We start from the raw sequence: 115,343 nt of genomic DNA, 5'->3' as shown, positions 1-115,343 counted from the left end.
GTCCGGCGCATACCCGTTGATCATCACGAAGGGGACGCCGCGGGCGCGGAGCTGCGCGTAGCGCTGCATGTTGGCGGTGGTGTCGGCGTGCAGCCCGGAGACGAAGACCATGCCGTCCGCGCCGCGCTCCTCCAGCAGCTCGGTCAGCTCGTCCTCGGTGGCGCCGCCCGGGGCCTGGGTGGCCAGCAGCGGGGTCCAGCCGTTCTGGATCAGGACCTGGCAGATGACCTGCGCGAAGGCCGGGAAGATCGGGTTGTCGAGCTCGGGCATGATCAGGCCGACGAGGCCCGCGCCGCGCTTGCGGAGCTTCACGGGGCGCTCATAGCCGAGCACGTCGAGCGCGGCCAGCACGGCTTCGCGGGTGCCGGCGGCTACCCCCGGCTTGTCATTGAGGACCCGGCTCACCGTCGCCTCGCTGACCCCGGCCTGGGCGGCTATATCGGAAAGGCGGGCGGTCACGGGACCCGACTTTAGCTCCTTCCCGTCGGGCGTCCTACCACATCAAGGGCAGTGATCCCGCCGCGCTGCCCCGCGACGAGCCGCTCGTCGGCGTCCGCGAGCCAGCCGTCGCTCCTGCGCAACCAGTCCGCCGCCGCCGCGAGTCGGCTCACCGCCGCGTGCAGCGCGTCCAGGCCCGGGTGCCTGAGGCCCCGCCGCCACACCATCCATACGGGCGACAGCGGCACCGGCTCGGTGAGCGGCCGCAGCACCATGCCCGGCATCTCCTTGAACTGGCAGGTCGCCAGCACCGACCAGCCGCGCTTGGCGACGAGCCGCTCGAACTCCTCCTCCCCCGCTATCTCGGGGAAGGGCGCGGCCATGCGGATCCCGTACGGGGCGAAGAGCTCCCGCGCCAGCGCCGTCCACTCCGCGGTCGCCGGGTTGCCCGCCGCCGCGTAGAGCGTCTCGCCGGCCAGGGCGGGCAACGGGACCGCGGGCAGGTCGGCGAGGCGGTGCGCGCGGGGCAGCACCACGGCCATCGGCTCGTAGCGCACGAGCCGCCCGGCCAGCCCCTCGCGGAGCCGCTCCGGCAGTCCGGCGGCCCGGCCGAAGGAGATGTCGAGGCGGCCCGCCTGGATCGCCGCCGCCGCGCCGGTGAGCCCGGTGTGGAAGCGCGCCGCGAACTCCGTGCCGGGGGCGGCGCGGCGGGCGGCGGCCAGCACCTCGTAGCCCGTCGAGGCCCGGGCGGCGACGTCGACGAGCAGCGGCCGGTCGGGCGCGGCCCAGCCCGCGGCCAGCTCGGCGTACGCCTCCAGCACCCGCCGGGCGTACGGCAGCAGCCGCTGCCCCTCCGGCGTCAGCAGCACCTGCCGCGTCGTCCGTACGAACAGCTCCGCGCCCGTCTCCCGCTCCAGCCTGCGGATGTCGCGGCTCAGCGCCTGCTGCGCCACGTGCAGCCGGGCGGCGGCGCGGGTGAAGTGCAGTTCCTCCGCTACGGCGGTGAAGGCGCGCAGGAGGCGGGGGTCGGGGTCGCGGGGCATGCCCCATTGTCGGCGGCGGGCGGTTATTTACAACAGTCTGGATGTCAATGCCCGCTGAACTGGTGTTGGACCGCGGCCTGATGCCCCGGCGAGGCTCTTGGCCATGGTCATTGCCGCCGCTTCGCCGTACGCCCGGATCTTCGCCGTGCCCGGCGCCCGGGCCTTCACCGCGTGGAATCTGGTCGCCCGGCTGCCGATGGGGATGTTCGGCATCAGCGCCGTGATGCTGATCGCCGGGCGGTACGACTCGTACGCGCTGGCGGGGGCGGTCTCGGGCACGGGTCTGGTCGCCAATGCGATCGCCGGGCCGCTCATCGCGCGGCTGGTCGATCGGTGGGGGCAGGCGCGGGCCGCGGTGCCCGCGGTGGTGGTCGCTACGTGTGGCGCGCTCGGCATGGCGATGTGTGCGCGGCTGCAGGCGCCGGCGGGGTGGCTGTTCGCGGCGCAGGTGTTGATGGCGACGACGCCGAATACGGGTGGGATGTCGCGGGCGCGGTGGGCGCATCTTTTCCGTACGGAGCCGCGGACGCTGCATACCGCTAACTCCTTTGAGCAGGCGGCGGATGAGGTCTGCTACATGCTGGGGCCGGTGCTGGCGGCACTGCTGTGCACGGGGTTGTTCCCGGAGGCGGGGACGGTGTGCGGGGCGGTGCTGATGTGCACGGGGGTGGTGCTCTTCGCGGCGCAGCGCTCGACGGAGCCGCCGGTGGCGGCCCGTACGGCTGCCGGCGGGTCGCCGGTGCGGACGCGGGGGATGCCGGCGCTGCTGTGCGTGTTCGCCGCGACCGGGGTCGTCTTCGGGTCGCTGGAGGTGGTGACGGTGGCCTTCGCGGACGACCGCGGACAGCAGGCCGCGGCCGGCGGGATCCTCGCGCTGCAGGCGGCGGGGTCGTGCGCGGCGGGGTTGTTGTACGGGCTGCTGCCCGGGGCCGGCGGGGGGCGCGGTGCCGCGGTCCGGTTCCGTTGGTGCCTGGCCGCGATGGCCGTGCTGATGACGGCGCCGCTGCTGGCGGCTTCGTACGCGGGCCTCGCGGTCCTAGCGCCCGCGCTGCTGGTGGCGGGGATGGCGACGGCGCCGACGATGGTGACGGGCATGAACCTGGTCCAGCGCCTGACCCCGGAGGGCCGCCTCAACGAGGGCATGACGCTGGCCGTGACCGGCATCCTGGGCGGCATAGCCGCGGGCTCGGCGGCGGGCGGCTGGACGGTGGAGCATGCGCTGAACCCGGCGACGGGCTATTGGCTCCCGGCAACGGCTGCCACGCTCGCCGCGCTGGCCGGCTCGGCCGCGATCCGCCGATGAGGAGTCCTGGGGGTTCCGCCCTGCCCCCAGGACCTCGTGCCTCACTCCCCCGCGACCGACCACCACACCGTCGCATCCCCCGGCACCTCCGCCATCTCCCCACGCACCGTCGGCGCCGCTCCGCTGGAGAGCAGCGGCCGCGCCCCCGCCGGCACCGAGAGCGTGGCAACAGCCCCCGTGGTGTTGGCCGTACAGACGAAGTCACCCCGCCGGAAGGCGAGCACGCCCTCCGGCGCCCCCAGCCATTCGACCCCGTCCCCCGCGCCCAGCGACGGATGCTCCCGCCGCAGGCTCAGCGCTCGCCGGTACAGCTCCAGCGTCGACTCCGGGTCCCCGGTCTGCGCCTCCACGCTCAGCCCGCCCCACGTCGCCGGCTGCGGCAGCCAGCTGCCGCCGCCCCCGAAGCCGTACGACGTGCCGCCCACCGTCCACGGAATCGGCACCCGGCAGCCGTCGCGGAAGCCGTCCTGGCCCGCGCCGCGGAAGTAGGCAGGGTCCTGCCGGACGTCGTCGGGGAGGTCGGTGACGTCCGGCAGGCCCAGCTCCTCCCCCTGGTAGAGGTACGCCGAGCCCGGTAGGGCGAGCAGCAGCAGGGTCGCGGCGACAGCCCGGCGCAGGCCGAGCTCCCTATCCCCCGCCTCCCGGATCTGCGTCCGCTGCGCGCCATCGTGCGCGAAGCGCGTCGCGTGCCGCGTGACGTCGTGGTTCGACAGCACCCACGTCGCGGGCGCGCCCACCGGGCGCATCGCGTCCAGGGACAGGTCGATGACGCTGCGCAGCTCGGCCGCGTCCCAGTGGGTGCCGAGGTACTGGAAGTTGAAGGCCTGGTGCAGCTCGTCCGCGCGTACGTACAGAGCGGTCCGCTCGACCGTCGGCGTCCACGCCTCCGCGACAGCGATGCGCTCACCGTCGTACTCCTCGAGGATCGTGCGCCACGAGCGATAGATCTCGTGCACCCCGTCCTGATCGAAGAACGGCATCGCATCCTTGCCCAGCAGCTTCACCTGATCCCGGCCGCCCACATCTGGCAGGCCCGCCGCCTTGACCAGGCCATGCGCGACATCGACCCGGAAGCCGTCCACCCCCATGTCGAGCCAGAAGCGCAGGATGGACCGGAACTCGTCCGCGACCGCCGGATGCTCCCAGTTGAAGTCCGGCTGCTCGGGCGCGAAGAGGTGCAGGTACCACTCACCGTCCGGGGTGCGAGTCCAGGCGGGGCCACCGAAGACCGACTCCCAGTCGTTCGGCGGCAGTTCGCCGTTCTCCCCCTTCCCCTGCCGGAAGTGAAAGCGGCCGCGCAGCGGCGAGCCCGGGCCTTCGTCCAGCGCCCGCTGAAACCATTCGTGCTGGTCGGAGCAGTGATTCGGCACCACGTCCACGATGATCCGCAGCCCCAGCTCATGGGCATCGCGAATCACCGCATCCGCGTCCAGCAGCGTCCCGAACATCGGGTCGACCGCCCGGTAGTCCGCCACGTCATAGCCGCCGTCGGCCTGCGGCGAAGCGTAGAACGGGCTGAGCCACACCGCGTCCACGCCCAGCTCGGCCAGGTACGGCAGCCGGCTGCGGATGCCGGCGAGGTCGCCCATCCCGTCGCCGTCGGCGTCCGCGAAGCTGCGCGGATACACCTGGTAGATCACCGCGTCGCGCCACCAGGCGGCGGCGGCTTCCCGGTCGGCGCCGGGGCGCGCGGACGTGGTGGAGTGCTGTGTCATGCGTCGAATCCTTGGGGCAGGAGGCAGGGGGAGGGAGGGGTCAGGACTTCGCGGCGCCGGCGGTGAGGCCGGTGACCAGGTGCCGCTGGACCAGGTAGAAGAAGGCGGCCGCCGGCACGCCGATCAGGACGCCGGTGGTGGCCATCAGGTGCCACTGCTGGTCGTGTTCGCTGACGAAGGTCGCGAGGCCGATGGGCAGGGTGTACTTGTCCTCGCTGAGCATCAGCACCGAGGCGAAGGCGAACTCGCTCCAGGCCGTAATGAAAGTGTAGAAGGCGGCGACCGCGAGGCCCGGCCGGGAGAGCGGCAGGATCAGCCGGTAGAAGGTGCCGAAGGGGCTGAGGCCGTCCACCCGCCCGGCCTCGTCGATCTCGACGGGGATGGTGTCGAAGTACCCCTTCATCAGCCAGGCGCAGTACGGGAAGGCCGTCGTGCAGTTGGCCAGGATCAGCACCCAGTACGTGTCCAGCAGATCGAGGTTCGCGGCCAGGTTGTACAGCGGCACGATCAGGATCGCCATCGGGAACATCTGCGTGATCAGGAACGACCACATCAGCTGCCGGTGCCCGGGAAAGCGCATCCGCGATACGGCATAGCCCGCGCTCGCGGAGATCAGCAGCCCGAGCGCGCAGGTGCCGAGGCCCACCACCAGCGAGTTGACCATCCACTCAAGGAATTTGGTGTCCGCCAGCACGTGCTTGTAGTTGTCGAGCGTCATCTTCCCCGCGATGTCCTGCGCGTGCAGGAAGTCGTTCTTGTCGGGGCCGAGCGACACCCAGGCGATCCACGCCACCGGGAAGATCGCGATGAAGGAGGCGACGAGCAGCGCGGCATGCGTGCCGATCGACGCGGCGGTGCTGCGCTCGCCGCGGCGCCGGGCGGTGGCGGTGGCCTTGGCGGTAGTGGTGGTCATGGACTTTGCTGTCCTCTCTTTCCGCATCAGCATCAGGCGAAGGCCTTCTCGTTACGGGCCAGCCAGCGCCGGTACGCGGAGACGAGCACGATCAGCATCGACAGGATGATCACCCCGTACGCGGCGGACCCGGCGAAGTCCCGCGGCTGCCTGCCGAAGCCCAGCTGGTAGGCGTATGTGACGAGGATCTGGGCGTCGGGCGCGGAGTTGCCGAAGAGCAGGAAGATGATGAGGAACTGGTTGAACGTCCAGATGAACCCCAGCATGATCACCGTGCTGCTGACCGACCGCAGCCCCGGCAGGGTGACATGCCGGAAGCGCTGCCAGGGCGTGGCGCCGTCCGTCTCGGCGGCCTCGTACAGCTCGGCCGGTATCGACTGCAGGCCGCCCAGCAGGGACAGCATCATGAACGGCACCCCGCACCACGTGTTGACCATGATGGCGGCGGTGCGCTGCCACACCGGCTCGCTGAGCCACGACGGCTCGGGCAGGCCCACCCAGCCGAGCGAGGCGTTGAGGATGCCGCCGTCGTCGGCGAGGATCAGCCGCCAGGCGAAGACCGTCACGAAGGTGGGCACAGCCCAGGGCAGGATCAGCGCCAGCCGGTAGAAGGTGCGGCCGCGCAGGTCGCGGTTGAGCAGGGTGGCGAGGGCCAGGCCGATGCCGTAATGCAGGGCGACGCAGGCCACCGTCCAGAAGACGGTCCAGGCGAACTGCTTCCAGAACGTCTCGGCGCCGCTGCCCGTGAGGATCTCGGTGTAGTGGTCGAGCCCGATGAAGGAGAACGAGTCGGGGATCTCGTTGACGCCGATGGTGCGGCCGACGTTGTCGCTGGTGGCGTCGGTGAGGGAGAGGTAGATGCCGCGGCCGAGCGGATAGGCGACCAGCAGGCCGAGCACGGCCACCACCGGCGCCACCATGGCGTAGGCATACCAATAGCGGTTGTAGGACTGCTTGATGCGGCTGATCACTCGGTCACCTTCGTGGGTGTGCGGGGTGTGCGGCCGGACCGCGGGCGGCGGCGGTCCGGCCGGGAGGCTTACGACGCGAAGCCGGGGAGGACCTTCTTGTAGGCCTCGGCCGTCTTGTCGAGCCCTTCCTCGGTGCTCTGCTTGCCCTGCCGGATCTTCGTCAGGTTCTGGGCGAAGTCGTCGCCGAGCAGCGTGCTGTACTCGGCCAGCTCGGGGCGCGGGCGCGCGGTCGTGTTCAGCACGTGCTGGAAGTCGGCGATGCCCGGGGCCTTCTTGACCTCGGCGGTGTACGCGGAGAGGCGGGTCGGCAGGGTGCCGTTCTTCAGCGCGGCCTCGCTCTGCGCCTTCGCGGAGGTCATGAAGCCGATGAACTTCATCGCGGCGTCCTGCTTCTCCTTGGGCGCGCCCGCGTAGACGGAGAGGTTGTGGCCGCCGGTCGGGGCGCCGGCCTTGCCGGTGGAGCCGGCCGGGACGGGGGCGATGCCCAGGTTGGACTTCTCCTTGAAGGCGGAGCCCTTGTAGATGTTGGTGAGCTCCCACGGGCCCTGGACGATCATCGCGGCCTTGCCCTTGGCGAAGGCGTCGTTCATGTGCGCGTACGCGTCGGCGGTCGCGTCGAGCTTGGCGACACCAGGGGAGGCCAGGAGGTCCTTGGAGATATCGACGGCCTTCACCGCCTCCGGGGAGTTGACGGTGATCTTCTTGCCGCCGGCGTCGGCCAGGTCGGCGCCCTCCCCGAAGAGGAAGGTGAGCGTGGGGTAGGTGGCGTTGTCCAGGAAGAAGCCGTTGACGCCGGCCTTCGCCTCGACGTCCTTCGCTACATCCTTGAGCTCGTCCCAGGTGGCCGGCGGCTTGGCGTGGCCGGCCTTCTTCAGCAGCTGCTTGTTCCACATCAGGCCGAGGGTGTCGGTGACGATCGGGGCGCCGTAGGTCTTGCCCTTGTACTGCGCCTGCTTCAGCAGAGAGGGGGTGAAGTCCTTGGTGTCCGGCAGCGCGTCGGTGCCGTCGAGGGGCGTGAGGAACTGCGACTTGGCCCAGCCTGCGGTCCAGCCGACCTCGGCGCGGACCACATCCGGGGCGCCCTTGGCGCCGGCCGCGGTCTGGAACTTGTCCTGTGCCTGGTCGAACGGGACGTTGACGTACTTGACCTTGATGTCCTTGTTGGCCTTCTCGAAGTCCTTGATCAAGGCCTTGTAGGCGGGGGCCTCGTTGGTGGCGTTGGAGGTGTCCCACCAGGTGATCGTCACCGGGCCGGACGCACTGCCGCTGCCGCCGTCGTCACTGCAGGCTGTCGCCGTGAGCGCTAGGGCTGCGACAAGGGCGGTGGCGCCCAGTCCCCGCGGGGATATGCCACGTCGCATGTGAACTCCTTCTAAGGGGAACCGCACCGATCGCGGCGCCGGGTCGCAGAGGAAATTAACAGCTCTGCAAGACGTGCGAAAGACTTTGCGAGTATTTTCTGCAAGAGATTTCGCAACCCCGCATGATCCTGTTACGGTGCGCCGCATGACAGGACTCGCCGATGTGGCGTCGCAGGCGGGGGTCAGCGCGGCCACGGTCAGCCGGGTGCTCAACGGCAAGCCCGGGGTCTCGGCGGCCACCCGCCAGTCCGTGCTGGCGGCGCTCGACGTGCTCGGTTACGACCGCCCGGTCCGGCTGCGCCGGCGCAGCGCGGGGCTGATCGGCCTGCTCGTCCCCGAGCTGGAGAACCCGATCTTCCCGGCCTTCGCCCAGGTGATCGGCGAGACGCTGACCCGGCACGGCTTCACGCCCGTGCTGGCCACCCAGTCGCCCGGCGGGGCGACCGAGGACGAGCTCACGGAGATGCTGGTCGATCACCGCGTCGACGGGATCATCTTCATCTCGGGACTGCACGCCGACACCACGGCGGACATGAGCCGTTACGAGCGGCTGCGCGGCCGCGGCGTGCCCTTCGTCATGATCAACGGCTTCTCCGCCGAGGTCAGCGCCCCCTTCATCTCCCCCGACGAACAGCAGGCGATGAAGGTCGCGCTGACCCATCTCGTCTCGCTCGGCCACCACCGGATCGGCCTCGCGCTCGGCCCGGAGCGCTTCGTCCCCGTACAGCGCAAGACGGAGGGCTTTCTCGCCGCGGCCGCCGAGCTGCTCGACCTCACGGCGGGGCAGGCCCGGGAGCTGATCCAGCACTCCCTCTACAGCCTGGAGGGCGGCCAGGCCGCGGCGACCGCGCTGCTCGACCGCGACTGCACGGCAATCGTGTGCGCCAGCGACATGATGGCGCTCGGCGCCATCCGCGCGGCCCGCGGGCGCGGCCTACGCATCCCCGGCGACGTCTCGGTGGTCGGCTACGACGACTCGCCCCTGGTCGCCTTCACCGACCCGCCGCTGACGACGGTCAGGCAGCCGGTCACGGCCATGGGCCAGGCGGCCGTCCGCGCCTTGATGGAGGAGATCGGCGGCACTCCGGCCGCGCAGAGCGAGTTCGTCTTCCATCCGGAGCTGGTGGTGCGCAACTCGACGGCGATGCGGCGCGGTTAGCCCTCTTGACGCGGTACGGCAGCGGCCATACGGTCCACAGCGCACTCGCTCATGAATCCTTGCGTAAGATCTTGCAAAGGAGCGCTACCGTTGACCGGCTCCCGTCGTACGGCCGTGACCCTCGCACTGTCCCTGCTGCTCGCGGCGGTGCCGCTGCTGTCGCCCGCTGCCGCCGCGCCCGCCGACGTCGACCTGTCGAAGTCCCGGGCCCAGTGGATCGACGCCGACACCGTCGCCTGGAAGACGGCCGACACCACGGCCACCCACGCCCTGGAAACCGGCAACGGGCAGCGGCTGCGCCTGACTTCGGTCGCGGGCGGGCTCACCGCCGCGCAGCGCGCGAAGTTCCCGCACCTCAATGACTACGCCGCCTTCCGCCTCGACCCGCGCGACCGCGACCGCGTCCGCCCGGCGCTCACCGGGCAGCTCACCGCCACCGCGACCGACGCCGGCGGCGAGCTGCGCGCCGCCACGGGCGTGCAGACCCAGGGCGTCCTGGACGATCTCTACAGCGCCGCCGCCACCCGCGCCGACCTCGGCCCGGCCTTCCGCGCGGACGGCCGCCCCTCGCTCGCCGTCTGGGCGCCCACCGCCCAGGAGGTCTCCCTGGAGATCGACGGGCGTACGGTCCCGATGCACCGCTCGGCGGCCTCCGGCGTCTGGTCGGTCTCAGGCCCTAAGAGCTGGTCCGGCAAGGCGTACCGCTACGCCGTGAAGGTCTGGGCCCCGAGCGTCCGCAAGGTCGTCACCAACCGGGTCACCGACCCGTACTCCACCGCCCTCACGGCCGACTCCCGCCGCAGCCTCCTCGTCGACCTCGACGACCCGCGCTACGAGCCCCCCGGCTGGCAGTCGCTGCGCAAGCCCGCCGCCGTGCCCGCCCGCACCGCGCAGATCCAGGAGCTGCACATCCGCGACTTCTCCGCGGCCGACCGCACGTCCAGGCACCCGGGCACCTATCTGGCCTTCACCGATACGGACTCCGACGGCATGCGACAGCTGCGCCGGCTGGCGCGCGCCGGCACGTCGTACGTCCACCTCCTCCCTGCCTTCGACATCGGCACCATCCCCGAGCGGCCCGGCGACCAGGCCACACCCGACTGCGACCTGCCGTCGTACGCCCCCGACTCGGACGCACAGCAGGCCTGCGTCACCAAGACGGCCGCCAAGGACGCGTACAACTGGGGCTACGACCCGCTGCACTACACGGTCCCCGAGGGCTCGTACGCCACCGATCCGGAGGGCCCGGGCCGCACCCTGGAGTTCCGGCGCATGGTGCAGAGCCTGAACGGGGCCGGGCTGCGCACCGTCATGGACGTCGTCTACAACCACACGGTGGCGAGCGGCCAGGACGCCAAGTCCGTACTCGACAAGATCGTGCCCGGCTACTACCAGCGCCTCGACGCCGACGGCGCCGTAACCACCTCCACCTGCTGCGCCAACACGGCGCCCGAGAACGCCATGATGGGCAAGCTCGTCGTCGACTCCGTCGTGACCTGGGCGCGGAAGTACAAGGTGGACGGCTTCCGCTTCGACCTGATGGGCCACCACCCGAAGGCCAATATCCTCGCCGTACGCAAGGCGCTCGACGCGCTCACGCCGGCCAAGGACGGCGTCGACGGCAAGCGCATCCTCCTGTACGGCGAGGGCTGGAACTTCGGCGAGGTCGCCGACGACGCCCGCTTCGAGCAGGCCACGCAGAAGAACATGGCCGGCACGAGCATCGCCACCTTCTCCGACCGGGCCAGGGACGCGGTCCGCGGCGGCGGCCCCTTTGACGAGGACCCGGGCGTGCAGGGCTTCGCCAGCGGCCTGTACACCGACCCCAACGGCTCGGCGGCGAACGGCACCCCGGCCGAGCAGAAGGCCCGCCTCCTGCACTACCAGGACCTGATCAAGGTCGGCCTCTCGGGCAACCTGGCCGGCTACTCCTTCACCGACAGCGGCGGCCGCAAGGTCAAGGGCGCCGAGGTCGACTACAACGGCTCCCCCGCCGGCTATGCGGCCGCCCCCGGCGACGTGCTGGCGTACGCAGACGCCCACGACAACGAGACGCTCTTCGACGCGCTCGCCTTCAAGCTGCCGCCCGGCACGCCGCCCGCCGCCCGCGCGCGCATGCAGGTCCTCGCGATGGCGACGGCGGCCCTGTCCCAGGGCCCAGCGCTCTCCCAGGCGGGCTCCGACCTGCTGCGCTCCAAGTCCCTGGACCGCAACTCCTACGACAGCGGCGACTGGTTCAACGCCCTCCACTACGACTGCCGCGACGGCAACGGCTTCGGCCGCGGCCTGCCCCCGGCCGCCGACAACGAGCCCAAGTGGCCGTACGCCAAGCCGCTGCTGAAGGACGCCGCCACCCTCACCCCCGGCTGCGCGGAGATCAACGGCGCCTCGGCCGCCTACCGCGACCTGCTGAAGCTCCGTACGACCGAGCCCGCCTTCGCCCTCGCCACGGCGGGCGAGGTGCAGCGGAAGCTGTCCTTCCCGCTGTCCGGGACCGCCGCCGAGACGCCGGGCGTCATCACCATGCGCCTGGGCGACCTGGTGATCGTCTTCAACGCCACCCCGCAGCGCCAGTCCCAGCGCATCGCCGCCCTGGCCGGGACCGGCCACACCCTGCACCACACCCAGGCCACCGGCGCCGACGCGACCGTCAAGTCCTCCTCGTACGAGAGGAGCTCAGGCACCTTCACCGTCCCGGCCCGCACCGTCGCCGTCTTCGACCGCGGCTGACGGCGTTGCCGGTTGCCGGTCGACCGGCAACTCACCGGCAAGGAGGCAACTGATCCGGCGGCCGTGGCAGTCTCTCTAGGTGCGTGCTGACCACTCTCACTTCAGGATTGCGAGGACCCCCGTGCTTTCTGCTGCAAGCACCCGAGTCGCCGCCACCGCCGCCGCCGTCGTGCTGGGCGCCACCGCGTTGATCGGCTGCGACGCCTTGGACAAGGCGCTCGACTGTGGCCAGGTGGCCACGGACATCTCCATGGAAGTCGATGACCTCAAGGAGGCCGTTGACGGGGCCGGGGAGAGCCCGAAGGCGACGCAGGATGCGCTCGGCAAGATCGAGGACAACATGGACGATCTGACCGACGAGAAGGACGACGAAGAGCTCAAGAAGGCGGTCGAGGATCTGAAGACCGCCGTCAACAATGCCCAGAAGGCGGCCGAGAACGGCGACGCGACGCCCGACCTCAGCGGAATCGAGGACGCGGCCGGTCATCTGTCGAAGGTCTGTACCTCCTGAACCGCAGCGGTACCGGTGGCGGTACGCCGGGCTACGCCGGGGCCGCGGCCTCCAGCGACCGGCGTACCGCCGCCGCCACCTCCGCCACCCCCAGCCCGGAGCAGTCGACGCGGCGCACGACCATGCCGGGGCTGGTTGCACGCAGCCAGGTCAGCGCCGCCGCATAGCGCTGGCGGGTGGCCGCCAGGAAGGTCGCGGTCTCGTGGAGTTCGGCTCCGCGGGCGCGGGCTCGCATCCGCTGGATCGCCTCCCGTACGGGCAGGTCCAGCAGCAGCACGCGGTGCGGCAGCTCGACGCCGAATCTGCGGCTGAGCTCGGGCAGCAGCTCCGCCGGCGGCCTGGTGCCGAGCCGCAGCAGTTCCGCGCCCAGGGTCCACGGGTCGCCGCCGGGGACGCACTGCCTCAGCCAGTCCCGCACGTCCTCGGCCGCGGCCGGGTCCTGCAGGCGCCACCAGGTGTCCACGTCGCCGCCGGGTTCCTCGTCCGCCCCCAGCTGCCCGAACAGGGGCAGATAGACGAGCGGGTCGATGAGCGGGTGCCGGTCGGCGAGGAGGAAGCGGCCGCGGCCTGCCGCGTGCCGTTCCGCCGGGCCGTACAGGCACAACTGCAGGTAGAGCGCGGCCACCTTGAGCTGCGCCCGGCCGACCGTGTCCGCCGCGGCCGAGGCCCCTGCCAGGGCGCGGGACAGGGCGGCCCAGGGGCTGTGCGGGTCCTCGTGGGCCCGGATGGCGTGGACGACCTGGACGGCGGGCTGCTCGTGCAGCAGGCGCAGCACCGTGGTCTTGCCCGCGCCGTCGATGCCGACCACGGCCGCGCGCAGCTCACTCACTCCGTAACCCCTCCAGCTCCCACAGGCGGAACGCGGTCCGCACCAGCCGGGGCAGGAAGCCGAACTCGCGCTGGGTGTGGCCCGCGGCGTACAGCGCGAGCCGGGTCATCAGGAACTCCCGCAGCGCCAACCGGTAGCCGCGCCGCCAGTCGCCGCCCGCCACCAGCGCGGCGGCCTCGGCCGACACCTCGGCCACCGCCCGCGCGTGCGCGGCGATGAGGGCGTCGACGTCCGCCGCCCGCGCGTCCGGGGGCAGGGTGAAGGCCAGCAGCTCCACGACGTCCCGCTGCGGCAGGCCGACGGTGGCCAGCTCCCAGTCGTACGCGGTCACCCGGCCGTCCTGGACGGCGATGTTGCGGGGGTTGAGGTCGTGGTGGATCAGCGTGCGGGGCAGCGCGTCGAGCTCGCGGGTCCAGTGGTCGGCCTCGTCGATGATGCCGAGGAGGGTGTCCGCCTGGGCCGCGTCCAGCGGCGGGCCGGGGTCCTCCGAGGCGGCGTGGCGTACGAGCGCCTCCCACAGCTCCCGCGATTTGGCGAGGTGGCCTGGCTCCGCGACCCGGTGCAGCCAGCCCGCGGCGAGCAGGTCGTCCTCGCGGCCGAGCCAGTGTCCGTGGACGCGGGCGATGGCGCGGAGGACGGTGGTGATGCGGGGGCGGGTCCATGGCTTGTCGTCGTGGTGCAGCCGTTCCATGAGGATGACGTACGCCTCGCGCTCGTCGTCCTCCAGCAGGCCGTAGCAGCGCGGGAGGAGGTCCGTCAGCGGCTGCTCCTGCCGCCGGTAGACGGCCAGTTCGCGGCGGTGGGCGGCGGTGAACTCGGTGTCCGTGCCCCAGCGGTCCCAGGCCTGTGCCACCTCTGGCCCGCACAGGGAGACCACCTTGGCGACGCCCGCGATGATGTCTTCGCCGCGCGGCTTGACCTTGGCCACCAGGTCGATGGTGGCCGGGGTGCCGCCGCCGGGGGTCATGGTCACCGTCAGCGGGTGCAGGCCGGTGAGCTTGCGGCGTTCGGCGTACGCGCCGAGCTCGCTGGAGATGCCGTCGCCGTGCAGCTGCGGGCCCTGCCGGACCCGGGTGACGTGCAGGCGCGGGTCGCGCAGGCCCTGCGCGAGCACCGGCTGCAGCAGGCCCGGGTTCAGGTCTCCGGCCTGCAGGAAGTCGACGCGCCTGGCGCGGCCGAGCCGCTGGTGCGCCTCGGCGAACTGGCCGCTGACCACCGCCGCCATCGTCGATACGTCCAGCGCCAGCGCGAACCCGGCGACGATCTCGGCGAACCGGCCCGCGCCGCCCGCCCCCGCGCAGCCGAGCGCGGTGAGCAGCTCGCGCTGCTGCGGCAGCGCCGTGCCGCCGCCGACCGTGCCCACGACGAGGCTGGGCAGCACGATGCTGGCGATCAGGTCGTCGCCGTCCTGCTCCAGCGCGAAGACGGACACCCCAGACTCGTGCACGCAGGCCACGTCCTGCCCGGTCGCCACGAAGAGCGCGGCGACGACGTTGGCCGCGTTGACGCCGTACCCGGTCATCCCGGCCTGCTGCGCGCCCATGACGGTCGTCAGATGGCTGCTGACCATGGCTTCCGGGGTGGTCTTGAGGACGGCGGCGACGACGTCGCGGGGCAGTCGGCACTCGGCGGTCACGCGCGTGCCGCGGCCCTCCATGATCGCTCCGTGGGCGACCTTCTTGTCGCCGCTGAGGTTGCCCTCCAGGAGCATGCGCCGGGGGCGGAGGCGGTCCTCGCCGGCGAGGGTGTCGGTCAGCCAGCGGCAGATCTGCCAGGTCGCCGCGGTGGTCATGTTCTGGCCTGCCGCGTCGGCGGTCTCGAAGCCGAAGCGGACGTGCAGATGGCGCCCGATCTGGTACGGGTCGATGCGGACGAGGCGGGTGTGCCGGGACACCAGCCGCACCTGCTCCTCAAGCCGTTCGCGCTGCTCGTACAGCCAGCCGGTGAAGCGCCGCGCCGCGGCGATGTCGGCGAACTCGAAGGCGGGCGCCCTCGTCATCCGCTGCGCCAGCACCTGCGTCGTAACGCCGCCGGACGCGCTCAGCGCGCGGGCGCCGCGGGTCGCCGACGCCACCAGCGCGCCCTCGCTGGTGGCGAGCGGCGCGACGATGCTGCCGCGGGCGGCGTCCCCGGTGAAGAGCAGGGGGCCCGCGAGACCGACCGGCACCTCTACGGAGCCGACGAAGTTCTCGATGTTGCCGACCAGGGTCGGCGCCTTGAGGCGGGTGCGGGCCAGCTGGTCCAGGTCGAGGCCGGTGCGGCCGCGCAGCCAGTCGAGTCTTCGGGCCCGGGCGGCTTCGGTGTACTGACCCCGGCCCGGGACGGTGCCGGTGTCCTCGATCGCGTCGGTCATGCGGGCCGCCCTGCTGTGGGTCCCACGATCCGCGCCCATGCGGCGGGATCGGACGGGAAGACCCGGTCCTTGACCCGCGGCGGGCGCTGACCGGCCCGGATGGCGCGCTCCCACTCCCGCAGGAAAGCGTCCGGGTGTACGGGCAGCACCTCGACCGGTGCGATCCGCCCGTTCCGGCGGGCGGTCCCGTAGCCGGGGCACTCCTGGGCCAGCCGGGCGTCGAGGGCGGCGGCCAGGGCCGGGGCGACCGGGCCTGCGAAGGCGATGGCGGCCTGGTAGTGGGCGCGTTCGGGGGGTGCCTTGGGGTCGATGCGGAAGGCGGCGTTACGTATCTCCGCCCCCGTGTCATGGCAGGCGGCGTCGAGCGCGCGGAGGGCGGCGGCCTCGGTGAGGTGCTCGCCCGCGGCGGAGCGGAGGGTGTTGCGTCCGGCGTACTCCAGGCGCGGCGCGCGGCCGATGCGGCCGACGACCCGGACCACGTCGGTGACGGCGCAGCGGTAGAGCCCGCCGGGGTGGCTGAACACCAGGTGATAGTCCGCCCCTTCGTCGAGCTCGGTCACCGGCAGCGTGGCGCTGTCGGCGGTGACCGGCGCGTCGGCGGGCGCGAACTCGTAAACGCACCCTGGCAGATACGGCGGCGCGCCGGGGTGCCGGTCGACGGGGACGGCGGCCGGGCCCTCGCAGGAGGCGATCGGGGCGGGGAACAGCTGCACGCCCGGGCCGTACGTCTCCCGCACCCGCGGGAGGTAGAGGGAGGCGAGGGCGCTGTTCCAGACCAGGATGGCGCGCAGGCGGGGCCAGAGGTGGTGCGGGTGGAGGGTGCCGAAGGCCTTGGCGTACTGCTCGATCTCGGCGGCGCGCTCCGGGTTCGGTGCGGTGTGGGGGCGGCCGTCGAGGGTTCCGGCCCGGATCTCCTCGGCGATGCGGGGCCACATCTGGCGGAGCTGGTACGGCAGTCCGGCGACCATGGCGGGGTTGATGCCGATGAGCAGGCGGATGTTCTGCTCGGCGGCCAGGCGCAGCTTGAAGTAGGCGCGGTCCCAGGGGTTGGCGGCGGCCAGGTCCTCGGGGATGCGGCTCCAGGGCGCCTCGTTGCCCTGGCCGATGGCGCTGTCCTCGCCGAGCTTGCGGTAGTCGAGCTGGCTGACGCCTATGTGCGGGCGGCCGTCGCGGGATCTGGCGGCCGGGGCGGTGGGGTCCTGCCAGAGGTTGAGTACGGAGCCGGGGCCGGTCAGTACCTGATCGCCGATGGTGAGCAGCAGCGGGGCGAAAGCGGCGTGGTAGAAGGGCAGATAGGTCTGCTTCAGGTAGCTGGGGGTGGCCGGGATGTGCTTCTCGCGGCCGGTGCTGCCGCTGGAGGAGAAGTAGGCGAGCGGGGCGTCGGGAGTGAGGACGTTCGGCTCGCCGTCCATGATCCGGTCGATCCACGGCATGAGCTCCTCGTGGGTGCGGATGGGCACCGCCTTGCGCAGGTCGTCGAGGGTACGGACCGCGCCGAGGCCGTGCGCTGTGGCGAAGGCCGTGTCCGCGTGCTGGTCCACCATCCGCGTCAGGAGCCGCTGCTGCGCCTCCGCGGGGCGGTCCAAGGTCTCCAGCAGGCGGTGGTGCTCTTCCAGTACCCGTTCGCGCTGCATTCAGGTGGCTCCTTCTGAGCGGTCGGAGAGCAGCACGCCGTACAGGCGCAGGCGGCCGGCCTCGGTGCCGCTGGGCATGACGCGCGCCTGCGCGGTGCGGGCGCGGGTGGGGTGCAGGGCGTCGCGGAAGGCGGCGGCTTCGAGGGTGGGGCGGTGCTCGACGAGGAGGCGGTCGCCGGGGCGGACCAGGCCGAGGAGAGTGGACTCCGCGATGAGGTGGTGGACGTGGACGAGGTACTCGGCGGTGCTGATGCCGCTGGTGGCGAGGGTGAGGCTGACGGTGTGGCCTGAGGGGGGTCCGGGGGCGGCGGCGATCACCGGGTCCGGGGGCGCGGCGATGAGGGCCGGGCCCTCGAAGGTGCGCAGGAGGCGGGAAAGGGGGCGTAGTTGGCCGCGGGTTGAGGGGCCGTGCCAGGCGAGGTTTCCGTTGGCGGTTCCGTACGAGTGGGGGTGGCGGGCGGCGATGCTTGCGGGGCGGCCGGCGAGGAAGACGGTCCTGGTGAACGACCGGTACCAGCCGTCGGCGAGGTCGCGTGGGGTGGTGAGGGCGAAGCCGGCCGCGCCCGCGATGAAGGCGCGCAGGTCGATGCCGGCCACGATGACGGCGGTGGTCAGGCAGTGGCTGGAGGGCGCTTCCGCCGACCCCTGGCTGAGGGGCGCCCCCGCCGACCCCTGGCTGGGGGGCGCCCCCGCCGACCCGCGACCGGGGGACGCCTCCGCCGGCCCGTGATGGGTGGGCACTTCCCCGAGCCCGCTCCTCGCGGACGCCTCCGCCAGGCCGTGACTGGCGGGCGCCTCCGCCAGGCCGCTCCTCGCGGGGGCCACACCCCGCCCGCTCCTCGCGGACGCCTCCCCCAGCCCGCTCCTCGCGGGCGCCTCACCCAACCCCCGCCCGACCGCCCGCGCCCGTACCGCCGCAGCCAGCAACTCCGCCTCCCCGACCGCCGGCGCGGGGCCGGGCCGGCTCACGTGTAGATCTCCCGGACCGCCGGCGACAGCGGCAGCAGTCGCTCCCCGAGCAGTGAGGACGTCAGCCGGTACGGGTCGACGTACCCTCGCTGCGCCCGCATCCGCGCGAGCACGCCCGCCAGTCGCCTTGTCGCTTCATCGCCGCCATCCGGCGCCCCGTCGAGGAGCCGCGCCGCCCGGCCCACGCACCGGCGCAGCAGCGGCATGCGGAAGGACTGCGCCGAGCGGCGGTGCAGCACCCCGGCGAAGTACAGCCGCATGCCCAGCCGGTACCCGGCCCGCGACGCGCTGCCGGAGACGGCGGACAGGTCGGTGAGGGTGGCGCCCGCCCAGCCCCCGTACCGGCTGGAGCGCGCCGCCCCCTCCACGGGCACCCGGCTCAGCGCCAGCCGGGACACCCGCGCCCCGAAGACGGCCAGCACCCGCTCCAGCAGCAGATAGTCCGCCGTGATGTCGGTGTCGTGGACGAGCAGGAAGGCGCGGTCCGCGCGGATCGACGGGAGCAGCTCGCGCAGGATCGGCAGCAGATAGTTGGGGCGGCCGTCGGCGCCGATCAGCTGCCGCAGCGGCAGGCCCCAGCGGGCGCCGTCGAGGTGGACCGGGCCGCCGTAGCGGCTGTGGTCGATGAGCAGCCGCCGCTCGGCCAGCGCGTCGAGCACCAGGTCCGCCGTCCCCGCGAGCGGCCGGTCGTCGGTGAGGCCCTGGGCGTCGACGCCCAGCAGCGCGAGCTCCGCGCGCCAGTGGTCCAGCATCCGCAGGCCCGCGGGGTGCACCCAGCCGTCCCGGTCCGCGCGGGCGAGATAGCCCGGGTCCGCCGAATAACCCGGGTCCGCCGATAAGGACTTGGGGCGCGCGGCGTGGAAGCGGACGTACCGCTCGCCGAGCCGCCCCGCCGGCTCCGTACTCCAGTCGGTGTCCGGCTCGGTCCGGTCGAGGTGCTGCCAGAAGTCCGCGGACTGGCTGGTGAGGGCGGCCATGCGGCGGCTCCACGCCAGCCGCACCGAGGCCACCCGGGCGCTCGCCTTGACCAGCACATCGGTCCAGAGCAGGCCCTTGATGTGCGTCGGCGTCAGCGGCTTCGTCGGGGTGATCGTCACCGGTGCCACGACGAGTTCGGCCGGCGCCCCGGACAGCTGGCTCATGCGGCTCAGGGTAGATTCCGGCCCGGCCAAAGCCCCCCAATCACGGCTTTCTGCCGGTAACTTGCCGCTCCTGCCGTCACCACCCGGGCTATTTGCCGGTCAGCTTCCGCAGCTCCTCCGCGACCATCACCAGGTGCAGCCGCTCCTGATCGGCCCCGACCCCGGCCGACGGGTTGCCCGACAGCATCCGCGGCGGCCGGCCGCCGCACTCCTTCCGGGCGAGGGCGTCCATCACCATCACCGCCGTGCGCCTGGCGACGACGCCCGGGTCCGAGGCGGCCTGTTCGCTTTCCCGCGGGGCCATCCAGGGCTGCAGCGCGTGCAGGGAATCGGATATCTCCATCACCCGGCGCGGCAAATGCCACTTCCGTACGTTGAGGGCGAACCGTTCGGTGAGCGGCCCCGGCGGATTCAGCGCCGAGCTCAGCTCGGCCTGCCGCACGACCAATTCCCACAGCGGCCGCAGCCGCCGGAAGTCGCGGCGCTCCCGCTGCCAGGCCCGCCAGGCCGGGCTGAGATATCCGTAGTGCACGAGGGACACCCCGGCCGCCGCGCCCAGTTGCAGGACCAGGCCCGCCCCCACCCAGGTCGGGGAGACCATCTTGCGGAAGCACAGCAGCCCGGCGCTGAGCAGGTCGGCGTAGCCGAGCAGCAGGCAGCCCCAGCGGATGGCGTTCACCCCGCGCCGTACGTCCGCGGACATCGACGCGCCGGGGGCGACGACCCGCCGGCACTGTGCGGCCGCGGCCAGCAGCGGCACCGCGATCGCCGCCCAGGCGGCGACCGGGAAGGCGACCACGGCCAGATTGTCCGCCGTCACCGAGGGAGTCATCGACGCATGGTTGAGCAGCGCGGGCTGCACCAGGAAGAACAGCCCGATCAGCGCCACGCCCGTGACCGTATAAGCGGCGATGATCCTGGCATTCTCGGCCGTGGACGCATCCCAGGAATGCATCAACAGATGCAGCAGCACGGCAAACAGATAGCTGCACAGATACATCAGCAGCATGCCCGCGTCGGGAAAACCGAAGATCTCGCCTATCCACCAATACGTGGCCGGGTGCATGGCAATGATGGAGCTGGCGCTGAAAACGGCGCTGGCCGCGACGAAGCGCAGCGAAGACGCCGGATCATGACGCGCGGCCGCCACCTTGAGCGCCGCCACGACGACGGAAATGCAGGCCAGGCACCCGTAAAGAACCAGATAGAACGCATCCAGCAGCCGGACGGTCCTACACCCCCCACCGGCGATGCGTCAGTGCGCTCCGCAGGGCACGGTCGTCCGTGCGCTCGCTGCGGAGGTCCATGCAGGAGACCAGCTGGGTCGCCAGCACCTCGGCCTCCCGCTCCTGCTTGGGCTGGTAGTGCGAGCGCCGCATGAGGACGGTGCGGGCCACGGCCGGGTCGATGCCGGGGAGCAGCCGCTGCAGCATGGCGGTGTCCATCAGGCCGCCGTCGGTGGGCGTATGCCCGCGCCAAATATGAACTAACTCATGGCAGCAGATGAGGATTCGGTTAAGCGGAGACGCGTCGGTGGATACGACGATGACGCTGCGGCCGGACAACTGGGCGCAGAATCCGGTGAGCTCAGGGGGAAGAGACTGATAACGCACGGATATCTCGCGGCCGGTGGACTTCGCCACCGCCGCGACGATGTCCGGTGGCTGCGGATCGCGCGGAAGGTCCAGCTGCCGAACGAGTCTGACGGCTCTTCGCCGCTCCCTGCCGAATCGCACTTATACCCCCGAAAGAAGGCCGCGCACAGCTTGCCATTGGTCGGGACTGAGCCTAACCGGCGCTGTCAACCGGGCGGCTCCCCCAGCAAGTGCTCCACGGTGGCCGCCACCCGCTCCGCCTCCCCCTCGGACAGCTCGGCCACCCGGAAGGCGAGCTGCATGCCGCCGGGGCTCTGCGCCAGCCGCCGGTACGCCGCCAGCGCGTTGAGCGTGTCGTACAGCTCCACCACCACCGGCGAGTCCGCCTCGTAGGTCAGCGCCTCCCTGCGGACGCCGAAGTGCCGGGCGATCGCCCCGAGGTCGTCCGCGGTGAAGTAGTCGATGTCGACGCCGAGATAGGCGGCCAGCGGCGCCAGCTTCGCCAGCGTCGGCTGGCTCCTGCCGTCCATGAGCTTGTCCAGGTACGTGGACGACATGCCGGCCTCGCGCGCGATGGCCCGCATCGACGCCGGCCGGTCCTCCTCGCCGCCGCGCCGCGCCATGGCGTGGTTCAGCCGGTCGGTGAAGCGGGCCGTGATGTATGCGTACGAGGCGTCCCGCTCGACCGGCTCCACCGGCTTGCCCCGGCGCAGCGCGGCGATCCGGCTGACGCCGACGCCCGTGGCCGCGGACACCTCCCGGTTGCTCCACGGCCGCCCGAGCGCCGCCGGGACCACGGCTTCGAACACGAAGTTCAGCCGCTCGGCCACCCGCTGCGCCAGGCCTTCAGTGCTGCCATCCATGCAGGCCACCTCATATCAGCGACGCGTTGCTGTGCCGAGAGTGTACGCAGACCGAAGAAAAGTGGCACCTATGGTGACCGAACAACGTTCAACATGGCCCTGACCTGCATTGATCACCCTCTGCCCCCCTGGCTGCCACCAATAGTTGACACCGGGAGCGCGACCAGAGAGCATTCAGACGAATTCGACAACTCCCTAGGTCGGGGCTTGAGTTGGGAGATCTTGACCTGATGCGGATCAAAGAGAACGCACTGGAAAGACTGGGATTCGACGATGTGACCGCCGCTGTCTACCGGCAGATGGTCAGCTCCAGGGTTCAGTCGATCACTGAACTGGCAGCCCAACTCGATCTTCCGGAAGCCGATCTGAAGGGTTCCCTGGACCAACTGGAACTGCTCGACCTGCTCCGCCCCGACGGTGAAGGGCTCGGCCGCCTGGTCGACCCGCAGCTCGCCCTGAACAGCCTGCTGCTGCGGCAGATTTCCGGTATCGACGAGCGGCTGCGGGAATTCGAGGAAGATCGCGCCGCGGTCAATGGCCTCCTCGACCAGTTCGCCAAGGATCATCCCGACGGTCTCTCCGTCAGCGGCAAGTTCGTGGTCGGGCACGCCTCGGTGATCGACCGGCTGCAGGAGCTGGCCGACACCGCGGAGCACGAGTGGCTGGCCTTCGTACCGGCCGGCAACGCCAACGCGACCTGGCTGCGTACGACCTGGTCACTGGGGCTGCGCGTAGGCCGAAGGGGCATCGTCGGCCGCGCGGTCTACACGGATAGCGTGCGTGGCGACAGCCGCACCCCGCGAGGCCTGGCCCGGTTCGGTGAACTCGGCATCCGGGTCCGTACCGTGCCCTCGCTGCCCGCCCACATGCTCCTGGTCGACCGCAGCCTCGCGCTGCTCCCCGGCGACCCCGACGACCCGTGCAACACCGTCATGGAGATCACCGCCCCCGGCGTCGTCGGCGCGCTGACCGCGCTTTTCGAGGGCATCTGGGAGGACGCGTCGCCGCTGGGCGCCGAGACGTACAAGGACACCAACGGCCTCACCCCGCAGGAGAGCGAGCTGCTGAAGCTGCTGTCCCGCGGCCTGACCGACGAGGCCGCGCGCCGCCGCCTCGGCGTCTCGCTGCGCACCGTCCGCCGCATGGTCGCCGACCTCTCCACCCGCCTGGGCGCCGAGAGCCGCTTCGCGGTCGGCTACTGGGCGGCCAAGCGCGGCTGGGTCTGAGCGCCGGCGGCAAGCCGCCCGCCCCCGAGTTGCCGGTGTGATGCCTGGTCGGGCCCGTACCGCGTCGACCAGGCTCACGGACGGATACGCAACGCCGGCCGACGACCAGCAGGGACGGGTATGGGGCACACGGGACGCACGGAGGACGCCGGGCCGCCGCCCTCGCTGTGGCGCAATCTCGACTATATGTACTGGTGGACGGGCAACGGCGTATCCACGCTCGGCACCAGCGTCTCCGCCCTCGCGTTCCCCCTGCTCATCCTCCACACCACCGGCTCCGCCGCCCAGGCCGGCATCCTCTCGGCCTGCCACATGGTCGGCATGCTGATCACCCTGCCGATCGGCGGGGCGCTCGCCGACCGGGTCTCGCGCCGCGCGCTCATGGTGACCGGGCCGCTCATCCAGTCCGCGGCCATGACCGCGATCGCCGTGCTGGTGCTGCGCGGCGATCCGTGGATCCTGGCGCTCGACGCGCTGGCCCTGACCGGCGGGCTCGCCGCGGGGATACGTACCGGGGTGACGCTCCCGGCGCTGCGCCGCATCGTGCCCAAGGAGCAGGTCGCCACCGCCACGGCTCAGGGCATGGGGCGCGACATGGTCGCGCAGCTGATGGGCGCGCCGCTGGGCGGGCTGCTGTACTCGGTGACCAGGTGGATGCCCTTCGCCTTCGACGCGGTGTCGTATCTCTTCGTCTCCATCGCCTCGCTGCTGATCCGGCGGCCGCTGGGCCCCGACCGCGACCCGGACGCCGGACCGCGTGCCCCGCTGTTCGCCGAACTCGCCGACGGCGTGCGGCTGATCCGGCGCAGCGACTACCTCGTCTTCACCATCGTGTGGGGCGCCGTCCTCAATGTCGTCACCGAGGGCTTCACGCTGCTCTTCGTCGTCCTGGTGCAGGAGCGCGGCGGCGGGCCCACCGACGTCGGCACCGCCACGTCGCTCGCGCTGGCCGGCGGCCTCCTCGGCTCCGTCGTCGCGCCCACGCTGATGCGGCGGATCGGCGCGCGTCCGGTGATGCTGCTCGCCGCCTGGCTCTTCGTGGCCTGCTTCGCCGCGGCCGTGTGGGCGCCGCGGCCCTGGCAGATCGGCCTCGTGATGCTGGTCGCGATGACCAGCATGGTGCCGCTGAACGTGGTCATCGAGGCCTACCAAGTGCGGCTCGTACCCGACGCCTTCCTCGGCCGGGTCGCCGCCACCAGCCGGTTCTGCATGCAGTCCGTGCAGTGGATCGGCCCCGTAGGCGCGGGCTGGCTCGCCGACGCGGCGGGCGTGCATACGGCGACGCTGATCCTCGCCGGCGTGATGGGCGTGCTGGCGCTGTCCCTGCACGGCGCCCGGCGGCAGCTCAGCCTGCTGCGGCAGCCGCTGAACGACGTGCAGGAGCTCAGCCCCGCCGCCCCCGAACGCAGAGCGGAACCACGCGTAAGAAAAGAGGTCTCATGAGCGGACAGTGGCCGCCCCCCGAGCCCAGCAAGCCGCGGCCGCCCGATCGCGCGCCGGAGTTACGCGCCTCCGACGACGACCGCAACCGCGTCGCCGAGCGCATCAGAGCCGCGGCCGCCGACGGCCGGCTGGAGCTGAGCGAGCTGGACTCCCGTATCTCCGCCGTCTACGCGGCCAGGACGCACGGGGAACTCGCCACCGCCGCCCGCGGCCTGCCGGAACCCGGGCTCAGGGACGAGCTCGTGGTGGACCGCGCGCCCACCTCCCGGTTCGCGCTCGGCATGTTCGGCGGCTTCGAGCGCAAGGGCGAGTGGGTCGTGCCGCCCAAGTTCACCGCCTGGTCCATGTGGGGCGGCGGCACCCTCGATCTGAGCGAGGCCCGCTTCAGCACCGGGGATACGGAGATCCTGGCGGTCGCGCTGTGGGGCGGCACGGAGATCGTCGTGCCCGATGACATCGAGGTCGAGGTGAAGGGCTTTGGGCTGTTCGGCGCGTTCGGCCGCCGCGGCGCCCGCAAGACCGGCAGGGCGGGCACGCCGCGGGTCGTCATCAAGGGCATCGCGATGTTCGGCGCGGTGGTCACCAAGGTCAGACCCATGGGTCAGCACGCGCGGCGATAGGAGGAGGAAGCCATGGAAGAGCTGGTACGCCCCGTATCGCTGGCCGGCCTGGCCGGGGAGCTGGTCGGCACGGTCGAGGTGCACGATTACGTGGAGCAGGCCCTGGACCGCATCGCGACGGTGGACGACACGATCGAGGCCTTCGTCATCGAGCCCCGTCGTGCGGATCGGGTACGGGCCGCGGTCCGGGAGCGGGTGGGCAGCGCCCCCCAGGGACCGCTGCCGCTGCCCGGGATCCTCGTCGGGATCAAGGACATCATTCACGTGAACGGCCTGCTCACCAAGGCCGGTTCGACGCTGCCCACCGCCGAGCTGGCCGGTCCGCAGGCGGCCGTCGTGAACCGGCTGCTCGACGCGGGCGCGATCATCGGCGGCAAGACGGTCACGGCCGAGTTCGCCGTCGCCGCGCCGGGACCGACCCGCAATCCGCATCACCTGGAGCACACGCCGGGCGGGTCGAGCAGCGGCTCGGCCGCGGCGGTGGCGGCCGGGCTCGTGCCCCTCGCCATCGGCACGCAGACGATCGCCTCGCTGATCCGGCCCGCCGCGTACTGCGGCGTCGTCGGCTTCAAGCCGACCCACGGGCGCATCCCGATGGACGGGGTGCTGCCGGTGTCCCCCTCGTACGACACCCTCGGCGTCTTCACCGCCACCGTCGCGGACGCGGCGCTGGCCGCCGGGGTCCTGTGCGACGACTGGGCGGAAGCCGCAGCGCCGGAAAGCCGCCCGGTGCTCGGCATACCCGAGGGCCCGTATCTGGCGTTTACGGAGGCCGAGGCGCTCGCCGCCTTCGAGGAGCAGGTCGGGCGGCTGCACGCGGCCGGCTACGCCATCAAGCGGGTGCCCGTCTTCGAGGACTTCGAGCGGGAGTCCTTCGACCTGTTCGTCGTCAACCTCTACGAGCTCGCCCGGTCCCACGACACCTGGTTCGCGCGCTTCGCTGACCGCTACGACGACCGGACCGCGGAGGCGATCCGGCAGGGGCAGCGCGCTCAGGCGTCCGACTACGCGGGCGCCCTGCGGTCGCGGGGCGACTTCTGCACCCGCCTCGCCGATACGACCGACGACCACGGCATCGACCTGTGGATCGCGCCGGCCGCGACCGGGCCCGCGCCGCACGGCCTCGCGAGCGCCGGCGACTCGGTCATGTCGCTGCCCTGGTCCGCCGCAGGGCTGCCGTCCCTGACCATCCCGGCCGGACGCTCGAAGGGCGGGCTGCCGCTGGGGATGCAGTTCGCGGGCCGCCACGGGGCCGACGAGAGCCTGCTGGGCTGGGCGGCCGGGCTGGAGCGGGCGCTGTCCGCCGGCGTAACGGAAGGTGCCTGACATGGAGATGGGCATCGCCGCCGTGGGTACGGCCTTCGGCGAGCGGCTCGACGTGGCTCAGACCGCGCACGAGTACGGCCTCGAACCGGCCGCCGCGCTGCGCATGGGCTACGAGTCGTACCACCGGCTCAAGCGCGGCGACACCGCGACCGCCCTCGCGGGCCGCGCCGCCGGGCAGGCGCTCCAGGAGGCCGGGATCGGCATCGACGGCGTCGACCTGATCGTGGTGGGGAACTCCGACATGCCGGAGTACCTCGGCTGGGACCCGTCGGCCGCGGTCGCCCGGGAGCTGGGCGCGCGGGACATCCCGACCGTCCTCTTCACGCAGTCGTGTGCCGCCTGGGCGCCCGCGCTCGATCATGCCGCGGGCGCGATGGCGCTCGACCCCGGCATGGAGACCGTCCTGCTGGTCCTGGTCAACGCGGTCAGCGACGCGCATTCGAACCGGATGGACTTCAACGCCACGGTCGCCAGCGACGGCGCGGCCGCCGCGGTCCTGCGCCGCGGCCACCCGCGGCTGCGGCGGCTGGCGTCCGCGCAGGTCACCAACCCCGAGTACGCCGACTTCTTCCGCATCGAGTACGGCGGCTCCGCCGCACCGGTGGCACCCACGGGCGCCGGCAACCGGGAGCTGGACCCCAAGATCGCGATCTACCACTACTTCAACCGCGATCCGCAGCGCTTCGAGGAGTTCGAGGAGGAGATCCGCGGACGCCTCGCGCACGTGGTGGATCTGGCGCTGACCCGGGCCGGGCGGAAGCGCGCGGACCTCGCCCGGCTGATCTACATCAACGACAACCAGAAGGCGATCCACGAGGCGGCCGAGGCCCTCGGCCTGCCCCCGGACCGCAGCAACGCCGCGCTCGCCCGCGGCCTCGGCCACCTCGGCGCCGCGGACCAGCTGGTCTCCCTGTGGCGGCACGTCGAGGCCGGCGAGCTCACGGACGGGCAGCTGGTGGCCCTGGCCGGGGTGGCGGCGCCCGGCATGCACTGGATGTGCACCCTGATCGAAGTGTGAGGAAGAGCGATGACCAGGAATTCTGCTGCCGGGACCGCACCTCGTGCGGTGGCGTCCGTCAGCGCGCAGGAGGTCGCGGGTTTCATCTGCGAGCGCTTCCTGCCGGGAGTGTCCGCCGACGAGCTCGGCGCCGAGTACGACCTGATCGGCACCGCCGTGATCGACAGCCTGGGCGTGCTGCAGGTGGCCGCCTGGCTGGAGAAGGAGCACGGCATCCGGGTCGCGGACGCCGAGCTGACCACCGCCAGCTTCGGCACGGTGCAGGCCATTTGCGCGACCGCGCTGCGAGCTGGTGGCGCCGCATGACCGCGTCCCTGGCGGAGTCCTTCGCCGCGCACGCCGCGGCCCGGCCCGCGGCCACGGCGCTGATCTGGGCGGACCGGCACATCAGCTACGGCGAGCTGCACACCATGGCCGTATGCGCCCGCGCCCAGGTCGAGGCGGCGGTGCCGGACCCGGCCCGCCCCGCGGGGCTGTTCGTGAAGAAGTCGCCCGAAGCCGTGGCGCTGGTCCTGGGCTGCCTGCTCGCCGGACGGTCCTTCCTGCTGCCCTCCCATGAACTCCCCCGCGAGCCGCTGCAGACCCTCTACCGGCGGGCGGGCTGCGAGGTGGTGCTCGGCGTGGCGGACGGCCCGCTGGTCGACCGCGTCGTGGATGTCGACCGTACGGAAGCGGGGCACAGGCCGCCTGCGGCCGTGGCCGACGAGGCTATCGGCTTCATGCTGACGACATCGGGATCCACCGGCCTCCCGAAGATCGTCCCGCTCGGGACCGCCGCGGTCGCACGGTTCACCGCCTGGGGGACGGAGGCCTTCGCCCTCGGCGCCGGCACCCGCGTGCTCAGCTACGCGCCGCTCAACTTCGACCTGAGCATGCTGGAAGTGTGGACGACGCTCGCCGCCGGCGGCACCGTCGTCCTGGCCGACCCCGACCGCGCGGCCGGCCCGGCGTACCTGCACAGCCTGGTCTCGGACCACCAGGTCAGCCTCATCCAGGGCGTCCCCCTGCTCTTCCAGCTGCTCACCGAGGCCGCCGCGGACGCCGGCCCGCTCCCGGCGCCCGAGCACCTCGTCTTCGGCGGCGAAAGCTTCCCCGACCGGGTCCTCGGACCGCTGCCCGCGGTCTTCCCCGGGGCCCGCTGGTACAACAACTACGGCTGTACGGAGACCAACAACAGCTTCCTGTACGAGGTGGACCGCACCCGCCCGGTCCGCGCCCCGCTGCCGATCGGGACGCCGCTGCCGGGGGTGTCCTGGCTGATCGAGGGCGCCGACGGGCGGGCGGTCTCCGCCGGGCAGGGTGAGCTGCTGGTCAACACCCCTTTCCAGACCCGCGGTTACCTGGGGACGGCCGACAGCCTGCGCTTCGGCCCGCACCGCGACGGCGTGCCCGGCCTCCCGTACTACCGGACCGGCGACCTGGTGGAGCGGGCCGCGGACGGCACGGTCACCGTGCTCGGCCGGACCGACTTCATGGTGAAGGTGCTCGGGCAGCGGATCAGCACGCAGAGCGTGGAGCAGATCCTGCTGCGGCACCCCGCCGTCACCGAGGCCGCGGTCGTCGCCCTGCCGGACCCGGTCGCGGGCAACCGGCTGCACGCGTCCCTCCGGCTCACCGCGCCGGACGCGGCGAACAGCCTGGCGCTGCGCAGCCATTGCGCCCGGCACACGGTCCGCGCTGCCATCCCCACCACGTACGACCTGGTCACCGAGCCACTCCCCAAGACGTCGTCGGGCAAGATCGACCGGAGCCGGGTCAAGGAGCGCCTGCTGGCCTCCGGCGCCCGCTGAGAGGAAGAAACCAGCCATGCACCAGGCCCCTGCCCCGACCGCGACCTCGCTGTCAGAACGGCTGCTGCGCCTGCTCGACGCCTCCGGCGCCCGCTACCGGCTACTTGAGCACGCGGTGGAGGGCCAGACCGCCCGCGCCAGCGAGCTCCGCGGGCACCGGCTCTCCGCCGCCGCCAAGTCCCTGGTGATCACGGTACGGGGCGGCGACGCACCACAGCGGCACGTCCTCGCCGTCATCCCCGGCGACCGGCGGGTGGACCTGGCCGGGGTGGCCCGGCTGTGCGGCGGGCGCAAGGCCCGCTTCACCGAACGCGCGCTGGCCGAGCGGCTGGCGGGCAGCGTGAGCGGCAGCATCATCCCGGTGTCGCTGCAGAGCGGGATCGAGGTGCTGGCGGACCCTGCCCTTTTTCAGGAACCGGTGTTGTACTTCAATGCCGCCCGACTCGACCTCTCCGTGGCCCTGCACAGCGAGGACTACCGGTCGCTGACGCAGCCGACCGTCGCCGTTATTACCGAGCCGTAAAATACTGGTTTGTGAAGGCTGTCACTAAGCTGCCAGCCGAAACTTCCTGCCATTGCCTTCGAGTTGGTTCCGGATATCCTGGTGGAGCAGCGTTCGATCGAACACGCAGTCGTCACGCACTGCCTTCATGGGGGATTAACGAATGCGGCTCCAGAGCGAATCGTTTCATTTCAATGGGATGGACATTCACAGTCTCCGCGAATATCTAATTCACCAGCGAAGATCGGCCGGGTGGACACAAGAAGAACTCTCCGAGAAATCCGGCGTCAGCGTCCGGACGATCCGTAACCTGGAGACGGGGGTCAACACCAACCCGCGCCGCACGTCGGTGAATTTGCTGCTCAACGCATTCGGCACCTCCGTCCCCACGCGCCCAGGGCCGCGGGTCCCGCTCGGCGGCTGGCCCGCCGAGAGCCCGAAGCCGGGCGGCGCGGGCGGGCCGCAGTGGCAGGGCCCGCGGCCCGCGGCGGACCAGCTCGTGGGCCGGCAGCATGATGTGCGGCATCTGCTCACCGCCGTGCAGCGCAGCCGGTTCGTGCTGCTCACCGGCCCCGCCGGGGTCGGCAAGACGCGGCTCGCGCTGGCCGTGGCCGAGCGGCTGCTGCCGCTGTTCCCCGGCGGCGTCGAGGTCACACCGCTGCACGACTGCCCGCCGGAGCATCTGAACCAGCAGCGCGCCGCGGCCCATCTGACCCGTATCACCGCGAAGTCGGCCGGCGCCATGGCGCCGGAGACCACCGACTCCGGCACGGCCAAGCAGCTGCTCATCCTCGACGGCGCCGAGCATGTCCCCCAGGAGGTGGCCTGGGCCGCCCGCGGCCTGCTGGACGCGAACCCGCGGCTGCACATCATCGCCACGTCCCGCCGGACCCTCGCCATGGGCACCGCCGAGACCTGGGAGGTCGAGCCGCTGCGCACCGAACTGGCAGGCGACGACGGCCAGGAGCTGCCCGGCGCGGTCGAACTGCTGCTGCGCCGCCTCCAGTCCACCCTGCCCACGCTCGACCTCAGTAGCCATCTGCCGCAGGTCAGCCGGCTCTGCGGGCTGCTCGACGGCATCCCGCTCGCCATCGAGATCGCCGCCCAGCGGCTCAGGTCGCTGCCGCTCACCTCGCTGCTCCACGAGCGGACGCTGCTGCACCTCCTCGACCGCGTGGACGCCGGCGACCTGTCCCGGCACCGCACGCTGTCCGACAGCGTCCGCTGGAGTTACGATCTGCTGCCGCCGCCGCACCGCGCGCTGCTGCACCGGCTGGTCAACCTCCCCAAGTCCTTCTCCCTCGAGGACGTCCTGGCCGTGCAGCACTCCGGCGACCCGTCCAGGACGCCGCGCATCGCGCACCTGCTGGCGGAGCTCGCCGACGCGTCGCTGGTCCAGATCCACCGCGACGACCATTACGACTACAGCATTCACGCGCTCGTCAGGCACTTCGTCCTCGCCCGTACCGACGAGACCCCGACCACGATCAGCCTGCGCCGCTCCCGGCCCGAGACGCATCGGATCGACGCACCGCTGACCGGCGTCCACCTGCCCGGCGTGCACCGCCCCGCGGTGATGACCCGCGCCTGACAGCCGCCACCGGGCGGCAGCTGCCGGGCACGGGCCACGGGCTCACCGGACTATTCGCCGGCCGCGCCTGCCACGGTCCGGAGCGAGAAGTGCTCCGGGCCGTCGAGGCTGGCGAGGATCTGCTTCTCCAGCCACGGCAGCAGCGACTCGTCGAGCTCCGCCGCGGGGTCGAGCCGCTGCAGCAGCCGCTGCAGGACCAGCACCAGCCAGCCCGTGCCTGCCGAGGTGGCCTGCTGTGCGGGCCCGAAGGAGTGCAGCCAGGTGTACAGGCAGGAGGCTGCCGCGTGGTGGACGCAGTGCTCCGCGGCCAGGTCCTGTCCTTCGGTGGACACGGCGTCGAAGGCCTCGTCGGCGACGCGGGCGTAGAGCGCCGTCCGCCGCTCGCCCAGCGCGCCGAGCACCTGCTTCAGCGCGGCGCCCTCCGCCGCGGGCAGCCGCTCCGCCGCCAGCCGCTCGGCCTCGGCGACCGCCGGCTCCCAGCCGCGGGTGATCTCGTCCTCCACGGCGTTGGTGAGCCGCAGCGCGCGGCCCGTGGGGCGCCAGCCCGGCACCTCCTCGCGGAAGTTGAAGAGCTCGCGCAGCAGGGTCTCCCCCTTCGGCGCCGGCTGCCCGGCCAGCCGGGCCACGGCCGGCAGCTGAGAGGCGATGCCGTGCAGATTGACGTGGGTGGTGCCCTCGAAAATGCTGGCGATGGCGTGGTCCCGCTGCAGCTTCTGGAAGGCGCCGTGCGCCACTCCCTCGCGCAGGAAGCTGCGCGCCCCGAGCACCCGGGCCGTCTCCTGGACGACCTCCTCGCCCATCGTGGGCACCAGGTATTTGACGACGGACGACCACAGGCTGAGCCGCGACGGCGCGAGCGTCAGCGAGCGCGCCACCGGCAGGGCGGTGCACTCGGCGATCAGCAGGTCGAGGTAGCCGCGCAGCAGGTGGCGGCGGATCACCGGGATCGCGTAGATCTCCTGCCCGTACAGCACCCGCTCCCTCGCATGCCGCAGGGCGATGCGCAGCACCGAGTCCATGGTGCCGATGGACAGCGCGCCGATGGCCGTACGGGTGATCTGCAGCGCCTGCAGCACCTCGGCGAGCCCGCCGCCGGGGCGGCCGAGCAGCGCGTCCGCGGGCACCTTCGTGTCGCGGAAGGTGATGCCGCTCAGGTCGTGGCCGCGCAGGCCCAGGGTGCGGACGAAGGGGTGGTTGTCGAAGCTGTCCGCGTCCAGGTCTTCCTTGTCGAGGAGCAGCAGCGAGGAGCCGGCCCCTTCGACATTCGCGTATACGGTCACGAAGCGGCCCCGGGTGGCGTTTCCGACCGGCCACTTCTCGCCGTTGAGCACATAGCCGCCGTCGGCGCACGCCGCCGTCATCTCGTTCGTACCCAGGTCGCTGCCGTGGTCGGGCTCGGAGACGGCGAAGCATGCCAGGTCGCCGGAGAGGATGCCGCGGGCGACCTTGGCGCGCTGCTCCTCGCTCCCCCACAGCCACACCGGGTTGACGGCGAGCAAAGCGGACCCGAACATCACCGCCACGGTGAGATTGCGACGCGAAAGCGAGCGCGTCAGCAGAAAGAGATGCTCAAGATTGCGCAGCCGGCCGCCGAACTCCTCCGGCACCAGCTGCTCGGCGAAGCCCCACTTCCTGATCAGCGCCACCGCGTCCGGCGGCAGTTCGTCCTTCTCTTCGTACGCGACGATGTCGGCGAAGCTGTACGGGCCGCCGGCCGCGGCCGGGTCGCCGAGCGCCCGGTCCAGGTCCGCGGCCAGCGCGAAGGCCGAGCGCTCGAAGGCCGGCCGGGTCACCGCACCGGGCTCTCTGCGCCGTAACGGGCGAAGACGTCCGCGACGGTCTCGCTGTCGGCCAGCTCGGCCCGGCCCGCGGACGCCTCGGTGCGGACCAGCTCGATCACGTCGCCGACGGTCTGCAGCTTCATGGCCTCTTCGGGGTTGAGCGCCCGCAGCCCGTACACCTCTTCAAGGTTGTAACCGAGCTCCGCCAGGACCAGGGAGTGAAATCCGAGGTCGCCGATGAGGCGGTGCTGGGGTTCCACTGCATCCACCTTGCGCGGTGCGATCAGCTTGACCATTCCGCTGACTACGGCGTCGGATTCAATGGCGGCAGAAGTGTTTGTCATGCGCAGCAGGCTAAAAGGGCCGCAATTCGCACCCCAGGCAATGGACCCGGCAGTCACGCGGCAACTCCCGGCGGCCCGCATCCGGCGCCCAAATTGCCGCGGAGCTGCCTGGTCGTGACCGCCCGGATGGCCCCAGCCTGGGCGTCATGACTGCTTCCAACGACACCGCGACCGCCGCCTGGATCGGCAGCCGGCACACCGTCGGCCGGCCCCGGCTGCGGCTCATCTGCCTGCCGCACGCCGGCGGCGGCGCCGGCTCCTTCGCCGGCTGGCGGGCCCACGTACCCGAGGGGACGGAGCTGGTCCTCGTCGAGCTGCCGGGGCGTGGCGGCCGTATCGACGAGGCGATGCCGGAGACCATGGCCGGTCTTGTCGACGCCCTCTTCACCGGGCTGCGGGGCGAGTTCGACGCCCCGTACGCCATCTTCGGGCACAGCTTCGGCGCGCTGCTCGGATACGAGCTGACCCGCCGCATCGAGCAGGAGATCGCCCGGGGCGAGCCGCTGCGGCCGCCGCGGGCGCTGCTGGTCTCCGGTTCGCGGGCGCCGCATGTGCCGCTGCACCGCAAGCGGGTCGCCGACGGCGACGACGCCAAGCTGCTCGACTGGCTGCGCGACAGCGGCGGGCTGCCGGAGGAGCTTCTCGAATTCCCGGACTTTCTGCGGGACTTGCTGCGCGCCGTGCGCAGTGACATGAATTTCGCCGAGCAGTATCTGGTTCCGGAGCCGGCCGCTGTCGGCTGCCCGCTGGTCGCCTTCGCCGGCTACCAGGACGCCGTGTCCGCGGCGTCGCATGTGGAGCCGTGGTCGCAGTACACGACCGCGGCGCACCGGCTGCGGGTGCTGTCCGGCGGCCACTATTTCCCGCAGAGCCACCCGCAGGAGACCGTGACCGCCGTCCTCGCGGAGCTCGCCGCCGTCTCGCAGGGCTGAGCGGAGGGCGGTCCGGTCCGTCAGTGCGCCGGGCCGCCCTCCGGCACCAGCAGGACCGGCAGCGACGACAGGCCGCTGAGGAAGTTCGAGTAGACATACCCGCTCTCGCCGTCCGGCTCCGCCACGGCGACGAGATCGCGGAGGCTCTCCAGCAGCGCCGCCAGCTCGGCGCGGGCGAGGAAGCCGCCGAGGCAGAAGTGCGCGCCGTGCGCGAAGGTCAGGTGCTTGTTGGGCGTACGGGCCAGGTCGAACTCGTCCGGCCGGTCGAAGACGTCCTCATCGCGGTTCGCGGACGCCATCCAGGCGGTGACGATGTCCCCCTGCTCGATGAAGCAGTCGCCGAGGAAGGTGTCCTCGGTGGCGGTGCGGCCGCTGTGCAGCGCGGGCGTGGTCCAGCGCAGCACCTCCTCCACCGCCGAATCCACGCTCACCTGCCCGCTCTTGAGCGCCCGCCACTGCTCGGGCCGCTCCATCAGCGCCCGCAGGCCGCCGATCATGGCGAATCTGGTGGTCTCGTGGCCGCCCATGATGATGCTGTAGCAGTTGAAGACGATCTCCTCGTGCGACAGCGGCCGGCCGTCGATCTCCTTGGTCACCAGCAGGCTGACCACGTCGTCCAGGGGCTTCTTGCGGCGCTCCGCCGCCAGTTCGGAGAAGTAGAACAGCAGCCCGTTGCGCGACGCCCACGTCGACTCCTCGGTGGGCAGGCCGTCCGCGGAGGACAGCGCGGACGACGTGAGATCGATGATCTGCTGCCGGTCGGATACGGGCACGCCGAGCAGGTCGCAGATCGCGGCGAGCGGGATGTGCGCGGCGACATCCGCCGCGAAGTCCGCCCGGCCCTTCTCCACCGCCTCGGCGACCAGGGCGCGGGTGCTTCTGCGCACGCTCTCCACGACGATGTCGAGCGAGCGCGGCGAGAAGGGCTTCAGCAGGGCGCTGCGCAGCGCCCGGTGCGGGCTGCCGTCGGTGACGGCGAGCATCTTGCCCGCCGCCGAATCGCCGCCGGCCAGCAGCGTGTCGAGCACATTGCCCTGCTCGGAGGTGAAGGTGCCGCTGCTGTTCAGCACCTCCACCACCCCGGCGTACCGGCTCACCACCCAGAACCCCGGCCGCCCGTCCCGCTCCGGCTGCCAGTGCACGGGTGCTTCGGTACGCAGCCGGCGCCACAGCGGCCCGAGGTCGTGCCGGGCGTGCAGCATCGGGTCGGCGAGGTCGACATCCTCCAGGGCGGCCGCGGCCGGGCCCGGACGGGTGGTGAGTTCGGTCATCGTTCTGGCTCCAGCTGGGTGTCGGGATGTCAGCGCGACGGCTCTGTCGGGCCGGGGAAGAACGCGGTGGTCGCCCCTGCGGTTTCCGCGCCGTCCACCACCAGCTGCTGCCCGGAGACGAAGCCTGCCTGCGGCGAGGCGAGGTAGTGGAAGGCGTCGGCGATCTCCTCGGGGGCGGCGTGCCGCCGGGCCGGGATCCGCTCGTTGACCTCGTCGAGCATGGCGTCGGTGTACTCGGCGCGCTGCATGGGCGTCAGCACCGCCCCGGGCGCCACGCAGGCGGTGCGGATCAGCGGCGCCAGCTCCACCGCGAAGGTCTGGCAGAGCGAGAAGACGGCCGCCTTGGAGGCGTTGTAGTCGGAGTACAGCGGGTAGCCGCGCGACCCGTTGACGGAGGCGGTGGCGAGGAGCACGCCCGCGCCCTGCTTCAGCATGTGCGGCACGCTGTGCCGCCACAGCGCGAGGACGCCCATGAAGTTGACGTCGAGGGTGCGGCGGGCCTCCGCCTCGGTGAGGTCGAGGATGCCGTGCCTGATGCTGATGCCGGCGTTCGCGATGACCACGTCGATGCGGCCGCGCTCCTCGTGCACCTGGTCGACCGTGCGGCGGACGCCGTCCCAGTCCGACACGTCCTGCTTGATCCAGTGCAGCTCGCCGCCCTCCGGGCGCGGCCCGAGCGCGGTGTCCGCCGGCGGGGGGTTGATGTCGAGGCCGGTGACGTGGTCGCCGGCCCGTACGAAACGCTCCGCGGTGGCCTGGCCGATGCCGCTGGAGGCGCCGGAGACGATGACGGTACGCATGGTGGCTGCCCTTTCTCAGATGATGACGCGGTGGTGCTCGAGGGCGTAGCCGCTGAAGTTGCGGCGCAGGTTGCGGCTGACGGTGAGCTTCTTCAGCCAGCGGTCGGTGCCGTCGTAGCGGGCGGTGAAGGGGCGACGGCCGTGCACGGCCCGGTAGTTGTCCACCAGCAGCATGGATCCGGGCTCCACCACGACGTCCTGCTGGACCCGCTGCAGCTCATCCATGAGCGCGTCGAGCGCCGCCTCCGCCTCGGTGTCGCCCGGCAGCACGTTCATGAAGGGGCGGTCGATGCGCAGGTACGGGTTGAGCCGGTCGCCGGAGAGCACCGCGGCCGGCTCCGGCCGGTCCCGCATCCGGCGCAGCTGCGGCAGCGCGGGGTGCCCCGGCTCGTCCGTCTCCAGCTGCCGGATGTGCTCGGTGTCCGGCATGATGTGGAACCGCCGCTCGGCGAGCACCGTCCGCTCGCGGTCGCTGAGCCGGACGTCGCGGACGGACGCCACGATGGTCGGCACCCGGTCGGGGTTGCGGAGCCCGAAGAGCAGCAGGTAGTCGCAGCGGTTGGGGTGGAAGCCGTCCTCGGTGTGGAATTCCAGCAGGCTCTCGCTGCCATAACCGCTCTGCCGCTCCTCGTCCCCTGCGATCGGCAGGATGTTCTGAACGATGCGCCCCTCCTGCAGCGTCACCCAGCCGAACGGGTCGCCGAGGGCAAGCCCGCACAGCGCCAGCCACACCTCCTGCGCCTGCGCGGTGCCACCGCGGATGGCGTCCCGCCAGTGCTCGGGGGTGGGGCCGATCCGGGCGTCGTCCACCGGAAAGCCGTGCACCAGGCACGCCGCGGCGCCCTCGCTGCGGCGGTACGTCGTCAGGAACGAGCGCAGCCTGGCCGGCAGCAGCTCCTCGGCGGCCTGCGCCCGGTCGTAGAAGCCCGGCAGCGCCGGGTCGCCGCAGGTGGCGAGGAGCTTCTCCGCCGCGGACCGCAGCTCGGCGGCCTCGGTGTCGTCCATGCGGAACGTCAGCGGTACGTCCAGGCCGTCCGCCGCGCCCCCGGCCGGGCGGGACGGGGCGGCGGTCTCGGTCGTGGTCGTCATGTGGGTGTCCTCACCTTGTCGGGCCCCTTCGCGGGGTCTGCGGGCGTTCGGTCCTGTGCGGCCCGCGCCGGTCGGCCGGGCCGCGTGGTGGTGCACCGCTGGACCCGGCCGAGCAGGGTCCCGGCGTGGGAGTGGGTCCAGCGGTCGTGCATGGGTGGCGCGTTGGTACGGGTCGTGGCAGGCGCCGGTCAGGCCGGGTCCTGCCAGTCCTCGGCGAACTCGGCGAGTTCGTCCTGGCCGAGGGTGATCAGCGGGTCGTTGTCCGGTGCCGCGGCGTCCGGCTGTGCCGCGGAGTCGAGTTCCCGCACGGCGGTGGCGAGGGCGGCGACGGTCTTGTGGGTGAAGACGTCCCGCGGCGACATGTCCAGGCCGTCGGCGCGGGCCAGCGTGACGAGCCGGATGGAGACGATGGAGTCGCCGCCCAGGTCGAAGAAGCTGTCGTCGATGCCGACCCGCTCCGCCCCGAGCGCCTTGGCGAACAGGGCACACAGCTGTGTCTCGCGCGGCGTGCGCGGTCCGCGGCTGTCGCTGCCGGCGGAGAAGTCCGGCTCCGGCAGCGCGTCCGGGTCGAGCTTGCCGCTCGGGGTGACGGGCAGCCGGTCCAGGACCACGACGGTCGCCGGGACCATGTACTCGGGCAGCGCGGACGCCACCCGGTCGCGGAGCTTCACCGGGTCCGGGACCGTCTCGGCGAGCGCGGCCACGTACCCGACCAGGCGGCGCCGTCCCGGCTGGTCCTCCCGTACGATCACGGCGGCCTGGGTGACCGCCGGGTCCTCGGCCAACACCGCCTCGATCTCTCCGGGTTCGATCCGGAAGCCGCGCACCTTGACCTGCCGGTCGGCCCGGCCGAGGTACTCCAGGACGCCGTCCGCCCGCCGCCTGGCCAGGTCGCCGGAGCGGTACATGCGGGTCCCCGGCGGCCCGTACGGATCCGCCGTGAACCGCTCGGCGGTCAGCCCGGGCCGGTGCAGATAGCCGCGGGCCAGGCCGGCCCCGGCGAGGTACAGCTCGCCGGGCGTGCCGACCGGCACCGGCCGCAGCGCCCCGTCGAGGACGTACACCCCGGCGCCCACGACCGGCGCGCCCAGCGGCGGGCTGGTCCGCCCCGCGAGCGGCCCGCTCATCGTCGCCATGACGGTGGCCTCGGTGGGGCCGTACGCATTGACCATCCGCCGCTCGTCCGACCAGCGTTCGACCAGGTCGGGCGCGCAGGCCTCGCCGCCCACCACGAGGGTGACCCCGGCGGGCAGTGCGCCCCCGGACAGCACGGCGAGCGAGGAGGGCGGCAGCAGGAGCGTGGTCACGCTGTACCTGGCCACGGTCTCCGCCAGCGCCGGGCCGGGCAGGAGTTGGTCGGCGGGGGCGGTGACGGCGGCGGCGCCGGTGAGCAGCGCGGTGGCCAGTTCCCAGACCGAGGCGTCGAAGCTGGGCGACGCGAAGAGCAGCACCCGCTCGTCGGGCCGCAGCGCGAGCCCTTGGCGCTGCTGGGCGACGAGCGCGGCGATGCCGGTGTGCGGCACGAGGACGCCCTTGGGCTTTCCGGTGGAGCCGGAGGTGTAGATGAGGTACGCGCCGGTGCCCGGACGCAGCGGCGCCGTACGGTCGGCGTCGGCCAGGTCCGTACCGGAAAGGGCCGCGATCGACGCCTCCGTCTGCGGGTCGCCGGCCTCGTCCGCGGCGCGCAGGTGCAGGGTCGCGGTGGCGCCTGCCTCGGCCATCAGCGCGGCGCCTTCGGCCGTGGTCAGCACCAGGTCGGGGCGGGCGTCGGCGACGATGTAGCGCAGCCGGTCCATCGGGTAGGCCAGGTCGATGGGCAGGTAGGCGGCGCCGCTCTTCAGCACCCCGAGGACGGCGCGGACGGAGCCGGCCGACTTGGGCATGGCGACCGCGACGATGCTCTCCGGGCCGATGCCGCGGGCCGTGAGGGCGCGGGCGAGCCGGTTGGCCTCGGCGTTGAGGTCGCCGTAGGTCAGCTCCCGCGCGCCCTCGTACACGGCCACCGCATCCGGGGCCTTGCGCACCTGCTCCTCGAACAGCGCCGGGAAGGTGGCGGCCGCCGGGGTCCCGGCGGGATCGGCCAGGTCCAGGAGCGCGTCCCGCGCCTCGGGCGCGAGCAGCTCAAGCCGCCCGATGGGGGTGCCGGGCGCCTCGGTGAAGGCCAGCAGCACGGCGCGGACCCGGTCGAGCATCGCGGCGGCGGTGTCGCGGGGGAACAAGTCAGTGCGATAGCTCAGTTCGACGCTGAGCCGCTCGCCGGGCACCACGACCAGGCTGAACGGGTAGTGCGAGGCGCCGGGCGCGGGCGTCTCGTCGACGGATATCCGCAGCCCGGGGACCTGGTCCTGGACCGCGTCCCCGTCCACGGGCGTGTTCTCGAAGCCCACGACGGTGTCAAAGAGTTCGCCGATGCCGACGGCGCGCTGCACCTCGGCGAGGCCGGTGTGCTGGTGGCCGCGCAGCTCCGCCTGCGTCGCCTGGAGCGCGGCCAGGGCGTCGGCGAGCGTACGGCCGGGGGCGAGGTCCACCCGTACCGGAGCCGTGTTCATCAGCAGGCCGACCATCTCCTCGGCGCCCGCAAGCCCGGGCGGCCGCCCGGCGGTGGTGGCGCCGAAGACGACGTCCTGACGGCCGAGCAGCTGGCCGAGGGCCACCGCCCAGGCGCCCTGGATGACGGTGTTCAGGGTCAGGTCCGCGGCCCGGGCGGCGGCGGTCAGCCGCTCGGTGGCCGCCGGGTCGAGCACGGTCGTGACCAGCTCGGGCAGCCCGCCCGCGGCGGCCTCGGCACCGGGCGCGACCAGGGACGGCTCGTCGAGTCCCGCCAGCGCCTCGCACCATGCGGCGAGGGCCTCGTCCTCGTCCTGCGCGTCAAGCCAGCGCAGGAAGCCGTCGAACGGCACCGGCACTTGGCCCCGGTCGCTGCCGCCGGCGGCGTAGCAGGCGAAGAGGTCCCGGAAGAGCAGCGGCAGGGACCAGCCGTCGAGCAGCATGTGGTGATGGGTGAGCAGGAGCAGATGCTCCTCGGCGCCGAGCCGGATGAGGGTGACCCGCAGCAGCGGCGGCGCGGCCATGTCGAAGCCGCGCAGCCGGTCCTCGGCGAGCAACGCGGCGAGCCGGTCGGCGCGGTCGGCGTCGGGCAGCTCGGAGAGGTCGATCTCGTGCCACGGCGCCCGTACGCCCTCGTGGACGAGCTGCGCCGAGCGGCCGGACGCGAAGGTGGTGAACGAGGCGCGCAGGGCGGCGTGCCGGGTCAGCAGCGCGTCGAAGGATGCGCGCATGACGGCCGGGGAGAGGGTGCCGGTCAGGCGCAGGGGGCGCTGGGTCACGTAGACGTCGACGGCGTCCGCGGCGAGCAGGGCGTGGAAGTGCATGCCCTGCTGGAGCGGGGTCAGCGGCAGGACGTCGGCCACCTGGTGCCCTGCGGCGTCGAGCTCGGCGAGTTCGGCGGCGTCGAGGCTGATCAGGGGGCCGCGGACCTGGGTGTCGGGGGTGGTGGCCTGCTTCGGGTCGATGTCCTGGGCGATGGCGGCGAGTCGGGCGATGGTCTTGTGGACGAAGATGTCCTTCGCGCTGAGCACCAGCCCGGCCGCGTGGGCGCGGGACGCCAGGCGCATCGATGAGATCGAGTCGCCGCCGAGGTCGAAGAAGCTGTCGTCCACGCCGATCTGCTCGCGGCCGAGGACCTCGGTGAATACGTCGTGCAGCTGCTGCTCGCGCTCGGAGGCCGGGGCGCGGTAGACGCCCGCGCTCGCGAATACGGGATCGGGCAGCGCTCGCCGGTCGACCTTGCCGTTCGGCGTCAGCGCGAACTCGTCGACCACGACGATCTGCGCCGGGACCATGTACTCCGGCAGCACCTTCGCGACCTGCTGCCGCAGCCGCTCGGGGTCGACAGCGGCGGCACGCACATAGCCGACGACCCGGCCTTCCGACACCGCCACCACGGCCTGTGCCACCGACGCATCCGCCGCCAGCACCGCCTCGATCTCCCCCAGCTCGATCCGATGCCCACGCACCTTCACCTGGAAGTCCGAACGGCCGCAGTACTCCACCACCCCGTCGGCGCTCCGGCGCCCGAGATCCCCGGTCCGGTACATCCGCTCGCCCGCGCCGCCGAACACATCGGCGACAAACCGCTCCCCGGTGAGCCCAGGCCGACCCGCATAACCCCGAGCCACCCCCGACCCACCGATATAGATCTCCCCGACCACACCCACCGGCACCGGCCGCAAAAACCCGTCCAGCACATACACCCGCGTGTTGTCGGCAGGCCCGCCGAGCGCCGGCCGGCTGGTCGTGTCGGCGTGGCAGAACATCGCGTCGATGGTGCATTCCGCCGGGCCGTAGAGGTTGTAGACCGACAGCCCCGGTACGTCCCTGAGCTCGGCCCACAGGTCGTCGCCCACCTCTTCCCCGCCGAGCGCGAGGGTGCGGACGCTGCGCCGGTCGGCGGCGCACAGCCCGGCGGCCAGCAGCTGCCGGGCGACGGACGGCGTGGTGTCGAGAACGTCGATCGCGGTGTCGGCCAGGTGGGCGACGAGGGCGAGGGCGTCCTTGCGGAGGGTGTCGTCGACGATGTGCAGCTCGTGGCCCGCGACCATCCACAGCAGCTGGCTGAAGGAGGCGTCGAAGCCGAGGGAGTTGGTGAGGGCGGCCCGTAGCGTACGGCCGCCTGCTCTGGCCCGCTCGGGCTCGAAATAGTTCGCCCGGTGGCTGTGGAACATGTTCACCAGGTTGCGGTGCTCGACCGCGACGCCCTTCGGACGGCCAGTGGAGCCGGAGGTGTAGATGACGTAGGCGAGGTCGGCGGGGTCGAGGGGCCGGCCGCGCTCGGCGTCGCTGAGGTCGGCGGTGTCGGCGGGCCGTTCGGCCTTGTCCAGCAGCAGCGTCGTACCGTCGGCGGGCAGCCGGTGTGCCGTCGTGCTGTCGGCGATGACGACGGCGGGGCCGGCCTCCGCGCAGATCCCGGCGATCCGCTCCGGCGGGTGGTCGACGTCGATCGGGAGGTAGCCGGCGCCGGACTTCCACACCGCCAGGATGGCGATGACCGCGTCGGTGGTACGGGGCAGGGCCACGCCGACGAGGCCGCCGGGGCCCGCGCCTTGGGCGCGCAGAGCGCGGGCCAGGCGGTTGGCCTCGGCGTTGAGGCGCGCGAAGGTCAGGGCGGCGGCGGGGTCGGAGACGGCGGGCGCGTTCGGGGTCGCCCGTACCTGCTCCTCGAAGACGTCCGGGAGGGTCTGCGGCGGGTTCGCGGCGGTGCGCCCGGTGGCGGTGACGAGGTCCTTGCGCAGCTCGGCGTCCGTCCAGAGCGGCACCTGCGCGGCCGGGGCCTCGGGGCGGGCGGCGATCTCCCGGAGGATGGCGCCGAGGCTCGACAGGACGGCGGTCGCGGCCTCTTCGGTGTAGACGTCCTCGCGGTAGTTGAGCTCGCAGCGCAGCCGCTCGCCCGGGTAGGCGGCGAGGCTGAGCGGGTAGTGGGTGCCCTCCGGGGTGGCGTCGGTGGCGTCGCGCAGGACGCTGACGGTGAGGCCGTCCACCGATGCGCCGGAGACGGCCTGCTCTACGGGGAAGTTCTCGAAGGCGACGGTGGTGTCGAAGAGTTTCGGCCTGCCGACGGCCCGGTGGATGTCGGCAAGGCCGAGGTACTGGTGGCTCATCAGGGCCGTCTGCTCGTCCTGGATCCTGGCGAGCAGCCGGACGATGGCCTCTTCAGGGTCGATACGGACCCGGGCGGGCACGGTGTTGATCAGCAGGCCGACCATCCGGTCGCTGCCGGGGAGCTCCGGCGGGCGCCCGGCGACGGTGTTTCCGTACACGACGTCGTGGCTGCCGGTGAGCGAGGTGAGGAGCAGGGACCAGGCGCCCTGGATCACGGTGTTGACGGTGAGCTCGCGGGAGCGGGCGAGCTCGGTGATGCGCCGGGTCACGTCCTGCGGGAGCTCGGCGACGACGCGCCGCTGGCCCCGGTCGGCGGACCCGGTGCCGGTGCCGTCGGCGACCAGGGTCGGGCCCTCGATCCCGGACAGGGCGTCGCGCCAGGATCTTTCGGCCTGGTCGCGGTCCTGCCGGTCGATCCAGCTCAGATAGTCGGCGAACGGCGCCACCGGCTCGAGCCCCTCGGCCGTGCCGCCGGCCGCGTAGATCCGGAACAGGTCGCTGAGCAGCAGCGGGACCGACCAGCCGTCGAGCAGGATGTGGTGGTTGGTGAGCACCAGGACATGCCGGTCGGCCGCCAGCCGGATCAGGGTGAACCGCAGCAGCGGCGGCCGGGCCATGTCGAAGCGGCGGGCGCGGTCCTCGGTCAGCAGCCGGGCCAGCCGGACGCCGCGCTCGTCGGCGCCGAATCCGGAGAGGTCGACGGTCTCCCAGTGCGGCTCCACCGCTCGGGCGACGGCCTGCACGGCCTCGCCCGAGCGGCGCCTGAGGAAGCCCGCACGCAGGCTTCCGTGACGGTCCAGCAAAGCCGCGCTGGAGCCGCGCAGCACCTCCGGGTCGAGGGCACCGACGATTTCCAGAGGTGTCTGCACGTTGTAGAAGTCGATGGCGTCGCCGTCCGCCGCGCCGCCGTCGTACTGGGCATGAAACAGCATGCCCTGCTGCAGCGGGGTCAGCGGAAGCACGGCTTCCAGGGATGTCTGCTTCACGATGTTGCCTCCCACTGAGCTTCGAGCTCGTCGAGTTCGCCGGCGTCGAGGCGGATCTGGGCGTCGGGGGTGGTCGCCTCGCCGGGATCGATGTCCTGGGCGATGGCCGCGAGCCGGGCGATGGTCTTGTGGACGAAGATGTCCTTCGCGCTCAGCAGCAGCCCGGCCGCGTGGGCGCGCGCCGCCAGCCGCATCGACGTGATCGAATCGCCGCCGAGGTCGAAGAAGCCGTCGTCCACGCCGATCCGCTCACGGCCGAGGACCTCGGCGAGTACGTCGTGCAGCAGGCGTTCGCGCTCGGAGGCCGGGGCCCGATAAGCCCCTGCGGAAGCGAATACGGGATCCGGCAGCGCCCGCCGGTCGACCTTGCCGTTCGGCGTCAGCGCGAACTCGTCGACCACGACGATCTGCGCCGGGACCATGTACTCGGGCAGCACCCTTGCCACCCGCTGCCGCAGCCCCTCCGGGGCCACACCATCAGGACCGGCCGCTCGCACGTAGCCGACGACCCGGCCTTCCGACACCACCACCACGGCCTGCGCCACGGACGCATCCGCCGCCAGCACCGCCTCGATCTCCCCCAGCTCGATCCGATGCCCACGCACCTTCACCTGGAAGTCCGAACGGCCGGAGTACTCCACCACCCCATCCGCACCCCGACGGCCCAAGTCGCCCGTCCGGTACATCCGCTCGCCCGCACCGCCGAACACATCGGCGACAAAGCGCTCCCCGGTCAGACCGGGCCGACCCGCATAACCCCGGGCCACCCCCGGCCCACCGATATAGATCTCCCCGACCACACCCGCCGGCACCGGCCGCAAGAACCCGTCCAGCACATACACCCGCAGGTCAGCGAGCGGCGTGCCGACGGGCACCGCCTTCCCGCCACCCGCGCGAGCAGGCCCGGTGGTCGTGTAGACGGACACCTCCGTCGGCCCGTACTGGTTGTGCAACTCGGCGCCGACCACCGCATGGAACCGGTCGGCGAGCGCACCGGTCAGCTGCTCCCCACCCACGAAGACCCGCTCGAGCCCGGTGCATTGATCAGCCCCCGGCTCCCGCAGAAAGACCTCCAGCGTGGACGGTACGAACTGGGCGACCGTGACGCCCTCGGCCCGGATCAGCCCGGCGAGATAGCCGGGCGCCTCCTCGCCGTCCGGCCGCGCCACGACCACCGACGCGCCATGCTGCAGCGGCCAGAAGATCTCCCACACCGAAGGGTCGAAGCTGAGCGACGTCCGCTGCAGCACCTTGTCGGCGGGGCCGAGCGGGTGCCGCTCCTGCATCCCCGCCAGGTAGTTGGTGACCCCGGCGTGAGTGACCACGATGCCCTTGGGCCGCCCGGTCGAGCCGGAGGTGTACACCACGTACGCCGGGTGCTCCGGCAGCAGTTGCGGCTCCGGCGCGGAAGCGGTGGCGGCCTCCTTGTCGAGTACGGGCAGCAGGTCGTCGTCGATGACGAGGACGGGCCGTACCTGCTCCACCATGTAGGCGATGCGCTCGGCCGGATACTCCGGGTCGAGCGGCAGATAGGCGGCCCCCGCCTTGTGGATCGCGTGCAGTACGGCGATGAGCTCGATCGAGCGCCGCAGCTTGACCGCGACCACCTGCCCGGGCCCGGCGCCCCTGGCGGCCAGCGCCCCGGCGAGGCGGCCGGCGCGGGCGTCCAGCTCGGCGTAACTGATCCGGATTCCCTCGCAGCTGACGGCCGGCGCGTCAGGGGTACGCCGCGCCTGCGCCGCGAACAGGGCCGGCAAGGTGGTGGCAGCCACACCCGACTCGGCCGCCGCCGGGGCGAGCGCGGCCCGCTCGGCGTCCGTGAGCAGCGGCATTCGCCCGACCCGGCGATCCGGATCGGTGGCGAAGGTCGCCATGGCCAGCCGCAGCCGCGTGGCACACGCCTCCACGTCGGCCTCGTCGAAAAGGTCCCCGCGATACGTGAGTTCCAGCCGCAGCCGCTCCCCCGGCACCGCCGACAGGCTCAGCGGATAGTGCGTGCCGCCGGTCGGATCGGCCTCCTCGACGGTGATGTCGAGGCCCTGCGCCTGCCGCAGAATCGCGTGCTCGTCGATCGGCGCGTTGCCGAAGACCACGGAGGTGTCGAACAGCTCCCCGTACCCGGTCAGGCGGTGCAGCTCGGGCAGCCCGAGGTGATGGTGCTCGGCGAGCGCGATCTGCTCGTCCTGCACCCGGGACAGCAGCGCCGACAGCGGCTCGCCCGGCCGCAGCCGCACCCGTACTGGCACGGTGTTCATCAGCAGGCCGACGATCTCGTCCACGCCCACCAGCCGCGGCGGGCGGCCCGCGACCGTACCGCCGAAGACGATGTCGTCGCGCCCGGTGAGGGTGTGCAGCAGCAGCGACCAGACGCCCTGGACCACCGTGTTGAGGGTCAGGCCGCGGGCGCGCGCGGCGTCCTCCACGGCGGCGGTGAGCTCGGCGGGCAGCTCGGCGACCAGCAGCCGGGGCATGGCATCGGCCGCGGCTTCCGGGCGGCCGGGGGCGACCAGGGTGGGGCCGTCGAGTCCGGCCAGCGCCTCCCGCCAGGTGCCTTCGGCGGTGGCCCGGTCCTGCGCGGCCACCCAGGCCAGGAAGGAGCGGTACGGAACGGGCGCCGGCAGCGCCGCCTCGTCGCCGTGCAGCAGGGCGAGCAGGTCGCGCAGGATCAGCGGCAGCGACCAGCCGTCGAAGAGGATGTGGTGGCTGGACAGGGCGACGAGGTGCCGCTCGTCCGCCAGCCGGATCAGGCTGAAGCGCAGCAGCGGCGGCCGCGCCATGTCGAACCGCTGCCGCTTGGCCTCGGCGAGCACCTCCGCGAGCCGCGACTCCCGCTGCTCCGGCGGCAGTCCGCGCAGGTCGTGCTCGTGCACCGGCACCGCCGCGGTCTTGGCGATGAGCTGCAGCGGCTCGCCCGACTCCGCCTGCGTGAAGGCGGCGCGGAGGGCGGTGTGCCGGTCCACGACGGACTGGCAGGCGCGGCGGAAGGCGGCGGCGGACAGCGGGCCGGAGAGCCCGAAGACCTTCTGGACGTTGTAGGCGTCGGCGCCGTCGGAGACCCAGGAGTGGAAGAGCATGCCCTGCTGGAGGGGGGTGAGCGGCAGTACGTCCTCCAGGCCGCCGTTCTGGGCGAGCCGGTCCCGCTCGGCGCCCGGCAGTGTGACGAGCTCGGCCGGTGATGCATCCGAAGCGCCGCCGCCCGCGAGTTCACCCGCCGCGTGCTCCGCCAGCGCCGCCACCGTCTTGTGCGCGAACACCGCCTGCGGGCTGATCGGAAGCCCGGCCCGGGTCGCCGCCGAGGCGAGCCGGACCGCGACGATCGAGTCGCCGCCGAGCTCGAAGAAGTTGTCGTCGATGCTGATGCCGCTGGCGCCGAGCACCTCGCCGAACAGCGCGCACAGCCGCTCCTCCCGCTCGTCGCGCGGGGTCCGGCCGTCGCCGGAGCCGGTGTACTCGGGTGCGGGCAGCGCCCGCTGGTCGAGCTTGCCGCTCCCCGTCAGCGGCAGGTCCGGCAGGATCACCACCGCGGCCGGGACCATGTACGGGGGCAGCTTGCGGCCGACCAGGTCCCGTATCGCCGCCGCTTCGGGGCGGGCGTCGGCGGCGGGCACCACGTACGCCACCAGCTGCTTCACGCCCGGCCGGTCCTCCCGTACGACGACATTGACCCGGCCGACCTCGGGCGCCCGCGCGATGACGCTCTCGATCTCGCCGAGTTCGATGCGGAAGCCGCGGATCTTGACCTGCCGGTCGATGCGGCCGAGGTAGGTCAGCTCGCCGTCGGGGGTCCAGGAAGCCAGGTCGCCGGTGCGGTACATGCGGGTGCCCGGCGGGCCGTAGAGATCCGCGACGAAGCGCTCGGCGGTGGGGCCCGGGCGGTTGAGGTAGCCGCGGGCGAGGCCGGGGCCGCTGAGGTAGACCTCGCCGGCGACGCCCGGCGGGACCGGGCGCAGCGCCGGGTCGAGGACGCGGAGGCGGGTGCCCGGAGCCGTGCGGCCCATCGGGGGGACGATGCGGCCGGACAGCGCGGGCGTCTGGGTGGCGATGACGGTCGATTCGGTGGGCCCGTAGCCGTTGACCATGAGCCGTCCCGGCGACCAGCGGTCGACCAGCTCGGGCGAGCAGGCTTCGGCGGCGGCGACCAGGATGGTGCCCTCGGGCAGCCCGTCCGGGGGCATGACGGCCAGGGCGGAGGGGGTCAGCAGCAGGCAGTTGACGCCGAGTTCATGGACCAGGTCGGCGAGCGGCGGTCCCGGGGTGAGCCGGTCCGTGGGGGCCACTACGGCGGCCGAGCCCGTCAGCAGGGCGCAGCACAGCTCCCATACGGAGGCGTCGAAGCTGGGCGAGGCGAACTGCAGCACCCGGTTGTTCTCGGTGAGGCCGAGGAGCGCGCGCTGGTGGGCGAGGTGGCCCGCGAGTCCGGTGTGGGTGACGACCACGCCCTTGGGGCGCCCTGTCGAGCCGGAGGTGTAGATCACGTACGCCGGGTGCGTGACACGCAGCGGCGCCAGGCGCTCGGCATCCGCGACGTCGGTGTCCGGGAGGTCGGGCAGCGGGCTCCCGGTGGGGCTGTCGGCCTCGTCCAGGTACAGCCGTTCCACGCCCGGGGCGAGCCCGTCATAGTCCACATCTCGAGTGGTCAGCAGCAGCATCGGCGTCGTGTCGTCGACCATCGCGGCGACGCGGGAGCGCTGGTAGTCGAGGTCGATCGGCAGATAGGCGGCGCCCGACTTCAGCACGCCGACGACCGCCGTCAGCGCGGCCATGCCGCGCGGCAGCGCGAGGGCGACCATCCGCTCGGGGCCCGCGCCGCGGGCGATGAGGGCCCTGGCCAGGCGGTTGGCGCGGGCGTTGAGCTCGGCGTAGTCGATGCTGCCGGCCGCGGAGATCAGCGCGGGCCGGTGCGGGGTGGCCCGTACCTGCTCCTCGAACATGTCGGGGAAGGTGCGCGTCGGCACCGCCTCCGTGTGGCCTTCGAGGCCGCCGGCGGCGAGCACCCGCGCGCGCTCGTCGGGCGTCGTCACGTCGGTCGCGGCGAGCGGCCGGTCGCCGGGGGCGGCGAGGAAGCGCTCCAGGAAGCCGGTGAAGCGCCGCTGGTGGGCAGCCAGTTCCGCGGCGCTGTAGCGGTCCGGGTTGGCGTCCAGCTCGATGCGCATGCCCTTGCCGTCGGGGTCCGCGTGGCAGGTGATGTTCAGGTCGGATACGGGGCCGCCGGACAGCGCGGTCAGCTTGGCCTCGCGGCCCGCGAGATTGCTCTCGGAGCCGGCCGGCATGATGTTGACCAGGGCGCCGAAGAGCTGCTCGTTGGAGCCGAGCAGCCGCAGCTCGCGGCGGAGTTCGTCGTACGGGAAACGCTGGTGTGCCAGCAGCTCGCCGAGGCGGCGGCCGACGTGCCGCAGCAGCTCGGTGCGCCCGGCGGCCGGGTCGACGGAGATGCGCAGCGGCAGGGTGTTGGAGAGCATGCCGGGCACGTTCTCCGAGCGGGCGCCGAGCCGGGCGGTGACGGGCACGCCGATCGCCAGGTCGGCCGCCCCGGTCATGCCGTGCAGATACGCGCCGACCGCCGCCAGCATCACCACGCTCCACGGGACCCGGACCTCGCGGCCGACCGCGCGCAGGGCGTCCTGCTGCGCCTCGGGCAGGTGGATGGTCGCGGAGAGGGCGCTGTGCGCGGTGCCGGTCGGGACTCCGGGGGCGAGGCTGACCGTCTCGAACCGGTCGGCGAAAAGCTCGGTCCAATAGGCCTGGTCCCGCTGGTAGTCGGCGGAGGCGCGGTACTCCGCCTCGTCGCCGAGGAGGTCGGTGAGCGGGCCGAGCGGGCGGCCGGACAGCGGCTCGCCGGCGACCAGCTGCTCGTACACCTCGGTGATCCGCCGGGAGTGCCGCACCGAGCCGTAGCCGTCGGAAAGGATGTGGTGGCTGCGCTGATACCAGAGGTAGTGGTCGTCGCCCACCCGCATCAGCACATGCGCCGACAGCGTCCCGGTGAACAGGTCGTAGGCCCGCCACCGGTCCCGGTCCATCAGCTCGCGGGCGGCGGCCAGCGGGTCGGGCTCGCCGGTGAGGTCCACCTCCTGCCACGAGGAGCAGCCGAGGTCCACCGGCCGCTGCCGCGGGCCGTCGGCCAGCTCCACGAACTCGACGTCGAAGCTCCCGCTCTCCCCCTCCGACTGCCGCACCGCGCGGGCCAGCAGCGGGCCGTCGACCGGCCCCCGGATCTCCATGACCACCACCGTGTTGAAGGCGGGGTTGGCCGGGTCGAGCCGCTGGGCGAAGAAGATCCCCCGCTGGGCGGCGGTGAGCGGGAGCAGGTCGCTGCCCGCCGGGTTGTTCCGTACGACAGGTGCGTCGAGTTCTGCGTCAAGTGAAGTCATTCGAGGTGTCAACCACTCTCTCGGGAACCGCTGGAGCATGACCTCCAGTGAGCTTCGAGCCAGCAATTCAGGGCGATGCTGCACGGTTTCGCCGAGTACTCACCAGGCAAGCGACCGGCAATCGCGGTGACCGGCGAAGCTGCCGCCCTGCCCCCTCGGAGTTACCTGCCGCTTGCCTGGAGGAGGCTTCGGGGCGCGGGTCACCATGCGTGTCAGTCCGGTGTGCCCATCCCCCGTTCGGCACACCGGACGCGCCCTTGCGAATTCACCTCCGGAGAGGACAAGGCCGTTGCGAATCCCGGACCGAGGCCTACTTGAATGGCTGGACGAGGCGCCGGCCGAGCGTGGCCTGTATTACGCCGACAAGGACGACGGCTGGGACTTCCTGTCCTACGCCGAGCTGCGCGACCTCGTCCTCCGTACGGCCGCCGCCCTGCGCGCGAACGGCGTCGAGCGCGGCGATGTCGTGGCGCTGGTGCAGCGCTCCAGCCCCGGCTTCGTGGCCGGGCTCTTCGGCGCGCTGGCCGCGGGGGCGACGCCGTGCTCCATCGCCCCGCCGTTCGCGTTCCAGCGGGCCGACGAGTACGAGCAGCACGCCGCCAGCCTCATCGAGACGGCGGGCCCGCGGGTCACGCTGTGCGACGACGAGTCGCTGGAGCGGGTCCGTAAGATCTCCGCCGGGCTCGGGCTGCCGGAGCCGATCCAATTCGAGGATCTGGTACGGGACGTGGAGCCGCTCGCGGAGCCGCTGCCGCTGCCCGAGACCGCGCTGCTGCAGTTCACGTCGGGTTCGAGCGGCGCCTCCCGCGGGGTGCTGATCTCCGCCGAGGCGCTGCGCGCCAACCTGACCGGCATGCGCCGCTGGATGGACTGGACCCCGGACCGGCCCGGCATCAGCTGGCTGCCGGTCCACCACGACATGGGCCTGGTCGGCTATCTGCTATCCGTCGTCGTCACCGGCTGCGACAGCTGGATGATGCAGCCCGACGACTTCATCCGCTCCCCGCTGCGCTACCTGCGCTGCATGAGCGACAACCGCACGGCCATCACCGGCATGCCGAACTTCGCCCTGGCCTACATCCTGCGCCGGGTGCGCCCGAAGCAGCTGGAGGGGCTCCGCTTCGACAGCATGCAGGCCGTGATCATCGGCGCCGAGCGCGTCGACCCGACGGTCCTGGAGGACTTCCACCAGCTCCTCGGCCCGCACGGCCTGGACCGCGGCGCGCTGCTCCCCGCCTACGGCGGCGCCGAGGCGACGCTCGCCGTGACCGGCCTCGCCCGCAACGCGGGCTGGACGACGTCGGTGCCGAACGGCGGCGACACCAGCGCGCCCTCGGGCAACGCGGTCGTCGGCTGCGGCACCCCCCTGGAGGGCCGGCACGTCGCCATCCACGGCGAGGACGGCGAAGAGCTCCCCGACGGCGAGGTCGGCGAGATCGTCGTCACCGGCGTCTCGATCGCCAGCGGATACGTCGGCGACACCTCGTCGCTCTCCGGCACCAGCCTCGGCGAGCGGGGACTGCACACCGGCGACGCCGGGTTCGTACGGGACGGGCAGCTGTTCGTGATCGGCCGGCTCGGCGACGGGCTGAAGGTCAGCGGGAAGATGGTCTTCGCCGAGAGCCTGGAAACCCTCCTCCACCAGCGCGGCATCCCCGAGCGCCGGGTCGCCGTCCTGCTGGGCGTACGCGACGGTGTGAACACCGGCGCCGCGGTCTTCGGCGGCGTGCAGGAGGGGTGGCGCGAGCTCGCCGAGGAGGTGCTGTCGCAGTGGCTGGGCGACGCGCAGCTGCTGGGCGTCGAGGTGCCGCGCGGCGGCATCTCGGTCACCTCCAGCGGCAAGCCGCGCCGCCGGGTGATCTGGAAGGCCCTGTGCGCCGGGCAGTTCGACGCCACGACGGGCCCACTGACTGCGGGGTGACGGCCAACCCGTCCCACCGCGCAGGGGGCCGGCGCGCAATCCGCGCCGGCCCCCAATACGCATGTCGTGTCAGCGCGTTGCCTCGCGGAAGCGCTTGAAGGTGTCGCTCGCAGCGATCAGCAGGACGCCCAGCGCCGTGACCGTGTAGAACGCGTCGGCGGCCCCGTGGATGTCGGTCAGGAAGTCCGGGTTGAAGAACTTCTTCTCGCTCAGCACCCACGCCAGCGGCAGCGCGAACGCCGCCTGCGCGGCCCCGTACCAGACGACCATCGGGACGCTCCACGCGCCGACGGCCAGCCGCACCAGGTTGATCGCGACCAGGCCGCCGAGGCCCAGCAGCACCGGCCAGATCCAGCCGGACCACAGCCCCGGGTCGAGGACCTCGATCCGCTCCCCGGACGCGGGGCCGCTGTCGGGCCGCCAGGGCGACGCCAGGTGCTGCCAGACGATCAGGCCGAGCAGCAGCGCGTTCCAGCCGGCGGCGAGGCAGACGCTGACCGGCATCCGGGCCACCTCGCGGATCTCCGCCAGGTCGTCCGGGCTCCACGGGCGCTCCGAACGCGTCGGCCGGCCCCGGCCACGGGACCGCTCGACCAGGGCGAACACCACGGTCAGCCACGCGATCAGCTGCGCGCCCACGCCCAGCACCACGCCGAGGCCGGTGCGCAGCGCGGAGCCCAGGTCCTTGCCGTCGACGAGGTCGAGGCCGACGAATACGGCGGTGATGACCGGGAGCACGGTGGTCAGCGCGAGGGTTAACAGCCGCCGGTATACGGGGAAGAGCGCGGGGCCGATCAGCACCGGCGGGCGGTCCGCATAGCGGTCGGCGAGCCGGGCCGGGTCGCCCATCTCAGTGAGCACCTCCCGGTCCGCGTCCGGGTTGGCGAGCTTCCGCGCCTCGACCGCGTCGGCGATGGTGGCGCGCAGCTCCATGGCGACTTCCGTGCGCTGCTCGGCGGGGATGCGCTGCACCACCTCGCGCACGTAGCGTTCGATGAGGGTGTCGGTGGTCATCAGTTCTCCTTGGTCAGTCGGGAGATCGAGGCGACGACGTCTTGCCATTCGCGCTGCAGCTCCGTGCAGGCGCGGGCGCCATCCGCGCTGATCCGGTAGAACTTCCGCGGCCTGGATTCCTCGGTGTTCCACTCACTGGTGAGCAGGCCCTGTTTCTCCAGGCGGCGGAGCAGCGGATACAGCGTGTTCCCGTCGACGGCGACGCCGACGTCGTTGAGGATCTCGAGGAGGGCGTAGCCGTACTGCGGCTCATCCAGCAGCGACAGGCAGGCCAGCACGACGGTGCCGCGGCGTAGCTCCTGCGCTTGACCGAGGATCAGCTCATCAAGGACTAGCTCGTTATTGCCCACGCGTCACACCATAGTGTGTGGCGCACAGTATTGTCCACCGCACAGTCAGATCAGGAGTCCCGCTTCCGCACCGGAGGCACCCGCAGCAGCGGGTGGTAGTGCTCCACCGGGACCGGCTCGCCGACGGCCCGGCCCTCGGCCTCGATCCACGCGTGCGCCTCGAAGGGGCTTGTCCGTACCCCCGTGCTCCAGGTGGGCCACTCCCCGTGCAGCCGGCACAGCAGGGCGGCCGCGATGGACCGCTGCAGGCAGCCCTGGCCCGCGCAGCGCAGGCTCACGGCGACGACCGCCTGCCGGGCTTCGAGGGCCCGCTCCTGGGTAGTGGGGCGGGCGCCACGGCGCAGCAGCTCCAGGACGCGGCGCAGCCGGACCGGCTTTACGGAGGCGAGGATCCGGGCCGCGCCCACGGCGAGCAGCGGCGCGATCCTGCGGTGCAGCGGGAGGCTGCCGCGCTCCGGGAGCGCGAGGGGCGCGCTCACTTGGCGGCTCCCTTGGCCGCGCCCTTGCCCGTTCCCTTGCCCAGCAGCCGCGCGGACCGCAGCCGCTCCACCAGCGCGGCGACATCCCGCCCCGCCCGCTCCGGGTCGGCGCCGTGCCGCCCGGCCAGGGCGTGCGCGGCCTGCTCCTGGGTGTCCCCGTCGAGCAGCCGGCCGAGCACCTGCGCGCCGGTGCGGTTGAGCTGCCAGTAGCGGCCGGTGCGCTGGTGCAGCAGCACCGCGCCGTCGCCGGTTTCGACGAGCGACACATCGGAATGCAGCGTTACGGACACAACTGGCTCCCAGCGGTGGTGGATGGTCGGATGGCCGTGCGCGCCCAGGTCTCGCAGCCGACGAGCTGCTCCACCGCGAGATCGGCGTACGTATCGGCGTGCGGGGCGAGGAGGCTGTCCCGTACCGCGCCCTCGGAGATCAGCCCCAGACCGGCCAGCGCCGAGCCGGAGAAGAGCTCCGCGAGCGCCGGGCGGTTGCGCCGCTGCCCGGTCCGCAGGTCGGCGCTGAAGTCGCCCTTGGTCGTACGGTCGAGGATCGTGTCGGGGACGAGGCCGCGCAGGGCCGCCGCCAGCAGCGGCTTGTACCGCCAGGGGGTGGCCCGTTCGTGCAGCGTCACGCCCAGGGCGGCCTCGACGACCCGGTCGTCCAGGTACGGCTGATGCAGCCGTACGCCCTCGGCCGCGAAGATCCGGGCGACCTGCCGGTACGCGGGCGCGGTGGTGCGCAGCGCCGAGAGGAACTGGTGCTGGCCTCGGTCGGCGGCGTACGGCTGCACATGCCGGGCGGCGTCCCACAGCGTCTGCCGGGCTGCCTCGACCGCCTCCGAGGTGGCCCAGGCGGGCGCGCGCAGCGGGCGCAGCCCCCAAGAGAGGGAGGGCGTACGGGCGTTGGGTCCCGGCGCGCGGAGCTGTTCCGCCTGGCTGCGCAGCCACCCGCCGGCCGTGTCCTGCCGGGCCAGCTGGGCGAGCACCCCGCCCAGCGGCCAGCGCTCCAGCGCCCGGTGGCCGCGCAGGTGCCGCAGCGCGATCAGCGGGTGGCGGCGCGCCAGCCGGTGCAGATAGCCGGGGAAGCGCGTGAAGAGCTCGTCGGCCCCGTGGCCCGCGATATGAGAACGGGCCCGGTGCTCGGAGAGCAGCCGGGCCGTATAGCGCATGCGGGCCTGTGAGCGCGGGAAGAGGTACGGGCGCTCGGGGTCGAGGACGAGGTGGGAGTCGGTGAAGATCGGGGGCAGTTCGGCCTGCGGGATCACCAGGTGCCGGGCTTCCGGGAGGGCCTTCGCGGCGGCCGCGGCGTAATACGAGTCGTCGTTGGCGGCGTCGGCCTCGGCCCAGCGGAAGGTCAGCAGGCCGGGTCTGTGCCGGGCGGCGAGGAAGCACAGGGAGGTGGAGTCCATGCCGCCGGACAGGTCCGAGCTGAGCCCGTCGTCCTCGGGATAGCGGCCGTCCGTCGCGCCGAGCAGCGCCGCGCGCAGCCGCGCCGCGCCGTCGGCCAGTCCGAGCTCCGGCTCGGGCGGCTGCCACCAACGCACCTCGCGGGCGGAGTCGGCCGTCAGCCGCAGCCAGTGGTCGTGCGGCACCGTGGCCACGCCGTGCCAGCCGCTGCGGTCGGCGAGCGGCGGCGGCAGCTTGCCGCCGCACACCACCCGGGTCGCCAGGGTCTCTTCGTCGAGGCCGGCCCCCGTCATGGCGGCGAGCGCGTCGGCCCGGTCCGCGGCGATCGGCAGGTCGCCGGTCCTGGTGTGGAACACCTGCCGCAGTCCTGACAGGCTGCCCTGCACGCGCACTTCGTCGCCGACGGCGGCGATCAGGTGGAAGCTGCCCGGCAGCTCCCTGGCCAGGATGTTCAGGTCGGCCGGCGTACGGACATGGCGGCACAGGCCGGTCAGGCGGCCGGTGGTGACCGGGCAGGACCCGATCACCACCACGCGCACCGGGCCGTTGGCCGCCTGCAGGACGTCATCCGTCCCCCAGCTCCCCACGATCCAGGGCCGGCCCGAATCGTGGCGGATAACCTGCGGGTCCGTAAAGGGATATGCGTCGTCGGTGCCGACGCCATCCGGCCGGTCCGGCAGGACGATGAATCCGGTGCGCTCGGTCATCCCTCAGATACGGTCGCCGAGGACATCGATGAAGCGGTGGCCGAAGCCGAGCGTGTCCTGGGAGAACTCGCCTACCTCGACCAGGGCCGGCGGCTCATAGGCCTCGACGGTGTTCGGCTCTTCCAGCTCGTTGAACTTGTCCATAATCCCTGTACCTCCGGATAGTTGACCTGCCACTGAAATGTGCGGGCAGCTTTGTGGGGTGCGCCGCCGGGGACGCGTCAGGTGAGCTTCTTCAGGATTTCCGGGCGCACCAGGTTCTCCGCGAGCAGCAGATCCTTCACCCGGTCGGAGAGCATGCCGAGCTGGCGCAGCAAATGGATGATCTGCTGGAAGAGCATCTGGCGGTAGGCGGCCATCATCGGATTGTGGCGGGCGAAGTGCATGCCCAGGTCCACGTCCAACTCCATCCGCTCCCAGATCTCGGCCAGCATGAAGCGCCGGGACATCAGCCGGATGGCCTCCAGCAGGAAGTCGTCCCGCTCGCGGAGCTCGGCCGAGGTCACGTCGCTGTACATGCCGTTGAGCGCGGTGACGCCGAAGGCGATGTGGCGGGCCTCGTCCTGGGAGACCAGCCGGGTGATCTGCCGGACGATCGGGTCGCCGAAGCTGCTGCTGGCCAGCCGCAGCGCGGTGATCGCCAGCCCCTCGACGACCACCTGCATGCCGAGGTAGACGATGTCCCACCGCGACTCCGACAGCAGGTCGCGCAGCAGCGTCTTGAGCCCGGGGTTGATGGGATACGTGACGCCCAGCTTCTCGTCGATGTACTTGGCGAATGCCTCGACATGCCGGGCTTCATCGGCCACCTGGGAGGCGGCATAGGTCTTCGCGTCGATGTCGGGCACCGTCTCCACCAGGCGGGCGGTGGTGACGAGTGCGCCTTGCTCGCCGTGCAGGAACTGGCTGCACATCCAGGCCTGGTATTCCCAGCGGAAATCGGTGAGCAGCTCGCGCGGCACCGGACTGCCTTCGCCGATGACGAAGGTGGCCAGCTTGGCGCCGTTCTCCTCGGTCAGGTCGGCGCCGAAGTTTACGTCGTAGTCCCAGTCGATGTCGGTGGTCGCATTCCACTGGGAGACCTTGTTCTTCTCGTACAGGCTCCATACGCGACTGTCGCGATGCCCATAATTCCAGTTCATGCAGGCCTTGAACATCGCGTCGACTTCCATCAGTTCGGAAGTGACGGAATCCAGGGTGAAGAACGTCGCGTCGGACGCCTCGTCGGGAACAGTGGTCATGGCAGCGAGTATGTGCGCCCGCCAGGCGCCCGCACAGGAACCGGCGGGGCAACTCGGCGGCAGCACGGTTGCCGGTGACCCTGCCTGGTTCGGCCACCCCGACCGGCCCACGATGACCGCAGCAGCCGCACCACGAACAGGAATCGGGGGAATCAGATGCGTACGCACGCCACGGCCGAACCCATGCCGGGCGGTCCCCGCACGTCGCAACGCCCCTGGATCGTCGGGCGGGTCACCTCGCCGCAGGCCCGTATCCGGCTGTTCTGTCTGCCGCAGGCCGGCGGCAGCGCCGGCTCGTTCGCGCCCTGGCGGCTCGCCGCCGGCACCCTCGGCTTCGAGCTGGCCACCGTGGAGCTCCCCGGCCGCGGCGTGCGCAGCAGCCAGCCGCTGCCGGACAGCCTGCCGGAGCTCGCCGACGCCGTCCTCGACGGCATCAGCGACGAGTTCGACGACCTGCCGTACGCCGTCTTCGGCCACAGCTTCGGAGCGCTCCTCGGGTACGAGGTGGCGCTGCGGGCCGCCGACCGCGGCCTGCCGCCGCCCGCCGCGGTCATCGTCTCCGCCTCCCGGGCCCCGCACCTGCCGGTCCGCCGCCGGGTCTCCGGGCTGCCGGACGCGGAGCTGCTCTCGTGGCTGCAGGGCTTCGGCGGCTTCCCCCCGGAGCTGTCCCGCTATCCCGCGTACGTGGAGTACGCGCTGCGGATCGTACGAAAGGACCTCGCGCTCGCCGAGGGCTACCGGCCCACCGCGGCGCCCGCCGGCTTCCCGCTGCACGTGCTCGGCGGGGCCGACGACCCGCTGGTGAGCAGGGACCAGCTGGAGCGCTGGCAGGACCACACGGCCGGGGACTTCTCGCTGCGGCTGCTGCCCGGCGGGCACGACTACCTGTTCGCCGACGCCCGCACCACCCTCGACGCCCTCTCCTCGGTTCTCTCGCCCAGACCTCACAGGGAGTTGCAGTAAAAGTGACCCAGCCGACCGGAATCAGCGTGCTGCAGGCAGACGGCGAGGAGCTGGAGCCCTTCACGCGCAAGTACGCGCAGCGGATCAACGAGACCGTCGCCGAGCACGGCGCCGTGCTGGTCCGCGGCGCGCGGGCCGCGGGCTCCGCGGACTTCGAACAGGCCCTGAAGCAGCTCGGCTTCGAGCCCCTCCCGTACACCGAGCGCTCCACCCCGCGCAGCCAGGTCGGCGACGGGGTGTACACCTCCACCGAATACCCGGCGCGGGAGGAGATCCCGCAGCACTGCGAGTCGTCGTACGCCGGCGCCTGGCCCGGGCGGCTCGCCTTCTTCTCCGCCATCCCGGCCCTGACCGGCGGCGCCACCCCCATCACCGATGTCACCGAGGTCCTCGACGACATCCCCGCGGACGTGCTCCGCACCCTGGAGCGGCACGGCCTGCAGTACATCCGCAATTACGGCAGCGGCGTCGGCCTCGACTGGCGCGAGGCCTTCCAGACCGACAGCCGCGCCGACGTGGACCGCTTCTGCGCGGACAGCGGCATGGAGCGGGAGTGGCTGCCGGACGACCGGCTGCGCACCATCCGCCGCGCGCCCGCGCTCGCCGAGCACCCGCGCACCGGACGCCGGCTGTGGTTCAACCACCTCGTCCTCTTCCACCAGTCGTCGCTCCACCCCGAGCTGCGCGAGGACCTCATCGCCGTACTGGGCGAGGACGGCCTGCCCAACGACGTCCTGCTCGGCAACGGGCAGCGGATCAACGACGAGCTCGTCGCCGCAGTCCGCTCGGCCTTCGACCGCCACCGGCTGCGCTTCGACTGGGAGCTGCACGACCTGATGGTGATCGACAACATGCGCTTCTCGCACGGCCGGGAGCCGTTCACCGGGGAGCGCCGAGTACTGGTTTCCATGACGGACCTGATCAACCGCGGCTGATCACCGGCGGCCCGGGGAGGAATATCCGTGAACGCATTGACCCAGTCGCCCGTCGAGTCGGCGCTGCCGCTCACGCCGCTGCAGCAGGGCATGCTCTTCCACGCCCTGTACGACACCGAGGCGACGGACGTCTACACCATCCAGGCCGCCTTCGAGCTGCACGGGGACCTCTCCGCGGAGCGGCTGCGGGCGGCCTGCACGGCCACCCTCGCCCGGCACCCGGTGCTGCGGACCGGCTTCCGGCTGCGCTCCAACGGGCAGCCGGTGCAGCTGGTCCGGCGCACCGTGACGGCACCGTTCGGCGAGCTGGACCTGTCGTCCGTACCGGCGGAGGAGGCCGGCAAGGGCCTGCTCGCCTTCATGGAGGACGACCGCGCCCGCCGCTTCGACATGGCCGCGCCGCCGCTGATGCGGTTCACGCTGATCCGGATGGCCGCGGACCGGCATGTGCTGGTGCTGACGTACCACCACATCCTGCTGGACGGCTGGTCGCTTCCGCTGGTGCTGCGGGACCTGTTCACGCTGTACGCGGACCCGCACGCCGACGCCGCGGAACAGCCCGCGTTCGCCGATTACCTGCGCTGGCTCGACCGCCAGGACGGCGACGCCGCCGCCGGGGCCTGGCAGCAGGCCCTGCGCGGGCTGCAGGAGCCCACGCTGGTCGCCCCCGGCGCCCCGCCGACCGGCTCCGGCACGCTGCCCGCGCTGCGCCCGGTGACGCTGACCGAGGCGGAGACCGCGGCGCTCGCCGCCACCGCGAAGGCGCACGGCCTCACCCTCAACACGGTGGTGCAGGGCGCCTGGGCGCTGGTCCTGTCGCTGCTGACCGGCCGCGACGACGTCGTCTTCGGCCAGACCGTGCACGGCAGGCCCGCGGACCTCCCGAACGCCGGCTCCATGGTGGGCCTGCTGATGAACGCCGTGCCCGTGCGGGTGCGGATCTCCCCCGGCGAGTCCCTGGCCGAGCTCCTCACCCGCGTCCAGGACGAGCAGCTGGCACTCGGCCCGTACCAGCACCTCGGCCTCGACGCCATCCAGCGGCAGGCCGGGCTCGGCGCGCTCTTCGACACCTCGACGGGCTTCGGCAACGCGCCGTTCGACTGGTCCGCCATCCAGGAGATCGCCCCCGGGCTGCGCATCGGCCCGCTCGCCGAGACCGCCGACGACGCCGACCAGCAGATCAGCGGCTCCACCCACTATCCGCTGAGCGTCGTCGCGGTGCCCGGCGAGCGGCTGCGGCTCGAAGTCAACTACCGCGGCGACCTGTTCGACACGACCCGCGTGCAACTGGTCACCGCCAGGCTGCGCATGCTCCTCACCACCTTCGCGCAGGCCCCCGCCACCCCCGTGGCGCAGCTCCCGCTCCTCACCGACGAGGAGCGGCAGCAGGTCGTCGGCATCTGGAGCCGCCGCCCAGGCGTCGCCGAGCTGGGCAGGCACCAGGCGAAGACGCTGGTCGAGCGCATCGAGGCGCAGGTACGCAGCACCCCGCACGCCCCCGCGGTGGCCGGGCCCGACCGCGCGCTGGACTACCGGGCGCTGGACGAGGCCGCGAACCGGCTGGCCCGGCTCATGCTGGCCCGCGGCGTGCGGCCGGGCGACGCCGTCGCCGTGGCGCTGCCGCGCAGCACCGACCTGGTCGTGGCCCTCTGCGCCGTCATGAAGACGGGCGGGCATTACGTGCCGGTCGACCCCGAATACCCGGAGGAACGGGTCGCGTTCATGCTCCGCGACGCCGCCCCCGCGCTCGTCGTCTGCTCCGGCGGCCTCCCCGGCCCGCAGGACACCCGGCTCGCCCTGGACGACCCGGCCGTGCGGGCCGAGCTGGGGCGGCAGCCCGGCCACCCGGTGAGCGACGAGGAGCGCGGCCGTCCCGTACGGCCCGAGGATCTCGCATACGTCATCTACACCTCCGGCTCGACCGGCCGCCCCAAGGGCGTCGCGGTCGAGCACCGCACCGTGGACGGCTATCTGGCCTTTGCCCGTACGGCCTATCCGGGCCTCGCGGAACAGGCCCTGGTGCACTCGCCGCCGTCCTTCGACCTGACCGTCACCGGCCTCTTCGGGCCGCTCACCGCGGGCGGCCTGGTGCGGGTGGTCGACCTGCAGGATTACGACGCGCCCGCGGACGCGGGGCGGCCGCCCGGGTTCGTGAAGGCCACCCCCAGCCATCTGCCGGTGCTGGTCGCGTCCGACAGCTGGTACTCGCCGACGAGCGAACTCGTGCTCGGCGGCGAGCAGCTGACCGGCGAGTCGCTCGCCGAATGGCGGTCGCGGCACCCCGGCGTGACCGTCGTGAACGAATACGGGCCCACCGAGGCGACCGTCGGCTGCATGGAGTACCGGCTGCGGCCCGAGGACCAGCTGCCGCAGGGCCCGGTGCCGATCGGGGTGCCGGTGCCCGGCGCCCGGATCTATGTGCTCGACGGCTGCCTGCGCCCGGTGCCCGCCGGAGTCCCGGGCGAACTTTACGTCGGTGGCAACGTTTTGGCGCGCGGCTACGCCGGCCGCCCCGGCCTCTCCGCCGCCCGCTTCGTCGCCTCCCCGTTCGGCCCGCCCGGCGACCGGATGTACCGCACCGGCGACATCGCGTCCTGGCGCCCCGACGGCGTGCTCCTCTACCACGGCCGCGGCGACGACCAGGTGAAGATCCGCGGCTACCGGATCGAGCTCGGCGAGGTGGAGACCGCCCTGCTGGCCGACCCGGTCGTGGCCCTGGCCGCGGCGGCCGTACGCCCGGACCGGCGCGGCGCGCCGCAGCTCGTGGCGTACATCGTCGCCGCGGACGGTGGGCCGCTCGACGCGCAGGCGGTCGCGGAGCGGGTGGCGACGCGGCTGCCCGCGTACATGACCCCGACGACGGTCGTCACGCTGCCCGAGCTGCCGTTGACCCGTAACGGCAAGGTCGACAGGGGCGCGCTGCCGGCGCCGGACCCCGATGCCGTACCGGCAGCCGCCGAAGTCCCCGAGGCGGCTCAGGAGCCGGAGGAGGACGTCGCGGACACCCTGGCGGGCCTGTTCGCGCAGGTGCTGGGCCTGGATGCGGTCGATGCCGGGGCGGACTTCTTCAGCCTCGGCGGCGACTCCATCACCGCCATCCAGCTGGTTGCCCGCGCCCGAAAGGCGGGACACCACCTCACCCCCAAGCACGTCTTCACCCACCGGACCGCGGCAGCGCTGGCCGACTACCTCCAGGGCGAGAGCACCCCGGCCGCGCCCAAGCCGCCGGAGCGCCAGACAGCACCAGAGCCGGCCGAGTCCGGGGCCGCGATCGCCACGCCGATCATGCACTGGCTGCACGAACTCGGCGGCGTCAGCGACGCCTTCCACCAGTCCACCCTCCTGCGCGTCCCGGCCGGCCTCGGCCTCGACCCGCTGCGCACGGCCGTGGCGGCCATGGCGGAACAGCACCGCTCACTGCGCGGCCAACTGCACGACGGCCACCTGGTGCCGCAGCCCACCGACCCCGCCCGCCTCCGGGACGCGGTCCGCCGCGTGGACGTCTCCGGCCTCACCGAGGACGCGCTGCGCGCCAGGATCACCACCTCCGCCCGGCTGGACGCGGGCGCGCTCGCGCCGCGGGACGGCGCGATGCTGCGGGCCACCTGGTTCGACGCCGGGCCGGGCCGGCAGGGCAGGCTGCTCGTCACCATCCACCACCTGGCGGTCGACGCGGTCTCCTGGCGCATCCTGCTCACCGACCTGTACACCGCCTGGCAGAGCGCCACAGCCGGGAGCCCGGCGCGGCTGGAGCCCCCGCAGCTGGACCCCGCCGCGTGGACGGACCACCTGGCGGCCGCCGCCAAGAGCCCCGATGTCGTACGGGAATTGCCGCACTGGAAGCGCACGCTGGACAACGGCGGCATCCGCCTCAGCGACACCCCCCTCTCCCCCGCCCACGACATCTACGCGACGGCCGGCGAGGTCGTCCTCACCTTCCCCGAGGAGCTCACCTCACCGCTGCTGACCACGGTGCCCGCCGCCTTCGGCACCCAGACCAAGGACGTGCTCCTCACCGGCCTCGCCCTCGCCGTGGCCGCCTGGCGGCAGTCCGCGGGCGGCACCGGCGTCCTGGTCAACGTGGAGGGCCACGGCCGCGAGCAGACCGACGACACCACCGACCCCTCCGGTACGGTCGGCTGGCTCACCTCGCTCTATCCCGTACGCCTCGATCCGGGCCTCGCCGGCTGGACCGCGGACGGCGACGCGGCGGACCCGCGGCTTGCCACGGCCGTACGCAAGGTCGCGGCCCAGCTCGGCGAAGTCCCCCGCCACGGCCTCGGCTTCGGCCTGCTGCGCTACCTGAACCAGGAGACCGCGGCCGAACTCCAGCACCTCCCCGTACCGCAGATCTGCTTCAACTACCTCGGCCGGCACACCCAGACGGACGACGGCGACTGGAGCCCGGCGCCCGAGTCCGACGCGCTGCCGCTCGGCGCTGACCCCCGCATGCCGATGCCGCACGTCGTCGAGCTGAACGCGTCGATCGACAGCGGCCCGGCCGGGCCGCAGCTGGTCGCGCACTGGCTGTGGGCGAAGCTGCACCTGACGGAGGCGGAGGCCTTCCGGCTCGGCCAGCTGTGGTTCGCGGCGCTGCGCGCCCTCATCGCGCATGCGCGGGAGCCGGATGCCGACGACACGGAGTGGCTGAGCGGCCGGGCGGGCGTGCCCGTGGCCGAGGCGCTGCCGATGACGCCGCTGCAGGAAGGGCTGTACTTCCACGCCCGCTACGACAGCCGCGACCTCGACGTCTACAACGTGCAGCTCTGCCTGCGCATGCAGGGAAACCTGGACCCCGGCCGGCTGCGGACCGCCTGCGACGCCCTCCTGATGCGCCACCCGGCGCTACGGGCCGCCTTCCTGCAGCTGCGCTCCGGCGAGCCCGTACAGGCGATCCCGCGGACCGCCGCCATCCCCTGGGACCTGCACGACCTCACCGGCCTGGACGCGGACGAGCGCACTACGCGCCTCGACGAGCTCCTCGCCGCCGACCGCCGGCAGCGCTTCGACGTCGCACGGCCGCCGCTGATGCGCTGCACCGTGATCGCCGTCGAGCCGGGCCACTGGCAGGTGGCGCTGACCATGCACCACCTGCTGGTGGACGGCTGGACGACCTCGCTGCTGCTGCGCGACCTGGTCGTGCTGTACGAGACCGGCACCGCGGACGCGCTCCCCGAGCCGCCCGACTACCGCGACTACCTGTCCTGGATGGCCGATCAGGACGCCGTACGGGCACGGGAGGCCTGGCGGGCGTCGCTTGCCGGGCTGCGGGAGCCGACCCGGCTCAGCGCGGGCGCGGACGCCGCGCATGTGGCCGCGCTGCCGGAGAGCCGGACCGTCGAGCTGTCCGAGGCGGCGACGGCGGTGCTGCACGAGGCGGCGCGGCGGCACCGGGTCACCGTCAACACCCTGATCCGGCTGGCGTGGGCGCTGTGCCTGCACGGGCGGACGGGGCAGCGCGACATCGTGTTCGGCGCCACGGTCTCCGGGCGGCCCGCCGAGCTGCCGGATGTCGAGGAGATGGTCGGCGTCTTCATCAACACCGTCCCCGTACGGGTGCCGCTGGACCCGGCGGAGCCGGCCGCGGACCTGATCGACCGGCTGCACGACGAGTCCGCAGAGCTGCTCCCGTACCACCACCTGCCCCTGTCCGACATCCAGCGGGTCGCGGGGCTCGGCACGCTCTTCGACACCTGCGTGGTCTTCGAGAACTTCCCGACCGCGCAGACGCTGCCGACCGCCCCCGACAACGGGCTGCGGATGGTCGAGCTCACCGGCTACGACGGCTACCACTACCCGCTGAAGCTGATGGTCGCCCCCGAGCCGCGGCTGCGCCTGCAGATCAGCCACCGGCCCGATCTGATCGACGCGGCGACGGCGGACGAGGTGGCGGAGCGGCTGCGCGAGGTCCTCATGGAGCTGCCGGGGAATACGGATGTCCCGCTGAAGCAGTTCATGCGGCCCGACGCGGCCGTGGAGCAGCCCTCGGGAACTGCCGTGAGCGCCCTGATCGCCGAGGTGCTCGGCCGGGACTCCGTCGGCCTGGACGACGACCTCTTCGCCCTCGGCTGCGACTCACTGCTGGCGCTCCGGCTGGCGGGGCGGCTGGAGGCGGCGCTGGAGCGGCCCGTCGATGTCGAGACCATCTTCCGCTGCCGCACGGCGCGTTCGCTGGGCGACGCGCTGTCCTGAATTTCCCAGCCCCCGAATTTCCCGAGAAAGGAACACCACCGTGCAAAACCCCTTCGACAACGAGGACGGCACCTTTCTGGTGCTGGTGAACGAGGAGCGCCAGCACAGCCTCTGGCCCGCATTCGCCGTCGTGCCGGCGGGCTGGGACGTGGCGGTCAAGGAGACCGACCGGCAGAGCTGCCTCGACTACATCGAGAAGAACTGGACCGACATGCGCCCGGCCAGTCTCATCAACCACTAGGAGCCTTTCCGCATGCAACGCATCATGCTCAAGTCGAAAATCCACCGGGCCACCGTCACCGAGGCCAATCTGCATTACATCGGCTCCGTGACCATCGACAGCGCCCTCATGGACGCCGCGGACCTGCTGGTCGGCGAGAAAGTCCACATCGTCAATGTGAACAACGGGGCCCGGCTGGAGACATACGTCATCGAAGGCGAGCGCGGCTCCGGCGTCATCTGCCTCAATGGCGCCGCCGCCCGGCTGGTATCGCCCGGCGACATCGTCATCGTCATCGGCTATGCCGCGGTCGACGACGGCGAGGCGCGCACGCTCGAACCCCGGGTCGTCTTCGTCGACGACCGCAATCAGATCGCGAAGCTGGGCACCGACCCCGCCTCGTGAACAGCGGACCGCCACCCATCCAGTCCGGACACCGAAAGGCAGGCCCCGCATGACTGGAAGCCCTCCCGCCGTAAACTCGTGGAACGAATGGGACCCGCTGCAGGAGATCGTGGTCGGCAGCGCCGACAATGCCTGCTTCGAGCCCACCGAGCCGGGCAGCCGCCCGGCGGTGCGCAACACCCCCGGCACCGGCTTCCCCACCGGGCCGAAGTCCAAAGAGGCCATCGACCTCGCCAACGAGGAGCTCACCGGCCTGACGCAGGTGCTGCGGTCCCAGGGTGTGACGGTGCGCCGGCCCGAGCCGCACGACTTCTCCGCCCCCGTGGTCACGCCCGAGTTCGAGGTCGAGAACCAGTACTGCGCGGTGTGCCCGCGCGACGTAATGATCACCATGGGCAACGAGATCATCGAAGCGACGATGTCGCGCCGAGCCCGCTATTTCGAGTACCAGCCCTATCGCAAGCTGGTGTACGAGTACTGGAACGCCAACCCGCGCACCGGCTGGACGACGGCGCCGAAGCCGTCCATGGCCGACGATATGTACCGCGAGGAATTCTGGGAGTGGCCGCTGGCGGAGCGGCACGCCCGGATGCATTCCTTCGAGTTCTGCATCACCCAGGACGAAGTCATCTTCGACGCGGCCGACATGAGCCGCTTCGGCCGCGACGTCATCGTCCAGGAGTCCATGACCACCAACCGCGCCGGAATCCACTGGCTGAAGCGGCACCTCGAGCCCAAGGGCTTCCGGGTGCACCCGGTGCACTTCCCGCTGGACTTCTTCCCCTCGCACATCGACTGCACCTTCGTGCCGCTGCGCCCCGGGCTGATCCTCACCAACCCGGACCGTCCGCTGCGCGAGGGCGAGGAGAAAATGTTCCTCGACAACGACTGGGAACTCGTCGAGGTCCCGGAACCCGTCCTGAGCAACGAGGACATGCCGCCCTACTGCCAGTCCTCCAAGTGGCTCTCGATGAATGTCCTCAGCATTTCCCCGACCAAGGTGATCTGCGAGGCCCAGGAGAAGCCCCTCCAGGACATGCTGTCGGGCCTCGGCTTCGAGGTATTCCCGGTGCCGTTCCGCAATGTCTTCGAATACGGCGGCTCCCTGCACTGCGCCACCTGGGATGTGCGCCGCGACGGCGACCGGCAGGACTATTTCCCGAACCTCGACTACCAGACCCTCGCCTGAAGCCCCCGCACGCCGGAGTCCAGCTCCGGGAGGCCTTCGGCGACCACGGTCCGTACGCCGGGATCACCCTCTTCCCCGCCGAACAGGCGGCGGTGGCGGGCGCTTCGGCCGAGCGCCGCCGGGAGTTCACCACCGTACGGGGCTGCGCCCGGGCCGCCCTGGCGGCGCTCGGGGCGGCCCGGGCGCCACTGGTCCCCGGCGCGATGGGGGCACCGCGGTGGCCGGCGGGAGTGGTGGGTTCGATGACCCACTGCGCCGGCTACCGCGCGGCGGCCGTGGCCGCCACCCGCGACATCGCCGCCCTCGGCATCGACGCGGAACCCCGGGAGCCACTGCCGCCCACGGTCGCGGCCCACCTGCTGCACGACGCCGAAGCGGCCTGGCTGCGCAAGGTCTTCCCCGGCGGAGAGCCGCCCGCGGACCGGCTCGTCTTCAGCGCCAAGGAGGCGGCGTACAAGGCCTACTCCCCCTGGCTCGGCTCCCGCCACGGCATCCGCGACTTCACCGTACTGCCGGAGCCGGACGGGACCTTTCAGGTCATCCTGCCGCGGCACGGCGGATCCGTACCGCACCACGCCGTCGGCCGCTGGAGCCTGTCCCGCGACCTCGTCCTCACGTCGGTGACGGTCAGCGCAGCCGCGCCATGAGCGCGTGCTCGACCAGCGTGATCAGCCCGCTCTTGGACTCGGCGCGCTGCCGCGCGTCGGTCGTGATGATCGGCGTCTCGGGGCCGATCTGCAGCGCCTCGCGGACCTCCTCCGGGGCGTACGGCTGATGCCCGTCGAAGCCGTTCAGCGCGATGATGAACGGCAGCCCGGAGTTCTCGAAGTAGTCCACCGCCGGGAAGCAGTCCGCCAGCCGCCGCGTGTCGACCAGGACGACGGCGCCGATCGCACCCTTGACCAGGTCGTCCCACATGAACCAGAAGCGGTCCTGCCCCGGCGTGCCGAACAGGTACAGGATCAGGTCCTGGTCGAGCGTGATGCGCCCGAAGTCCATCGCGACCGTGGTGGTCGTCTTGTTGGACACCTGCGACAGGTCGTCAATGCCCGCCGACGCGGACGTCATCACCGCTTCGGTACGGAGCGGATTGATCTCCGACACGGACCCCACGAACGTGGTCTTGCCCACGCCGAACCCGCCCGCGATGACAATCTTCGCGGACGTCGTGGAGCGCTCCGGCTGCTGGCCGACACCCGCGCCGGCGCTAGAGCTTGCGAAGTCCACTGAGCACCCTTTCGAGCAACGTCACATCTGGCTGGCCGCTGGCGTTCTCGGCCGCGCCCGGCTGGTGGATGGTGACCAGACCGGCCTCGGCCAGGTCCGCCACCAGGATCCGGGCGACCCCGAGCGGCATGGTCAGCAGCGCCGAGATCTCGGCGACCGACTTGATCTCATAGCAGAGCTGGCAGATCCGCTGGTGCTCGGGGAGCTGGGACTGCAGCCGGCCGGGGTCGGCCGTCGTCTGCACCAGCGCCTCGATGGCGAGCTGATAGCGCGGCCGGGTGCGGCCGCCCGTCATCGCGTACGGACGGACCAGCCGCGACTGGGGCCGCTTGGGCCCGCCGCGCGGCGCCGGGGCGGCCTGCTGGTGCTGCGGCGGCTGCGGGCCCTGCTGGTGCGGTGCGGCGTACTGCTGCTGGGGCTGCGGTCTGGACGGGTCGTAGGAAGCGGGCCCGCCCTGGTGCGAGGGGGCGGCGGGAAAGTCATAGTGCTTCGGAGCGGGCTGCTCCTGCTGCGGCTGCTGGTCGTAGCCATAGCCGTAAGCCCACTCACCGTCGTTCTCGTACGGCCCGCCCTGGTGGCTCGCCACTTCGCTCCCCTTCCGTCCGAATGGCCGTTGTCCCTCGACCACCGGACTTTTGTGCTTGACGCACCTTAGCCCGGACCGCGCTGAATCCGCACCGGATGTCTGCTAGTTGAGAAGGCTTCCCTGCAGCTCGGCGCGCAGGTCCGGGGTGAGGACCGCGCCCGCGCGGTCCACCAGGAGGGCCATCTCGTAGCCGACGAGGCCGATGTCGCACTCGGGGTGTGCGAGCACGGCCAGCGAGGAGCCGTCGGAGATGGACATGATGAAGAGGAAGCCGCGCTCCATCTCCACGACCGTCTGGTTGACGCTGCCGCCCTCGAAGATTCTCGAGGCGCCGGCGGTGAGGGACGTCAAGCCGGACGCGACGGCCGCGAGCTGGTCCGCGCGGTCGCGCGGAAAGCCCTCGGACATCGCCAGAAGGAGTCCGTCGGCGGAGACCACGACCGTGTGCGAAACACCCGGGGTGTTGTCGACGAAGTTCGTGATCAACCAGTTCAGGTTCTGCGCCGCCTGGCTCATCGGGCTCACACTAACGCTCCTGATCGTAGCTGCTGCCGGGCCCGTAGCCCGGTCGGTCATTCTCCGCGGTCCCCTGGTCGCGCCCCTGCTGAACGCCGCGGCGCAGGTTTGCCAGCCTGCCCCGTACGTCCTCCGGTGCGCGGGAGACCTGGGGGCCGCCCTGCGGTGTCTGCGTGGCCGTGCCGTCCACCAGGTTGGCACGAGGCACCCGCTTCGGGAGCCCGGCGGATGTGATGCCGCCGGCTTCCGGTTCGCGTGCTCTGGCGGCCCGCTCCCAGCGCGCGTCGTTGTCCGACCGCCACTCGGAGTCCGTAATCTGCGCGGGCACCCCAGCCGAAGGTTCCCCCGCCGGGGGGAAGCCTACGCTCTGCAAGCCATTTCCGGCACGGGCATCTTCGGACGCATCAGGCGCACCGGACGAACCCGTCGCTTCGTACGAACCGTACTGGGCGCCCTGTTGCGGCTGGTGAGCCTCCTGCTGCGGCGCCTGGTAGGCGTCTTGCCCGTACTGCTCCCGCTCCTGGTACGACTCGCGGGCGGCGGCCTCCTGCTCGGCGGCGCGCGCCTCCAGGGCGGCCCGGCGCTCCTCGCGCTGCAGCGAGCGGCCGATCGGGTCGTCGACGGGGTACGGGGCGGTGCCGTTCGCGGGGCTGAAGGGCGCCGAAGGTGCCGCCTGCTGCGCTCCGGCGTACGCCCCGTCGTTGAAGCCGAGCTCCGCGGCGGTGCGCTGGCCGACGGCCATCTTCGGGTCGAAGCCGGTCAGAGTCGGGTTGTCGCCCACGATGCGGGAGACGGTGAACTCCTCCTCCGGCTGCACGCCCATCGGGTCGCCGCCGCCGCCGTGCGTGATCGCCTCGGGGAGCATGACCAGGGAGGTGGTGCCGGACTGCTCGCCGGACGGGCGCAGCTGCACCCGGATGCCGTGCCGGTCGGCCAGCCGGCCGACCACGAACAGGCCCATGCGCTGGGATATCGCCGCGTCCACGACCGGCGGGTTGGCCAGCCGGTGGTTGATGTCCGCGAAGTCCTCGGCGGTGAGGCCGATGCCCTTGTCGTGGATCTCGATCATCACGCGGCGGTCGGGCAGCCGGGTCGCGGTGACGCGGACCTTGGTGTGCGGCGAGGAGAAGGTGGTGGCGTTCTCCAGCAGCTCGGCGAGGAGGTGCACGAGGTCGGTGACGGCGGTGCCGTGGATCTCGCAGTCCGGGACCCCGGACAGCTCCACGCGCTCGTACGACTCCACCTCGGAGGTCGCGGCGCGCAGCACGTCGAGCAGCGGGACCGGCTGGTCCCAGTGCCGGCCGGTGTCCTCGCCGGCGAGGACCAGGAGGTTCTCGCCGTTGCGGCGCATGCGGGTGGACAGGTGGTCCATCTGGAAGAGGTTCTCCAGCTGGTCCGGGTCCGCCTCGTTCTCCTCCAGGCTCGACACCAGCTCCAGCTGGCGCTCGATGAGGCCCTGGTTGCGGCGGGAGAGGTTGGTGAAGATCGCGTTGATGTTGCCGCGGAGCAGGGCCTGCTCGGAGGCGAGCCGGACGGCCTCGCGGTGCACCTGGTCGAAGGCGCGGGCGACCTCGCCGATCTCGTCGCGGGAGTTGATCGGGATCGGGGTGACGCGGGTGTCGACGCGGCCCGGGTCCGTACGGGAGAGCTGGTCGACCAGCATCGGCAGGCGCTGCTCGGCGACGCCGAAGGCGGCGTTGCGCAGCCGGCGCATCGAGCGGCCCATGGAGCGGGCCATCATCGCGGCCACGATGAAGGCGAGCAGCAGGGCGGCGACGGCGGCGGCGGAGTTGATGTAGGTGTCCTGCTCGGCGTCCTTGGCGACCTTGTTCGCCTCGTTCACCGCCTCCTCGGACAGCTCCTTCTCCACCTCCAGATAGGCCTGGAACTTGCCCGTGGACATCGCCCACCAGGTCTGCGGGGTGATGCCCTTCTTGGCGAGGGCGGTCGGGTTGGAGCCGGGGGCGAACATGGCGCGGGTGGTCTCCGCGACGCCGGGCGGCGGGGTGAAGCGCTGGCCGTTCTGCTTGGCCTCGACGGCCTTCTGCTCCAGCTGCTTCTTGCCGGTGGCGGCGGCGGACTGCAGGGCCTCGTTCAGCCGCGCGTTGTCCTTGGGCCGGCCGCCGAACTCGTACTCCTCGGAGGCGATGACCTCCAGGCGGGCGTACGAGGAGAAGGCCTCGCGGGTGACCGGCAGCTCGGCGCGGTTCTTCGTGGTCAGCAGCTGCATGCCGATGGACCGGTCGAGGGAGGCGGCCGAGGAGGTCAGCGCGATGGCGTAGATGGTGCGGCCGAAGGAGGTGGCGTTGTCCGTGCCGAGGCCGAGGTCGTTGCTCAGGGCCATCAGCGGGCGGTAGACGAGCGCGTACGCCTCCTGGGTGTCCACACCCTTCATGCCCTTGGTGAAGGCCTTGGCGCGGATGCCCTCCAGCTTGGCGGTGGCGCCGGCGATGTGCTGCAGGCGGCGCTCGATGCCCTCGGTGTCCGGGACGTCCTGCTTCTGCCTGTCGAAGGCCTCCGCGGCGGCGTCGGTCTGCGCGCGGGCCTTCTCGACGACGTCGGAGTTCTGCTTGCCGGCGAGCAGCGGCGCGGTGGTGACGTCGCGCTCGTTCATGATCGCGTTGGAGTAGTCACCGGCGACCTGCACCAGGCGGGCGACCCGCTCGGCGTCCTCGGCGGAGCGCCAGGTCTCGATGGACTCGTTCACCCGCAGACCCGCGAAGACCAGGGCGACGATGACCGGGATCAGCAGGATGGCGTTCAGTCTGGTGCGCACCCGCCAGTTGCGCGGGGACATCCGGCTGCCGCTGGGCGGCAGTGGATCGGGCGCCGCCGATGTGGCAGGCGCGGCCGCACGGGGCGGCGTGAAGTTGCCCCGCGGGTCCTGCTGCGGGACGTCCCTTTGCTTGCGGCTCACCGGACCAAACCTCTCGCCCTGCTCCTACTAGTCGGTTAGACGAATTCCAGCACGCCAGGCGGCGGTTTCCAAACGTCGGGTCGGCAAAGGTCATTGGCCCGCATGACGGCCAATAAAAGGGACATAAATGCCGACCGGCGACAAAAGGTGGTCCCGGGTTGTGCGCAGCGAAACCGCTCTGCTGCACGCGGTTGCCGCCGGGGCCTGCAATTCTCTTTCGAAACGTTATGAACAGCCAAGGGCGAAGTGTGTCATCCGACACACTTCGCCCTTCGCTAACTCCGGTGCGTCCCCTGCTACTTGAGCCGCGCCATCAGTGCGTGCTCCACCAGCGTGATCAGTCCGCTCTTGGACTCGGCGCGCTGCCGGGCGTCGGTCGTGATGATCGGGGTTTCGGGGCCGATCTGCAGCGCCTCGCGGACTTCCTCCGGGGCGTACGGCTGATGCCCGTCGAAGCCGTTCAGCGCGATGATGAAGGGCAGGCCGCTGTTCTCGAAGTAGTCGACGGCGGGGAAGCAGTCGGCCAGGCGTCTGGTGTCGACCAGCACGACCGCGCCAATGGCGCCCTTGACCAGGTCGTCCCACATGAACCAGAAACGGTCCTGCCCGGGGGTCCCGAACAGGTAAAGGATCAAGTCCTGGTCCAGGGTGATACGACCGAAGTCCATCGCGACCGTCGTGGTCGTCTTGTTGGACACCTGCGACAGGTCGTCAATGCCCGCCGACGCCGACGTCATCACGGCCTCGGTACGAAGCGGATTGATCTCCGACACGGACCCCACGAACGTGGTCTTGCCCACGCCGAAGCCCCCGGCGACCACGATCTTCGCCGAAGTCGTGGACCGCGCCTCCTGTCCGTAGCCGCCGCTAGAGCTTGCGAAGTCCACTGAGAACCCTTTCGAGCAAAGTCACATCTGGTGTTCCGTCGGCCTGCTGGCCGCCACCCGGCTGGTGGATCGCCACCATGCCGGCCTCCGCCAGGTCGGCCACGAGGATACGGGCCACCCCCAGCGGGATCGCGAGCAGTGCGGAAACCTCCGCCACCGACTTGATCTCCCGGCACAGGTGACAGATGCGCTGGTGCTCGGGGAGCATGCCCTGCAGCCGTACCGGGTCGGCCGTGGTGCTGACCAGCGCCTCGATGGCGAGCTGGTAGCGCGGCCGGGTGCGGCCGCCCGTCATGGCGTACGGGCGGACCAGCGGCTGGTCGCCTTCACCTTCGTAGGGAGCGTGCGCACCGCCGTACGAGTCGGGTGAGGCGGGTGGCGGGGTCATGGATCCTCCGGGCTGTGACACGGCCGCAGTGGCGGCCTGTGTACGAATGGCCTGTGGGGGGACTTGGGGGAGCTGGTGCTCGCGGAGTACGTCAGTTCAGCAGGCTGCCCTGCAGTTCGGCGCGGAGATCGGGGGTGAGCACGGCGCCCGCCCGGTCGACCAGCAGGGCCATCTCGTAGCCGACGAGGCCGATGTCGCACTCGGGGTGTGCGAGCACGGCCAGCGAGGAGCCGTCGGAGACCGACATGATGAAGAGGAACCCGCGCTCCATCTCCACGACCGTCTGGTTGACGCTGCCGCCCTCGAAGATGCGCGAGGCACCCGCGGTGAGGGACGTCAGCCCGGAGGCCACGGCCGCCAGCTGGTCGGCGCGGTCGCGGGGGAAGCCCTCGGACATCGCCAGAAGAAGACCGTCGGCGGAGACCACGACCGTGTGGGAAACACCGGGGGTGTTGTCCACGAAGTTCGTGATCAACCAGTTCAGATTCTGCGCCGCCTGGCTCATCGGACTCAACTAACGCTCCTGCTGATAGGTGGGGCCGAAGCCGCTGTTGTTACTGCCGAGGGTCCCGCCGGCCTGCCGGCCCTGCTGGATCCCGCGGCGGAGGCTGGTCAGCCGCCCGCGCACGTCATCGGGCGTACGGGAGACCGGCGGACCGCTTTCCTCCGGAGCCGGCCGCTGCTGCGCCGTGCCGTCCACGAGGTTCGCCCGCGGGACCCGGCGCGGCAGCCCTGAGGTGGTGACGCCGCCGGCCTGGGGGCCGGAGGCGCGCAGCTGCTCCGCACGGCGCCAGCGCTCGTCGTTGGGGGACGGGCGCCAGCTGCTGGTGTCCTGCCGGCCGTTCGCCGTGGGGGCGGCGGCGGGCTGCGGCGGGGCACCAGCGGGACCAGTCGGGCGGGCCGGAGCCCGTTCCGGCTGCTGCGGGGGCAGCGGGGGTGGGGTGGGGATGCTCGGCGACTGGGGGCCGCCGGACGATGCGGGGCGGGGCTGCGGCGCCTGGGCGCGCCCCCCGCGGCCGCGGAACCAGTCCGACTCCAGCTCCGCGAAGAGCGGCGTCGGCTCGTCCCCGCGCGGCGGCGCGCTCTCACCGAGCGGCGCGTCCTGCGGGTTGCCGTACGCCGCGCTCTGCCCGGGGACCGGGGGCTGCGGAGCGCTGGGCTGGGGGTAGGCGGTGCCGTGCGCCGGGGTGTGCGGCGGAAGCTGCTGGCCGCGCTGGTCCTGGCTCGGGCTCTGGCCGCCTTGGGTCTGGCCGAGCTGGTTCTGGCCGCCCTGGCTCTGGTTCTGGCCGAAGTCGGGGCGGCGCAGCTGGGTGGTGGAGTCGTGCGCGTCGTGGCCGCGCGGCTGCTCGTCGCCCAGCCGCGGGGCGCCGGCGCCCCAGGCGATCCGGGTCTCCCCGGTGCTGTGGGGGTCGTCGCCGGGGCCTGCGGGGCCGCGGCGGGCGTCGGCGGGCGCGGGGGTGCCGCCCGGGGGCGTCGCCATCGGGGTGCCGTCGGCGGGCGTGCCCATCGGGCCGCCGAGCGGCGATCCTGCCGGGGTGCCGCCAGGGGGCGTGCCCATCGGGCCGCCGAGCGGCGGGCCTGCCGGGGTGCCGCCGGGGGGCGTCGGCATCGGGGTGCCGCGCGGCGGGGTGACCATCGGGGTACCGCCCGGAGGCGTGACCGGGCCGCCCTGCTCCGGCGGGCCCTGGCGGTCGAAGACCGAGGGGCCGGAAGAGTTGCGTACGGGACCGAGCTGGCCGGGACCCGCGCCGGTGCCGCCCGGCGAACGGGTCGGCAGGCCGCGGCGCTGGCCGTCATCGGGGGCCGAGGGGCCGGGGCCGCCCCTGCCGGGTCCGGTGCCGCCAGGACCCGTGGCGCCCGGGCCCGTACCACCGGGTCCGGAGCCGTCGCCGCGGGCCGGCAGGGCGGGGCGGCGGTTGCCCGCGCCCTGGCCGCCCTGGCCGAGCTGGCCGCGGGGCGGCACGGCGCCGAGGCGGCTGGTGGCGCCGGCCTTGGCCGCGCCGGGCTTGTCGAGGCCCTGGCCGCCGGGCGGCGGACCGCCCTTGCCGGGCCCTCCGGCGCCGCCGGACTGGGTGACGTCCACCGGCAGCATGACCAGCGCGGTCGTGCCGCCGGAGTCGGACGGGCGGAGCTGGATGCGGATGCCGTGCCGCAGCGACAGCCGGCCGACCACGAACAGGCCCATGCGGCGGGACACGGACACGTCCACGGTGGGCGGCGAGGCGAGCCGCTCGTTAATGGCGGCGAGGTCCTCGGGCGACAGGCCGATGCCGGTGTCGTGGATCTCGACGAGCACGCGCCCGTCGGGCAGCGCGTGTCCGGTGACCTTCACCTTGGTCTGCGGCGAGGAGAACGACGTCGCGTTCTCGAGCAGCTCGGCGAGGAGGTGCACGAGGTCGTTGACGACGCGGCCCGCGACCTGCGTGGCGGGTACGGCGGAGAGCTCGATGCGCTCGTACTGCTCCACCTCGGACGCGGCGGCGCGGAGCACGTCGACCAGCGGGACCGGGCGGGTCCAGCGGCGGCCGGGCTCTTCACCGGCGAGGACCAGCAGGTTTTCGCCGTTACGGCGCATGCGGGTCGCCAGGTGGTCGAGCTTGAACAGCGACGCCAGCTGGTCCGGGTCGGCCTCGCGGGACTCCAGCTCGGAGATCAGCGACAGCTGGCGCTGGATGAGGCCCTGGGAGCGGCGGGAGAGGTTGGTGAACATCGCGTTCACGTTCCCTCGCAGCAGCGCCTGCTCGGCGGCGAGACGGACCGCCTCGCGGTGGACCTCGTCGAAGGCCTGGGCGACCTTGCCGATCTCGTCCTTGCTGTGCACGCCGACGGACTCGACGGAGGTGTCGACGTCCTCGGGGTCGGCCTCGGACAGCTGCTTGACCAGCTCGGGCAGGCGCTTGTTGGAGACCGTCTCGGCGGTGTCCTGCAGCCGGCGCAGCGACCGCACCATGGAGCGGGCCACGATGAACGCGCCGGTCAGCGAGACGCCGAGGACGAGGATGATCAGCGCACCGTTGATGATGGCGTCGCGCTCGGCCTCGTTGCGCAGCTGGCGGGACTTCTGCTCCATCTCCTGGAGCAGAGTGGACTCGATCTTGCCCATCCGCTCCAGCTTCACCGAGTCCAGGTCGGCCCAGTCGCGGAAGGACTTCAGCTCGGTGCGCTTCAGGCCGCCGGCGTCCTTGAGGATGTCCACGGCGTACCGGTTGGCCTGCTGGATGGAGGTGTCCTGGTCCATCGCCTCGGTGAGGTCGGTGGCGCTGGACCGGCCCGCGTACAGCTGCTCGAACTGCTTGAGGTCGTTCTCCTCGGCCCGCTGGGCGGACAGCGCCTCCAGGCGGTCGGCCTCACTCAGGTCCGCGGGCTTCTGCGCCAGCGCGGCGGCGATGATCGCCCGCTGCACGGAGGCGTTCTCCTTCGCGGAGGAGAAGACCGCCAGCGCGCGGGTGGCCTGGATCATTTCGCTGTTGCTGGTGGCCTGCGCCATGTCCTGCGACAGCGAGAGGAGCGAGTCGACGAGGTCGCCGTAGGCCTTGACCGTCTGGGAGTCGTACTCGTTGTTCTGGTACGCGTTCTTGCGGATGTCCGAGAGCTCGTTGAGCTGGACGACGATCCGCTTCAGGGTCGCGTTGACGCCCTTGAGGGAGGAGTCGTCGGTGGAGTCGATCTCGTCGGTGGCCTCACGGAACCGCTGCAGTGCGGTGTCGGTGAGCTTCCGCGAGTACTTCACGTCCGGGTCGCCGGCATTGCCGTCGCGGACGATCAGACCGGCCGACTCGTCCCGCTCCTCCTGGAGCTGCGCGGCCAGCGTGGTGGCCTGCTGGGTCAGCTCGGTCAGCAGCTTCATGTTGTCCTGCTGCTGGATGTCCCGCCAGGAGTCCTCGATACGGAACGCGCCCAGCGTGGTCGCGGCGACGACCGGCAGCGCGAGCAGGGACACCAGGCGGGTGGAGATGCGCCAGTTGCGCATGGCTATTCGAGGCCCGGGCCCCGGCGGCTGCTTCGCCTTCGCGGCCTTTCCCTGCGGCGCTATCGCGCCCGCCTCGGGCGCCGGCAGGCGCGGGGCATCCGGTCCCTGGGCAGGCTGCTGTGCAGAGCCGCGGCCGGTCGCGCCACGTCCCTGCTCGCCCGAAGCGTCCCCAAGTCCCTGGCGGGCCTGGGAGGACGCCATGCCATCCCTCTTGAAACGTCCCTGCACTAGCGTCGCAACCTCTGGACCTGGCCCCCGGCGGGCGTGAGCGCGCCCGGGACGGTGTCGAGTCGTGCGGGAGCCTCCAAAAGCAGAGCCCCGCTGGCGGTGTCCTTACCTGCCCGGCGCAGATCTCCCCAGTTCAGCTGCCCCGAGTGGCGCCCCATTGCGCCCGATTCGAGTAGCTGCAGCCCCGCGACGGTCCGTGGAATTCCAGCACAGTGCCGGATCTCCAACAAGGCCCGGGGGTAACAGTGTGGCGGCGGTGACGTATTGTGCTGAAGCAATTACCCGGGGTGCAAAAGTAGGGCTGAGATAAGGGACATTTCTCTACGAGCTGCGCAGGGGCGCACGGTGTCCCGTAAGCGCCCCTGAGGGGCGGTAGCTGGGCTTAGAGCAGGGTATGCCCGGTTTTGATGATCATGGTCGCCTGCGTTTTAGGGGTATTTGTCATGCCGCCCGTGAGGAAACTCACATGACCGGGACGGGTGATGTGCCGAGTGGCGGGGAACTGCGGCGTCTAGCCTGAGGCTTTACATGCACAGATAAAGCGTCAAGCGAAAGAGCGCCGCCTTGAAGCACACGATGATGTTCCGGAACATAGCGAACCCGCGCCGCACCACCCTCGCCCACGTAGCGGACGCGGAGGTCCTCGAGACCGAGATCCCGGAGCAGCCGGAGTACGACGCCGCCCTCCCGGCAAGCACAGCGAACCCCCGCCGCACGGTCCTGATGAAGGTCCCGAACAGCTGACGCCCCTCCGGGGGCAGGCGTCCCTGGGCCGAGTCCCGCGCGGACGTCAGCGACGGCGATAGCCTGTGGTGACCACATCCCCGGGCAAAGCAAGGGCACCGTCTTGCGCATCGCAAGGTTCTCCATCGACGGCACCGTCGGCTTCGGCGTACTCGAAGGCGACCAGCTGGACGTCATCAAGGGCCACCCCTTCGGCGAGATCGAGCGCAGCGGCACAAAGATCCCGCTCGCACAGGCGCGGCTGCTGCCGCCCGTACTGCCGAACAAGGTCGTCGCCGTGGGCCGCAACTACGCGGAACACGCCGCCGAACTCGGCAACGAGGTCCCGGACGCGCCGATCACCTTCTTCAAGCCGTCCACCTCGGTGATCGGCCCCCAGGACCAGATCACCTACCCGCCCTTCTCCGACGACCTCCATTACGAGGCCGAGCTGGCCGTCGTCATCGGCCGCATGTGCCGCGAGGTCCCGGTGGACCGCGCCGCCGACGTCATCCTCGGCTACACCTGCGCCAACGACCTCACCGCCCGCGACGTACAGCAGCGCGAGAAGCAGTGGGCGCGGGCCAAGGGCTTCGACTCCTCCTGCCCGCTCGGCCCCTGGGTCGAGACGGACATCTCCCTCGACGACATCGCGGCCGGCATCGGCATCCAGTGCACGGTCAACGGCGAGCAGCGCCAGCTCGGCTCCACCTCGGACATGGTCCGCGGCATCCCCGCGCTGATCGCCCACATCACGGAGGCCATGACCCTGCTCCCCGGCGACGTCATCCTCACCGGCACCCCCGCGGGCGTCGGCCCCCTGAACGCCGGCGACGAGGTCGCCGTCACCATCGAAAAAATCGGCACTCTCACCAACAAGGTGATCAAGCGTGGCTAACAAGAACGTCCGCGTACGTTTCTGCCCCTCCCCCACCGGCAACCCGCACGTGGGCCTGGTCCGCACGGCGCTCTTCAACTGGGCGTACGCCCGCCACAACGGCGGCACGTACGTCTTCCGCATCGAGGACACCGACGCCGCCCGGGACACCCAGGAGTCGTACGACCAGCTCCTGGACTCCCTGCGCTGGCTGGGCCTGACCTGGGACGAGGGCCCGGAGGTGGGCGGTCCGCACGCCCCGTACCGGCAGTCCGAGCGGATGGACCTGTACGCGGACGTGGCGGCGAAGCTGCTGGAGGCCGGCCACGCGTACCGCTGCTACTGCACGGCGGAGGAGCTGGAGGTCCGCCGCGAGGAGGCCCGCAAGGCGGGGAAGCCGTCGGGCTACGACGGCCAGTGCCGGGACCTGTCGGCAGAGCAGAAGGCGGCGTACGAGGCCGAGGGCAGGACGTCGATCGTCCGCTTCCGGATGCCGGACGAGACGATCACCTTCACGGACCTGGTCCGCGGCGAGCTGAGCTTCGCACCGGAGAACGTGACCGACTACGGCATCGTCCGCGCGAACGGCGCCCCGCTGTACACGCTGGTCAACCCGGTCGACGACGCCCTGATGGAGATCACCCACATCCTCCGCGGCGAGGACCTGCTGTCCTCGACCCCGCGCCAGATCGCCCTGTACAAGGCCCTGGGCGAGATCGGCGTGACGGACGGCTCGGTCCCCTCCTTCGGCCACCTCCCGTACGTCATGGGCGAGGGCAACAAGAAGCTGTCGAAGCGCGACCCACAGGCGTCGCTGAACCTCTACCGGGAGCGCGGGTTCCTCCCGGAGGGCCTGCTGAACTATCTCTCCCTCCTCGGCTGGTCCTTCTCGCCCGACGAGGACGTCTTCACCCTCGACCAGATGGTGGAGAAGTTCGACCTGGCGGACGTAAACGCGAACCCGGCCCGCTTCGACCTCAAGAAGGCCGAGGCGATCAACGCCGACCACATCCGGATGCTGTCGGTCGAGGACTTCACAGCGGCCTGCGAGCCGTGGCTGAAGGCCCCGCACGCCCCCTGGAAGCCGGAGGCCTTCGACAAGGCGTCCTGGGAGGCCCTGGCCCCACTCGCACAGACCCGCCTGACAGTCCTGTCGGACATCACGGCGAACGTGGACTTCCTCTTCCTCGACGAGCCGGTCGAGGACGAAAAGTCCTGGTCGAAGGCGATGAAGCCGGGCGCGGAGGAGCTGCTCCGCACGGCGCGGGAGAAGCTGGCGGCGACCGCGTCCTGGACCGCGGAGCCCCTGAAGGAGGCCGTCCTGGCGGCCGGCGAGGAGCACGGCCTGAAGCTGGGCAAGGCCCAGGCGCCGGTCCGGGTGGCGGTCACCGGCCGTACGGTCGGCCTGCCGCTCTTCGAGTCGCTGGAGGTGCTGGGGCGCGACCGCACCCTGGCGCGGGTGGACGCGGCGCTGGCGAGGCTCTCGTAACCCGTTTTGGAGCGTGCCCGGCGATCAGGTAATGTTCTGTCTGTCGCCGGGCACGGCGGCCACCACGAACCGCCCCCTCAGGGGGTTGTGTTTTGGTGGGCTATGGTGTAATTGGCAGCACGAGTGATTCTGGTTCACTTAGTCTAGGTTCGAGTCCTGGTAGCCCAGCAGATCTCTTGGCTTAGAGATCAAGGCCCCCGTTGTGTAGCGGCCTAGCACGCCGCCCTCTCAAGGCGGTAGCGCCGGTTCGAATCCGGTCGGGGGTACAGGTCCTTCCCATCGCGAGGGAAGGATCGTCCAAAGGCCCCCGTTGTGTAGCGGCCTAGCACGCCGCCCTCTCAAGGCGGTAGCGCCGGTTCGAATCCGGTCGGGGGTACGTACAAGATCACGCTTTCTGTAAAGAGCCGCCCTCACTCCGGTGAGGGCGGCTCTTTGCGTGTGCGGTGCTCCCCCGGCTCCGGCCGAAGGAGAAGGAGCGGGCCTGGTCGGCCATAGCCGCGCGCCACGGCGGCTCCGTGGTCTGCCAGGTGGCGGGCGTTGTGCGAGCAGCCCGTGCACAGTGCGGCGTGGATCGAGTGCCGATCAGTCGCCGTGGTAGAGGCGATGCGGCTCGATCAGCTGGACGGTCGGGTCGTTTTCCGCGCGGTGGCGCAGGTCGTCGGTGAAGCCGGCGGCGCTGTAGCAGTGCAGTCGCGTGGCGTCGGTGGCCGTGCCGCGCGCGATGAGCAGGGAGCGGATGTGCTGGAGGCGGTCCAGATGCCCCTTCCCCATGACGTCGTTCCATTTGGCTTCGCCGATGGCCAACAGCCCCGCACCGCCGCTGTCGATGTCACCGTGGACGGCGACGTCGACCTCGTGACTGGTCTTCGCAGCGGGGTCGTTGACGGTGCCGCTGGCCACCCTGGTGGCCACCCCGCCGTGGGTCTCGGGTGACGCGTGCCAGCGCGCCCACTCCCGGCAGACCTGCTCGAAGTGCGGGCCGACGACTTTGCTGCGGAACGTGGACTGGGCGCGGCGCCACACCGCACCGGCGCGTCCGGGGCGCTCCAGGTCACCCCAGGCAGGACGCATGATCGCGTGGTAGAAGGCGATGAGGGGTTCGGCGATGCGATAGGCGGAGCGGTTACGGCGGAAGGCGTCGGCCTCGTGCGTGATCATGCCGACGTCCTGAAGGACGCTGAGCGGGTGGGCGAGATCGGTGGACTTACGGCCGAGGTAGTCGGCGATGCCGCCGCGAGCGGCGTTTCCGGCGGCGATGGCGGCCAGGACCGAATGATAGAGGGCGGTGTCGTGGAGCTCCGGCTCTTCGGCGAGTAGATAGCGGGCTTCGCGGAAGAGCGGCCGGGCAGGGTTGAGGACTGCGCGGACGACCCATGCGTCGAAGTCGTCGGGGTCGACGGGGGCGTCGCCTTGGGTGAACTCGCGGCGATAGGCGGGCGTACCGCCCACGATGGCGTGGGTGAGCAGCGCGGTGCGCGGGTCGGCGATCTCCCAGAACTCGGCGGCGAGACGGAAGTCCAGGGTGGGGACGACAAGCTCCAGGCCGGCGCGGCCGCGCAACGGGGCGTTCCCGGCGAGGAGCCCGCCCATAAAGGACAGCGCGGAACCGCACAGCAAAAGCCGCACGGGCGTATTGCTGCGCTGGGCCGTCGGATCGAGGGCCCGCTGGATGATCGAGGGGAGAGCCGGGGACGCCTTGGCGAGGAAGGGAAACTCGTCGATGACCGCCGCGACTGGGCCGCCGCCGTCCGCGATACGCATGAGCTCGGTGACAGCCTCGCCCCAGTCGGCGAAACGGAAGGGCGTCGGCTGATCGCAATAGCGCGCGAGAGCCGCGCCGAACTGGCGCAAGGCATCAGTTTCCGTGGTCTCCGTAGCAGTGAACATGAACCCGCCGATCGCGCGGACAAGGGCGTCGAGCAGGAAGGTCTTGCCTTGGCGACGCCGTCCGGAGACCACGCCAAGGGTGGCCCGGGATCCTGGCAAGGCTGCGAAGCGAGCCAGTTCCGACCACTCGAAGTCGCGGTCGAACATCTCGGCGGGTCTGTCCATGGAGCACGCACCTTACAAAGAATAGTCACGCCTATTATAACTGCACCTATTCATGATGCACGCTTGATGCGGATACAGATCAAGATCCACGCGACGGCCCGCCCTCGGTTCGAGGGCGCGCCTTGCTGCTCTTTTCCACACCATGGCCGACGGGCTCCGAGCCGAGGAGGTCGAGCAGGAGCATCGCGTCGTGGTCGGGGGTGCCGGGTTCGGCGACATAGACGCCGAGGCGTTGGCCGGGGGTGCCTTCGAGGTGCATGCTCTGGCCGCTGAGGGTGAGGCTGCCGGCCTGGGGGTGCCGGAAGGCCTTCCGGGTCTTCTTGTGTCCGGCGACTTCGTAGCGGTCCCACAGCTTGGCGAAGTCGGGGCTTTTGAGGACGAGTTCGCCGACGATGCTGGTGAGGTCGGGGGCGTCGGGGTTGGTGCCGGCTTCGGCGCGCAGGCGGGCGACGCAGCCGCGGACCACGGTTTCCCAGCCGGGGAAGAGCTCGCGGGCGGTGGGGTGCAAGAAGAGGTAGCGGGCCAGGTTGCGCTGTTTTACGGGCCAGTCGCCGAGGCCCGCGTACAGGGCCAGGCCGCCGGGGTTCCAGGCCAGTAGGTCCATGCTGCGGCTGATGACGTAGGCCGGGCTCGGGCGCAGCGTCTCCAGCAGCAGCGTCAGGTGCGCCGGTACGGTGCGGCTCGGCGGGGGCGGTGGGTCGGAGGCGTAGCGGGCGGCGCGGACCGCGAGCTCGCGCAGGTGGCCGTGCTCGTCGTCGTCGAGCTTGAGGGCGCGGGCGAGGGAATCGACCACCGAGGGGCTGGGGTGGGTCTCTTTGCCGCGCTCCAGGCGGGTGTAGTAGTCGATGCTGACGCCGGTCAGGGTGGCCAGCTCTTCGCGGCGCAGGCCGGGGGTGCGGCGGATGCCCGGTCCGGGGGTGAGGCCGACGCTTTCGGGGCTGGTCTGGGTGCGGCGGGCACGCAGGAAGCGTCCCAGTTCGTCGCCGTTGGTGGCGCTGGTGGCGCCGCTGCTCCGCTCGGATGCCATAGCGCCAGTGTCGCCCGCCCGCCACCGGGATGGCATCCCGCGAAGGAGGCCCTGTCCCACCCCCGCTGACGGCTCCCCGGCACAGCCCGACCTGCCTAAATGCCGTGCGGCCCGGCATCGTGGAGGTCATCGCCGGTTCGCCCCCTTTCCAGCAGGAGCGCCCCTTCATGTCCACCGGGGATGACCGCGCTTGCCACCGGGCCGGGGCGAGCTTCCTGCTCCGTTCGGCCGCTCGCACGTGAGCCGATGGACGGGGCGAATGGTCAGCAAAGAGAGGATGGAGTCATGAAACACATCAAACTGCGCGATCTGGAAGTCTCGCGGATCGGGCTGGGTGCGATGGGCATGTCCCACGGCTATACCGGGGCGGGCAGCGATGACGCGGAGTCCATCCGTGCCCTGCATCGGGCCCTCGAACTGGGCGTCACGCTGATCGACACCGCCGAGGTCTACGGCCCGTACACCAACGAGGAGCTCGTCGGGCGGGCGCTGAGGGGCCGCCGGGACGAGGTGGTCCTGGCGACGAAGTTCGGCCTCGTCCGCCACGCAGAGTCCTCACACGCCGGGGCGGGCCACATGAGTCCCGACAGCAGCCCGGCCAACATCCGCACGGCCGTCGAAGGTTCCCTCAAGCGGCTCGGCACCGACCACATCGATCTCTACTACCAGCACCGGGTGGACCCGAACACCCCCATCGAGGAGACAGCCGGCGCCGTGGGCGAGCTGGTCGCCGAGGGCAAGGTCAGGGCGTTCGGCCTGTCCGAGGCCGGGCCGGAGACCATCCGCCGCGCGCACGCCGTCCACCCCGTCACCGCGGTCCAGTCGGAGTACTCCCTGTGGACCCGGGGCGTGGAGGAGCGGGTGCTGCCGGTGCTGCGGGAGCTGAACATCGGCCTGGTGCCGTTCTCCCCGCTCGGCCGCGGCTTCCTCACCGGCACCATCCGCTCCGAGGACGACTTCGGCGAGGACGACTTCCGCCGCGGCAACCCCCGCTTCACCGGCGAGAACTTCCAGCGCAACCTGCGCCTCGCCGACGAGGTGCAGGCCGTCGCCGCCGACGCCGGAGTCACCCCCGCGCAAGTCGCCCTGGCCTGGCTGCTCGCGCAGGGCGACGACATCGCGCCCATCCCTGGCACCAAGCGCGTTCACCGGGTCGAGGAGAACACCGCCGCGGACGGCATCCAGCTGACTCGGGAGCAGCTCGACAAGCTCAGCAGTCTCCCCCCGGCTGCCGGAGAGACCCATACGGAGGCCCAGCGGCAGATGCTCGAACGCTGACCGCTACCCCTCTATCCCGTACGACAAGGAAAGCAATCATGCAGAACGTCACGCTGAACAACGGCGTCGAGATGCCGATCCTCGGCTTCGGCGTCTACCAGATCCCGGCCGAGGGCACCGAGCAGGCCGTCGCAGACGCGCTTGCCGCCGGCTACCGGCTGCTCGACACCGCGGCCGCCTACGGCAACGAGGAGGCCGTCGGCCGCGCCATCAAGAGCAGCGGCATCCCGCGCGCGGAGCTGTTCGTCACCACCAAGCTGTGGGTGCAGGACGCACCCGCGGAGGACAACACCGCCCGCGCCTTCGAGACGTCGCTGGCCAAGCTCGGCCTCGACTACCTCGACCTGTACCTGATGCACCAGCCGTACGGCGACGTCTACGGCCAGTGGCGCGCCATGGAGGACCTCAACCGCGAGGGCCGGGCCAAGGCGATCGGCGTCGCCAACTTCTACCCCGACCGGCTGCTCGACCTGATCGTCAACAACGAGGTCACCCCCGCGGTCAACCAGATCGAGACCCACCCCTTCTTCCAGCGCGCCGACTACCAGGACCTGATGCGCGAGCACGGCGTCCAGATCCAGTCCTGGGGCGGCTTCGCCGAGGGCAAGAACGACCTGTTCACCAACCCGCTGCTGAGTGACATCGGCGCCACGCACGGCAAGTCCGTCGCCCAGGTCGTGCTGCGCTGGCTGACCCAGCGCGGCGTCATCGCCATCCCCAAGTCGGTACGCGCCGAGCGGATGGCGGAGAACATCGACGTCTTCGACTTTGAGCTGACCGACGAGCAGATGGCCGCCATTGCCGCCCTGGACACCGGGGAGTCGCTGTTCTTCGACCACCACGACCCGGAGATCGTCGGCTGGCTCGCCAAGCGCCGCGTGGACTCCTGACCGGTCCGAGGCTGCTCATCCGAAGGGCTTCACCATGTCCCACCAGCAGAACATCACCGACGTGCGCATCGTCGGTGCGACCGGAAGCAACGGCCGCCTCGCTGCGCCGGGCCGGCGCACGTTCCTGCGCGGTGTGGCCGCGGGCGGGATAACGGCCGTTTCCGGCCTGCATCTCGCCGGCTGCTCCCCGGCTTCGTCACCGGGCGGGGAGCGGTCGGCGCCGGCCGAAGGGCCGGCCTCGACGGCCACGCCCGGCTCTGCGGGCAGGCGGGTGCTGCTGGCCTACTTCTCCCGTCCCGGCGAGAACTACTACTACGGCCGTCGCACCAACCTCAAGGTCGGCAATACCCAGGTCCTCGCCGGGATGATCAGCGAGCGGATCGAGTGCGACGTGCTCCGTATCAAGGCCGCCGAACCCTACCCCGACTCCTACGACGCGACCGTCACCCGCAATTCCCGGGAGCAGGACGACGACGCGCGACCGGAGATCACCAACCTCCCGTCCTCGATCGACCGTTACGACACGGTGCTGCTGGGCAGCCCCATCTGGAACGTGAGACCACCCATGATCATGTCGACGTTCACCGACGCGTTCGGCTTCCGCGGCAAGACGGTCTTCCCGTTCGTCACGTACGCCGTGAGCGGGCTGGGCTCCACCGAACGCGACTATGCCGACTCCTGCCCGGGCGCGACCATCGGGGAAGGGCTCGCGGTCCGCGGCGAGAAGGTCCGCGATGCCGACGCCGACGCCCGGTCCTGGCTGCGGCGCATCGGGCTGCTGCCGGGCTGAAGCCGGGCTGCTGCCAAGGGGGCCCTGTCACACCCTGGCTGGCTGTTCCCCCGCCGAACCCGGCCTGGTGCGGCACCAGTCCGGGCACGCACGCTGGACGGAATCAGCCAGTAGGCCCCATCTTCCCCCGCATACGAGAGAGTGGGCATGTCTGCCGAATCGCCCGACACCGCCGGGGCCGCCCCGGCCCAGCCCGCGTCCGCGCCGACGCGCCGTACCTTCGTCGCCACGACCACCGCCGTCGGTGGCGGTCTCGCGGCGGGTGGTCTCGCCGCGGGCGCATCGCTGGTCGGCGCCGAGCAGAGCGCCGCCGCCGAGGCGCCGCCCACCAGCCGCGTCACCCTGACCGTCAACGGGCGGCGGCACACCGTCACGGTGGACAACCGGACCTCGCTGCTGGACCTGCTGCGCGAGCAGCTGGAGCTGACCGGCACCAAGAAGGGCTGCGACGCCGGGGCCTGCGGGGCGTGCACCGTCCTCGTCGACGGGCGGCGCGTCAACGCCTGCCTGACGCTCGCCGTGCGCCTGGAAGGCGCGAAGGTCACCACGATCGAGGGCCTCACCGACGGCGATGAACTGCACCCACTGCAGCAGGCATTCATCGACGAGGACGCCTTCCAGTGCGGCTACTGCACCCCGGGTCAGGTCATGTCCGGCGTCGGCTGCCTGCAGGAGGGGCACACCGGATCGGCGGACGAGATCCGGGAGTGGATGAGCGGCAACATCTGCCGCTGCGGCTGCTACCCGAAAATCGTGCGCGCGGTCCAGCAGGCCGCGGGCCGGGAGTGAGGCACGGCCATGCATCCCTTCACCTACACCCGCGCCGCCGACACCCGTGAGGCGCTGAACGCCGCCCGCCGCGGCGGACGCTACATCGCCGGCGGCACCACCTTGGTCGACCTGATGCGCGGGACCGTGGAGCGGCCCGGAGCGCTCGTCGACATCAGCGGCCTGCCGCTGCGCGGCATCACGGCCACCGAGCGCGGCGGGCTGCGCATCGGCGCGCTGGTGACCATGGCCGAGGCCGCCGCCGACCGCAAGGTCCGCAGCACGTTTCCGGTGATCTCCCAGGCCTTGGAGCTGAGCGCGTCGGCCCAGCTGCGCAACATGGCCACCATCGGCGGCAACATCATGCAGCGCACCCGCTGCACGTACTTCCGTGATGTCACCGCGGACTGCAACAAGCGTGAACCGGGATCCGGCTGCGCCGCCCGGGAGGGCTACAACCGCACCCACGCAATCCTGGGCGCATCCGAGGAGTGCGTGGCCACCCACCCGTCCGACGTCGCCGTCGCCTTCGCCGCCCTGGAGGCACACGTCCATCTGCTGGGCCCGGACGGCGAACGCGAGCTGCCCTTCGCCGACTTCCTGCTCCGACCCGGCAGCAACCCGCAGCGCGAACAGGCCCTCAGGAAAGGCGAATTGGTAACCGCCGTCGAGATCCCGGCCCATCCTCGCCCGCTCGCGTCCGGCTACCTGAAGGTCCGCGACCGGCAGTCCTACGAATTCGCCCTCACCTCCGCGGCCGTCGCGCTGCACCTGCGCGGCGGGGTCATCCGTACGGCCAAGGTGGCCGCCGGCGGCGTCGGCACCGTGCCGTGGAAGCTGCCCGCCGTCGAGGAAGCCCTCATCGGCGAACGCCCCTCACCCGAGCTGTGGACCCGCGCCGCCGCATCGGCCGCGGACGGGGCCCGCCCGCTCAGGCACAACCGCTTCAAGGCCGAGCTGCTCAAGCGCACCGTCGAACGGCAGCTGCGCACGGTAGGAGACAACGCATGAGCCCCCAGCCGCAGGCCGCCGTCGGCGCCCCCCTCTCCCGCGTCGACGGGCGCCTGAAGGTGACCGGCCGGGCCAAGTACGCCGCCGATCACCAGCCGGACGGCGTCGTGCACGCCGTCGTGGTCGACAGCAGCATCGCCCGGGGACGCATCACCCGCATCGACGCCCGCGCTGCCGAGGCCCAGCGCGGGGTGCTGAAGGTCATCCACCACGGCAACGCCCCCGAGCTGCCCTACCGCGACAACCCGGGCTCGCTCAACCTTCCAGGCGCGCGGCTGCGGGTCTTCCAGGACGACACCGTCCGCTTCCACGGCCAGCCAGTCGCCGTCGTCGTCGCCACCACCCTGGAAGCGGCCCAGCACGCGGCGAGCCAAGTCACGATCGACTACGACGCCGAACGCCCGGTCACCGACCTGGCCGACGCCCCGGCGGCGGGCGAGCCGGTGACGTACGAACGCGGGGACGCGGAGAAGGCCTTGAAGGCGGCCCCGGTACGCCTGGAGATGACCTATCGGCTCGCCCGCACCCACCACAACGCCATGGAGCTGCACGCCACCGTCGCCCGCTGGGAGGGCAAGCGGCTGACGCTGTGGGACAAGACCCAGTGGGTGCAGAGCCCGCGCGACCAGCTCGCCGCCGACTTCGGCATCGAACCGGAGTCCATCCGCGTCATCTCCCCCTTCGTTGGGGGCGCGTTCGGCAACGCCGCCCGGGCCTGGCCGCACCTGACGATCGCGGCCCTGGCCGCCCGCGAGGTGCGCCGCCCGGTCAAGCTCCAGCTGACCCGCGGCCAGCTCTACTCCGGGGTGGGATTCCGGCCCGGGTACGAGTACAAGGTGCGCCTGGGCAGCGACCGCCGCGGCCGGCTGACCGCGATGACCCACGCCTTGCGCGCGGGGACCTCGCGCTACGAGACCTTCTCCGAGCGCGGCGTCACCGCACCCGGCCAGATGCTCTACACCACGCCCAACGTCGCCCAGACCTACCGCACGGTGCCGCTGGACGTGAACACCCCGACCCCGATGCGCGGCCCGGGCTACTCCACCGCCGCCTTCGCCATCGAGAGCGCGATGGACGAGCTCGCCCACGAACTCGGCATCGACCCGATCGAGCTGCGCCAGCGCAACGAGCCCGAGAACGACCAGGCCACCGGCAGGCCCTTCTCCACCCGCCGGCTGCGCCAGTGCTACACCACCGGCGCCCGCGAATTCGGCTGGAATGGCCGCAATCGCAAGCCGCGCTCGACCCGCGACGGCGACTGGCTGCTCGGCACCGGCATGGCGACCGCCGTCTACGACACCCTGCGCCAGCCCGCCCAGGCCCGGATCCGCCTCGACGCCGACGGCACCGCCGTGGTCGAGTCCGCGACCAGCGACATGGGCCCGGGCACGTACACCTCGATGACCCAGGTCGCCGCCGACGCCCTGGGCCTCGCCGTACGGCAGGTGAGCTTCAGGCTCGGCGACACCGAGCTGCCCCGGGCACCGGTCCACGGCGGCTCGCTGACGATGGCCAGCGTCGGCTCCACCGTCCAGGACGGCTGCGACAAGCTGCGCCGACAGGCGATCGAGCTCGCCGTCGAGGACCCGGACTCGCCGCTGCACGGCGCCGACGCCGATGACGTCGTCGTACGGGGCGGGCGGCTGTTCGTACGCGACAAGCCCGCACGCGGCGAGACCTACCGGCAGCTGCTCACCCGCAACAACCGCAGCCACCTCGAGGCCACGGGCTCCTACACCCCGGCGGAGAGCCGATCCTCGATGTACGCCTACGGCGCGGTCTTCGCCGAGGTCGCCGTCGACGCCCGTCTCGGCCTGGTCCGGGTACGGCGGATGCTCGGCGTCTTCGACGCGGGCCGCATCATCAGCCCCAAGCTCGCCGACAGCCAGGCCATCGGCGCCATGACCGGCGGCATCGGCGCCGCCCTGCTGGAACACACCGTCACCGACCACCGCGACGGCCGCATCGTCAACGCCAACCTCGCCGACTACCTGGTCCCGGTCAACGCCGACGTCCCCGACCTCAAGGCCATCTACGTCGACGGCCGGGACGACGAGGCCGACCCCCTCGGGGCGAAGGGACTCGGCGAGGTCGTCCTCGTCGGCGTAGCCCCCGCCATCGCCAACGCCGTCTTCCACGCCACCGGCCGCCGCGTGCGCGACCTGCCCATCACCGCCGAATCCCTCCTCTGAACCACCCCGGCACCCGCGCCACCGTCACCCGGGTCAGCGGCAGCGTGCCGGAATCCGGCAAACTGACCGCATGGAGCGCGCAGAGAAGAACACAAATGTTCGCACCGCGGACACTCTCAGTGATCTCGGGGCGTATCTAAGAGCCCGCCGCGCGCAGGTCAGCCCAGCACAGGCCGGGCTGACTCCGGCCCCCGGCACCCGCCGCACCCCGGGCCTGCGCCGGGAGGAACTGGCGACCCTGGCCGGCATCAGCATCGACTACTACGTACGCCTGGAACGCGGCAAAGAGGTCCGCCCCAGCCCCGCAGTCGTCGACGCCCGCGCCCGCGCCCTGCGCCTCGCCCCCTCCGAACACCGGCATCTGCGCGAGCTGGTCGCCCACGCCTCCTACGCGCCCGAGCCGCCGCCCGCACCCAGCCGTGCCGTGAGCCCGCATCTGACAGTGCTGCTGGAGTCCGTACGCCCGAGCCCGGCCTGGATCGTCGGCCGCACCCTGGACCTGCTGGCCGGCAACCCCGGCGTACTCCGGCTCTTCGCCGGCATGGACGACTTGCCGCCGCTCCTGCGGAACTTTGGCCGCTACGTCTTCCTCCACCCGCTCTCCCGCACAGTGCTCGACGACTGGGACGAGCAGGCCCGTGCCTGTGTCGCCAGGCTGCGGGCGCTGGCCGGCACCGAGCCGAACGCCCCCGACCTGACCGAGCTCGTCGACGAACTCCTGGTGAAGAGCCGTGACTTCGCCGACCTGTGGGACCGCTTCGACGTCAAGCCGCACGCGGCGGGCCCCAAGACCTTCCACCACCCCGAGGTCGGGGACGTGCACCTCGGCTTCGAGACCATGTCGCTGGAGCACAGCCCGAAGCAGCGCTTCGTCGTGCTCTTCGCCGAGCCGGGCAGCCCCGACCACAGCAAACTGGTACAGCTCGACACGCATGGCAGCGAGACTCAGCCGAAGGAAGGGCTGATCGACGGGCAGGCCTGAGCCGCGATCGCCACACGGATCCCGCCGACCAAGTGGACCTGATCCGCGTACGTCATGACTCCGCCCCCGCCCCGCGCCGCACCCGCCGCTCCAGCCACACCGTCCCCGAAATCCGCAGCTCCCGCCGCGCCCCACCCCGTGTGGTTCTGCGTGGAACCCCCTCGGGGGTACTCGATCAAGAATCCTGTAAAGGCCCATCCCGCCCCGGGGTGGGCCTTCGCGGTGTCCCCAGCATGTCCGGCCAGCGGGTGTCGACTGTGAGCGGCTGGCGGGGCCGCAGCATGCGCTTGCTGCCCCGGACCAGCACAGGGGCGGGCGCGGAGTGAGGGTCGGCGCCGTCGACATCGAGCACGTGATACTTGCCGTCATCGCCCTTGGTGACGCGGTCGTCTCACCCATCCCTCCCTGGCACCTGGGGCAGGACCATGGACTCGCCGCCATAAGTGGTTGGACAAACCACGTGTGAGGTCAGAAGTGGGTTCCGCCGTCGACGCGGATCTCGGTGCCGGTGATGAAGGCGCCGTCGGACGAGCCGAGCATGGCGACGACGCCGGCTACGGTCTCCGGCCCCGCGAAGCCCTTCCCGATGGCCGGCTTTGCCCGCTCGCGCCGGAGACGTCGGTCGTGCCGGTGGATCCGCTCGAAACGCGCCTGCTCGCCGCCGTCCCCCGCCGACCTCGCCACCCGCTGCCTCGACAAGCTCGCGGGTGGCCTGCGGCTGTGGACCACCCCGCCCTCATGACCCGACGCGCGGATCATCAGGTCGCCGACGGCGCAGGCGGTCGCCAGCGTGGTCGACCTGCTCTTACGGCGCGGCTCGCGGACAATGGATCTATGGCGATGTACGGGCCGCTCGGGCGCCCCGACCCAGAACACCAGCGTCTTCTCCGCGTGACCGCCGCCGGTCTGGAGGAAGAGTTCGACGGCGTCTTCGGCCGGGAGACCATCGAGCGGTTTGTGCACGAGACGTACGGCGAGATCGCCGCTCACCACCGGGACGCCGGCACCTGGCCGTTGCTGACCGAGCGCTTCGCCCGGCAGCGACTGCAGGCGCTGGCCCGGGTCGAGGGGCGCGCCGACGACGGCAAGCCCATCGTGCTGTTCTTGTGCGTCCACAACACCGGGCGCAGCCAGATGGCCATGGGCTTCTTCGGGCAGCTGGCCGGGAGCAAGGCGGTGGCCTGGTCGGCCGGCTCCGATCCCGGGGACGAGGTCAATCCGGCAGCGGCGGCCGCGATGGAAGAACACGGGATCGATATCACGCGGGAGTACCCCAAGCCGTGGACCGACGAGATCGTCCGGGCCGCGGATGTGGTCGTCACCATGGGCTGCGGAGACACCTGTCCGGTCTTGCCGGGCAAGCGCTATGTGGACTGGCCGCTGGACGACCCCGCAGGGCAGGGCGTAGCGGAGGTCCGGCCCATCCGCGACGAGATCGAGCGCCGCGTGCGTGCGCTCCTCGACGATCTCGATATTCGTTGAGCACCGCCGCGGCGGTCAATGAACCGAGCCTTCCCAGCCGTCGCCGCAAGGACCGCCGCCGATGGCTTCCCCGATGCTGACGTCGTCACCGGTCGACACGTCCACGAGCGGCAGGTACCACTTGGACACCTCCACGCTGCCAGTCGGCACGTAGTGGAAGATCAGCGAGCGGCGGAACCGGTCTGCCGAGGTGTTCGGCAGCGAGCCGTGCACCATGCTGCCGTGGAAGAACAGCGCGTCGCCGGCGTTCATCCGCGTCTGCCGTGCCTCCATGCCGGCAGGCGGCCGGACCAGTCCTCTGGTGAACGACTGTGCGGCGTCGGCCTCCTCCGGGCAGACCACCTCCATGGTGTGTGAACCCGGGACGACGGCGAGCGCACCGTTGGTCTCGTCGCAGTCGTCGACCGCGATCCAGGCGGCCACGCAGGTTTCCGGGTGCGCCCGCAAGAAGTAGTTGTCCTGATGCATCGCCTGACCGCGGGCCGTGGGCGGCTTGAAGTAGAACATGGACTGGGCGCCGTGCACAGGGCCGACCAGCTCGCTCACGACGTTCACCATCCGCGGATCGGTGAGATAGCGCCGGGCCAGCCGCCCGATCACAAGGTCGTTCCGGCGATGCGGCTGCATGAACCGCGGATACCGCGCCAACACGTCGTGCGGCGCCACCTCGTCCGTCGCCGCCAGGGATTCACGGTCGCGAGCGACCTGCTCCATGAAGCTTTCGCGGATGGTGTCGATCTCCGATGCCGGGATCAGCGAGTCGACCTGGATCACACCGTCGCGTTCAAAGCGGGCCCGGCGGGCGGAGGGCGCGTCTGTGAGTGTCGTCATGCCGTCCAGGGTGAGGGGCAATCGCCGGTCGGCGGCATGGACGGGGCAGCCACGTATATGGATAATCCTGCCGTGCCGCCCCCATCATCCGGCCGCGACGACGGGGCACTCGACGTCGGCCGAATCCTGCCCGGCGGTTTCGCTATGGGCGGTGACTACGACATGGTGCGTCCTCGCGGCACCGTCGAGTGGGTGCTCATCTTCACCGTCGACGGCTCCGGTTGCGCCTGGGGCCGCGGTGGCACCGCGGTTCGGATTCCGCCCCGGTCGATTGTCGCGTTCACACCTCACACCCCGCAGCACTACGGGACGGATCCCGCCGTCGGGAGCTGGGACCTCCTCTGGGCGCACGTCAGGCCCGGGCCGCACTGGCCGGCCTTGCTGGACTGGCCTGCTGCCGCTCCCGGAATCCTGCGGCTCGACCTCGACCCCTTCATAGCCGACCGAGTCGAGGCGGCGCTGCGGTCCGCCGTCGCCCACCATCGCGCAGGACTGACACTGGCACCGGCCTTCGCGATGAACGCGGTCGAGCAGGCCCTGCTGTGGTGCAGCACCCAGAACCCGCGCCACGACGACCTGGACCCGGCCGTCCTCGCCGTGATCGAGTACGTCAGCGCACGACTCGACCAGGCCCACACGGTCGCATCGCTCGCCGCCGTGGCCGGCTTGTCTCCGTCCCGCCTGGCCCACGTGTTCACGGCACGCACCGGCATGTCGCTCATGGCGCAAGTACAGCGGATGCGGATGGACGCGGCGAAGGAGCTGCTCGAGCTCACCAACCTCGGCGTGGCCCAGGTGGCGGCCCGGGTCGGGTTCACCGACCCGCTCTATTTCTCGCGACGCTTCCGGATCGCGACAGGGCTGGCCCCCTCGGACTACCGTGCCCAGCACCCTTCGACGCGCCGGAACTGACAGAACGACGCGACCCGTCACCGCCCCACCCAGCGCCTCGCCCGCGCCGCCCGCCTGATGCACCGCGCCGTACACACCCCGCACCGGATCACGCCGCTGCGCAACGCCGCCATGAGGGCGTTCCTGGCCGTCGGCCGACCACCAGCCTGACACCGTCGGCCCGCAAGGAAGCGTGGTCACTCCGACCGTGGTGCTCCCGGCGGGGCGTCCGGGGGTGTCCCGCCGCCGTTGCGCTCGACCGTGGCGACGAGGGGCCCGCGTTGTCCCCGCCGATGGCGATCGCCCGCTCCCCCGACGCGGACGCAGTGCCCGCCGCCGCCGGTGGACACGGGCGCGTAGTTGCTGCCTGCGATGGCGGCCGCGCGTAGCCATGACCCCACAGCACCGCCAGCGAACCCACAACCGCGCCCAGCCCGGGAGCCAACGGCCAGCGGATCGCGGCGTCCTGGAGCATCGACGGCAGCACCACCGCCCCACCCAGCCATGCCGGCACCGCGAACGCGGCCTACGTCACCAGCCCGGCCACCGCCCGCCTGACGTTACGTGTCATGCCCGCCCCGCTCGCACCCACCGTCCGCGTCCACACCTGCGATGCCGGCAACTCCCCAGCCTGGGCCCGCTCTTGCTGCGCCAGTCCGGGCCAGGCCACCTCAACCGCCCAGGGCGTGGCGCAGAGCGGTCAGCGAGGCGCCGCTGGTAGCGCTGGGCAGGTACTCGAGGCCGAGTCGGCCGCGGTAGCCGAGGCGGTGCAGGGCGGCGATTTCGGTGGCCCAGTCGATGTTCCCGGTGCCGGGCTCGTGGCGGCCCGGCGCGTCGGCGATCTGGACGTGGGCGACCAAGTCCATCGCGCCGGACAGCACCTCGGCCGGGCGCTCGCCCATGACAACCGAGTGGTAGAGGTCGTACAGCAGCGCTGCGCCCTGGTGGCCGACCTCGCGCACGATGTCCAGGCCGTGGGCCGTGGCGTGCAGGAAGTGGCCGGCATGGTCGACGCGGGTGTTGAGCGGCTCCAGGATCAGCTGCACGCCGTGGTCCGCGGCGATCGGGGCGGCGGCCTTCAACCCGGCGACCACCGCGTCGTGCTGGCGCTCGCGCTCGACTCCGGGCAGCTCGGCTCCGGCGGTGATCACCAGGTACGGGGCGGCGAGCCGGTTCGCGGTCCGGCAGGCGGCGGGCAGCCTGCGCAGGAAGCCGTTGTGGGTGGCCTCGTCGACGAGCCGGACGCCGGTGTCCGCGACGAACGAGGTGACTTCGGTGCCGGTCTCGGCGCAAGCCGCGGCTATCGCGCCCAGGTCCTTGCCGGGCCAGGGCCAGAACTCCACCGCGGCGATGCCCTCGGCGGCGGCCACCCGGATGCGGTCGGCGAAGGGGCGGTCGTTCTCGGCGAAGAGCCACTCGATCCCGGCGGAGAGCTCGTAGGCGCAGGACATGGGCAGGATGATCCTTCCGGAGAGTGGATCGGCGTGGTCCACCAGTCGGCCCGTGGAGATCTTCAGTGTTCCGCAAAGGCCCGCCGCCTCATAAGGTGGCCTCCTTGCATCGACCGTCGAGTCGTGGGCGTCAGGAGGGGATCGGCGGTGCTGCGTGAAGCTGTGCGGGCAGATGTGCCGGAGATAGGCGCGCTGATGCGGCAATCGGTGCTCGACTCGTTTCCCCGCTTCCATGATGAGCGGGAGACAGCCGCCGCTGCCCGGTATTTGACCGAGCCCGATCTGGTGCTCATCGACGACGGCACCTACTTCGTCCACGAGGACGAAGGACAGGTCGTCGCCTGCGGCGGCTGGAGCAAGCGGGACAAGCTCTACACCGGTTCCGGCGCCGCACACGCCGACGACCGCCTGCTGGACCCGGCGACGGAGCCCGCACGGGTGCGCGCCATGTTCGTACGCGGCGATCGCATGCGCCGCGGCCTGGGGCGCGCGATCCTCGCCAGGTGCGAGCAGGCGGCCCGGGCCGAAGGCTTCCGGACCCTGGTGCTGATGGCCACTCTGCCGGGCGTGCCGCTCTACCGCTCCTACGGCTTCCGCGAGATCAGCCGCACCCACCTGCCGCTGCCCAACGGCGTTGTCCTCGACGGCATGTCGATGGAATACCCGCTGTCCGCGTGAGAAGTGCGCGCGGCAGCGGGTCGTTACCGGCAGCCCCAGGTACCGAAGGGCACGTAACACCCTGGACGAGTGGGTGGCTGACCGGCTGCTGCGACCAAGGTCAACTTCATACGGTTGTCTACATGATGAAGAAGACAGCAGTCGCAGCCATCGCCCTCGCCCTTACCGCCGGTGCCACCACGGCCACAGCAGCGGCCACCACACAGCCGGACCCCACCGTCGTACGCACCGACAAGGGCTTGGTCCGCGGCAGCGCCACCGAATCCGTCCGCACCTTCGAGGGCATCCCGTACGCCGCCCCGCCGACCGGCGACCGCCGCTGGTCCCCACCCGTCCCGGCGAAGTCCTGGTCCGGCGCCCGCGATGCCACCAAGCCCGGGTCCGCCTGCCCGCAAACCGGCCTCACCCCGCCCGCCGGACGGAAGTCCAGCAACGAGGACTGCCTGTCGGTCAACGTCACCACCCCACGCACCGCCGCCGCCAAGCCCCGCCCCGTAATGGTCTACCTGCACGGCGGCGACCACACCGACGGCGCCGGCGCCATGCAGGGCGCCCGCCGCCTCGCCGCCCGGGGCGACGTGATCGTCGTAACCCTGAACTACCGGCTCGCCGCACTGGGCTATCTCGCCCACCCGGCCCTGGAGCGCAACGGGACCGAGTCCGGCAACTACGGCTTCCTCGACCAGCAGGCCGCCCTGCGCTGGGTGCAGCGCAACGCCGCCGCCTTCGGCGGCGACCCGGACAACGTCACCCTCTTCGGCGAGTCCGCCGGCGGCTACAGCACCTGCGCGCACATGGTCGCCCCGTCCTCGGCCGGCCTCTTCGACCGGGTCATCCAGCAAAGCGCCCCCTGCACCGCGGACATGGGCAGCCGCACCCGCGCCGACGCCCTCGCGGACGGGGAGCGGGCGACCGGCGCGATCGAGAAGGAACACGACCTGGACGACTTCCGCGACGCCACCCCCGACCAGCTGATCAACCCCTTCGGCACTGGCCCGAAATACACGCCGGTCTACGGCGGCGAGCTGCTGCCCCGCACGCCGCAAGAGGCGCTCGCGGAAGGTGACTTCGCAAAGGTGCCGGTGCTGCGGGGCATCAACCGCGACGAGGAGCGGGTCATGGTCTACGGATATGAGCTGGCGAAGAAGGCGGAGACGGGCGACCCCGACGCGCAGCTGGACGAGGCCGACGTCCGCGAGCACCTGGAGCAGCAATTCGGCGAGCAGAAGGCCGCCCGGATCGCCGCCCGTTACCCCGTCAGCGCCTACGACTCACCCGCCCTGGCCCTGGCCGCAGCGCTGACCGACGGCAAGTGGGCCCGCCCCTCGGTGGACACCGGAAAGGCTCTGTCGGCCCACACGCGCACCTACAGCTACGAGTTCGCCGACCGGCCGACACCCTGGTATTCCGACCCCGGCTTCCCCAAGCCCGGCTTCGACATCGGTACGGCGCACACCTTCGACCTCCCGTACCTCTTCGAGCTGGAGGACTTCGAGGCGCTCACTCCGGCCCAGCGCCAGCTGTCGAACCAGATGATCGACATCTGGACCGGCTTCGCCCGCACCGGCAAGGCGCCCTGGAAGCCCACCACCCCCGCCGAGCCGAATGTCCAGGCCCTTGCCTCCGACCCCGGCGGCATCCGCCCGGTCGACTTCGCCAAGCGCCACAACTACGGCTTCTGGAAGTCCCTCTGACCCTGCTTCCTCTGCCCCGCCCGTTCACCGCTTGCGCTCGGCGAGGTCTTCATCCGCTAGTGGGCAAGTCGATTCTCAGAGCCGCGATCGCGGCGCGGGCCTGCTCCGGTTCGGCGCCTTCGGCGATCGCGGACAAGGCCGCGCGCCAGGCTGCCGCGAGGACCGTGCCGAGAAGGGGGGTTGGCGGGACAGCCGTCTGGGTGAGCAGCTCGGCCAGGCGGTCGTGGTCGGTGCCTGCGGGCGGGTCTCCCAGGAGGCGGAGGAAGTCCTCCCGGACGGCGAAGTCCAGACCGACGAGCAAGGCCGACGTGATGGACACGGACCGGTCCGACTCAGGCCCCCTGGCCGCCAGCGCGCCTTCCATGCGGTCCAGGAGGCGCCGTTCCACGTCTTCCCGTACGAAGGCATACAGCCCGAGCTTGCTGCCGAAGTGGTGGTAGAGCGCGCCCGTGGTGACCTTCGCCGCCGCGGCCAGTTCGGCGACGGTGACTTCGTCGAAGGGGCGGGCCCCGAACTCCCTGACCGCGGCGAGCGCGAGCCTGCCCTTCGGGGAGGCCGACACGGGGATCCACTCACGCATCCGGCCATAATGCTCTCACCCGGAGCATAATGCGATTACGCTGAGGGGAATCCGGTTCCGCTACGTCACGGAAGGACCTGCCGTGAAGCTCGAGTTCCTGTTCGTCCCGACCTCCGACCTGGCGGCCTCGCTGGCCCTCTACCGCGACAGCCTCGGCTTCACCGAGATGTGGCGCGAGGGCGACGCGACCGTTGTCCTGGCCCTGCCGGGCAGCGATGTGCAGGTCATGCTCGACGCCAACGACCCCAAGGCCGCGGTCGGGCCGCTGTTCGTCGTCGACAGCGTCGCGACCTTCCATGCCGCGCGCTCCGAGACCCTGACCGTGGTCGAAGCCCCGTCGGAGATTCCCGGCGGCTTCCTGGCCACCTATCAGGACCCGGGCGGCGCGACGATCTACGTCATGGACCAATCGACAGATCAGAACGCGTCGTAGGAGCCGAACTCGAGGCGCGAGTCGGCGCCCGCTCACCGCTTGCGGGCGACGCCCTTTCGAATTGGCCCGCATGCCCGCCTCGGCCGCGGTGCGGTCGGCGGCGTAGTTGTTCTTGCCGCCGAGCAAGTAGTCGTACACGCGGGCCGGATGCGGGCGGTCGGTGCGCAGGTCACGGACGTACTGCGGCTCACCGGTCGAGGCCTCTTCACCGTCGGGAATCCGCCAGCCCCAGCCATCCGGTTGACGCACGGTAACCCCCGGCTGGTACGGCGTGGGCTACGTGGGCTCCCCCGCCCCACCCGCTCGACGATCCGGCGCTCGATTCGGTTACAGCTGCGCGATTGTCCCGATTCGTCGGCCTGGCGAGCGCATAGTCTGCCATCGGAGCGGCAGCAGCGGCGAGGAGACGGAGGGCGGCGTGGTCGTACGCGGACGGGCCAAGTGGCAGCTGCTGCCGATGCTGCCGTACGGCGCGATGATAGCCGTCGCCGTCGCCGATGTGGTCGCCGGATCGGCGGTGGGGCTGATGCCGCTGGTTGCGGTCGGGCCGGCCTTCGCCAGCCTGACCGGCGGCTGGCGGCGGACTGCCGCGGCCGGGGCGTGCGCGCTGCTGCTGAGCGTGGGACTCGGGGTCTACAGCGGGCTGTTCGCCGAGCGGCGCGGGTACGCGACGATGGCCAGCGTCGTCGGGGTCACCACGGCCGGCATCGCGGCGGCCGTGAACCGGCAGCGCCGGGAGGCGGAGTTCACGTCGGTCCGCGCCATCGCCGAGGCCGCGCAGCGCGTCCTGCTGCGCCCGGTGCCGCGTAACGCCGGCGGCGTCCGCGTCGCCGTGTCCTACACCTCCGCGGTCGCCGACGCCCGCATCGGCGGCGACCTGTACGAGGTGGTGGCCTCGCCGTACGGGGTGCGGGCGATCGTCGGCGACGTGCAGGGCAAGGGCCTGGACGCGGTGGAGACGGCCGCGAACGTCCTGGGGGCGTTCCGCGAGGCCGCCTATGACGAACCCACGCTCGTCGACCTGGGGGCGCGGCTCGAGCGGGCCCTGGGGCGCTCGTTGCCCGACGAGCGGTTCGTCACCGCCATCCTCGTCGAGGCCGGCTCCCGCGACCGCCTGACCCTGCTCTGCTACGGCCACCCCGCGCCCATGCTCGTACGAGCAGACGGCGCCGCCCGCTTCGTCGTCCCCCCGCAGCGCGCCCTCCCGCTCGGCCTGGAGGAGCACGGCCACACCGCGCCCGCGCCGTACGAACACCGCTTCCAGCCCGGCGACCAACTGCTGCTCTACACCGACGGCGTGAGCGAAGCCCGCGACGCGAGCGGCCGCTTCTACCCCCTGGACGAGCGCGTGAGCCTCCTCAAGGACCCCGACCCCGACACCGCACTACAGGCGCTGCGCGAGGACATCCTGGCCCACACCAACGCACCGCTGAACGACGACGCCGCGATGCTGTTGCTCCGCTACCGGGACCGGTGACCGCGAGGGGCGGCCGTCAGCGGCCCTCGCTCTCGCGTCTGCGGAAGCCGCCGACCAGCACCCGCAGCATCATGATCACGCTGAGTACGAGCAGGTTGTAGCCGAAGACCTCGTAGAGGCGGAGCTGGTCCGAGACCTGTGGGCCGCCGCTGCTGGCCAGCAGGACCACGGACATGAGGCCGGTGGTCGCCGCCAGTACGGCGATGAGGACCTGCTGGAGGAGGCCGGCCAGGACGCGCTGGTCCGCGGGGTCGGTGAACATCCGGGTGTTGACGGTGAACATGCCGCGCTCCAGGTCCGCCGTGATCCGGTCCACCCGGCGCGGGATGCGGCGCAGGAGCGGGATCAGCGACACCAGTTCGTCGCGCGCCGCCTGGCGCAGCGACTCCGGGCGCAGCTGCGCGGTGATCTCGCGGCCGGCGAAGGCGCGGGACTCGACCACGATGTTGAAGCCGGGGGCCAGATGGGCGAGCGTGCCCTCCAGGGTGGCGAGGGCGCGGAAGACCGCCGCCACCTCCGCCGGTACGGCGACGCCGTGGGCGGAGACGATGCGGAAGAGGTCCGTGAACATCTCCACGTCGGGCGTCAGCCCCGGCCCCAGGTGGCGGGCCATGAAGCGGCCCAGTGAGCGCTCCAGGGACTCGCCGTCCACCGCGTCCGAGCGGTCCATGATCTCGATGAAGGCGTCCCGCAGGCCCGCCGGGTCGCGCTGGTCGATGCCGACCAGGAGGCGTTGCAGCGAGCCCTGGAGCTGGGTATCCAGGCGGCCGACCGAGCCGAAGTCGATCAGGGCGAGGGAGTCGTCGGGCAGCAGGAGGATGTTGCCGGGATGCGGGTCGGCGTGGAAGACGCCGTCGACCATGATCTGGCGGAGCAGGGCTTCGAGGAGCGTACGGGCCAGGGCGTCGCGGTCCGTACCGCGTGCGGCCAGGGCCGCGTCCGCGCTGCCCAGCGGGATGCCGTCGAGGGCCTCCATGACCAGGACCCGGGCCGTGGTCAACTCACCGTGCACCTGCGGGAGTCGTACGGGCGAGCGGTCGCCGCCCGCGGCGGCGACGGTGGCGAGGTTACGGGCCTCGATGCGGAAGTCGAGCTCTTCCCGGAGCGAGTCGGCGAAGCCCTCGGCCAGGTCGACCGCGCCGATGCCGCGGGCCCAGGTGAAGCGGCGCTGCAGGGTGCGGGCGATTCGCCGCACGATGTCGAGGTCGCGGTCGACGATGCGTACGATCCCGGGGCGCTGCACCTTCACCACCACCGGACGGCCGTCGGGCAGCGTCGCCCGGTGCACCTGGGCGATGGAGGCGGCGGCGAGGGGGGTGGGGTCGAAGTCCGTGAAGACTTCTTCGGGGGCGGCGCCGAGTTCCGTGTGCAGCTGCTCGCGCACCTGCTCCCAGGGGGCGGGCGGGACCTCGTTCTGGAGCTTGCTCAGTTCGTCGATGAACTCCTGGGGCAGCAGGTCCCGGCGGGTGGAGAGCAGTTGGCCGAGCTTGACGAAGGTGACGCCGCTGCCCTCCAGGGTGCGGCGCAGGGCGACGGCGAAGGCGGCGTTGCGTTCGGGGGCGTTGCGGCTGGGGCGGTCGGCGGCGAAGCGGGGCAGCCCTGAGCGGGTGGAGACGGCGCTGACCTGGGCGTACCGCCGGGCGCGGAGGATGCGGCGGTAGAGCTCCTTGGCCAGGCCGACCGGGCCGAGGCCGCTGGGGACGAATGTCTCCAGCAGGAGCAGCATCAGCATGGTGAGGGCGAGCGTGACGCCCCAGAAGACGGTCGCCAGGGACCATTCGTTGTCCTGCCCCATGTAGCGGCCCACCGTGGAGCCGCTGACCGTGATGGCGACGAGCGTGCAGAACGCGATCCTGAGCACCCCGGACCGCAGGTTCAGCAGCCGCCGGGCGAGCAGCGCCGGGACGAAGGTGAAGAGGAACCCGAAGAAGAACGACGGGATCATGAACTCGGGCGACGGCGGGCCGGACTGGCCGGGCGTGGCAAGCAGGGCGATGCTCATCGATCCATCGAACGTGAGGGAACGTCCGCCACGGCGGCCGACACGCCCCGGCCTCCCTCGCGGGAAGCGCGCTCGTCGGCATCCGCCAGCCAGAACAGCACCGGCGGGAGGGCCAGCTCGATCACGGACAGCGCCACTTGGAACGGGTGCGGCCACCCGTGCACGGCCAGCGACAGCAGCCGCCCCACGCCACCCAGCAGGAACACCGCCGCAAGCCACCGCACCACGTGCGCCGGAATGGGATCCTGCCGGACCGCCCACAGCCACACCAGCCCGTACCCGGCGAAGATCGCGCCGAAGAACCGGCCCAGGCTGTCGAGGGTCGCGCCGGCGTCGGCCTCGCCGGGAATCGCGGCATTGCCGCCGATCACATGGAACAGGCCGATCGCCACGCAGGCGACGCCCATCACCCACGCGGACATCCGCAGTGCTTTGGCCATGACTCCCCCTGACTCTTAGTTGACACACGTCTACTAAGGACGAGTCTAGCCACCGCTAGTAGATGCGTGTCAACTAAGCTGGACGCGTGACACCCCGCCGCCGCCTGACCCCCGCCGACCGCCGCGCCCAGCTGCTCGCCGTCGGCGCCCGCCGCTTCGCCGCCACCCCGTACGACGACGTGCTCATGGAGGACGTCGCGCAGGAGGCCGGGGTGTCCCGCGCCCTGCTCTACCGGCACTTCTCCAGCAAGCACGCGCTCTTCGCGGCGGTGTACCAGGAGGCGTCCGACCGGCTGCTGGAGGCGACCACCTTCGACCCGGAAGCCACGCTCGTCGAACAGCTCACCCAGGGCCTGGACGCCCACTTCGACTACTTCATCGAGAACCGCCAGGCCGTGCTGGCCGCGAACCGGGTGCTCGCGGGCGACCCCGTCATCCAGACGATCATGACGGACGAACTCGACGCCCTGCGCTCACGCCTGCTCGGCGTGCTCCCGCTCGCCGACGAGCGCATGCACGATGCCGTCTCCGCGGCGCTCAAGGCGTGGCTGGTGTTCGTGCAAGTGCTGGTGGTGGACTGGCTCACGCGCGAGACCTGCACCCGGACGGAGCTCCGCGACACGTGCATCGGGGCCGCGGTGGGCGCCTTGCGCCCGCTGCTCCCCGAGGACACCGCCTTCGGCTAGGGGGCTTGGCTCAGTAGGCCGCCCAGGATCAGGTCGGTCATCAGGTCGTGGTCGTCGGTGTCGTCGGGGCGGCCGAAGAGGCGGGCGAGGGGGAGTTGGCCGTACATGCCGACCGGGCCGGTGACCAGGAAGTGGAAGAGGTACCAGGGCATGGGTCTGAGCGTGCCGTCCGCCACGAGCCGGTCGAAGAGGGGCTTCATCACGTCGTTGAAGGGCGCCATCAGCGCGTAAAGGTGCGTCAGGCGCGGGGACTCCGCCCCCGCCTCGTAATTGATCAGGCGGGCGAAGTGGGCGGAGTGGGGGGAGCGTGCCGCGGCTCGGTGGAAGGCCCGGGCGGCGGCTGCCAGGCGCTCGAGGTCGCCGCGGCCGTCGTCGGCGAGCGCGGCGGCCACCTCGGGCCGGATCGGGTCGAGGGCGTATTCCACCACGGCCTTCCAGAAGGCCTCCTTGGTGCCGTAGCGGTCGGAGATGAACGTGTGCCCCATGCCCAGGCGGGCGCTGAGCCGTCGTACGGACGCCGCCTCGTAACCCAGCTCGGCGAAGGCCTCAAGGCCCAGCCGGAGCACCTGCTCCAGCTGCGGCGTCGGCTCATCCGCGGCCGGCCTGCCCGGGCCTCGCCGCCGGCTCGGCAGCTGCGTCATGCCGGGGCTCCGCCGCTGATCAGCAGGTGCTGGCCGCTGATCCAGCGGGCGAGCGGGCCGGCGAAGTACTCGGCGGCGTCGGCGACATCCTCCGGGGTGCCGAAGCGGCCTTCGAGGGGCCGGCCGGCCGCGAGCATCGCGCGCATGGGGTGGTCGTCGGGGACGTCGGTGAAGACCCCGGCGCCTTCGATGGCGGTGGGGATGACGGAGTTGACCGTGATGCCGCGTCCGCCGACTTCCTGGGCCAGGACCTCGACGACGTAGCGGGGGGCCATTTTGCTGGAGCCGTACAAGCCGACACCGGCCTGCGCCAGCGCGGTGGTGCTGGAGCCGACGTACAGGATCCGGCCGTGGTCGGCGATGTGCCGGGCCGCCTTCTGCAGGGTGAAGAAGGCACCCTTGGAATTGATGGCGAAGAGCCGGTCGAACTGCTCCTCCGTCACCTCGCTGATCGGCTGGTCAACGATCTCCACGCCGGCATTGGCGACGACGATGTCCAGCTTCCCGAAGGCCGCGATGGACTGCCGGAACAGGCTCTCCAGCGCCTCCAGATCGCTGACATCGGCCTTGACCGCGATGGCTTCCGCACCCAGGGCACGGATGTCCGCCACCGTCCGGCCCGCGGCCTCCTCATTGCCGGCGTAGTTGACCACCACCTGAGCGCCGAGCGATCCGTAGCGCAGGGCGATGGCGCGGCCGATGCCGCGGGCCGAGCCGGTGATGAGAGCCGTCTTGTCGTGCAGATCGGTCACGGTGAACACCTGCTTCGTCGTGGCGGCCAGCGGTCACAGGGCGGCGTGCTCGGGGAGCAGTTCCTGGATGCCGATGCGGTGGTAGAACTCGGCGCGGACGCGGTCGTAGACGGTGTGGCCGGCGCGGGCCAGCGCGCGGGCGGTCAGGTTACCGAAGCCGCTGGAGGCGCCGGTGATGACGACGGTCTGCGCAGTGCTCATGGGGGCGTTTCCTTCCGGTGGCGGTGCGGGTCGACCGGTCCTGGGAGGGGATCAGGGAGGGGGGTCAGGCGAGACCTCCGTTGGCGAACAGGGTCTGGCCGTTGATCCAGCGGGCCGGGCCGGCGAGGAAGGCGACGGTTTCCGCGATGTCTTCGGGCTGGCCGAGGCGCTCCAGGGGGGCGGCCTTGGCGAGTTGGGCGATGGTCTGCTCGTCCTTGCCGTCGAGGAAGAGCGGCGTGGCGGTGGGGCCCGGCGCGACGGTGTTGACGGTGATGTCGCGGCCGCGCAGCTCCCGGGCCAGGACGGGAGCCAGGGCTTCCACCGCGGCCTTGGAGGCCACGTAGGCGCCGTAGGTGGGGAAGCTCGTCCGGGTGACGGTGGTGGAGAAGTTGATCAGAGCGCCGCCCTTGCGCAGGCGGCGGGCCGCCTGCTGCGAGACGACGAAGGTGCCGCGGATGTTGGTGCGGTGCATACGGTCCAGCGCGTCCAGGTCGAGTTCCGCGACCGGCGAGAGGATCATGATGCCGGCGGTGTTCACCACGACGTCGATGCCGCCGAAGTCACGCTCGATGTCGTCGAACAGCGACTGCATGGCCGTCTCGTCGGCAATGTCGCCGCCGAGGGCGGCAGCGCGGCCGCCCGCTGCGGTGATCTCCTCGACCAGCTGCTCGGCGGGTGCCTGGCGGCCCGCGTAGTGGACGACGACGGCCATGCCGTCGCGCGCCAGGCGCCGCGCGGTGGCGCTTCCGATGCCTCCGGAGGCGCCGGTGACCAGGGCGACACGCTGTGGAATTTCCTTTTCATCCATACTTGCCAGCTTAATCCGACACCTGCCGGATTTCCTGGCGAACATTCCGTGGACGTCTTGGGTGCATCCGCTCGGGTGGTGGGAGGCGCGGGTTCAATGGCAATCATGATGCGTACACGAACGTCATCCGCCGCCGTCGCCGTGGCCGCCGCTGCTTGCATGTTCGCCGTTCTCACGTCGTGTTCCTCGGATTCCGAGGACGGATCTTCCGCCGAGGGCAAGCCCGGCAAGGCGGCCTCCAAGCCCGACCCCACCAAGTCGGCCAAGCCGAAGCCCTCGCCGACCGGGCCCTGCGCCGACGGGACCTGCGAGATCAAGGTCGCCGTGGGAGACACCGTGACCGTGCCGCACACGTACGGCCTCGGGCCGATCAAGGTGAAGTCGATCGGCGACGGCAGAGTCGACATGGCCGCCCAGCTGACCGGGTCGGGCTACAGCGTCTCGGGCTGCTCCGGTGGCGGCGGCGTCTCGTCGGCGGGCGGCGGCGGTGTCGGATTCAGCTGCGGCGAGGGACCCGCCGCCACCATCAACGACGCCATGAGCCTGAAGGTCGTCGACATCGCCGACGCGGCCGCCGTCCTGCGCATCAAACCCGCCGGCTGACGCACCGCCCCGCCACACCCGTACGGCAGGCCCTAAGTGGACTCCCGGACCACCAGCTCCGTCGGCAGCGTGAGCTGCCGGGCGCCCGTCGGTCGCGCCGCCGGCGACGCGGCCGCCGCGATGTCCTCCAGGAGGATGCGGGCCATCGTCCGGCCCAGTTCCTCGACCGGCTGACGGACCGTGGTCAGCGGCGGGTTGGTGTGGCGGGCCAGGACCGAGTCCTCGAAGCCGACCACCGCGACCTCCGAAGGCACCCCGCGGCCCTGCCTGCGCAGCTCGGCCAGCGCCCCGACCGCCATCAGGTCGGATGCCGCGAATACGGCGTCGAGATCCGGCGTGCGTTCAAGAAGCGAACGCATTGCTTCCTCTCCACCCAGCTCCGTGAAATCACCCACCGCGATCAGCGCCTCATCGGCCGGCACCCCCGCCTCCTCATGGGCGGCGCGCCAGCCCGCCAGCCGGCTGCAGCCCACGTCCATGTCGAGGGCCCCGGTGATGGTCGCGATCCGCCGTCGCCCCCGCCCCAGCAGGTGCCGTACGGCCGCGGTCGCGCCTCCCGCGTTGTCCGAGTTGACGTAGCTCAGCTGCTCGTCGGCGTCCCGCCGGCCGGCCAGCACGGTGGGCAGGCCGATCTGCTCGAGCTGCGCCGGCAGCCGGTCGTGCGTGTGCACCGAGACCAGGAGCACGCCGTCCACCCGGCGGGTCTCCACGGATGCGGTCAGCTGATCGCGTTCCGTCTGGTCGCGTACGAGCATGAGCTGCAGCTGGGTCCCGGTCTCGGCAAGTGCGCCGCTCACGCCGCGGATCAGCGCGGCGAAGAACGGCTCCGAGCCGAGCCGGCTCTCCGACTCGGGGATGACCAGGGCCACCGCGTTGGTCCGGCTGGTGACCAGGCCGCGCGCCACCGAGTTCGGTACGTAGTTGAGCTCCTTGATCGCCGCGAGGACCCGGTCACGGGCGTCCGAACTCACCAGCTCCGAGCCGTTGATGACACGCGACACCGTCGTCCGGCCCACCCCCGCGCGGGCGGCGACCGTCTTGATCGTCGGACGACCTTTCTCTGCCATGCGCCCCTCTCCCTGACCGCCTGCGTGACCTGCGGCAATCATGGCAGAAGCCGCGCCCGCGACAGCAGCCCTCCGTGCGTATGAAGCACACACAACGAGCGGCTGAACGCAGCAAGTTGTCTTCACCTTATTGACATAGGTGGCGAGTTGGAAGAGTCTTCAACCACCGATTGGGCACGTTCCCACCCCACTATGGGAACGTACCCACTTCGCGTTGGGCACGTTCCCAACCAATTGATCTTCCCACCGAAAACGGTGGAGCCGCAGCCGCTGCACACAGTCATCCGGCACTCCCGTGCGCCAGCACTCCGGTGCGCCGGCGCCGCCGCAAGGAGGAAGCACACACATGGGCACTGTTCACAGGTCGTTGCGTACCAGGGGGTTGGCAGCGGGCGCCGTCGCCGCCGCGCTGGCTCTCGTCGCCGCCGGCTGCGGCGGCGGCGAGAGCTCCTCGACCGGCGGCGGCAAGAAGGACGGCAAGGTCACCATCACCATGGGCCTGTACGGGGTGATGGGCTTCAAGGAGACCGGGCTGATCGAGCAGTACGAGAAGGAGCACCCCGAGGTCGACATCAAGGCCGAGATAGCCGGCGACGAGCAGACGTACTACACCGCACTGCAGACCCATCTGGCCGGCGGCAAGGGCCTCAAGGACATCCAGGGCATCGAGATCCTGCGCGCCAAGGAGATCACCGAGACCCAGTCCGCGAAGTTCGCCGACTTCAAGGACGTGAAGAACACCGATCACTTCCTGCCCTGGAAGCAGTCCCAGATCACCACGGAGGACGGCAAGGTCCTCGGCCTCGGCACGGACATCGGCCCGATGGCCGTCTGCTACCGGAAGGACTACTTCAAGCAGGCCGGCCTGCCCACCGACCGCGACGAGGTCGCGAAGCTGTGGGAGGGCGACTGGAAGAAGTACGTGGAGACCGGCCGCACGTTCAAGAAGGACTTCAAGGGCAGCAAGGTCGCCTACATGGACTCGTCCAGCGGCCTGTTCAACGCCATGGTGTACGGCCACGAGCAGCAGTTCTACAACGAGAAGGGCGACCTGATCTTCGACAAGAACCCGGCCGTGAAGGCGGCCTGGGGCCTGTCGGCCGACGCCGCCGAGGACGGGCTGACCGCGAAGCTCCGGCAGTTCCAGCCCGGCTGGGACCCCGGTCTGGCCAACGGCACCTTCGCCACCGCTGTCTGCCCGGCCTGGATGCTCGCCCACATCAGCGAGAAGGCAGGCAAGAAGAACGCCGGCAAATGGGACGTCGCCAAGGCCCCGCAGGGCGCCAACTGGGGCGGCTCCTTCCTGGGCGTGGTCGAGAACAGCCCCGTAAAGGAAGAGGCTAAGAAGCTCGCCGCCTGGCTCACCGCTCCCGAGCAGCAGGCGCACATCTTCAAGGACCTGGGCAGTGTGCCGTCCTCGAAGGCGGCCCTGGACAGCCCCGAGGTCAAGAAGGTCAGCTCCAAGTACTTCAGCGGCGCGCCGATCGGCCAGATCTTCGGTGACGCCGCGAAGGAGATCCCGGACAAGCAGGTCCTCGGCCGCAAGGACGGCACGATCAAGGACACCTTCTCGCAGGGCCTGGCGCTGATCGAGCAGCAGGGCACCGCGCGCAAGGAGGCGTGGGACACCACCGCGGAGCGCATCGACAAGGCCGTCGGCTGACCGAAGGCCAAGCCGTCCGGGCCCGTTCCAGAGCTCCCGCCGCGGGCCGGGCCCGGACCGGCGCAACCATCCGCACCCAGGAAGGACTCACTGCGGTGGCCACCACCACCTCCACCACCAAGCCCGGAGCCGATGAGGGCCGGCAGCGCCGCCTCGCCCTGCTGCACCGCCTCGACGTCAAAGGCACGCCCTATGCGTTCGTCGCCCCGTTCTTCATCGTCTTCGCCGCCTTCAGCTTCTACCCGCTGATCTACACGTCCTGGATCTCACTGCACCGGGTCGAACTGGCCACCCTCGACGTCATGGAGTGGGTGGCGTTCGACAACTACGTCGAGCTCTGGGGCGACGAGCGGTTCTGGAACGCCCTGTGGAACACGATCACCATCGGGATCCTCTCCACGGTGCCGCAGCTGCTCATGGCGCTCGGCCTGGCCCATCTCCTCAACTACCGCATGCGCGCCTCGCTGTTCTTCCGGGTCGCCACGCTGGTGCCGTACGCCACCTCGGTCGGCGCCGCCGCCCTCGTGTTCACCATGCTCTTCGAGCGCGACTTCGGCATGATCAACTGGGCGCTCGGTGTGGTCGGCATCGACCCGGTGGACTGGGAGGCCGACAAGTGGCCCGCCCAGATCGCCATCTCCACCATCGTCATCTGGCGCTGGACCGGCTACAACGCGCTGCTCTATCTGGCCGCGATGCAGGCCATCCCAGCCGACCGGTACGAGGCCGCCGCGATCGACGGCGCCTCCCGCTGGAAGCAGTTCACCCACGTCACCGTGCCGGGGATCCGCTCCACCATCGTCTTCACCATCGTGCTCTCCACGATCGGCGCGACCCAGCTGTTCGGCGAGCCGCTGATCTTCGGCCAGGGCCCGAACGGGGTGACCGGCGGCGCCGACAACCAGTACCAGACCCTCGGCCTGCTGCTCTACGAGGAGGGCTGGAAGAACTACCAGATGGGCCGCTCCGCGACCGTCGCCTGGGTGATGTTCCTGCTGCTCGTCCTCGCTTTCGCGGCCCAGCGCCTGATCACCCGCCTGCGCCGCTCCCGTACGTCCTGACCAGGAGTCGCCATGACCACAGACAGTCTCCCGGCCCGGACACACGCACCGGCCCGGACCGCCAAGCCCGACGCACAGGCCCGCCGCCGCCGGCTGCTGCGGCCGCGCGCCGGCCGCCAGCACCACGCGGGACCGCTCGCGTACGCGCTGCTCGTCATCGCCGCGATCGTGTCGATCTTCCCGCTGTACTGGACGATGGTGGCCGCCTCGACCGACAACACCCGGGTCACTCAGTCGCCGCCGCCGTTCCTGCCGGGCCCGAACCTGTTCAGCAATCTGGCCAAGGCCTGGGACGAGGCGGCCATGGGCAAGGCCATGGTCAACAGCCTGATCGTGGCCGGGGTCATCGCCCTGTCCACCGTGCTCTTCGCCACCCTCGCCGGATTCGCCTTCGCCAAGCTGCGGTTCAAGGGCCGTAACGCGCTGATGATGCTGGTGATCGGCACCATGATGGTGCCGCCGCAACTCGGTGTCGTACCGCTGTTCATGATGATGTCCGAGCTGGGCTGGCAGCAGCAGCTGCCGGCGGTGATCTTCCCGACCCTGGTGAGCGCGGTCGGGGTGTTCTTCATGCGGCAGTACCTGTCGGAGGCGCTGCCGGACGAGCTCGTCGAGGCGGGCCGGGTGGACGGCGCGCACTCGCTGCGGATCTTCTGGTCGATCGTGCTGCCGATCGCGCGGCCGCCGATGGCCGTGCTGTTCATGATCACGTTCGTGCACGCGTGGAACGACTTCTTCTGGCCGTTCGTGGTGCTCGACATGTCCAACCCGACCGTGCCGGTCGCCCTCACCCAGCTCAGCGCCGGATACGTCCGCGACCAGTCGCTGATCATGGCGGGCGCGCTGCTGGGCACGCTGCCGCTGCTCGCGATGTTCATCGTCTTCGGGCGGCAGATCGTCAGCGGCATCATGCAGGGCGCGGTGAAGGGCTGACCGTCGCTCCCCCTCCCTATCAACCACCCCCGTACGAAAGGACTTTCGTGGCCGCCGCAACACCCCCGACCACGTCCGCGCAGGACTCCGCCCGCCGCTTCCCCGAGGACTTCCTCTGGGGCACCGCGACCGCCTCGTACCAGATCGAGGGCGCCGCCAAGGAGGACGGCCGCAGCCCCTCCATCTGGGACACATACGCCCGTACGCCCGGCCGGGTCCGCAATGGCGACACCGGCGACGTGGCGACCGACCACTACCACCGCTGGCGCGAGGACGTGGCGCTGATGGCCGGCCTCGGCGTCGGCGCGTACCGCTTCTCGCTCGCCTGGCCGCGCATCCAGCCGACCGGCCGGGGCCCCGCGGTGCAGAAGGGCCTTGACTTCTACCGGCGGCTGGTCGACGAGCTGTTGGAGAAAGGCATCGAGCCGGTGGCGACCCTCTACCACTGGGACCTGCCGCAGGAGCTGGAGGACGCGGGCGGCTGGCCGCACCGCGACACCGCCGCGCGCTTCGCCGAGTACGCCGCCCTCGCCGCGGACGCCCTCGGCGACCGGGTCCGGACCTGGACGACGCTCAACGAGCCGTGGTGCAGCGCCTTCCTGGGGTACGGATCCGGGGTGCACGCTCCCGGCCGCACCGACCCGACGGCCGCGCTGCGCGCCGCCCACCACCTCAACCTGGCCCACGGCCTCGCCGTCCAGGCGCTGCGCGGCCGCATCCGCGCCGACGCCCGCTGCTCCGTTACGCTCAACATCCACCAGGTCAGGCCGCTGACCGGCAGCGACGCCGACGCGGACGCGGCCCGCCGCATCGACGCCCTGGCCAACCGCGTCTTCACCGACCCGATGCTCCGCGGCACCTACCCGGAAGACCTCCTCAAGGACACCGCGGCGCTCACGGACTGGTCCTTCGTACGGGACGGCGACCTGAAGACGATCCAGCAGCCGCTGGACTTCCTCGGCGTCAACTACTACACGCCCACGGTGGTCTCGGAGTCCACCGACGGCGCCGGCCACGGCTCCGACGGCCACGGCGCCAGCTCGCACAGCCCGTGGCCCGCGGCGGACGACGTCGCCTTCCACCAGCCGCCGGGCGAGCGCACGGCAATGGGCTGGGCGGTGGACGCCACGGGCCTCTACGACATGCTCCTGCGCATGGCTCAGGACTACCCCCGACAGCCGCTGGTCATCACCGAGAACGGCGCCGCCTTCGACGACTACGCGGACCCCTCGGGCCAGGTCAACGACCCGGCGCGGATCGCCTACGTACGCGATCACCTGGCCGCGGTGCACCGGGCGATGGAGGACGGCGCTGACATCCGCGGCTACTTCCTGTGGTCCCTCCTCGACAACTTCGAATGGGCCCACGGCTACGGCAAGCGCTTCGGCGCGGTGTACGTCGACTACCCGACCGGCACCAGAATCCCCAAGGCCAGCGCCAAGTGGTACGCGGAGGTGGCGCGGACCGCGACGCTGCCTGGGGAGGGAACTACCGGGCGGTGATCCCCGAGTCGCGGTGATCGCCGCCACGGGCCCGCCGCCGTGAAGGCTACGCCGGCGGGCCCGTCGTCATTCCTCGACCAACAGGCGGTCGCGGAGCTTGGCCAAGGTGCGGGCCAGGAGCCGGGAGACGTGCATCTGGGACATGCCTACTTCCTCGGCGATCTGCTTTTGCGTCATATTGCCGAAGAAGCGCAGCAGCAGGATCTTCTTCTCGCGCGGCGGGAGCTCCTCGAGCAGCGGCTTCAGCGACTCGCGATGCGCCATGCCCTCGAGGGCCTCGTCCTCCCCGCCGAGGTTGTCCGCCACGGCCGGGGACTCGTCGTCCGTGTCCGGGACGTCCAGGGACAGCGTGGAGTAGGCGTTCGCCGACTCCAGGCCCTCCAGGACCTCTTCCTCGGTGATCTCCAGCTTCTCGGCGAGCTCGTGCACCGTGGGCGCCCGGCCATGCCGCTGGGAGAGCTCCGCCGTGGCAGACGTCAGGGAAAGCCGCAGCTCCTGCAGCCGGCGCGGCACCCGCACCGCCCAGCCCTTGTCGCGGAAATGCCGCTTGATCTCGCCGACGACGGTGGGGGTGGCATACGTGGAGAACTCCACGCCGCGGTCCGGGTCGAAGCGGTCCACCGACTTGATCAGCCCGATCGTGGCGACCTGGGTGAGGTCGTCCAGGGGCTCGCCGCGATTACGGAAGCGGCGGGCGAGGTGCTCGACCAGGGGCAGGTGCATCTGCACCAGCCTGTTGCGCAGCTCCGCGTACTCAGGCGTGCCCGGGGGGAGCTTGCGCAGCTCGTAAAACATGTCCCGGGCGCCGCTGCGGTCGCGCGGATCATGCCGCTCCGGCCGCTGTGAGGCGCGGGTCAAGCCAGCCTTCAGCAATGCCTCCCGCACCTCGTCCGGGAGTTGCGGATCCGTGGTGCTCCGTTCCTGCCGCACCTCTTCCAGCTTGTCCTCGACCAGGTCCGGCGGTGCAAGTCGGCGGGCCAGCTCATCGTTTCGACGCCTGAGCCAGGTGTCGAACGATTCACGGGTCGACTGCTCGTCAGTCATTTGTCACCGCCCTCCTCGTCCCCCATACCCAGGATGCGCTTCAACTGTTCGCGGGCGTGTCGAAAATTCGACCGTACCGTCGCCCCGGCGCAGTCGGTGTAGCCCGAGATCTCTGCCGTAGTGAATCCGTCGAGGTGCCACGCCATTACCTCACGCTGTCGCAACGGCAGCAGCCTGAGCGCATCCGCGACAGCGTCCTGTTCAGCCTGGTGCTGTACGTAGTGATGCGGATCCGGTGCGTGCCCGGCAAGCGGCCGCTGCGATATCGCGGCTCGGTGCAAGCGATCGCGTTCTGCCTGGCCGTTCTCATAGAGCCGCTGAGCAATACG

Annotated in this window: 93 protein-coding genes, 3 tRNA genes and 3 pseudogenes (2 of these 99 cut by a window edge); 47 read left to right on the top strand and 52 right to left on the bottom strand. The window is 71.6% G+C overall.

What is annotated here, in order from left to right; all coding sequences use genetic code 11:
* Positions 1–459, bottom strand: the 5' end (the start) of a protein-coding gene (locus ACNNMR_RS31985) for a LacI family DNA-binding transcriptional regulator (RefSeq protein ID WP_419998169.1). The gene continues 564 nt to the left of window position 1, outside the view; the window shows 459 of its 1,023 coding nt (coding positions 1–459); its start codon is at positions 457–459; its stop codon lies beyond the left edge, outside the window.
* Between the two features lie 11 nt (positions 460–470).
* Positions 471–1,481, bottom strand: coding sequence for a LysR family transcriptional regulator (locus tag ACNNMR_RS31980; RefSeq protein WP_419998168.1), 1,011 nt, complete (start codon positions 1,479–1,481; stop codon positions 471–473).
* A gap of 103 nt (positions 1,482–1,584) precedes the next feature.
* On the opposite strand from ACNNMR_RS31980, the gene ACNNMR_RS31975 reads away from it, so the two are divergent.
* Positions 1,585–2,784, top strand: coding sequence for an MFS transporter (locus ACNNMR_RS31975; protein WP_419998167.1), 1,200 nt, complete (start codon positions 1,585–1,587; stop codon positions 2,782–2,784).
* A 41-nt stretch (positions 2,785–2,825) separates the two neighbouring features.
* Here the strand turns inward: ACNNMR_RS31975 and ACNNMR_RS31970 are convergent, their stop codons facing one another.
* The 4 genes from ACNNMR_RS31970 to ACNNMR_RS31955 all read right to left on the bottom strand — a co-directional run bounded on the left by ACNNMR_RS31970 (position 2,826) and on the right by ACNNMR_RS31955 (position 7,744).
* Positions 2,826–4,499, bottom strand: a complete 1,674-nt coding sequence (locus ACNNMR_RS31970) for a glycoside hydrolase family 13 protein (protein WP_419998166.1) — start codon at positions 4,497–4,499, stop codon at positions 2,826–2,828.
* A 40-nt stretch (positions 4,500–4,539) separates the two neighbouring features.
* The gene (locus ACNNMR_RS31965) at positions 4,540–5,412 is read right to left on the bottom strand and encodes a sugar ABC transporter permease (RefSeq protein WP_419998165.1); all 873 of its coding nucleotides are present in this window, start codon (positions 5,410–5,412) and stop codon (positions 4,540–4,542) included.
* Between the two features lie 32 nt (positions 5,413–5,444).
* On the bottom strand, positions 5,445–6,332 hold the full coding sequence (locus ACNNMR_RS31960; protein ID WP_420000551.1) for a carbohydrate ABC transporter permease: 888 nt from the start codon (positions 6,330–6,332) through the stop codon (positions 5,445–5,447).
* 119 nt (positions 6,333–6,451) lie between these two features.
* Entirely contained in the window at positions 6,452–7,744 is a 1,293-nt protein-coding gene (locus ACNNMR_RS31955; RefSeq protein ID WP_419998164.1) for an extracellular solute-binding protein, read from the bottom strand.
* Positions 7,745–7,889: 145 nt separating this feature from the next.
* Here ACNNMR_RS31955 and ACNNMR_RS31950 point away from each other — a divergent pair, with 145 nt between their 5' ends.
* The 3 genes and pseudogenes from ACNNMR_RS31950 (at position 7,890) to ACNNMR_RS31940 (ending at position 12,144) form a co-directional block, all read left to right on the top strand.
* Complete coding sequence (locus ACNNMR_RS31950) at positions 7,890–8,903, top strand: LacI family DNA-binding transcriptional regulator (RefSeq protein ID WP_419998163.1); 1,014 nt, start codon at positions 7,890–7,892, stop codon at positions 8,901–8,903.
* 189 nt (positions 8,904–9,092) lie between these two features.
* A pseudogene (gene pulA / locus ACNNMR_RS31945) lies at positions 9,093–11,633 on the top strand (pullulanase-type alpha-1,6-glucosidase); the annotation flags it as partial.
* A 79-nt stretch (positions 11,634–11,712) separates the two neighbouring features.
* A complete protein-coding gene (locus ACNNMR_RS31940) occupies positions 11,713–12,144 on the top strand; it encodes a hypothetical protein (RefSeq protein ID WP_419998162.1) in 432 nt (143 codons plus the stop codon).
* Between the two features lie 31 nt (positions 12,145–12,175).
* Here ACNNMR_RS31940 and ACNNMR_RS31935 read toward each other — a convergent pair whose 3' ends face one another.
* The 8 genes from ACNNMR_RS31935 to ACNNMR_RS31900 all read right to left on the bottom strand — a co-directional run bounded on the left by ACNNMR_RS31935 (position 12,176) and on the right by ACNNMR_RS31900 (position 21,529).
* Positions 12,176–12,973 carry a hypothetical protein gene (locus ACNNMR_RS31935; protein WP_419998161.1) on the bottom strand — a complete coding sequence of 266 codons (798 nt, stop codon included), beginning with the start codon at positions 12,971–12,973 and terminating at the stop codon, positions 12,176–12,178.
* Positions 12,966–15,326, bottom strand: coding sequence for a hypothetical protein (locus tag ACNNMR_RS31930; protein WP_419998160.1), 2,361 nt, complete (start codon positions 15,324–15,326; stop codon positions 12,966–12,968). Before ACNNMR_RS31930 ends, ACNNMR_RS31935 begins: the two co-directional genes overlap by 8 nt.
* Positions 15,323–16,960 (bottom strand): GH3 family domain-containing protein, encoded by a 1,638-nt coding sequence (locus tag ACNNMR_RS31925; RefSeq protein WP_419998159.1) that lies wholly within the window; start codon positions 16,958–16,960, stop codon positions 15,323–15,325. The genes ACNNMR_RS31930 and ACNNMR_RS31925 overlap by 4 nt, the downstream gene beginning before the upstream one ends.
* Positions 16,961–17,929, bottom strand: coding sequence for a DUF6182 family protein (locus ACNNMR_RS31920; protein WP_419998158.1), 969 nt, complete (start codon positions 17,927–17,929; stop codon positions 16,961–16,963).
* On the bottom strand, positions 17,926–19,071 hold the full coding sequence (locus tag ACNNMR_RS31915; RefSeq protein WP_419998157.1) for a hypothetical protein: 1,146 nt from the start codon (positions 19,069–19,071) through the stop codon (positions 17,926–17,928). Before ACNNMR_RS31915 ends, ACNNMR_RS31920 begins: the two co-directional genes overlap by 4 nt.
* An 88-nt stretch (positions 19,072–19,159) precedes the next feature.
* Positions 19,160–20,248 carry an MAB_1171c family putative transporter gene (locus ACNNMR_RS31910; protein ID WP_420000550.1) on the bottom strand — a complete coding sequence of 363 codons (1,089 nt, stop codon included), beginning with the start codon at positions 20,246–20,248 and terminating at the stop codon, positions 19,160–19,162.
* Positions 20,249–20,303: 55 nt separating this feature from the next.
* Complete coding sequence (locus ACNNMR_RS31905; RefSeq protein WP_419998156.1) at positions 20,304–20,714, bottom strand: hypothetical protein; 411 nt, start codon at positions 20,712–20,714, stop codon at positions 20,304–20,306.
* A 158-nt stretch (positions 20,715–20,872) separates the two neighbouring features.
* Complete coding sequence (locus ACNNMR_RS31900) at positions 20,873–21,529, bottom strand: helix-turn-helix domain-containing protein (RefSeq protein ID WP_419998155.1); 657 nt, start codon at positions 21,527–21,529, stop codon at positions 20,873–20,875.
* A gap of 230 nt (positions 21,530–21,759) precedes the next feature.
* Here ACNNMR_RS31900 and ACNNMR_RS31895 point away from each other — a divergent pair, with 230 nt between their 5' ends.
* The 9 genes from ACNNMR_RS31895 to ACNNMR_RS31855 all read left to right on the top strand — a co-directional run bounded on the left by ACNNMR_RS31895 (position 21,760) and on the right by ACNNMR_RS31855 (position 31,045).
* The gene (locus ACNNMR_RS31895) at positions 21,760–22,755 is read left to right on the top strand and encodes a helix-turn-helix transcriptional regulator (protein WP_419998154.1); all 996 of its coding nucleotides are present in this window, start codon (positions 21,760–21,762) and stop codon (positions 22,753–22,755) included.
* A gap of 120 nt (positions 22,756–22,875) precedes the next feature.
* On the top strand, positions 22,876–24,198 hold the full coding sequence (locus ACNNMR_RS31890) for an MFS transporter (RefSeq protein WP_419998153.1): 1,323 nt from the start codon (positions 22,876–22,878) through the stop codon (positions 24,196–24,198).
* On the top strand, positions 24,195–24,818 hold the full coding sequence (locus tag ACNNMR_RS31885; RefSeq protein ID WP_419998152.1) for a DUF1707 SHOCT-like domain-containing protein: 624 nt from the start codon (positions 24,195–24,197) through the stop codon (positions 24,816–24,818). The genes ACNNMR_RS31890 and ACNNMR_RS31885 overlap by 4 nt, the downstream gene beginning before the upstream one ends.
* Positions 24,819–24,830: 12 nt before the next feature.
* A complete protein-coding gene (locus tag ACNNMR_RS31880; RefSeq protein ID WP_419998151.1) occupies positions 24,831–26,144 on the top strand; it encodes an amidase in 1,314 nt (437 codons plus the stop codon).
* A 1-nt stretch (position 26,145) separates the two neighbouring features.
* Entirely contained in the window at positions 26,146–27,162 is a 1,017-nt protein-coding gene (locus ACNNMR_RS31875) for a 3-oxoacyl-[acyl-carrier-protein] synthase III C-terminal domain-containing protein (RefSeq protein ID WP_419998150.1), read from the top strand.
* 9 nt (positions 27,163–27,171) lie between these two features.
* Positions 27,172–27,468 carry an acyl carrier protein gene (locus ACNNMR_RS31870; protein ID WP_419998149.1) on the top strand — a complete coding sequence of 99 codons (297 nt, stop codon included), beginning with the start codon at positions 27,172–27,174 and terminating at the stop codon, positions 27,466–27,468.
* The gene (locus tag ACNNMR_RS31865; RefSeq protein ID WP_419998148.1) at positions 27,465–28,952 is read left to right on the top strand and encodes an AMP-binding protein; all 1,488 of its coding nucleotides are present in this window, start codon (positions 27,465–27,467) and stop codon (positions 28,950–28,952) included. Before ACNNMR_RS31870 ends, ACNNMR_RS31865 begins: the two co-directional genes overlap by 4 nt.
* 16 nt (positions 28,953–28,968) lie before the next feature.
* Complete coding sequence (locus ACNNMR_RS31860) at positions 28,969–29,475, top strand: YbaK/EbsC family protein (protein ID WP_419998147.1); 507 nt, start codon at positions 28,969–28,971, stop codon at positions 29,473–29,475.
* Between the two features lie 142 nt (positions 29,476–29,617).
* Complete coding sequence (locus ACNNMR_RS31855) at positions 29,618–31,045, top strand: helix-turn-helix domain-containing protein (RefSeq protein ID WP_419998146.1); 1,428 nt, start codon at positions 29,618–29,620, stop codon at positions 31,043–31,045.
* A gap of 50 nt (positions 31,046–31,095) precedes the next feature.
* On the opposite strand, the gene ACNNMR_RS31850 is transcribed toward ACNNMR_RS31855, so the two are convergent.
* Together ACNNMR_RS31850 and ACNNMR_RS31845 are read right to left on the bottom strand one after the other, a co-directional pair.
* Positions 31,096–32,838, bottom strand: coding sequence for an acyl-CoA dehydrogenase family protein (locus tag ACNNMR_RS31850; RefSeq protein WP_419998145.1), 1,743 nt, complete (start codon positions 32,836–32,838; stop codon positions 31,096–31,098).
* Positions 32,835–33,170 (bottom strand): acyl carrier protein, encoded by a 336-nt coding sequence (locus tag ACNNMR_RS31845; RefSeq protein ID WP_419998144.1) that lies wholly within the window; start codon positions 33,168–33,170, stop codon positions 32,835–32,837. The genes ACNNMR_RS31850 and ACNNMR_RS31845 overlap by 4 nt, the downstream gene beginning before the upstream one ends.
* Before the next feature lie 146 nt (positions 33,171–33,316).
* Here ACNNMR_RS31845 and ACNNMR_RS31840 point away from each other — a divergent pair, with 146 nt between their 5' ends.
* Positions 33,317–34,102 carry a thioesterase II family protein gene (locus ACNNMR_RS31840; protein WP_419998143.1) on the top strand — a complete coding sequence of 262 codons (786 nt, stop codon included), beginning with the start codon at positions 33,317–33,319 and terminating at the stop codon, positions 34,100–34,102.
* 20 nt (positions 34,103–34,122) lie between these two features.
* Here the strand turns inward: ACNNMR_RS31840 and ACNNMR_RS31835 are convergent, their stop codons facing one another.
* From ACNNMR_RS31835 to ACNNMR_RS31815, 5 genes are all read right to left on the bottom strand, one after another.
* Entirely contained in the window at positions 34,123–35,373 is a 1,251-nt protein-coding gene (locus ACNNMR_RS31835; protein ID WP_419998142.1) for a cytochrome P450, read from the bottom strand.
* Positions 35,374–35,402: 29 nt separating this feature from the next.
* Positions 35,403–36,173: an SDR family NAD(P)-dependent oxidoreductase gene (locus tag ACNNMR_RS31830; RefSeq protein ID WP_419998141.1), complete on the bottom strand. Its 771-nt coding sequence runs from the start codon at positions 36,171–36,173 to the stop codon at positions 35,403–35,405.
* A gap of 15 nt (positions 36,174–36,188) precedes the next feature.
* Complete coding sequence (gene gntD / locus ACNNMR_RS31825; protein ID WP_419998140.1) at positions 36,189–37,262, bottom strand: guanitoxin biosynthesis L-enduracididine beta-hydroxylase GntD; 1,074 nt, start codon at positions 37,260–37,262, stop codon at positions 36,189–36,191.
* Positions 37,263–37,450: 188 nt separating this feature from the next.
* Positions 37,451–43,906: an amino acid adenylation domain-containing protein gene (locus ACNNMR_RS31820; RefSeq protein ID WP_419998139.1), complete on the bottom strand. Its 6,456-nt coding sequence runs from the start codon at positions 43,904–43,906 to the stop codon at positions 37,451–37,453.
* Positions 43,903–50,277 (bottom strand): amino acid adenylation domain-containing protein, encoded by a 6,375-nt coding sequence (locus ACNNMR_RS31815; protein WP_419998138.1) that lies wholly within the window; start codon positions 50,275–50,277, stop codon positions 43,903–43,905. The genes ACNNMR_RS31820 and ACNNMR_RS31815 overlap by 4 nt, the downstream gene beginning before the upstream one ends.
* A 289-nt stretch (positions 50,278–50,566) precedes the next feature.
* Between ACNNMR_RS31815 and ACNNMR_RS31810 the strand changes: the two genes are divergently transcribed.
* Complete coding sequence (locus tag ACNNMR_RS31810) at positions 50,567–52,198, top strand: AMP-binding protein (RefSeq protein WP_419998137.1); 1,632 nt, start codon at positions 50,567–50,569, stop codon at positions 52,196–52,198.
* 69 nt (positions 52,199–52,267) lie between these two features.
* Here the strand turns inward: ACNNMR_RS31810 and ACNNMR_RS31805 are convergent, their stop codons facing one another.
* The 7 genes from ACNNMR_RS31805 to ACNNMR_RS31775 form a co-directional block, all read right to left on the bottom strand.
* A complete protein-coding gene (locus ACNNMR_RS31805) occupies positions 52,268–53,212 on the bottom strand; it encodes an HAAS signaling domain-containing protein (protein WP_419998136.1) in 945 nt (314 codons plus the stop codon).
* Positions 53,212–53,562 carry a PadR family transcriptional regulator gene (locus ACNNMR_RS31800; RefSeq protein ID WP_419998135.1) on the bottom strand — a complete coding sequence of 117 codons (351 nt, stop codon included), beginning with the start codon at positions 53,560–53,562 and terminating at the stop codon, positions 53,212–53,214. The genes ACNNMR_RS31805 and ACNNMR_RS31800 overlap by 1 nt, the downstream gene beginning before the upstream one ends.
* A 50-nt stretch (positions 53,563–53,612) precedes the next feature.
* Positions 53,613–54,041 (bottom strand): lasso peptide biosynthesis B2 protein, encoded by a 429-nt coding sequence (locus ACNNMR_RS31795; RefSeq protein ID WP_419998134.1) that lies wholly within the window; start codon positions 54,039–54,041, stop codon positions 53,613–53,615.
* On the bottom strand, positions 54,038–54,331 hold the full coding sequence (locus ACNNMR_RS31790) for a lasso peptide biosynthesis PqqD family chaperone (protein ID WP_419998133.1): 294 nt from the start codon (positions 54,329–54,331) through the stop codon (positions 54,038–54,040). The genes ACNNMR_RS31795 and ACNNMR_RS31790 overlap by 4 nt, the downstream gene beginning before the upstream one ends.
* A complete protein-coding gene (locus tag ACNNMR_RS31785; RefSeq protein ID WP_419998132.1) occupies positions 54,322–56,151 on the bottom strand; it encodes an asparagine synthase-related protein in 1,830 nt (609 codons plus the stop codon). The genes ACNNMR_RS31790 and ACNNMR_RS31785 overlap by 10 nt, the downstream gene beginning before the upstream one ends.
* A gap of 3 nt (positions 56,152–56,154) precedes the next feature.
* On the bottom strand, positions 56,155–56,295 hold the full coding sequence (locus tag ACNNMR_RS31780; RefSeq protein ID WP_419998131.1) for a lasso RiPP family leader peptide-containing protein: 141 nt from the start codon (positions 56,293–56,295) through the stop codon (positions 56,155–56,157).
* A 77-nt stretch (positions 56,296–56,372) separates the two neighbouring features.
* On the bottom strand, positions 56,373–57,392 hold the full coding sequence (locus ACNNMR_RS31775; protein ID WP_419998130.1) for a diiron oxygenase: 1,020 nt from the start codon (positions 57,390–57,392) through the stop codon (positions 56,373–56,375).
* A gap of 156 nt (positions 57,393–57,548) precedes the next feature.
* On the opposite strand from ACNNMR_RS31775, the gene ACNNMR_RS31770 reads away from it, so the two are divergent.
* From ACNNMR_RS31770 to ACNNMR_RS31740, 7 genes are all read left to right on the top strand, one after another.
* Complete coding sequence (locus ACNNMR_RS31770; RefSeq protein WP_419998129.1) at positions 57,549–58,355, top strand: thioesterase II family protein; 807 nt, start codon at positions 57,549–57,551, stop codon at positions 58,353–58,355.
* Positions 58,356–58,357: 2 nt separating this feature from the next.
* The gene (locus tag ACNNMR_RS31765; protein WP_419998128.1) at positions 58,358–59,290 is read left to right on the top strand and encodes a TauD/TfdA family dioxygenase; all 933 of its coding nucleotides are present in this window, start codon (positions 58,358–58,360) and stop codon (positions 59,288–59,290) included.
* Between the two features lie 27 nt (positions 59,291–59,317).
* Positions 59,318–65,482 carry an amino acid adenylation domain-containing protein gene (locus ACNNMR_RS31760; protein WP_419998127.1) on the top strand — a complete coding sequence of 2,055 codons (6,165 nt, stop codon included), beginning with the start codon at positions 59,318–59,320 and terminating at the stop codon, positions 65,480–65,482.
* A 40-nt stretch (positions 65,483–65,522) separates the two neighbouring features.
* Positions 65,523–65,723, top strand: a complete 201-nt coding sequence (locus tag ACNNMR_RS31755; protein WP_419998126.1) for an MbtH family protein — start codon at positions 65,523–65,525, stop codon at positions 65,721–65,723.
* A gap of 12 nt (positions 65,724–65,735) precedes the next feature.
* The gene (gene panD / locus ACNNMR_RS31750) at positions 65,736–66,107 is read left to right on the top strand and encodes an aspartate 1-decarboxylase (RefSeq protein ID WP_419998125.1); all 372 of its coding nucleotides are present in this window, start codon (positions 65,736–65,738) and stop codon (positions 66,105–66,107) included.
* A gap of 49 nt (positions 66,108–66,156) precedes the next feature.
* Complete coding sequence (locus ACNNMR_RS31745) at positions 66,157–67,296, top strand: glycine amidinotransferase (RefSeq protein WP_419998124.1); 1,140 nt, start codon at positions 66,157–66,159, stop codon at positions 67,294–67,296.
* A 92-nt stretch (positions 67,297–67,388) separates the two neighbouring features.
* Complete coding sequence (locus ACNNMR_RS31740) at positions 67,389–67,943, top strand: 4'-phosphopantetheinyl transferase family protein (protein WP_419998123.1); 555 nt, start codon at positions 67,389–67,391, stop codon at positions 67,941–67,943.
* Here the strand turns inward: ACNNMR_RS31740 and ACNNMR_RS31735 are convergent.
* From ACNNMR_RS31735 to ACNNMR_RS31700, 8 genes are all read right to left on the bottom strand, one after another.
* Complete coding sequence (locus ACNNMR_RS31735) at positions 67,924–68,523, bottom strand: GTP-binding protein (RefSeq protein WP_419998122.1); 600 nt, start codon at positions 68,521–68,523, stop codon at positions 67,924–67,926. The two genes, ACNNMR_RS31740 and ACNNMR_RS31735, sit on opposite strands and share 20 nt — an antisense overlap.
* A complete protein-coding gene (locus ACNNMR_RS31730; RefSeq protein WP_419998121.1) occupies positions 68,504–69,109 on the bottom strand; it encodes a DUF742 domain-containing protein in 606 nt (201 codons plus the stop codon). Before ACNNMR_RS31730 ends, ACNNMR_RS31735 begins: the two co-directional genes overlap by 20 nt.
* A 102-nt stretch (positions 69,110–69,211) precedes the next feature.
* Entirely contained in the window at positions 69,212–69,625 is a 414-nt protein-coding gene (locus ACNNMR_RS31725) for a roadblock/LC7 domain-containing protein (protein ID WP_165239165.1), read from the bottom strand.
* A 10-nt stretch (positions 69,626–69,635) separates the two neighbouring features.
* On the bottom strand, positions 69,636–72,401 hold the full coding sequence (locus tag ACNNMR_RS31720; RefSeq protein ID WP_420000549.1) for a nitrate- and nitrite sensing domain-containing protein: 2,766 nt from the start codon (positions 72,399–72,401) through the stop codon (positions 69,636–69,638).
* A gap of 437 nt (positions 72,402–72,838) precedes the next feature.
* Positions 72,839–73,429 (bottom strand): GTP-binding protein, encoded by a 591-nt coding sequence (locus ACNNMR_RS31715; RefSeq protein WP_419998120.1) that lies wholly within the window; start codon positions 73,427–73,429, stop codon positions 72,839–72,841.
* Complete coding sequence (locus ACNNMR_RS31710) at positions 73,410–73,817, bottom strand: DUF742 domain-containing protein (RefSeq protein WP_419998119.1); 408 nt, start codon at positions 73,815–73,817, stop codon at positions 73,410–73,412. The genes ACNNMR_RS31715 and ACNNMR_RS31710 overlap by 20 nt, the downstream gene beginning before the upstream one ends.
* A gap of 91 nt (positions 73,818–73,908) precedes the next feature.
* Entirely contained in the window at positions 73,909–74,322 is a 414-nt protein-coding gene (locus ACNNMR_RS31705) for a roadblock/LC7 domain-containing protein (RefSeq protein ID WP_420000548.1), read from the bottom strand.
* A 9-nt stretch (positions 74,323–74,331) separates the two neighbouring features.
* The gene (locus tag ACNNMR_RS31700) at positions 74,332–78,015 is read right to left on the bottom strand and encodes a nitrate- and nitrite sensing domain-containing protein (RefSeq protein ID WP_419998118.1); all 3,684 of its coding nucleotides are present in this window, start codon (positions 78,013–78,015) and stop codon (positions 74,332–74,334) included.
* 564 nt (positions 78,016–78,579) lie between these two features.
* Here ACNNMR_RS31700 and ACNNMR_RS31695 point away from each other — a divergent pair.
* The 6 genes from ACNNMR_RS31695 to ACNNMR_RS31670 all read left to right on the top strand — a co-directional run bounded on the left by ACNNMR_RS31695 (position 78,580) and on the right by ACNNMR_RS31670 (position 81,480).
* Entirely contained in the window at positions 78,580–78,759 is a 180-nt protein-coding gene (locus ACNNMR_RS31695) for a hypothetical protein (protein WP_419998117.1), read from the top strand.
* Positions 78,760–78,862: 103 nt separating this feature from the next.
* Positions 78,863–79,636, top strand: a complete 774-nt coding sequence (locus tag ACNNMR_RS31690; RefSeq protein WP_419998116.1) for a fumarylacetoacetate hydrolase family protein — start codon at positions 78,863–78,865, stop codon at positions 79,634–79,636.
* Positions 79,629–81,104 carry a glutamate--tRNA ligase gene (gene gltX / locus ACNNMR_RS31685; protein WP_419998115.1) on the top strand — a complete coding sequence of 492 codons (1,476 nt, stop codon included), beginning with the start codon at positions 79,629–79,631 and terminating at the stop codon, positions 81,102–81,104. The genes ACNNMR_RS31690 and gltX overlap by 8 nt, the downstream gene beginning before the upstream one ends.
* A gap of 96 nt (positions 81,105–81,200) precedes the next feature.
* Positions 81,201–81,272 (top strand) — tRNA-Gln (locus ACNNMR_RS31680).
* A 25-nt stretch (positions 81,273–81,297) separates the two neighbouring features.
* A tRNA-Glu gene (locus tag ACNNMR_RS31675) sits at positions 81,298–81,370 on the top strand.
* 37 nt (positions 81,371–81,407) lie between these two features.
* Positions 81,408–81,480, top strand: a tRNA-Glu gene (locus tag ACNNMR_RS31670).
* A gap of 206 nt (positions 81,481–81,686) precedes the next feature.
* Here the strand turns inward: ACNNMR_RS31670 and ACNNMR_RS31665 are convergent.
* Positions 81,687–83,156, bottom strand: coding sequence for an AAA family ATPase (locus ACNNMR_RS31665; RefSeq protein ID WP_419998114.1), 1,470 nt, complete (start codon positions 83,154–83,156; stop codon positions 81,687–81,689).
* A 79-nt stretch (positions 83,157–83,235) separates the two neighbouring features.
* Entirely contained in the window at positions 83,236–84,183 is a 948-nt protein-coding gene (locus tag ACNNMR_RS31660; RefSeq protein WP_419998113.1) for a helix-turn-helix transcriptional regulator, read from the bottom strand.
* 285 nt (positions 84,184–84,468) lie between these two features.
* On the opposite strand from ACNNMR_RS31660, the gene ACNNMR_RS31655 reads away from it, so the two are divergent.
* The 7 genes from ACNNMR_RS31655 (at position 84,469) to ACNNMR_RS31625 (ending at position 92,094) form a co-directional block, all read left to right on the top strand.
* Positions 84,469–85,461 carry an aldo/keto reductase gene (locus ACNNMR_RS31655; protein WP_419998112.1) on the top strand — a complete coding sequence of 331 codons (993 nt, stop codon included), beginning with the start codon at positions 84,469–84,471 and terminating at the stop codon, positions 85,459–85,461.
* A gap of 38 nt (positions 85,462–85,499) precedes the next feature.
* Complete coding sequence (locus ACNNMR_RS31650) at positions 85,500–86,351, top strand: aldo/keto reductase (protein WP_419998111.1); 852 nt, start codon at positions 85,500–85,502, stop codon at positions 86,349–86,351.
* Between the two features lie 34 nt (positions 86,352–86,385).
* Positions 86,386–87,141: a flavodoxin gene (locus ACNNMR_RS31645; RefSeq protein ID WP_419998110.1), complete on the top strand. Its 756-nt coding sequence runs from the start codon at positions 86,386–86,388 to the stop codon at positions 87,139–87,141.
* A gap of 147 nt (positions 87,142–87,288) precedes the next feature.
* On the top strand, positions 87,289–87,930 hold the full coding sequence (locus ACNNMR_RS31640; protein ID WP_419998109.1) for a (2Fe-2S)-binding protein: 642 nt from the start codon (positions 87,289–87,291) through the stop codon (positions 87,928–87,930).
* 9 nt (positions 87,931–87,939) lie between these two features.
* Complete coding sequence (locus ACNNMR_RS31635) at positions 87,940–88,920, top strand: FAD binding domain-containing protein (RefSeq protein ID WP_419998108.1); 981 nt, start codon at positions 87,940–87,942, stop codon at positions 88,918–88,920.
* On the top strand, positions 88,917–91,112 hold the full coding sequence (locus ACNNMR_RS31630; RefSeq protein ID WP_419998107.1) for a xanthine dehydrogenase family protein molybdopterin-binding subunit: 2,196 nt from the start codon (positions 88,917–88,919) through the stop codon (positions 91,110–91,112). Before ACNNMR_RS31635 ends, ACNNMR_RS31630 begins: the two co-directional genes overlap by 4 nt.
* 70 nt (positions 91,113–91,182) lie before the next feature.
* Positions 91,183–92,094 carry a helix-turn-helix transcriptional regulator gene (locus ACNNMR_RS31625; protein WP_419998106.1) on the top strand — a complete coding sequence of 304 codons (912 nt, stop codon included), beginning with the start codon at positions 91,183–91,185 and terminating at the stop codon, positions 92,092–92,094.
* 468 nt (positions 92,095–92,562) lie between these two features.
* On the opposite strand, the pseudogene ACNNMR_RS31620 reads toward ACNNMR_RS31625, so the two are convergent.
* A pseudogene (locus ACNNMR_RS31620) lies at positions 92,563–92,688 on the bottom strand (short-chain dehydrogenase); the annotation flags it as partial.
* Positions 92,689–92,928: 240 nt separating this feature from the next.
* Between ACNNMR_RS31620 and ACNNMR_RS31615 the strand changes: the two are divergent.
* Entirely contained in the window at positions 92,929–93,576 is a 648-nt protein-coding gene (locus ACNNMR_RS31615; protein ID WP_419998105.1) for an arsenate reductase ArsC, read from the top strand.
* A gap of 15 nt (positions 93,577–93,591) precedes the next feature.
* Here the strand turns inward: ACNNMR_RS31615 and ACNNMR_RS31610 are convergent, their stop codons facing one another.
* The gene (locus ACNNMR_RS31610; RefSeq protein WP_420000547.1) at positions 93,592–94,407 is read right to left on the bottom strand and encodes a phytanoyl-CoA dioxygenase family protein; all 816 of its coding nucleotides are present in this window, start codon (positions 94,405–94,407) and stop codon (positions 93,592–93,594) included.
* A 72-nt stretch (positions 94,408–94,479) separates the two neighbouring features.
* On the opposite strand from ACNNMR_RS31610, the gene ACNNMR_RS31605 reads away from it, so the two are divergent.
* Complete coding sequence (locus ACNNMR_RS31605; protein ID WP_419998104.1) at positions 94,480–95,319, top strand: helix-turn-helix domain-containing protein; 840 nt, start codon at positions 94,480–94,482, stop codon at positions 95,317–95,319.
* A 650-nt stretch (positions 95,320–95,969) separates the two neighbouring features.
* Here ACNNMR_RS31605 and ACNNMR_RS31600 read toward each other — a convergent pair.
* On the bottom strand, positions 95,970–96,749 hold the full coding sequence (locus tag ACNNMR_RS31600; protein WP_419998103.1) for a TIM barrel protein: 780 nt from the start codon (positions 96,747–96,749) through the stop codon (positions 95,970–95,972).
* Positions 96,750–96,896: 147 nt separating this feature from the next.
* Between ACNNMR_RS31600 and ACNNMR_RS31595 the strand changes: the two genes are divergently transcribed.
* Together ACNNMR_RS31595 and ACNNMR_RS31590 are read left to right on the top strand one after the other, a co-directional pair.
* Positions 96,897–97,427 (top strand): GNAT family N-acetyltransferase, encoded by a 531-nt coding sequence (locus tag ACNNMR_RS31595; RefSeq protein WP_419998102.1) that lies wholly within the window; start codon positions 96,897–96,899, stop codon positions 97,425–97,427.
* A 122-nt stretch (positions 97,428–97,549) separates the two neighbouring features.
* Entirely contained in the window at positions 97,550–99,121 is a 1,572-nt protein-coding gene (locus ACNNMR_RS31590; RefSeq protein ID WP_419998101.1) for a carboxylesterase/lipase family protein, read from the top strand.
* Between the two features lie 49 nt (positions 99,122–99,170).
* On the opposite strand, the gene ACNNMR_RS31585 is transcribed toward ACNNMR_RS31590, so the two are convergent.
* The gene (locus tag ACNNMR_RS31585; protein ID WP_419998100.1) at positions 99,171–99,701 is read right to left on the bottom strand and encodes a TetR/AcrR family transcriptional regulator; all 531 of its coding nucleotides are present in this window, start codon (positions 99,699–99,701) and stop codon (positions 99,171–99,173) included.
* Positions 99,702–99,783: 82 nt separating this feature from the next.
* On the opposite strand from ACNNMR_RS31585, the gene ACNNMR_RS31580 reads away from it, so the two are divergent.
* On the top strand, positions 99,784–100,134 hold the full coding sequence (locus ACNNMR_RS31580) for a VOC family protein (RefSeq protein WP_419998099.1): 351 nt from the start codon (positions 99,784–99,786) through the stop codon (positions 100,132–100,134).
* A 33-nt stretch (positions 100,135–100,167) separates the two neighbouring features.
* Here the strand turns inward: ACNNMR_RS31580 and ACNNMR_RS31575 are convergent.
* Positions 100,168–100,383 (bottom strand): annotated as a pseudogene (locus ACNNMR_RS31575) (SAM-dependent methyltransferase); the annotation flags it as partial.
* A gap of 208 nt (positions 100,384–100,591) precedes the next feature.
* Here ACNNMR_RS31575 and ACNNMR_RS31570 point away from each other — a divergent pair.
* A complete protein-coding gene (locus ACNNMR_RS31570) occupies positions 100,592–101,611 on the top strand; it encodes a PP2C family protein-serine/threonine phosphatase (RefSeq protein ID WP_420000546.1) in 1,020 nt (339 codons plus the stop codon).
* Between the two features lie 16 nt (positions 101,612–101,627).
* Here the strand turns inward: ACNNMR_RS31570 and ACNNMR_RS31565 are convergent, their stop codons facing one another.
* Together ACNNMR_RS31565 and ACNNMR_RS31560 are read right to left on the bottom strand one after the other, a co-directional pair.
* Complete coding sequence (locus tag ACNNMR_RS31565; protein WP_419998098.1) at positions 101,628–103,613, bottom strand: ABC1 kinase family protein; 1,986 nt, start codon at positions 103,611–103,613, stop codon at positions 101,628–101,630.
* On the bottom strand, positions 103,610–104,053 hold the full coding sequence (locus tag ACNNMR_RS31560; protein ID WP_419998097.1) for a DUF4345 domain-containing protein: 444 nt from the start codon (positions 104,051–104,053) through the stop codon (positions 103,610–103,612). Before ACNNMR_RS31560 ends, ACNNMR_RS31565 begins: the two co-directional genes overlap by 4 nt.
* 86 nt (positions 104,054–104,139) lie before the next feature.
* Between ACNNMR_RS31560 and ACNNMR_RS31555 the strand changes: the two genes are divergently transcribed.
* Positions 104,140–104,739 (top strand): TetR/AcrR family transcriptional regulator, encoded by a 600-nt coding sequence (locus ACNNMR_RS31555; protein ID WP_419998096.1) that lies wholly within the window; start codon positions 104,140–104,142, stop codon positions 104,737–104,739.
* Here the strand turns inward: ACNNMR_RS31555 and ACNNMR_RS31550 are convergent.
* The 4 genes from ACNNMR_RS31550 to ACNNMR_RS31535 all read right to left on the bottom strand — a co-directional run bounded on the left by ACNNMR_RS31550 (position 104,736) and on the right by ACNNMR_RS31535 (position 107,141).
* Positions 104,736–105,380 carry a TetR/AcrR family transcriptional regulator gene (locus ACNNMR_RS31550; RefSeq protein ID WP_419998095.1) on the bottom strand — a complete coding sequence of 215 codons (645 nt, stop codon included), beginning with the start codon at positions 105,378–105,380 and terminating at the stop codon, positions 104,736–104,738. The genes ACNNMR_RS31555 and ACNNMR_RS31550 overlap by 4 nt on opposite strands.
* Positions 105,377–106,132, bottom strand: coding sequence for an SDR family oxidoreductase (locus ACNNMR_RS31545; protein WP_419998094.1), 756 nt, complete (start codon positions 106,130–106,132; stop codon positions 105,377–105,379). The genes ACNNMR_RS31550 and ACNNMR_RS31545 overlap by 4 nt, the downstream gene beginning before the upstream one ends.
* Positions 106,133–106,165: 33 nt before the next feature.
* Entirely contained in the window at positions 106,166–106,333 is a 168-nt protein-coding gene (locus ACNNMR_RS31540) for a hypothetical protein (RefSeq protein WP_419998093.1), read from the bottom strand.
* Between the two features lie 64 nt (positions 106,334–106,397).
* On the bottom strand, positions 106,398–107,141 hold the full coding sequence (locus ACNNMR_RS31535) for an SDR family oxidoreductase (RefSeq protein WP_419998092.1): 744 nt from the start codon (positions 107,139–107,141) through the stop codon (positions 106,398–106,400).
* A 105-nt stretch (positions 107,142–107,246) separates the two neighbouring features.
* Here ACNNMR_RS31535 and ACNNMR_RS31530 point away from each other — a divergent pair, with 105 nt between their 5' ends.
* Positions 107,247–107,744, top strand: a complete 498-nt coding sequence (locus ACNNMR_RS31530; protein WP_419998091.1) for a hypothetical protein — start codon at positions 107,247–107,249, stop codon at positions 107,742–107,744.
* 32 nt (positions 107,745–107,776) lie between these two features.
* On the opposite strand, the gene ACNNMR_RS31525 is transcribed toward ACNNMR_RS31530, so the two are convergent.
* The gene (locus tag ACNNMR_RS31525; RefSeq protein ID WP_419998090.1) at positions 107,777–108,811 is read right to left on the bottom strand and encodes a LacI family DNA-binding transcriptional regulator; all 1,035 of its coding nucleotides are present in this window, start codon (positions 108,809–108,811) and stop codon (positions 107,777–107,779) included.
* Between the two features lie 346 nt (positions 108,812–109,157).
* Between ACNNMR_RS31525 and ACNNMR_RS31520 the strand changes: the two genes are divergently transcribed.
* The 4 genes from ACNNMR_RS31520 (at position 109,158) to ACNNMR_RS31505 (ending at position 113,970) form a co-directional block, all read left to right on the top strand.
* Complete coding sequence (locus ACNNMR_RS31520; RefSeq protein WP_419998089.1) at positions 109,158–110,474, top strand: ABC transporter substrate-binding protein; 1,317 nt, start codon at positions 109,158–109,160, stop codon at positions 110,472–110,474.
* 95 nt (positions 110,475–110,569) lie between these two features.
* Entirely contained in the window at positions 110,570–111,535 is a 966-nt protein-coding gene (locus ACNNMR_RS31515) for a carbohydrate ABC transporter permease (RefSeq protein ID WP_419998088.1), read from the top strand.
* A gap of 12 nt (positions 111,536–111,547) precedes the next feature.
* On the top strand, positions 111,548–112,468 hold the full coding sequence (locus tag ACNNMR_RS31510) for a carbohydrate ABC transporter permease (RefSeq protein ID WP_419998087.1): 921 nt from the start codon (positions 111,548–111,550) through the stop codon (positions 112,466–112,468).
* Between the two features lie 47 nt (positions 112,469–112,515).
* Entirely contained in the window at positions 112,516–113,970 is a 1,455-nt protein-coding gene (locus tag ACNNMR_RS31505) for a GH1 family beta-glucosidase (protein WP_419998086.1), read from the top strand.
* A 66-nt stretch (positions 113,971–114,036) separates the two neighbouring features.
* On the opposite strand, the gene ACNNMR_RS31500 is transcribed toward ACNNMR_RS31505, so the two are convergent.
* Together ACNNMR_RS31500 and ACNNMR_RS31495 are read right to left on the bottom strand one after the other, a co-directional pair.
* Complete coding sequence (locus ACNNMR_RS31500; protein ID WP_419998085.1) at positions 114,037–115,014, bottom strand: RNA polymerase sigma factor SigF; 978 nt, start codon at positions 115,012–115,014, stop codon at positions 114,037–114,039.
* On the bottom strand, positions 115,011–115,343 hold the 3' portion of the coding sequence (locus ACNNMR_RS31495) for an RNA polymerase sigma factor (RefSeq protein ID WP_419998084.1). Its footprint extends 189 nt past the window's final position; 333 of the gene's 522 nt are visible here — the last part of the coding sequence; its start codon lies beyond the right edge, outside the window; its stop codon occupies positions 115,011–115,013. The genes ACNNMR_RS31500 and ACNNMR_RS31495 overlap by 4 nt, the downstream gene beginning before the upstream one ends.

Origin of the sequence: Streptomyces boninensis, from assembly GCF_048572725.1 — a bacterium.
In the GTDB taxonomy this organism is placed as follows: Bacteria; Actinomycetota; Actinomycetes; order Streptomycetales; family Streptomycetaceae; genus Streptomyces; species Streptomyces boninensis.
This window is presented reverse-complemented; position numbering and strand designations above follow the sequence as displayed.

Coding starts and splice junctions, on each gene's coding strand:
- ACNNMR_RS31980 (WP_419998168.1), bottom strand. CDS start 1,481: ATGCCCCGCGACCCCGACCCCCGCCTCCTGCGCGCCTTCACCGCCGTA.
- ACNNMR_RS31975 (WP_419998167.1), top strand. CDS start 1,585: ATGGTCATTGCCGCCGCTTCGCCGTACGCCCGGATCTTCGCCGTGCCC.
- ACNNMR_RS31970 (WP_419998166.1), bottom strand. CDS start 4,499: ATGACACAGCACTCCACCACGTCCGCGCGCCCCGGCGCCGACCGGGAA.
- ACNNMR_RS31965 (WP_419998165.1), bottom strand. CDS start 5,412: ATGACCACCACTACCGCCAAGGCCACCGCCACCGCCCGGCGCCGCGGC.
- ACNNMR_RS31960 (WP_420000551.1), bottom strand. CDS start 6,332: ATGGTGGCGCCGGTGGTGGCCGTGCTCGGCCTGCTGGTCGCCTATCCG.
- ACNNMR_RS31955 (WP_419998164.1), bottom strand. CDS start 7,744: ATGCGACGTGGCATATCCCCGCGGGGACTGGGCGCCACCGCCCTTGTC.
- ACNNMR_RS31950 (WP_419998163.1), top strand. CDS start 7,890: ATGACAGGACTCGCCGATGTGGCGTCGCAGGCGGGGGTCAGCGCGGCC.
- ACNNMR_RS31930 (WP_419998160.1), bottom strand. CDS start 15,326: ATGACCGACGCGATCGAGGACACCGGCACCGTCCCGGGCCGGGGTCAG.
- ACNNMR_RS31925 (WP_419998159.1), bottom strand. CDS start 16,960: ATGCAGCGCGAACGGGTACTGGAAGAGCACCACCGCCTGCTGGAGACC.
- ACNNMR_RS31915 (WP_419998157.1), bottom strand. CDS start 19,071: ATGAGCCAGCTGTCCGGGGCGCCGGCCGAACTCGTCGTGGCACCGGTG.
- ACNNMR_RS31900 (WP_419998155.1), bottom strand. CDS start 21,529: ATGGATGGCAGCACTGAAGGCCTGGCGCAGCGGGTGGCCGAGCGGCTG.
- ACNNMR_RS31895 (WP_419998154.1), top strand. CDS start 21,760: ATGCGGATCAAAGAGAACGCACTGGAAAGACTGGGATTCGACGATGTG.
- ACNNMR_RS31890 (WP_419998153.1), top strand. CDS start 22,876: ATGGGGCACACGGGACGCACGGAGGACGCCGGGCCGCCGCCCTCGCTG.
- ACNNMR_RS31885 (WP_419998152.1), top strand. CDS start 24,195: ATGAGCGGACAGTGGCCGCCCCCCGAGCCCAGCAAGCCGCGGCCGCCC.
- ACNNMR_RS31880 (WP_419998151.1), top strand. CDS start 24,831: ATGGAAGAGCTGGTACGCCCCGTATCGCTGGCCGGCCTGGCCGGGGAG.
- ACNNMR_RS31875 (WP_419998150.1), top strand. CDS start 26,146: ATGGAGATGGGCATCGCCGCCGTGGGTACGGCCTTCGGCGAGCGGCTC.
- ACNNMR_RS31870 (WP_419998149.1), top strand. CDS start 27,172: ATGACCAGGAATTCTGCTGCCGGGACCGCACCTCGTGCGGTGGCGTCC.
- ACNNMR_RS31865 (WP_419998148.1), top strand. CDS start 27,465: ATGACCGCGTCCCTGGCGGAGTCCTTCGCCGCGCACGCCGCGGCCCGG.
- ACNNMR_RS31860 (WP_419998147.1), top strand. CDS start 28,969: ATGCACCAGGCCCCTGCCCCGACCGCGACCTCGCTGTCAGAACGGCTG.
- ACNNMR_RS31855 (WP_419998146.1), top strand. CDS start 29,618: ATGCGGCTCCAGAGCGAATCGTTTCATTTCAATGGGATGGACATTCAC.
- ACNNMR_RS31845 (WP_419998144.1), bottom strand. CDS start 33,170: ATGACAAACACTTCTGCCGCCATTGAATCCGACGCCGTAGTCAGCGGA.
- ACNNMR_RS31840 (WP_419998143.1), top strand. CDS start 33,317: ATGACTGCTTCCAACGACACCGCGACCGCCGCCTGGATCGGCAGCCGG.
- ACNNMR_RS31835 (WP_419998142.1), bottom strand. CDS start 35,373: ATGACCGAACTCACCACCCGTCCGGGCCCGGCCGCGGCCGCCCTGGAG.
- ACNNMR_RS31830 (WP_419998141.1), bottom strand. CDS start 36,173: ATGCGTACCGTCATCGTCTCCGGCGCCTCCAGCGGCATCGGCCAGGCC.
- gntD (WP_419998140.1), bottom strand. CDS start 37,262: ATGACGACCACGACCGAGACCGCCGCCCCGTCCCGCCCGGCCGGGGGC.
- ACNNMR_RS31815 (WP_419998138.1), bottom strand. CDS start 50,277: ATGACTTCACTTGACGCAGAACTCGACGCACCTGTCGTACGGAACAAC.
- ACNNMR_RS31805 (WP_419998136.1), bottom strand. CDS start 53,212: ATGACCACCGACACCCTCATCGAACGCTACGTGCGCGAGGTGGTGCAG.
- ACNNMR_RS31785 (WP_419998132.1), bottom strand. CDS start 56,151: ATGACCGAGCGCACCGGATTCATCGTCCTGCCGGACCGGCCGGATGGC.
- ACNNMR_RS31780 (WP_419998131.1), bottom strand. CDS start 56,295: ATGGACAAGTTCAACGAGCTGGAAGAGCCGAACACCGTCGAGGCCTAT.
- ACNNMR_RS31775 (WP_419998130.1), bottom strand. CDS start 57,392: ATGACCACTGTTCCCGACGAGGCGTCCGACGCGACGTTCTTCACCCTG.
- ACNNMR_RS31770 (WP_419998129.1), top strand. CDS start 57,549: ATGCGTACGCACGCCACGGCCGAACCCATGCCGGGCGGTCCCCGCACG.
- panD (WP_419998125.1), top strand. CDS start 65,736: ATGCAACGCATCATGCTCAAGTCGAAAATCCACCGGGCCACCGTCACC.
- ACNNMR_RS31745 (WP_419998124.1), top strand. CDS start 66,157: ATGACTGGAAGCCCTCCCGCCGTAAACTCGTGGAACGAATGGGACCCG.
- ACNNMR_RS31725 (WP_165239165.1), bottom strand. CDS start 69,625: ATGAGCCAGGCGGCGCAGAACCTGAACTGGTTGATCACGAACTTCGTC.
- ACNNMR_RS31710 (WP_419998119.1), bottom strand. CDS start 73,817: ATGACCCCGCCACCCGCCTCACCCGACTCGTACGGCGGTGCGCACGCT.
- ACNNMR_RS31705 (WP_420000548.1), bottom strand. CDS start 74,322: ATGAGCCAGGCGGCGCAGAATCTGAACTGGTTGATCACGAACTTCGTG.
- ACNNMR_RS31665 (WP_419998114.1), bottom strand. CDS start 83,156: ATGGACAGACCCGCCGAGATGTTCGACCGCGACTTCGAGTGGTCGGAA.
- ACNNMR_RS31660 (WP_419998113.1), bottom strand. CDS start 84,183: ATGGCATCCGAGCGGAGCAGCGGCGCCACCAGCGCCACCAACGGCGAC.
- ACNNMR_RS31655 (WP_419998112.1), top strand. CDS start 84,469: ATGAAACACATCAAACTGCGCGATCTGGAAGTCTCGCGGATCGGGCTG.
- ACNNMR_RS31650 (WP_419998111.1), top strand. CDS start 85,500: ATGCAGAACGTCACGCTGAACAACGGCGTCGAGATGCCGATCCTCGGC.
- ACNNMR_RS31645 (WP_419998110.1), top strand. CDS start 86,386: ATGTCCCACCAGCAGAACATCACCGACGTGCGCATCGTCGGTGCGACC.
- ACNNMR_RS31640 (WP_419998109.1), top strand. CDS start 87,289: ATGTCTGCCGAATCGCCCGACACCGCCGGGGCCGCCCCGGCCCAGCCC.
- ACNNMR_RS31635 (WP_419998108.1), top strand. CDS start 87,940: ATGCATCCCTTCACCTACACCCGCGCCGCCGACACCCGTGAGGCGCTG.
- ACNNMR_RS31630 (WP_419998107.1), top strand. CDS start 88,917: ATGAGCCCCCAGCCGCAGGCCGCCGTCGGCGCCCCCCTCTCCCGCGTC.
- ACNNMR_RS31625 (WP_419998106.1), top strand. CDS start 91,183: ATGGAGCGCGCAGAGAAGAACACAAATGTTCGCACCGCGGACACTCTC.
- ACNNMR_RS31615 (WP_419998105.1), top strand. CDS start 92,929: ATGGCGATGTACGGGCCGCTCGGGCGCCCCGACCCAGAACACCAGCGT.
- ACNNMR_RS31610 (WP_420000547.1), bottom strand. CDS start 94,407: ATGACGACACTCACAGACGCGCCCTCCGCCCGCCGGGCCCGCTTTGAA.
- ACNNMR_RS31600 (WP_419998103.1), bottom strand. CDS start 96,749: ATGTCCTGCGCCTACGAGCTCTCCGCCGGGATCGAGTGGCTCTTCGCC.
- ACNNMR_RS31590 (WP_419998101.1), top strand. CDS start 97,550: ATGATGAAGAAGACAGCAGTCGCAGCCATCGCCCTCGCCCTTACCGCC.
- ACNNMR_RS31585 (WP_419998100.1), bottom strand. CDS start 99,701: ATGCGTGAGTGGATCCCCGTGTCGGCCTCCCCGAAGGGCAGGCTCGCG.
- ACNNMR_RS31570 (WP_420000546.1), top strand. CDS start 100,592: ATGCTGCCGTACGGCGCGATGATAGCCGTCGCCGTCGCCGATGTGGTC.
- ACNNMR_RS31565 (WP_419998098.1), bottom strand. CDS start 103,613: ATGAGCATCGCCCTGCTTGCCACGCCCGGCCAGTCCGGCCCGCCGTCG.
- ACNNMR_RS31560 (WP_419998097.1), bottom strand. CDS start 104,053: ATGGCCAAAGCACTGCGGATGTCCGCGTGGGTGATGGGCGTCGCCTGC.
- ACNNMR_RS31550 (WP_419998095.1), bottom strand. CDS start 105,380: ATGACGCAGCTGCCGAGCCGGCGGCGAGGCCCGGGCAGGCCGGCCGCG.
- ACNNMR_RS31540 (WP_419998093.1), bottom strand. CDS start 106,333: ATGAGCACTGCGCAGACCGTCGTCATCACCGGCGCCTCCAGCGGCTTC.
- ACNNMR_RS31535 (WP_419998092.1), bottom strand. CDS start 107,141: ATGGATGAAAAGGAAATTCCACAGCGTGTCGCCCTGGTCACCGGCGCC.
- ACNNMR_RS31530 (WP_419998091.1), top strand. CDS start 107,247: ATGATGCGTACACGAACGTCATCCGCCGCCGTCGCCGTGGCCGCCGCT.
- ACNNMR_RS31525 (WP_419998090.1), bottom strand. CDS start 108,811: ATGGCAGAGAAAGGTCGTCCGACGATCAAGACGGTCGCCGCCCGCGCG.
- ACNNMR_RS31520 (WP_419998089.1), top strand. CDS start 109,158: ATGGGCACTGTTCACAGGTCGTTGCGTACCAGGGGGTTGGCAGCGGGC.
- ACNNMR_RS31510 (WP_419998087.1), top strand. CDS start 111,548: ATGACCACAGACAGTCTCCCGGCCCGGACACACGCACCGGCCCGGACC.
- ACNNMR_RS31500 (WP_419998085.1), bottom strand. CDS start 115,014: ATGACTGACGAGCAGTCGACCCGTGAATCGTTCGACACCTGGCTCAGG.